Annotated in this window: 131 protein-coding genes and 3 pseudogenes (1 of these 134 running past the window's edge); 43 read left to right on the top strand and 91 right to left on the bottom strand. The window is 68.3% G+C overall.

Translation table 11 applies throughout. The features are described 5' to 3' along the window. Together rplM and rpsI are read left to right on the top strand one after the other, a co-directional pair. On the top strand, positions 1-403 hold the 3' portion of the coding sequence (gene rplM / locus BVI061214_RS06000; RefSeq protein WP_053767649.1) for a 50S ribosomal protein L13. It extends 23 nt beyond the left edge of the window; the window shows 403 of its 426 coding nt (coding positions 24-426); its start codon lies beyond the left edge, outside the window; its stop codon occupies positions 401-403. Continuing rightward, entirely contained in the window at positions 403-789 is a 387-nt protein-coding gene (gene rpsI, locus BVI061214_RS05995; protein WP_003044222.1) for a 30S ribosomal protein S9, read from the top strand. The genes rplM and rpsI overlap by 1 nt, the downstream gene beginning before the upstream one ends. On the opposite strand, the gene BVI061214_RS05990 is transcribed toward rpsI, so the two are convergent. The 8 genes from BVI061214_RS05990 to BVI061214_RS05955 are packed head-to-tail and all read right to left on the bottom strand — an operon-like array spanning position 786 to position 11,248. Beyond that, complete coding sequence (locus BVI061214_RS05990) at positions 786-3,392, bottom strand: UvrD-helicase domain-containing protein (RefSeq protein ID WP_053767648.1); 2,607 nt, start codon at positions 3,390-3,392, stop codon at positions 786-788. The genes rpsI and BVI061214_RS05990 overlap by 4 nt on opposite strands. Continuing rightward, a complete protein-coding gene (locus BVI061214_RS05985) occupies positions 3,389-5,587 on the bottom strand; it encodes a PD-(D/E)XK nuclease family protein (RefSeq protein ID WP_053767647.1) in 2,199 nt (732 codons plus the stop codon). Before BVI061214_RS05985 ends, BVI061214_RS05990 begins: the two co-directional genes overlap by 4 nt. Positions 5,588-5,611: 24 nt before the next feature. After that, entirely contained in the window at positions 5,612-6,028 is a 417-nt protein-coding gene (locus tag BVI061214_RS05980) for a hypothetical protein (RefSeq protein ID WP_053767646.1), read from the bottom strand. A 2-nt stretch (positions 6,029-6,030) separates the two neighbouring features. Continuing rightward, entirely contained in the window at positions 6,031-6,597 is a 567-nt protein-coding gene (locus BVI061214_RS05975) for a hypothetical protein (protein ID WP_053767645.1), read from the bottom strand. 23 nt (positions 6,598-6,620) lie between these two features. Then, the gene (locus tag BVI061214_RS05970) at positions 6,621-7,922 is read right to left on the bottom strand and encodes a sensor histidine kinase (protein WP_053767644.1); all 1,302 of its coding nucleotides are present in this window, start codon (positions 7,920-7,922) and stop codon (positions 6,621-6,623) included. After that, positions 7,897-8,541, bottom strand: coding sequence for a response regulator transcription factor (locus BVI061214_RS05965; RefSeq protein ID WP_003044202.1), 645 nt, complete (start codon positions 8,539-8,541; stop codon positions 7,897-7,899). The genes BVI061214_RS05970 and BVI061214_RS05965 overlap by 26 nt, the downstream gene beginning before the upstream one ends. Then, on the bottom strand, positions 8,538-10,493 hold the full coding sequence (locus tag BVI061214_RS05960) for a protein kinase domain-containing protein (protein WP_053767643.1): 1,956 nt from the start codon (positions 10,491-10,493) through the stop codon (positions 8,538-8,540). The genes BVI061214_RS05965 and BVI061214_RS05960 overlap by 4 nt, the downstream gene beginning before the upstream one ends. Next, complete coding sequence (locus tag BVI061214_RS05955; RefSeq protein WP_053767642.1) at positions 10,493-11,248, bottom strand: PP2C family protein-serine/threonine phosphatase; 756 nt, start codon at positions 11,246-11,248, stop codon at positions 10,493-10,495. The genes BVI061214_RS05960 and BVI061214_RS05955 overlap by 1 nt, the downstream gene beginning before the upstream one ends. Positions 11,249-11,273: 25 nt before the next feature. Between BVI061214_RS05955 and BVI061214_RS05950 the strand changes: the two genes are divergently transcribed. Both BVI061214_RS05950 and BVI061214_RS05945 read left to right on the top strand, forming a co-directional pair. After that, positions 11,274-12,983 carry a hypothetical protein gene (locus BVI061214_RS05950; RefSeq protein ID WP_053767641.1) on the top strand — a complete coding sequence of 570 codons (1,710 nt, stop codon included), beginning with the start codon at positions 11,274-11,276 and terminating at the stop codon, positions 12,981-12,983. Positions 12,984-13,024: 41 nt separating this feature from the next. After that, positions 13,025-14,218 (top strand): MFS transporter, encoded by a 1,194-nt coding sequence (locus BVI061214_RS05945; protein ID WP_053767640.1) that lies wholly within the window; start codon positions 13,025-13,027, stop codon positions 14,216-14,218. Here BVI061214_RS05945 and hemB read toward each other — a convergent pair. Continuing rightward, positions 14,215-15,195: a porphobilinogen synthase gene (hemB, locus tag BVI061214_RS05940; protein ID WP_053767639.1), complete on the bottom strand. Its 981-nt coding sequence runs from the start codon at positions 15,193-15,195 to the stop codon at positions 14,215-14,217. The genes BVI061214_RS05945 and hemB overlap by 4 nt on opposite strands. Before the next feature lie 30 nt (positions 15,196-15,225). On the opposite strand from hemB, the gene BVI061214_RS05935 reads away from it, so the two are divergent. The 6 genes from BVI061214_RS05935 to BVI061214_RS05910 are packed head-to-tail and all read left to right on the top strand — an operon-like array spanning position 15,226 to position 17,487. Next, a complete protein-coding gene (locus BVI061214_RS05935; RefSeq protein WP_003044181.1) occupies positions 15,226-15,543 on the top strand; it encodes a YbaB/EbfC family nucleoid-associated protein in 318 nt (105 codons plus the stop codon). A 3-nt stretch (positions 15,544-15,546) separates the two neighbouring features. Continuing rightward, entirely contained in the window at positions 15,547-16,131 is a 585-nt protein-coding gene (gene recR, locus BVI061214_RS05930; protein WP_003044176.1) for a recombination mediator RecR, read from the top strand. 9 nt (positions 16,132-16,140) lie between these two features. Next, entirely contained in the window at positions 16,141-16,551 is a 411-nt protein-coding gene (locus BVI061214_RS05925; protein ID WP_248841731.1) for a roadblock/LC7 domain-containing protein, read from the top strand. Next, on the top strand, positions 16,539-16,868 hold the full coding sequence (locus BVI061214_RS05920; protein WP_003044170.1) for a roadblock/LC7 domain-containing protein: 330 nt from the start codon (positions 16,539-16,541) through the stop codon (positions 16,866-16,868). Before BVI061214_RS05925 ends, BVI061214_RS05920 begins: the two co-directional genes overlap by 13 nt. 8 nt (positions 16,869-16,876) lie before the next feature. Beyond that, positions 16,877-17,224 (top strand): roadblock/LC7 domain-containing protein, encoded by a 348-nt coding sequence (locus BVI061214_RS05915; RefSeq protein ID WP_053768599.1) that lies wholly within the window; start codon positions 16,877-16,879, stop codon positions 17,222-17,224. Next, positions 17,221-17,487 (top strand): DUF3467 domain-containing protein, encoded by a 267-nt coding sequence (locus BVI061214_RS05910; RefSeq protein WP_003044164.1) that lies wholly within the window; start codon positions 17,221-17,223, stop codon positions 17,485-17,487. The genes BVI061214_RS05915 and BVI061214_RS05910 overlap by 4 nt, the downstream gene beginning before the upstream one ends. Here BVI061214_RS05910 and BVI061214_RS05905 read toward each other — a convergent pair. After that, complete coding sequence (locus tag BVI061214_RS05905) at positions 17,484-19,286, bottom strand: S9 family peptidase (RefSeq protein WP_053767638.1); 1,803 nt, start codon at positions 19,284-19,286, stop codon at positions 17,484-17,486. The genes BVI061214_RS05910 and BVI061214_RS05905 overlap by 4 nt on opposite strands. Positions 19,287-19,349: 63 nt before the next feature. Between BVI061214_RS05905 and BVI061214_RS05900 the strand changes: the two genes are divergently transcribed. From BVI061214_RS05900 to BVI061214_RS05885, 4 genes are read left to right on the top strand one after another with little or no spacing between them, the layout of a single operon-like run. Next, positions 19,350-20,078, top strand: coding sequence for a Nif3-like dinuclear metal center hexameric protein (locus BVI061214_RS05900; RefSeq protein WP_053767637.1), 729 nt, complete (start codon positions 19,350-19,352; stop codon positions 20,076-20,078). Continuing rightward, the gene (tmk, locus tag BVI061214_RS05895; protein ID WP_053767636.1) at positions 20,079-20,675 is read left to right on the top strand and encodes a dTMP kinase; all 597 of its coding nucleotides are present in this window, start codon (positions 20,079-20,081) and stop codon (positions 20,673-20,675) included. It begins immediately after the preceding gene. Positions 20,676-20,682: 7 nt separating this feature from the next. Beyond that, the gene (locus BVI061214_RS05890) at positions 20,683-21,273 is read left to right on the top strand and encodes a DUF192 domain-containing protein (protein ID WP_248841730.1); all 591 of its coding nucleotides are present in this window, start codon (positions 20,683-20,685) and stop codon (positions 21,271-21,273) included. Continuing rightward, positions 21,246-21,719: a DUF192 domain-containing protein gene (locus tag BVI061214_RS05885; protein WP_053767635.1), complete on the top strand. Its 474-nt coding sequence runs from the start codon at positions 21,246-21,248 to the stop codon at positions 21,717-21,719. Before BVI061214_RS05890 ends, BVI061214_RS05885 begins: the two co-directional genes overlap by 28 nt. On the opposite strand, the gene BVI061214_RS05880 is transcribed toward BVI061214_RS05885, so the two are convergent. Next, positions 21,691-22,620, bottom strand: coding sequence for a prohibitin family protein (locus BVI061214_RS05880; RefSeq protein WP_053767634.1), 930 nt, complete (start codon positions 22,618-22,620; stop codon positions 21,691-21,693). The genes BVI061214_RS05885 and BVI061214_RS05880 overlap by 29 nt on opposite strands. A 49-nt stretch (positions 22,621-22,669) precedes the next feature. Continuing rightward, complete coding sequence (locus tag BVI061214_RS05875) at positions 22,670-22,906, bottom strand: FmdB family zinc ribbon protein (RefSeq protein ID WP_053767633.1); 237 nt, start codon at positions 22,904-22,906, stop codon at positions 22,670-22,672. 75 nt (positions 22,907-22,981) lie between these two features. On the opposite strand from BVI061214_RS05875, the gene BVI061214_RS05870 reads away from it, so the two are divergent. Beyond that, a complete protein-coding gene (locus tag BVI061214_RS05870) occupies positions 22,982-23,503 on the top strand; it encodes a 5-formyltetrahydrofolate cyclo-ligase (RefSeq protein ID WP_053767632.1) in 522 nt (173 codons plus the stop codon). Between the two features lie 27 nt (positions 23,504-23,530). Then, entirely contained in the window at positions 23,531-24,136 is a 606-nt protein-coding gene (locus tag BVI061214_RS05865; RefSeq protein WP_003044139.1) for an HAD family hydrolase, read from the top strand. On the opposite strand, the gene BVI061214_RS05860 is transcribed toward BVI061214_RS05865, so the two are convergent. The 3 genes from BVI061214_RS05860 to BVI061214_RS05850 all read right to left on the bottom strand — a co-directional run bounded on the left by BVI061214_RS05860 (position 24,112) and on the right by BVI061214_RS05850 (position 26,630). Next, positions 24,112-25,494, bottom strand: coding sequence for an S-layer homology domain-containing protein (locus tag BVI061214_RS05860; RefSeq protein ID WP_053767631.1), 1,383 nt, complete (start codon positions 25,492-25,494; stop codon positions 24,112-24,114). The two genes, BVI061214_RS05865 and BVI061214_RS05860, sit on opposite strands and share 25 nt — an antisense overlap. A gap of 62 nt (positions 25,495-25,556) precedes the next feature. Further along, the gene (locus BVI061214_RS05855) at positions 25,557-26,084 is read right to left on the bottom strand and encodes a type I phosphoribosyltransferase (RefSeq protein WP_053767630.1); all 528 of its coding nucleotides are present in this window, start codon (positions 26,082-26,084) and stop codon (positions 25,557-25,559) included. Between the two features lie 9 nt (positions 26,085-26,093). Continuing rightward, the gene (locus BVI061214_RS05850; protein WP_156303229.1) at positions 26,094-26,630 is read right to left on the bottom strand and encodes a phosphoribosyltransferase family protein; all 537 of its coding nucleotides are present in this window, start codon (positions 26,628-26,630) and stop codon (positions 26,094-26,096) included. Between the two features lie 22 nt (positions 26,631-26,652). Here BVI061214_RS05850 and BVI061214_RS05845 point away from each other — a divergent pair, with 22 nt between their 5' ends. Continuing rightward, positions 26,653-27,081 carry a bifunctional nuclease family protein gene (locus tag BVI061214_RS05845; protein WP_053767629.1) on the top strand — a complete coding sequence of 143 codons (429 nt, stop codon included), beginning with the start codon at positions 26,653-26,655 and terminating at the stop codon, positions 27,079-27,081. On the opposite strand, the gene BVI061214_RS05840 is transcribed toward BVI061214_RS05845, so the two are convergent. Then, positions 27,078-27,395, bottom strand: coding sequence for a histidine triad nucleotide-binding protein (locus tag BVI061214_RS05840; protein ID WP_003044123.1), 318 nt, complete (start codon positions 27,393-27,395; stop codon positions 27,078-27,080). The genes BVI061214_RS05845 and BVI061214_RS05840 overlap by 4 nt on opposite strands. A 9-nt stretch (positions 27,396-27,404) precedes the next feature. Further along, positions 27,405-28,712 carry a MiaB/RimO family radical SAM methylthiotransferase gene (locus BVI061214_RS05835; protein ID WP_053767628.1) on the bottom strand — a complete coding sequence of 436 codons (1,308 nt, stop codon included), beginning with the start codon at positions 28,710-28,712 and terminating at the stop codon, positions 27,405-27,407. Between the two features lie 122 nt (positions 28,713-28,834). On the opposite strand from BVI061214_RS05835, the gene BVI061214_RS05830 reads away from it, so the two are divergent. The 4 genes from BVI061214_RS05830 to BVI061214_RS05815 are packed head-to-tail and all read left to right on the top strand — an operon-like array spanning position 28,835 to position 34,808. Beyond that, positions 28,835-32,941, top strand: a complete 4,107-nt coding sequence (locus tag BVI061214_RS05830) for an intein-containing adenosylcobalamin-dependent ribonucleoside-diphosphate reductase (RefSeq protein WP_053767627.1) — start codon at positions 28,835-28,837, stop codon at positions 32,939-32,941. Continuing rightward, a complete protein-coding gene (locus BVI061214_RS05825) occupies positions 32,932-33,531 on the top strand; it encodes a phosphoribosylanthranilate isomerase (protein WP_053767626.1) in 600 nt (199 codons plus the stop codon). The genes BVI061214_RS05830 and BVI061214_RS05825 overlap by 10 nt, the downstream gene beginning before the upstream one ends. After that, on the top strand, positions 33,528-34,319 hold the full coding sequence (locus BVI061214_RS05820) for an inositol monophosphatase family protein (RefSeq protein ID WP_003044112.1): 792 nt from the start codon (positions 33,528-33,530) through the stop codon (positions 34,317-34,319). The genes BVI061214_RS05825 and BVI061214_RS05820 overlap by 4 nt, the downstream gene beginning before the upstream one ends. A gap of 9 nt (positions 34,320-34,328) precedes the next feature. Then, a complete protein-coding gene (locus tag BVI061214_RS05815; protein WP_053767625.1) occupies positions 34,329-34,808 on the top strand; it encodes a flavin reductase family protein in 480 nt (159 codons plus the stop codon). Here the strand turns inward: BVI061214_RS05815 and BVI061214_RS05810 are convergent. Then, positions 34,805-35,179, bottom strand: a complete 375-nt coding sequence (locus BVI061214_RS05810) for a M67 family metallopeptidase (protein WP_211256778.1) — start codon at positions 35,177-35,179, stop codon at positions 34,805-34,807. The genes BVI061214_RS05815 and BVI061214_RS05810 overlap by 4 nt on opposite strands. Positions 35,180-35,235: 56 nt before the next feature. Here BVI061214_RS05810 and BVI061214_RS05805 point away from each other — a divergent pair, with 56 nt between their 5' ends. The 6 genes and pseudogenes from BVI061214_RS05805 to BVI061214_RS05780 all read left to right on the top strand — a co-directional run bounded on the left by BVI061214_RS05805 (position 35,236) and on the right by BVI061214_RS05780 (position 41,188). Beyond that, the gene (locus BVI061214_RS05805; protein WP_053767623.1) at positions 35,236-37,212 is read left to right on the top strand and encodes an elongation factor G; all 1,977 of its coding nucleotides are present in this window, start codon (positions 35,236-35,238) and stop codon (positions 37,210-37,212) included. A 1-nt stretch (position 37,213) separates the two neighbouring features. Further along, complete coding sequence (locus tag BVI061214_RS05800; protein ID WP_053767622.1) at positions 37,214-38,104, top strand: AAA family ATPase; 891 nt, start codon at positions 37,214-37,216, stop codon at positions 38,102-38,104. Between the two features lie 23 nt (positions 38,105-38,127). After that, a pseudogene (locus BVI061214_RS05795) lies at positions 38,128-38,388 on the top strand (putative PEP-binding protein); the annotation flags it as partial. 3 nt (positions 38,389-38,391) lie between these two features. After that, a pseudogene (gene trhA, locus BVI061214_RS05790) lies at positions 38,392-39,008 on the top strand (PAQR family membrane homeostasis protein TrhA). A gap of 33 nt (positions 39,009-39,041) precedes the next feature. After that, positions 39,042-39,716: a response regulator transcription factor gene (locus BVI061214_RS05785; protein ID WP_003044097.1), complete on the top strand. Its 675-nt coding sequence runs from the start codon at positions 39,042-39,044 to the stop codon at positions 39,714-39,716. A gap of 65 nt (positions 39,717-39,781) precedes the next feature. Continuing rightward, a complete protein-coding gene (locus tag BVI061214_RS05780) occupies positions 39,782-41,188 on the top strand; it encodes a sensor histidine kinase (RefSeq protein WP_053767620.1) in 1,407 nt (468 codons plus the stop codon). On the opposite strand, the gene BVI061214_RS05775 is transcribed toward BVI061214_RS05780, so the two are convergent. The 10 genes from BVI061214_RS05775 to BVI061214_RS05730 all read right to left on the bottom strand — a co-directional run bounded on the left by BVI061214_RS05775 (position 41,142) and on the right by BVI061214_RS05730 (position 46,746). After that, the gene (locus BVI061214_RS05775; protein ID WP_053767619.1) at positions 41,142-41,513 is read right to left on the bottom strand and encodes a DUF2089 domain-containing protein; all 372 of its coding nucleotides are present in this window, start codon (positions 41,511-41,513) and stop codon (positions 41,142-41,144) included. The two genes, BVI061214_RS05780 and BVI061214_RS05775, sit on opposite strands and share 47 nt — an antisense overlap. Continuing rightward, complete coding sequence (locus tag BVI061214_RS05770) at positions 41,507-41,773, bottom strand: hypothetical protein (RefSeq protein WP_053767618.1); 267 nt, start codon at positions 41,771-41,773, stop codon at positions 41,507-41,509. The genes BVI061214_RS05775 and BVI061214_RS05770 overlap by 7 nt, the downstream gene beginning before the upstream one ends. Next, positions 41,770-42,141, bottom strand: a complete 372-nt coding sequence (locus tag BVI061214_RS13430) for an SHOCT-like domain-containing protein (protein ID WP_053767617.1) — start codon at positions 42,139-42,141, stop codon at positions 41,770-41,772. The genes BVI061214_RS05770 and BVI061214_RS13430 overlap by 4 nt, the downstream gene beginning before the upstream one ends. 1 nt (position 42,142) lies before the next feature. Next, entirely contained in the window at positions 42,143-42,796 is a 654-nt protein-coding gene (locus BVI061214_RS05760; RefSeq protein ID WP_053767616.1) for an SHOCT-like domain-containing protein, read from the bottom strand. Further along, positions 42,786-42,983 (bottom strand): hypothetical protein, encoded by a 198-nt coding sequence (locus BVI061214_RS05755; protein ID WP_003044078.1) that lies wholly within the window; start codon positions 42,981-42,983, stop codon positions 42,786-42,788. The genes BVI061214_RS05760 and BVI061214_RS05755 overlap by 11 nt, the downstream gene beginning before the upstream one ends. 66 nt (positions 42,984-43,049) lie before the next feature. Then, positions 43,050-43,802, bottom strand: coding sequence for a cytochrome c biogenesis protein CcsA (ccsA, locus tag BVI061214_RS05750; RefSeq protein WP_053767615.1), 753 nt, complete (start codon positions 43,800-43,802; stop codon positions 43,050-43,052). Beyond that, the gene (gene hemA, locus BVI061214_RS05745) at positions 43,799-44,977 is read right to left on the bottom strand and encodes a glutamyl-tRNA reductase (RefSeq protein WP_053767614.1); all 1,179 of its coding nucleotides are present in this window, start codon (positions 44,975-44,977) and stop codon (positions 43,799-43,801) included. Before hemA ends, ccsA begins: the two co-directional genes overlap by 4 nt. Positions 44,978-45,075: 98 nt before the next feature. After that, entirely contained in the window at positions 45,076-45,753 is a 678-nt protein-coding gene (locus BVI061214_RS05740) for a uroporphyrinogen-III synthase (protein WP_053767613.1), read from the bottom strand. Continuing rightward, positions 45,725-46,090, bottom strand: coding sequence for a carboxymuconolactone decarboxylase family protein (locus tag BVI061214_RS05735; RefSeq protein WP_053767612.1), 366 nt, complete (start codon positions 46,088-46,090; stop codon positions 45,725-45,727). Before BVI061214_RS05735 ends, BVI061214_RS05740 begins: the two co-directional genes overlap by 29 nt. Beyond that, on the bottom strand, positions 46,087-46,746 hold the full coding sequence (locus BVI061214_RS05730) for an HAD family hydrolase (protein WP_053767611.1): 660 nt from the start codon (positions 46,744-46,746) through the stop codon (positions 46,087-46,089). Before BVI061214_RS05730 ends, BVI061214_RS05735 begins: the two co-directional genes overlap by 4 nt. Before the next feature lie 89 nt (positions 46,747-46,835). Here BVI061214_RS05730 and BVI061214_RS05725 point away from each other — a divergent pair, with 89 nt between their 5' ends. Both BVI061214_RS05725 and BVI061214_RS05720 read left to right on the top strand, forming a co-directional pair. Continuing rightward, complete coding sequence (locus tag BVI061214_RS05725; protein ID WP_053767610.1) at positions 46,836-47,396, top strand: YceI family protein; 561 nt, start codon at positions 46,836-46,838, stop codon at positions 47,394-47,396. Continuing rightward, on the top strand, positions 47,393-47,974 hold the full coding sequence (locus tag BVI061214_RS05720; RefSeq protein WP_053767609.1) for an intradiol ring-cleavage dioxygenase: 582 nt from the start codon (positions 47,393-47,395) through the stop codon (positions 47,972-47,974). The genes BVI061214_RS05725 and BVI061214_RS05720 overlap by 4 nt, the downstream gene beginning before the upstream one ends. Before the next feature lie 2 nt (positions 47,975-47,976). Here BVI061214_RS05720 and BVI061214_RS05715 read toward each other — a convergent pair whose 3' ends face one another. Beyond that, a complete protein-coding gene (locus BVI061214_RS05715; protein WP_053767608.1) occupies positions 47,977-48,291 on the bottom strand; it encodes a HepT-like ribonuclease domain-containing protein in 315 nt (104 codons plus the stop codon). A 24-nt stretch (positions 48,292-48,315) separates the two neighbouring features. Further along, positions 48,316-48,612: a nucleotidyltransferase family protein gene (locus BVI061214_RS05710; RefSeq protein WP_003044054.1), complete on the bottom strand. Its 297-nt coding sequence runs from the start codon at positions 48,610-48,612 to the stop codon at positions 48,316-48,318. Between the two features lie 103 nt (positions 48,613-48,715). Between BVI061214_RS05710 and purB the strand changes: the two genes are divergently transcribed. Next, on the top strand, positions 48,716-50,026 hold the full coding sequence (gene purB, locus BVI061214_RS05705; RefSeq protein WP_053767607.1) for an adenylosuccinate lyase: 1,311 nt from the start codon (positions 48,716-48,718) through the stop codon (positions 50,024-50,026). A 3-nt stretch (positions 50,027-50,029) separates the two neighbouring features. Here the strand turns inward: purB and BVI061214_RS05700 are convergent, their stop codons facing one another. Then, positions 50,030-50,593 (bottom strand): Uma2 family endonuclease, encoded by a 564-nt coding sequence (locus BVI061214_RS05700; protein WP_053767606.1) that lies wholly within the window; start codon positions 50,591-50,593, stop codon positions 50,030-50,032. Positions 50,594-50,663: 70 nt separating this feature from the next. Here BVI061214_RS05700 and purC point away from each other — a divergent pair, with 70 nt between their 5' ends. The 6 genes from purC to purF are packed head-to-tail and all read left to right on the top strand — an operon-like array spanning position 50,664 to position 56,558. Then, the gene (gene purC / locus BVI061214_RS05695; protein ID WP_053767605.1) at positions 50,664-51,350 is read left to right on the top strand and encodes a phosphoribosylaminoimidazolesuccinocarboxamide synthase; all 687 of its coding nucleotides are present in this window, start codon (positions 50,664-50,666) and stop codon (positions 51,348-51,350) included. Between the two features lie 2 nt (positions 51,351-51,352). Then, the gene (purS, locus tag BVI061214_RS05690) at positions 51,353-51,607 is read left to right on the top strand and encodes a phosphoribosylformylglycinamidine synthase subunit PurS (protein WP_040684171.1); all 255 of its coding nucleotides are present in this window, start codon (positions 51,353-51,355) and stop codon (positions 51,605-51,607) included. Beyond that, on the top strand, positions 51,604-52,287 hold the full coding sequence (purQ, locus tag BVI061214_RS05685) for a phosphoribosylformylglycinamidine synthase subunit PurQ (protein ID WP_053767604.1): 684 nt from the start codon (positions 51,604-51,606) through the stop codon (positions 52,285-52,287). The genes purS and purQ overlap by 4 nt, the downstream gene beginning before the upstream one ends. After that, positions 52,284-52,997, top strand: coding sequence for an HAD family hydrolase (locus BVI061214_RS05680; RefSeq protein WP_053767603.1), 714 nt, complete (start codon positions 52,284-52,286; stop codon positions 52,995-52,997). Before purQ ends, BVI061214_RS05680 begins: the two co-directional genes overlap by 4 nt. After that, positions 52,997-55,174, top strand: coding sequence for a phosphoribosylformylglycinamidine synthase subunit PurL (gene purL / locus BVI061214_RS05675; RefSeq protein ID WP_053767602.1), 2,178 nt, complete (start codon positions 52,997-52,999; stop codon positions 55,172-55,174). The genes BVI061214_RS05680 and purL overlap by 1 nt, the downstream gene beginning before the upstream one ends. Then, a complete protein-coding gene (purF, locus tag BVI061214_RS05670) occupies positions 55,167-56,558 on the top strand; it encodes an amidophosphoribosyltransferase (RefSeq protein ID WP_053767601.1) in 1,392 nt (463 codons plus the stop codon). Before purL ends, purF begins: the two co-directional genes overlap by 8 nt. Before the next feature lie 20 nt (positions 56,559-56,578). On the opposite strand, the gene BVI061214_RS05665 is transcribed toward purF, so the two are convergent. Further along, entirely contained in the window at positions 56,579-56,842 is a 264-nt protein-coding gene (locus BVI061214_RS05665) for a hypothetical protein (RefSeq protein WP_003044026.1), read from the bottom strand. A 47-nt stretch (positions 56,843-56,889) separates the two neighbouring features. On the opposite strand from BVI061214_RS05665, the gene glyA reads away from it, so the two are divergent. Beyond that, entirely contained in the window at positions 56,890-58,113 is a 1,224-nt protein-coding gene (glyA, locus tag BVI061214_RS05660; protein WP_053767600.1) for a serine hydroxymethyltransferase, read from the top strand. On the opposite strand, the gene BVI061214_RS05655 is transcribed toward glyA, so the two are convergent. Together BVI061214_RS05655 and BVI061214_RS05650 are read right to left on the bottom strand one after the other, a co-directional pair. Further along, entirely contained in the window at positions 58,110-58,514 is a 405-nt protein-coding gene (locus BVI061214_RS05655; protein WP_003044022.1) for a PIN domain-containing protein, read from the bottom strand. The genes glyA and BVI061214_RS05655 overlap by 4 nt on opposite strands. Then, entirely contained in the window at positions 58,511-58,759 is a 249-nt protein-coding gene (locus BVI061214_RS05650) for an AbrB/MazE/SpoVT family DNA-binding domain-containing protein (RefSeq protein WP_003044020.1), read from the bottom strand. Before BVI061214_RS05650 ends, BVI061214_RS05655 begins: the two co-directional genes overlap by 4 nt. Before the next feature lie 129 nt (positions 58,760-58,888). Here BVI061214_RS05650 and BVI061214_RS05645 point away from each other — a divergent pair, with 129 nt between their 5' ends. Genes BVI061214_RS05645 through BVI061214_RS05635 form a run of 3 tightly spaced genes read left to right on the top strand, consistent with a single transcriptional unit; the run spans position 58,889 to position 61,608 of the window. Then, entirely contained in the window at positions 58,889-59,815 is a 927-nt protein-coding gene (locus tag BVI061214_RS05645; protein ID WP_053767599.1) for a type I restriction enzyme HsdR N-terminal domain-containing protein, read from the top strand. A 5-nt stretch (positions 59,816-59,820) separates the two neighbouring features. Next, entirely contained in the window at positions 59,821-61,383 is a 1,563-nt protein-coding gene (locus BVI061214_RS05640; protein WP_053767598.1) for a DNA repair protein RecN, read from the top strand. Between the two features lie 42 nt (positions 61,384-61,425). Continuing rightward, positions 61,426-61,608, top strand: a complete 183-nt coding sequence (locus BVI061214_RS05635; RefSeq protein ID WP_053767597.1) for a hypothetical protein — start codon at positions 61,426-61,428, stop codon at positions 61,606-61,608. Here the strand turns inward: BVI061214_RS05635 and BVI061214_RS05630 are convergent. From BVI061214_RS05630 to gmk, 5 genes are read right to left on the bottom strand one after another with little or no spacing between them, the layout of a single operon-like run. Further along, the gene (locus BVI061214_RS05630) at positions 61,592-62,200 is read right to left on the bottom strand and encodes a MarC family protein (protein WP_053767596.1); all 609 of its coding nucleotides are present in this window, start codon (positions 62,198-62,200) and stop codon (positions 61,592-61,594) included. The two genes, BVI061214_RS05635 and BVI061214_RS05630, sit on opposite strands and share 17 nt — an antisense overlap. A 1-nt stretch (position 62,201) precedes the next feature. Next, entirely contained in the window at positions 62,202-62,678 is a 477-nt protein-coding gene (gene argR, locus BVI061214_RS05625) for an arginine repressor (protein ID WP_053767595.1), read from the bottom strand. A gap of 7 nt (positions 62,679-62,685) precedes the next feature. Then, positions 62,686-63,876, bottom strand: coding sequence for a bifunctional phosphopantothenoylcysteine decarboxylase/phosphopantothenate--cysteine ligase CoaBC (gene coaBC / locus BVI061214_RS05620; protein WP_053767594.1), 1,191 nt, complete (start codon positions 63,874-63,876; stop codon positions 62,686-62,688). Continuing rightward, a complete protein-coding gene (gene rpoZ / locus BVI061214_RS05615) occupies positions 63,877-64,176 on the bottom strand; it encodes a DNA-directed RNA polymerase subunit omega (RefSeq protein ID WP_053767593.1) in 300 nt (99 codons plus the stop codon). It abuts the gene before it with no gap. Further along, positions 64,157-64,819, bottom strand: coding sequence for a guanylate kinase (gene gmk, locus BVI061214_RS05610; RefSeq protein WP_053767592.1), 663 nt, complete (start codon positions 64,817-64,819; stop codon positions 64,157-64,159). Before gmk ends, rpoZ begins: the two co-directional genes overlap by 20 nt. A gap of 92 nt (positions 64,820-64,911) precedes the next feature. On the opposite strand from gmk, the gene BVI061214_RS05605 reads away from it, so the two are divergent. Then, the gene (locus BVI061214_RS05605; RefSeq protein WP_053768596.1) at positions 64,912-66,339 is read left to right on the top strand and encodes a glycoside hydrolase family 13 protein; all 1,428 of its coding nucleotides are present in this window, start codon (positions 64,912-64,914) and stop codon (positions 66,337-66,339) included. Here the strand turns inward: BVI061214_RS05605 and BVI061214_RS05600 are convergent. The 18 genes and pseudogenes from BVI061214_RS05600 to BVI061214_RS05515 all read right to left on the bottom strand — a co-directional run bounded on the left by BVI061214_RS05600 (position 66,336) and on the right by BVI061214_RS05515 (position 84,862). Next, positions 66,336-66,779 (bottom strand): methylated-DNA--[protein]-cysteine S-methyltransferase, encoded by a 444-nt coding sequence (locus tag BVI061214_RS05600; RefSeq protein WP_053767591.1) that lies wholly within the window; start codon positions 66,777-66,779, stop codon positions 66,336-66,338. The two genes, BVI061214_RS05605 and BVI061214_RS05600, sit on opposite strands and share 4 nt — an antisense overlap. Positions 66,780-66,801: 22 nt before the next feature. After that, the gene (locus BVI061214_RS05595; protein ID WP_053767590.1) at positions 66,802-67,869 is read right to left on the bottom strand and encodes a SpoIID/LytB domain-containing protein; all 1,068 of its coding nucleotides are present in this window, start codon (positions 67,867-67,869) and stop codon (positions 66,802-66,804) included. A gap of 130 nt (positions 67,870-67,999) precedes the next feature. Beyond that, entirely contained in the window at positions 68,000-69,451 is a 1,452-nt protein-coding gene (gene bshC, locus BVI061214_RS05590; RefSeq protein ID WP_053768595.1) for a bacillithiol biosynthesis cysteine-adding enzyme BshC, read from the bottom strand. Positions 69,452-69,461: 10 nt separating this feature from the next. Then, positions 69,462-70,076, bottom strand: a complete 615-nt coding sequence (locus BVI061214_RS05585) for a Crp/Fnr family transcriptional regulator (protein WP_053767589.1) — start codon at positions 70,074-70,076, stop codon at positions 69,462-69,464. 9 nt (positions 70,077-70,085) lie between these two features. Then, entirely contained in the window at positions 70,086-70,904 is an 819-nt protein-coding gene (locus BVI061214_RS05580) for a menaquinone biosynthesis family protein (protein ID WP_053767588.1), read from the bottom strand. A 5-nt stretch (positions 70,905-70,909) separates the two neighbouring features. After that, positions 70,910-73,666: a tetratricopeptide repeat protein gene (locus BVI061214_RS05575; protein WP_053767587.1), complete on the bottom strand. Its 2,757-nt coding sequence runs from the start codon at positions 73,664-73,666 to the stop codon at positions 70,910-70,912. 68 nt (positions 73,667-73,734) lie between these two features. Next, complete coding sequence (locus BVI061214_RS05570) at positions 73,735-74,757, bottom strand: 1,9-bis(guanidino)-5-aza-nonane synthase (RefSeq protein ID WP_053768594.1); 1,023 nt, start codon at positions 74,755-74,757, stop codon at positions 73,735-73,737. 63 nt (positions 74,758-74,820) lie between these two features. After that, positions 74,821-75,040, bottom strand: a pseudogene (locus tag BVI061214_RS05565) (hypothetical protein); the annotation flags it as partial. Beyond that, positions 75,040-75,930 (bottom strand): 2-hydroxyacid dehydrogenase, encoded by an 891-nt coding sequence (locus BVI061214_RS05560; protein WP_053767586.1) that lies wholly within the window; start codon positions 75,928-75,930, stop codon positions 75,040-75,042. The pseudogene BVI061214_RS05565 and the gene BVI061214_RS05560, both read right to left, overlap by 1 nt. Further along, positions 75,905-76,435 (bottom strand): GNAT family N-acetyltransferase, encoded by a 531-nt coding sequence (locus BVI061214_RS05555; protein ID WP_053767585.1) that lies wholly within the window; start codon positions 76,433-76,435, stop codon positions 75,905-75,907. The genes BVI061214_RS05560 and BVI061214_RS05555 overlap by 26 nt, the downstream gene beginning before the upstream one ends. Positions 76,436-76,438: 3 nt before the next feature. Next, the gene (locus tag BVI061214_RS05550) at positions 76,439-77,713 is read right to left on the bottom strand and encodes a Glu/Leu/Phe/Val family dehydrogenase (protein ID WP_053767584.1); all 1,275 of its coding nucleotides are present in this window, start codon (positions 77,711-77,713) and stop codon (positions 76,439-76,441) included. Positions 77,714-77,722: 9 nt separating this feature from the next. Beyond that, positions 77,723-78,982 carry a Glu/Leu/Phe/Val family dehydrogenase gene (locus tag BVI061214_RS05545; protein WP_003043976.1) on the bottom strand — a complete coding sequence of 420 codons (1,260 nt, stop codon included), beginning with the start codon at positions 78,980-78,982 and terminating at the stop codon, positions 77,723-77,725. 24 nt (positions 78,983-79,006) lie between these two features. Then, the gene (locus BVI061214_RS05540) at positions 79,007-79,954 is read right to left on the bottom strand and encodes a polyprenyl synthetase family protein (protein WP_053767583.1); all 948 of its coding nucleotides are present in this window, start codon (positions 79,952-79,954) and stop codon (positions 79,007-79,009) included. Positions 79,955-80,011: 57 nt separating this feature from the next. Then, positions 80,012-81,415: an Ig-like domain-containing protein gene (locus BVI061214_RS12525; RefSeq protein WP_248841729.1), complete on the bottom strand. Its 1,404-nt coding sequence runs from the start codon at positions 81,413-81,415 to the stop codon at positions 80,012-80,014. Between the two features lie 160 nt (positions 81,416-81,575). Next, on the bottom strand, positions 81,576-82,082 hold the full coding sequence (locus tag BVI061214_RS05530) for a hypothetical protein (RefSeq protein ID WP_082333160.1): 507 nt from the start codon (positions 82,080-82,082) through the stop codon (positions 81,576-81,578). An 11-nt stretch (positions 82,083-82,093) separates the two neighbouring features. Beyond that, positions 82,094-82,729: a redox-sensing transcriptional repressor Rex gene (locus tag BVI061214_RS05525; protein WP_053767580.1), complete on the bottom strand. Its 636-nt coding sequence runs from the start codon at positions 82,727-82,729 to the stop codon at positions 82,094-82,096. Continuing rightward, on the bottom strand, positions 82,726-83,517 hold the full coding sequence (locus BVI061214_RS05520) for an SPOR domain-containing protein (RefSeq protein WP_053767579.1): 792 nt from the start codon (positions 83,515-83,517) through the stop codon (positions 82,726-82,728). The genes BVI061214_RS05525 and BVI061214_RS05520 overlap by 4 nt, the downstream gene beginning before the upstream one ends. Position 83,518: 1 nt before the next feature. Continuing rightward, the gene (locus BVI061214_RS05515; RefSeq protein ID WP_156303227.1) at positions 83,519-84,862 is read right to left on the bottom strand and encodes a tetratricopeptide repeat protein; all 1,344 of its coding nucleotides are present in this window, start codon (positions 84,860-84,862) and stop codon (positions 83,519-83,521) included. A gap of 72 nt (positions 84,863-84,934) precedes the next feature. On the opposite strand from BVI061214_RS05515, the gene BVI061214_RS05510 reads away from it, so the two are divergent. Next, positions 84,935-85,471 carry an HNH endonuclease gene (locus BVI061214_RS05510; protein WP_053767578.1) on the top strand — a complete coding sequence of 179 codons (537 nt, stop codon included), beginning with the start codon at positions 84,935-84,937 and terminating at the stop codon, positions 85,469-85,471. Here BVI061214_RS05510 and BVI061214_RS05505 read toward each other — a convergent pair. After that, positions 85,447-87,201, bottom strand: a complete 1,755-nt coding sequence (locus tag BVI061214_RS05505) for a glycoside hydrolase family 13 protein (protein ID WP_053767577.1) — start codon at positions 87,199-87,201, stop codon at positions 85,447-85,449. The two genes, BVI061214_RS05510 and BVI061214_RS05505, sit on opposite strands and share 25 nt — an antisense overlap. A gap of 9 nt (positions 87,202-87,210) precedes the next feature. Beyond that, positions 87,211-88,044 carry a DMT family transporter gene (locus BVI061214_RS05500; RefSeq protein WP_053767576.1) on the bottom strand — a complete coding sequence of 278 codons (834 nt, stop codon included), beginning with the start codon at positions 88,042-88,044 and terminating at the stop codon, positions 87,211-87,213. 46 nt (positions 88,045-88,090) lie between these two features. Here BVI061214_RS05500 and BVI061214_RS05495 point away from each other — a divergent pair, with 46 nt between their 5' ends. After that, positions 88,091-88,567, top strand: a complete 477-nt coding sequence (locus tag BVI061214_RS05495; protein ID WP_053767575.1) for a hypothetical protein — start codon at positions 88,091-88,093, stop codon at positions 88,565-88,567. Between the two features lie 69 nt (positions 88,568-88,636). Here the strand turns inward: BVI061214_RS05495 and rplQ are convergent, their stop codons facing one another. From rplQ to BVI061214_RS05335, 32 genes are all read right to left on the bottom strand, one after another. Further along, positions 88,637-88,993 carry a 50S ribosomal protein L17 gene (rplQ, locus tag BVI061214_RS05490; RefSeq protein WP_053767574.1) on the bottom strand — a complete coding sequence of 119 codons (357 nt, stop codon included), beginning with the start codon at positions 88,991-88,993 and terminating at the stop codon, positions 88,637-88,639. Between the two features lie 4 nt (positions 88,994-88,997). Further along, positions 88,998-89,942: a DNA-directed RNA polymerase subunit alpha gene (locus BVI061214_RS05485; RefSeq protein WP_003043953.1), complete on the bottom strand. Its 945-nt coding sequence runs from the start codon at positions 89,940-89,942 to the stop codon at positions 88,998-89,000. A gap of 32 nt (positions 89,943-89,974) precedes the next feature. Continuing rightward, positions 89,975-90,604, bottom strand: a complete 630-nt coding sequence (gene rpsD, locus BVI061214_RS05480) for a 30S ribosomal protein S4 (protein WP_003043950.1) — start codon at positions 90,602-90,604, stop codon at positions 89,975-89,977. Between the two features lie 10 nt (positions 90,605-90,614). Next, a complete protein-coding gene (gene rpsK, locus BVI061214_RS05475) occupies positions 90,615-91,004 on the bottom strand; it encodes a 30S ribosomal protein S11 (protein ID WP_040684153.1) in 390 nt (129 codons plus the stop codon). A gap of 46 nt (positions 91,005-91,050) precedes the next feature. Next, a complete protein-coding gene (gene rpsM, locus BVI061214_RS05470; protein WP_003043946.1) occupies positions 91,051-91,431 on the bottom strand; it encodes a 30S ribosomal protein S13 in 381 nt (126 codons plus the stop codon). A gap of 9 nt (positions 91,432-91,440) precedes the next feature. Then, positions 91,441-91,554 carry a 50S ribosomal protein L36 gene (gene rpmJ, locus BVI061214_RS05465; RefSeq protein ID WP_003043944.1) on the bottom strand — a complete coding sequence of 38 codons (114 nt, stop codon included), beginning with the start codon at positions 91,552-91,554 and terminating at the stop codon, positions 91,441-91,443. An 8-nt stretch (positions 91,555-91,562) separates the two neighbouring features. After that, positions 91,563-91,781, bottom strand: coding sequence for a translation initiation factor IF-1 (gene infA, locus BVI061214_RS05460; RefSeq protein ID WP_003043942.1), 219 nt, complete (start codon positions 91,779-91,781; stop codon positions 91,563-91,565). A gap of 7 nt (positions 91,782-91,788) precedes the next feature. Beyond that, a complete protein-coding gene (gene map / locus BVI061214_RS05455; RefSeq protein ID WP_003043939.1) occupies positions 91,789-92,556 on the bottom strand; it encodes a type I methionyl aminopeptidase in 768 nt (255 codons plus the stop codon). Then, positions 92,556-93,110: an adenylate kinase gene (locus BVI061214_RS05450; protein WP_053767573.1), complete on the bottom strand. Its 555-nt coding sequence runs from the start codon at positions 93,108-93,110 to the stop codon at positions 92,556-92,558. Before BVI061214_RS05450 ends, map begins: the two co-directional genes overlap by 1 nt. 8 nt (positions 93,111-93,118) lie before the next feature. Continuing rightward, positions 93,119-94,435, bottom strand: a complete 1,317-nt coding sequence (gene secY, locus BVI061214_RS05445) for a preprotein translocase subunit SecY (protein ID WP_003043935.1) — start codon at positions 94,433-94,435, stop codon at positions 93,119-93,121. Position 94,436: 1 nt separating this feature from the next. Then, positions 94,437-94,889: a 50S ribosomal protein L15 gene (rplO, locus tag BVI061214_RS05440; RefSeq protein WP_003043933.1), complete on the bottom strand. Its 453-nt coding sequence runs from the start codon at positions 94,887-94,889 to the stop codon at positions 94,437-94,439. After that, the gene (gene rpmD / locus BVI061214_RS05435) at positions 94,886-95,068 is read right to left on the bottom strand and encodes a 50S ribosomal protein L30 (RefSeq protein WP_003043931.1); all 183 of its coding nucleotides are present in this window, start codon (positions 95,066-95,068) and stop codon (positions 94,886-94,888) included. Before rpmD ends, rplO begins: the two co-directional genes overlap by 4 nt. Next, on the bottom strand, positions 95,068-95,541 hold the full coding sequence (rpsE, locus tag BVI061214_RS05430) for a 30S ribosomal protein S5 (RefSeq protein ID WP_003043929.1): 474 nt from the start codon (positions 95,539-95,541) through the stop codon (positions 95,068-95,070). The genes rpmD and rpsE overlap by 1 nt, the downstream gene beginning before the upstream one ends. Positions 95,542-95,550: 9 nt before the next feature. Continuing rightward, complete coding sequence (rplR, locus tag BVI061214_RS05425) at positions 95,551-95,889, bottom strand: 50S ribosomal protein L18 (RefSeq protein ID WP_003043927.1); 339 nt, start codon at positions 95,887-95,889, stop codon at positions 95,551-95,553. A gap of 8 nt (positions 95,890-95,897) precedes the next feature. After that, the gene (rplF, locus tag BVI061214_RS05420) at positions 95,898-96,440 is read right to left on the bottom strand and encodes a 50S ribosomal protein L6 (RefSeq protein ID WP_003043925.1); all 543 of its coding nucleotides are present in this window, start codon (positions 96,438-96,440) and stop codon (positions 95,898-95,900) included. After that, positions 96,440-96,856: a 30S ribosomal protein S8 gene (rpsH, locus tag BVI061214_RS05415; RefSeq protein WP_053767572.1), complete on the bottom strand. Its 417-nt coding sequence runs from the start codon at positions 96,854-96,856 to the stop codon at positions 96,440-96,442. The genes rplF and rpsH overlap by 1 nt, the downstream gene beginning before the upstream one ends. 67 nt (positions 96,857-96,923) lie before the next feature. Continuing rightward, the gene (locus BVI061214_RS05410; protein ID WP_003043922.1) at positions 96,924-97,109 is read right to left on the bottom strand and encodes a type Z 30S ribosomal protein S14; all 186 of its coding nucleotides are present in this window, start codon (positions 97,107-97,109) and stop codon (positions 96,924-96,926) included. A gap of 7 nt (positions 97,110-97,116) precedes the next feature. Next, a complete protein-coding gene (gene rplE / locus BVI061214_RS05405) occupies positions 97,117-97,665 on the bottom strand; it encodes a 50S ribosomal protein L5 (protein ID WP_053767571.1) in 549 nt (182 codons plus the stop codon). Between the two features lies 1 nt (position 97,666). Continuing rightward, positions 97,667-97,999 carry a 50S ribosomal protein L24 gene (rplX, locus tag BVI061214_RS05400; protein WP_003043916.1) on the bottom strand — a complete coding sequence of 111 codons (333 nt, stop codon included), beginning with the start codon at positions 97,997-97,999 and terminating at the stop codon, positions 97,667-97,669. Beyond that, the gene (gene rplN / locus BVI061214_RS05395) at positions 97,999-98,367 is read right to left on the bottom strand and encodes a 50S ribosomal protein L14 (protein ID WP_003043914.1); all 369 of its coding nucleotides are present in this window, start codon (positions 98,365-98,367) and stop codon (positions 97,999-98,001) included. The genes rplX and rplN overlap by 1 nt, the downstream gene beginning before the upstream one ends. Further along, a complete protein-coding gene (gene rpsQ, locus BVI061214_RS05390; protein ID WP_003043879.1) occupies positions 98,364-98,681 on the bottom strand; it encodes a 30S ribosomal protein S17 in 318 nt (105 codons plus the stop codon). Before rpsQ ends, rplN begins: the two co-directional genes overlap by 4 nt. Beyond that, positions 98,674-98,892, bottom strand: a complete 219-nt coding sequence (gene rpmC / locus BVI061214_RS05385; protein ID WP_003043877.1) for a 50S ribosomal protein L29 — start codon at positions 98,890-98,892, stop codon at positions 98,674-98,676. The genes rpsQ and rpmC overlap by 8 nt, the downstream gene beginning before the upstream one ends. Beyond that, a complete protein-coding gene (rplP, locus tag BVI061214_RS05380) occupies positions 98,879-99,304 on the bottom strand; it encodes a 50S ribosomal protein L16 (RefSeq protein WP_003043874.1) in 426 nt (141 codons plus the stop codon). Before rplP ends, rpmC begins: the two co-directional genes overlap by 14 nt. A 3-nt stretch (positions 99,305-99,307) precedes the next feature. Further along, positions 99,308-100,027: a 30S ribosomal protein S3 gene (gene rpsC / locus BVI061214_RS05375; protein ID WP_003043871.1), complete on the bottom strand. Its 720-nt coding sequence runs from the start codon at positions 100,025-100,027 to the stop codon at positions 99,308-99,310. Further along, on the bottom strand, positions 100,017-100,358 hold the full coding sequence (rplV, locus tag BVI061214_RS05370; RefSeq protein ID WP_003043868.1) for a 50S ribosomal protein L22: 342 nt from the start codon (positions 100,356-100,358) through the stop codon (positions 100,017-100,019). The genes rpsC and rplV overlap by 11 nt, the downstream gene beginning before the upstream one ends. 2 nt (positions 100,359-100,360) lie before the next feature. Next, positions 100,361-100,642, bottom strand: a complete 282-nt coding sequence (rpsS, locus tag BVI061214_RS05365) for a 30S ribosomal protein S19 (protein ID WP_003043865.1) — start codon at positions 100,640-100,642, stop codon at positions 100,361-100,363. Positions 100,643-100,650: 8 nt separating this feature from the next. Further along, positions 100,651-101,481: a 50S ribosomal protein L2 gene (rplB, locus tag BVI061214_RS05360; protein WP_003043861.1), complete on the bottom strand. Its 831-nt coding sequence runs from the start codon at positions 101,479-101,481 to the stop codon at positions 100,651-100,653. Between the two features lie 52 nt (positions 101,482-101,533). Beyond that, positions 101,534-101,824: a 50S ribosomal protein L23 gene (locus BVI061214_RS05355; protein ID WP_003043857.1), complete on the bottom strand. Its 291-nt coding sequence runs from the start codon at positions 101,822-101,824 to the stop codon at positions 101,534-101,536. Next, a complete protein-coding gene (gene rplD, locus BVI061214_RS05350) occupies positions 101,821-102,462 on the bottom strand; it encodes a 50S ribosomal protein L4 (RefSeq protein WP_003043854.1) in 642 nt (213 codons plus the stop codon). The genes BVI061214_RS05355 and rplD overlap by 4 nt, the downstream gene beginning before the upstream one ends. Then, positions 102,459-103,079 (bottom strand): 50S ribosomal protein L3, encoded by a 621-nt coding sequence (gene rplC / locus BVI061214_RS05345; RefSeq protein WP_003043849.1) that lies wholly within the window; start codon positions 103,077-103,079, stop codon positions 102,459-102,461. The genes rplD and rplC overlap by 4 nt, the downstream gene beginning before the upstream one ends. Then, entirely contained in the window at positions 103,076-103,393 is a 318-nt protein-coding gene (gene rpsJ, locus BVI061214_RS05340; RefSeq protein WP_053767570.1) for a 30S ribosomal protein S10, read from the bottom strand. The genes rplC and rpsJ overlap by 4 nt, the downstream gene beginning before the upstream one ends. Positions 103,394-103,401: 8 nt before the next feature. Continuing rightward, on the bottom strand, positions 103,402-103,711 hold a 310-nt coding region (locus BVI061214_RS05335), incomplete at its 5' end, for an EF-Tu C-terminal domain-related protein (RefSeq protein WP_487246345.1).

Here is a 103,711-nt window from a genome sequence, read left to right as displayed (position 1 = left end):
GACCGAACCCCGCTGGGTTCTCATAGACGCCGAGGGGAAGACCCTGGGCCGGCTGGCCACCCAGATCGCCACGCTCCTCCGGGGCAAGCACCGCCCCGACTGGACCCCCAACATCGCCATGGGGGACTTCGTGGTGGTGGTCAACGCCGACAAGATCCGCCTCACCGGCAAGAAGCTCAAGCAGAAGATCTACACCCGCTACAGCGGCTACCAGGGGGGCCTCAAGGAGATCCCCGCTGAGAAGATGCTGGCCACCCACCCCGAGCGGGTTCTGGAGCACGCCGTGAAGGGCATGCTCCCCAAGGGGCCCCTGGGCCGCAGGCTCTTCAAGCGCCTCAAGGTCTACGCCGGGCCCACCCACCCCCACCAGGCGCAGAAGCCCGTGAAGCTGGAGGTCAAGTGATGGAGCAGTACTACGGCACCGGAAGGCGCAAGGAAGCCGTGGCCCGGGTCTTCCTGAGGCCCGGAAGCGGCAAGATCACCGTGAACGGCCTGGACTTTGGGGACTACTTCCAGGGCTTGGTGCGGGCGGTGGCGGCCTTGGAGCCCCTCAGGGTGGTGGACGCCCTGGGCCGCTTTGACGCCTACATCACCGTGCGGGGGGGCGGCAAGAGCGGGCAGATTGACGCCATCAAGCTGGGCGTGGCCCGGGCCCTTTTGCAGTACAACCCCGACTACCGGGCCAAGCTGAAGCCCTTGGGCTTCCTCACCCGGGACGCCCGCGTGGTGGAACGGAAGAAGTACGGCAAGCACAAGGCCCGCCGGGCGCCCCAGTACTCCAAGCGCTAGGCCTTTTCCCCTCCCTCCCCGGGGCCCATCCCGGGGAGGCTTTCTTTTAGGGCCCTTTCCAGCTCCTCCGGGGCCAGGGGGTGGACCAGGCCGTGGCGCAGGTAGACCAGCCGGGCCTCGGCCTCCACCCCCCAGGCCTGTTGGAGGGCCATGCGGTAGATGGCGAGTTGGAAGCGGTAGGCCTCGGGCCGCACCTCGCGGTCCGTCTTGTAGTCCTCCAGGTACCACCGCCCCCCCACCCGGTAGAGGCGGTCCAGGACCCCGTACCAGACGGTGCCCCCCAGGGGCAGGACCAGGGGAAGCTCGGCGTGGTCCTCCTCCCGGGCCTCGAGGGGCGGGAGGGAGGGGCCCAGCATCCCCCGGTAGCGGCGGAGGAGGTCCCGGACCTCTTCCAGAAGCCTTCGCTTTTCCCCCTCGGCGAAGGGGAAGGCCACCTCCTGGAGGAGGAGGCCCGCCATGGCCCCCTCGTCCTCGGGGTCCAGGTGGCGGGCGATGGCGTAGTGGACCAGAGTGCCGAGGGCCCTATAAAACTCGGGCAGGGCCTCCTTCTCCAAGGCCTCGGCCAGGGGCGCGGGCTCCTGGGCCTTTTTAAAGGCGCTTGGGGAGTAGACGAAGGGGAGGGGCCTCTCCGGAAAGGCCAGGTGGGCGTAGCGGGCGGGAAGGGGCGGCGGGGGCGGGGTTTGGGGCCGATCGCCAAGGGTAGGGAGGGCCTTAAAGGGGTGGCGGCGCACCAGGGGGTCCTGGCTCTCCGGCCCCAGGCCCAGGCGTTCCAGGTCCTCCACCCAGGGGCCCGGACGTCCCGTGGCGCTTCCCGTGACGATGAGGACATCCCTGGCCCGGGAAAGGGCCACGTAGAGGAGGCGGCGGGCCTCCTCCGCCTGGGCCTTCCGGAGGGCCTTCCGCACCTCCTTATAGGCGGGGGTGCCCCTTAGGGCCACCTCCCCACCCAGCCCCACCAGCAGGTCCTCTTCCTTGGGGTTCTCCCCGCGGGAGAGGTCAAAGAGGGCCACCACCGGCCACTCCAGCCCCTTGGCCCCGTGGACGGTGAGGACCTGAACCCCCTCTTCCCCCTCGGGAAGCTCGGCCGCCTCCGGGTCCTCGGCCCGAAGGCGGAGCCACTCCAGGAGGGCCTCGAGGTCGGGGAAACGCTCCATGGCCGCGAGGAGAAGCAGGGCGTCCAGGTTGACCCGGGCCCGGGGGGAAAGCCGCCTCAAAAAGGCCTCGTCCCGGGAGAGGCGCTTCAGGGCCTCCAGAGGGGGAAGGCCGGCCAGGGCGCGGAGGGCCGTGAGCTTGGCCCGCACCGCCTCCGGGAGGAGGGGGATGGGGTCTTGGGCCTTCAGGGCCTCCTCCACCTCCGAAAGGTCCAGCCCCACCCAGGGCCCCCGCAAGAAGGCCAGGAGGGCGAGGCGCTCCTCGGGGCCCGGGGGGCCTTCCAGGAGGGAAAGCCTCAGGGCGTGGTAGAGGTCCCGCACCTCGGGCCGGGCGAAGAAGCTTCGCCCCCGCCCCAGGGCGTAGGGCACGCCCCGGGCGCGGAAGGCGGCCTCCAGGGGAGGGAGGCTACTCCGGCTTCGCACCAGGACCGCCATTTGCGAAAAGGCGTAGCCCTCCTCCCTGAGGGCCATAAGCCTGTCCAGAAGCAGATGGGCCTCGGCCCGCCTCTTCTCCTCCAGCCCCCCTTCCCCCACCACCCAGTGCACCTCCACCCGGCCCACCTCCTGCCGGTGGGGGTCTACCTCCACCCCCTCCTCCCCGAAGAGGGCGGTGAAGCGGTTCAAGAACTCGGCCACCGCCTGGGCGTGGCGGTAGGTGGTGGAAAGGTAGCGCACCTCCTCGGCTTGCTTCAGGGCTTCCCGGAAGACCTCCACCCGGGCGTTGCGGAAGAGGTAGATGGACTGCTTGGGGTCCCCCACGGCCACCAGCCTGGCCCCGGCCTCCTTAAGCCCCTGGAAGAAGCGGCCCTGGAGGGGCCCGGTGTCCTGGTACTCGTCCAGGAGGATGTGGGGAAAGCGCTCCACCACCCGCCTCAGGGCCTCCGGGTTCTCCAGGATGCGGAGGGCCAGGGCCTCGAGGTCCGAGGGGCTTAGAAAAGCGGGAAGCCTTCTCCGGTAGCCCTCCAAGGCCTCCAGGTAGAGGGCGAAGACCCCCTCGGCCCCGGGGAGGGGGTGGAGGGTCTCGGCCAGGGTCCGCTTGCGGTAGAGGTGGAGAAGGGCCCCCGCCAGGCCCCCGTCCAGCCCCTTCCGGTAAAGCAGGCTTCGCGCCTCCTCCAGGAAGAGGGCCTCGGCCAGGAAGGGGTCCAGAAGGGCGAAGTCCGGGTCTAAGCCCAGGAGGGGGGCGGTGTGGCGCAGGGCCTCGGCCATGAAGCCGTGGATGGTGGTGAAAAGCGCCCCGTGGACCTCCCGCTCCGCCTCCTTGAGGCGCGGGTCCTCCGCCGAAAGCGCCAAAACCGCCCTTTTGGCCCGCCCCCTCAGCTCCTCCGCCGCCTTGCGGGTGAAGGTGAGGGCGGCGATGCGCCTCAGGGGCACCCCGCTTTGGAGGAGGCCCTTCAGCTCCTCCACCAGGGCGTGGGTCTTGCCCGTGCCCGCCGAGGCCAGGTAGACCCTCATCCTTCCTCCTTGCGGCAGATGTCCTCAAAGCGGCAGGTATAGCAGGCGTTCCCGGGCCTAGGGGCGAAGGACCCCGCTTCCCAGCCGGCCAACGCCTCCTCCAGCCGGGGGCCGATGGCCCGGGCCCGGGGGACGGCCTCCCCCTTGCGGTAGGGGGTCTTGCGCAAAGGGGTGGGCTCGGAAAGCCAGGGCCAGGCCCAGAGGTGGACGGCCTCCACGTCGTCCCGGGAAAGGAGGTTCTCCAGGGCCTTCCACTCCGTCCAGCGCCTTCCCAGGTCGGGCTCCTCGTCCTCGGGGAGGAGGCGGTAGAGGTGGACCGCCTTCCCCTGCCGCCGCACCCCGTCTAGGCGCAGGCGGTAGCGGCGCCCGTCCCAGTTAAGGAAGAAGGCCATCCCCTCCAGGTGCTCCCGGTGGGCCTGGAGCCAGGGGGAGACCGCGGGGTCGGCCTCCAGGGCCTTGGGGTCCTTGGCCAGGAGGGCCCAGCCCCTGGCCTCGCCGTCCGTGGTGGGGAAGCGCTCCAGGTAGACCCTCAAGGGGCACTCCTCCAGAAAGCGGCGCAAAGCCTCCAAGGTGGGAAGCCCCCGGGCCCGGGAAGGGGGGATGGGCCGGAAGGGGGTGTGGGGGAGGGCCTCGAGGCGGCTAGAAGGGGGTAAGGGCTCGGGCCGCCTGCCCTCGGCCAGGGGCTCTAAGGGCCCCGAGGGGCCCGCCCTGGGGTAGAGGAGAACGACCTCCTCCCCCCGGCTCGCCACCTCCTCCCGGAAGAGGGGGTCCAGGCCCCGAAGCCGCCTCTTAAGCCCCCGGAGAGGGCCCTCTTCCCGCAACTCCTCCAGGAGGAAGTAGTCCTCCCGCTCCCCCAGGGTGTACCGCCCCGCCACCCACTCCAACACGTAGGCCCGCCTGGCCCTGATCCCCGTGGCCCTGAGGGGCGGAAGGACCGGGATCCCCTTCCCCACCTCGGGGGGCAGGGTCTCGTCCAGGATGAGGCTCCGCCACCAGGCCAGGGGGTCGGCCCGGTCCACCCGGAGGGCCAGGCGAAGCCGGGCCAGAAAGGGCTCCTTGGCCTCCACCCCCAGGCGCTCCAGGGCCTCCTCCGCCCAGGCCAAAAGGTCCTGGCCCGGGGCGCGGAGGGCCAAGAAGGCCCGCCACTCCTCCAAAAGCCCCTCCCGCTCGGCCAGAAGCCCCAGGGCCTCCTCCCCGGCCAGGCCCAGCCTCAAGGCTTTCCGCCCCAGCCGGGCAAAGCCCAAGGCCAGGAGGTCCCGGCCCGTGGGGTAGGGGGAGAGGAGGGCCAGCACCCTCTCCCCTTCCTCCGTCTCCGCCAGGCTCCGCTCCCGGCCGTCCTCCAGGGGCAGGCCGTACTCCTCCTTGAGGAGGAGAAGCCCGGGAATCCGGTCCTCCGGGGCCACCACCAGCACCTCCTCGGGCGCTAGCCCCTCGCCCCCCAGCGCCTTAGGGGCCAGGGCCCGCTTGAGAGCCTTCAGGAGGTAGCGGGCCTCCTCCACCGGGTTGGCCAGGGCCAGGACCTCCCGCCTCGGGGGCCTTGGGGCAAGCTCCCGCCAAGGGGTGAGCCCCTCGGGAAGGACCTCGAGGGTGAGGAGGACGGGAACCCTTTTGGCCAGGCGCTGGAGGAAGCGGAGGTCCAAAGGCCCCACCTCCCGGAAGCCGTCCACCACCACCAGGCTTGGCTCAGGATAGAGGCGCAAGGGGGCTTTGATGGCCTTGTGGCGGAAGTCGTCGTAGTCCAGGCTCCCCCGCTTGAGGCGCTCGTAGGCCAGGTAGACCCGCCGAAGCCGCCCTGCCTCCCCCTCCTTGGGCAGGGCGAAGGGGGAGAGGCCAGACCGCTTCAGCTCGGCTATGGCCCGGGCGAAGAGCCGGGCCTCCCCCGGGGCAACGCCGGGCCCCATAAGCTCCCTCAGGGCCTCCCCCACCAGGGCCACCCGCCCCGCCCCCGGCAGGAGAGGCCTAAGCCAGCCCGCCTCGGCCAGGACCCGGTAGTAAAGGGCCTGGAGGGAAAGGAACTCCAGGCCCAGGAAAGCCCCCCTGGCCCCAAGGAGGCGGTAGACGTAGGCCCGCTGGTGGGGAAGCCCCACCCAGAGGACCCGGCCCCGTCTCTCTAAAACCCCAAGAGCCCAGTCCAGGGCCAGGGCCGTCTTCCCCGAGGCGGGAGGCCCCAAGACGGGATAAAGGCCCGCCTTCATACAAGGGGCATTCTACGCCCCGGGCTATTGGGGAAGGGTTTCTGAGGGAAGGTCCAGGGGGATGGGCCTCAGGTCCTGGCCCAGCCGCAAAACCCCCACCACCCGGCCCCGGTGGAGGACGAAGCAGCGGTACTCCCCGGGCAGGGCCACCACTTGGCGGGCCAGGGAAAGCTCCTTGAGCAGGGGCCAGGGGCGCCTGGCCATGGGTTTACCCCGCAAGGGGCCCAGGTGGGGCATGGGCCTGCCCCGCTCCACCGCCACAAGGAGAAGGGGCCGCTCCTGGCCTAGGAGGACCAGGGTGGCCCCCTCTTCCTGGTACAGGCCCAGGACCCGAAGACCCCGGATGAGAAGAAGGCACTCCTTGAGGGCCGCTTCCGGGCCGAACCCCTCCCCCAGGGCCACGCCGAGGAGGAAGAGGAGGAGGGGTCCCAGCCGCCTCATCCCTAGAAGCCCCGCTCGGCCGAGATCAGGGCCAAAGCCGCCCGGGCCAGGAGGAAGGCCCGGTAGGGCTCTTTCTCCAGCCGCCCCTTGGCCTCGGCGATAAGGGTCTTCACCAGGGGGTCCTGGCCGCGGTAGTAGTCAAGCTCCTTCTCCGCCCGGTCCACCAAGGCCTGGGCGCGGAGGGTGGGGTTCTTCAGCTCCTTACCGCCAAAAGGCCGTCCCTGCCGCATCCCCATCCCGGGCCGCCCCGGGGCTCCGTGAAAGCCGTGGCGAGGGCCGGGAGCCCACCCCTGGCAGGGAGGCTCCCCCTGGGCCGCCCGGAAGAGGTGGAGGGCCGCCTGGGCTTCCCGCGCGGCCTTGAAGGCCTCCTTGGCCCCGTAGCTCTTCTCCGCCCGGGCCTTCACCTCCTTGGCCCAGGCCAGGAGCTTCTCCTCCCCGGTGGCCCCCTGGGCCACGGTCTGGAGCCGGGCCAAGGCCATGGCCGCCACGGCCTCCTGCCGGTAGTCCACCCCCTGGGCCAAAGAGAGGCCCGCCACCAGAACCACCGCACCCAAAAGCGCCCTTTTCATCCCTATCACCTCCGGCCTCCAGGCTAGCCCCCTTCCCTAAAGGGCGCACCGGGGGAAACCTTAAGCGAAGCCAAAGGCAGGAAGAGCCCCACCGCCGCCCCGCCCCGGTTCTCCACCCGGGCCCTGCCCCCGTGGAGGCGGGCCACGGCGGCCACCAGGGCCAGGCCAAGGCCCATCCCCTCCCCTCCGTGCACAAAAGGCTCCAAGACCCTTTCCAGAAGGCCTTCCGGGAAGCCGGGCCCGGAGTCCACCAGCCAGAGCCACACCCCCTCCCCTTCCCGCTGCAAAAGGACCCGTACGGGCGGCCTTCCGTGGCGGCGGGCGTTCTCCAGGACGTTCTCCACCGCCAGGGCCAAAAGCTCTGGGTCCGCCAGAACCACCCCTTCCCCTTCCACCGCAAGCCCCATCTCCGCCAGAAAGGCCTTCAGGTCCAAAGGCCTCGGGCGGAGGCCCCCGGCCTCCAGCTGGGAGAGGCGCAGGAGGCCAGAAAGCCGCCTTTCCAGACGGGCCGCCTCCCTCAGGGCCCCCTCCAGGGCCCGGGGCTCGGGCCTGCGCCTCAGAACCTCCAGGTAGCCCTTGAGGGCGGTGAGGGGGGTGCGGAGCTCGTGGGAGGCGTGGTGGGCGAAGCGCCGGGCCATGGCCTCCTTCTCGGAAAGCTCTTCAAGAAGCCGGGAAACCCGAGAAAGGAGGGCGTTTAAGGCCTCCACCACGGGCTTGAGCTCGCTCAAAGGGGGCTCGGGCAGAGGGCTTAGGTCCTCGGGGGAGCGGGCTTGGAGGAGGGCCTCCAGCCGGGAAAGCGGCCGCAGGGCCCAGGTGAGGGCCAGGTAGGCGAGGAGGAAGACCAGGAGGAAAAGCCCCCCGCCCAAGGTGGCGTAGCGGTAAAGAAGCCGCCTCCCGAGCCCAGAAACCCCCTCCAGGGGCACGGCGAGGCCGAAGCCTCCCCCTTCCTCTGGCAGGGCCACGTAGAGGACCCCCCGCCACACCCCCTGGTAGGGCCGCCCCTCCCGGAGGGCGAGAAGGAGGGACTCGGGCAGGGGCCAGTCCTGGAGCTCGGTGAAGCGAACCTCCTCCCCCCGCACCACAAAGCCCACCCCGCCCCCATAGGTCTGGCTTAAGCGGAATAGCTCTAGAAGAAGGGCCTCTTCCTTGGGCCCCTCCTCCTTGAGGAGGAAGAGGCGGGAGAAGATGGCCCTTTCCAGGTCCTCGGCCGCCGCCTTCTCCGCCTCCTTCACCGAGACCAGGGCCAAAGGGACCAGAAGGAGGAGGAGGGCGAGGCCAAGGAGGGCGAAGAGCCTGGCCCTAAGGGAGGAAAAGGCGGTAGCCATAGCCGCGCACCGTCTGGATGGGGTTGGGCTCCCCCAGGGCCTTGCGCAAAAGGGAGAGGTGGACCTCCAGGGTAGCGGGCTCCACCTCCTCCCCCCAGACCTTCAGCATCAGGGCCTCCTTGGAGATCACCTCCTCCGGGGCCTCCAGGAAGGCCTTGAGGAGGAGGAAGGCCTTGGGGGAAAGCTCCAGCCGCCTCTCCCCCCGGAAGGCCTCCATACGCCTCGGGTAAAGGCGGAGGTCCCTGTAGGCCAGCACCTCCTCCTTGCGCCGGGAGCGACGGAGGAGGGCCTCGAGGCGGGCCAGAAGCTCCTGGAGGCTGTAGGGCTTCACCAGGTAGTCGTCGGCCCCCTCCTTGAGCCCCTTCACCCGCCACTCCACCCCGCCCAGGGCCGTCAGCATGAGGACCGGCACCTCGGAGCGGGCCCGGATCTCCTTGAGGAGGGAAAACCCATCCCCCTCAGGCAGAAGGACGTCCAGGACCACGGCCTCCGCCCAGGGAAGGTGGGCCAGGGCCTCCTTGGGGCTTTCCGTGGCCCTGACCTCGTGCCCCTCCAGGGAAAGCCCCAGCTCCAAGGCCTCCCGCACGCCAGGGTCGTCCTCCACCAGAAGGATCCTCATACCGAGGGGTTCTTCCAGAGGCCTAGGGCCCGCACCGGGGCGTAGACCTCCAAAGGCGGCAGGGCCTCCCCCGTCTTCAGGTCCAGGCGGTGGATGCGGCTTCCCCCCCGCCTTGCGGCGTAGAGGAGGCCTCCATGGGGAAGGAGCTCCACCAGGCTCATCCGCTCCTCCCCCTCCAGAAGAGGGAGGTCCAAGGAGCCCAGAAGGGCCCCGGAAAAGTCCACCACCCGCACCTTGGCGGCCTCGGTGTCATAGAGGTAAAGCCTCTCCCCCTCCACCCCCACCCCGCCCAGAAGCCTCAGCTCCTCGCTCTCCCTAGAGCGCCGGAAGGCGTAGCGGGAAAGGTAGCGGCCCTCGGGGGAAAGCCGCTGCACCTGGCGGTTGCCGTAGTCCAGGACGAAGAGGAAGCCGGAGGCCGCCACCAGGACCTTGGGGTCTTGGAAGGTGCCCCGGCCCGGCCCCTGCCCCCCGAAGCGCCCCTGGTACCGCCCGGACAGGTCCAGGAGGCTTATGGTGGCCGTCTCCCCGTCCAGCACGAAGAGGGTGCCGTCCATGACCGCTAGGCTTACGGGGAAGAGGAACTCCCCCGGCTTCATGCCGTAAGGGCCGGTGGAAAGGAGGAGCTTCCCCTCGGGGGAGAAGCGGTGGAGAAGTTTGGCCCCGTGCTCAAAGACCGAGACCCAGATGCCCCCTTCCCCGTCGGCGGCCACCGAGAGGGGCGGGGCGGGGAAGTGACCCGGGGCGGAGCCGATGCCGGAGATGAGCCTGGCGGGGGTGCCCTCCAGGTCCAAAAGGCGCACCGAGCCCTTCTTGGCCTCCACCCCCAGGAGGAGGTAGTGGGCCTGGGGCAGGTCCTGGTCCTCCTCCCAGGGGCCCTCGAGGACCCGGATCACCTCGTCCAGGCCGGGACGCTTGGCGGGGTCCTTCTCCAGCATCCTGAGGACCAGGTCGGAAAGGGCCTGGGGGATCTCGGGCTTGAGCTGCTTGGGGGGCGTGGGGATCTGGAAGATCTGCTGGTGGATCACGGTCTCGTACCCCCCGGTGAAGGGGGGCTGGCCGGTCAGGGCCTCGTAGAGGACGATGCCTAAGGAATAGATGTCCGAGCGGTGGTCCAGCTTCTGCCCCTTGGCCTGCTCCGGGCTCATGTAGACGGGGGTGCCGATCCTGGCCCCGGTGATGGTGAGGCGGGTCAGGACCCGGCCGGCGGCGATGCCAAAGTCCATGAGGCGCACCCCCCGGGGGTCCAGGCCGTCTTCCCGCAGAGCCCCCTTGAGGACCATGATGTTGCCCGGTTTGATGTCCCGGTGGACGATGCCCTGAGCGTGGATGTGCTTGAGGGCGTGGGCCACCCGGACCAGGATGGCGGCGGCCTGCTTGATGTTGAGCCGCCTTTCCTCAATGAGCCGGTCCAGGCCCTCCCCCTCCAGGAACTCCATGGCGATGAAATGCACCCCGTCCACCTGGCCGTGGTCGTAGACCTTGACGATGTTGGGGTGGTCCATCTTGGCCAGGACCTCGGCCTCCCGGTGGAAGCGGCGCACGAAGCGGGGATCGCCCAAGAAGCGCTCCTGGGGCACCTTCAGGGCCACCAGGCGGCCCGTCTTCTTGTCCTTAGCCTTGTAGACCGTGGCCATCCCCCCCACGCCCACCTTCTCCAGGATCTCGTAGCGCTGGGAGAGGCTCTGGACCTCCTCCGTGGTCTTAATCCGGGTGGGGCGCTCCTCCCGGGTGGGCCTCCGCCGCCTCACCCGCCTTGGCCCCAGGTAGACCCGGGGGGCAGCCAACGCCCCCAGGGCCAAAAGAAGCCAGGGGGCCACGGCCTGAAGCCGGGCCCCCAGGGCTACCCCCGCCCCGGAAAGGAGGGCCAGAAGCATGAGAAGGGGCCAAGGCGCAAGGCGCACCGCCAGAAGCGCGGTGAGGGCCACCAGCAAAAAGGCGAGAAGCCAGGCCATCACTCCACCCTAAGGGCCACGGCGGTCACGTTGTCGTCGCCGCCGCGGCGCAGGGCCTCGGCCACCAGGGCCTCGAGGCTTCCCTGGAGGTCCTTCCCCAGCCGCCACTCCTCCTCGGGGACCAGGCCGTAAAGGCCGTCGGTCACCAGGAGCACCCCTTCCCCCGGGGCCAGGCGTACCTCCAGGAGGTCAAACCGGGCCTCGGGCAGGCCCAGGGCCCGGGTGAGGACGTTGCGGTAAGGGTGGCGCTCGGCCTCGGTCCGGGTGAGGAGCCCCTCTTTAAGCCGCTCCGCCACCCAGGAATGGTCCTCGGTGAGGCGGCGTAAGCCCCGGGGGCCGAAGAGGTAGGCCCGCGAGTCCCCGATGTGCCCCAGGGCCCCCTCCTTGAGCCAGTCGGCGTAGAGAAGGGCGGTCAGGGTGGTGCCCATGCCCTTCCTTCCCGGTTTCTCCGCCTCCTTCTCCACCCTCCTCTGCGCCAGGGTCAGGGCCTTCTCCACGACACGCTTCAGGCCCACGGCGGGGCGGCCCTCCTTGAGGTGCTCGCCGTAGGCCCGGGCCGCCTCGGAGAGGGCCTCTATGGCCACCTTGCTGGCCCACTCCCCCGCCTCCAACCCCCCCATGCCGTCGGCCACCGCCAGGAGGAAAAGGTTGCCCTGGGGTAGGCTGAGGTGCAGGACCCGGTGGAAGTCCTCGTTGTTCTGGCGGCGGCCCGCGTGGGAGACGGCGGCCACCTGGAACCGGGGCGCAAGGCGCATCGGCTTCATTGTATAGGATGGGAGCGTGGAGCGCCTGGCCGACCTGGTGGACCTCTACGAGTACCGGGTGGAGGACCTGGCCCAAGGCCGCCCCCCAAAAGGGGGCAAGCGGGCCCTCCTGGAGCTCCGGGCCTTCCTGGCCCAGGCCCGGCTCCCGGCCCCCCTGGCCAAGCGCTTCCGCCAGGCCGACGCCCGCTTCCGGGCCCTGAGGGGGGGCGCCGAGCCGCCCCCCGCCCTGGAGCTTCCCACCCTGGTCCCCGAAGCGCCCGAGCCGACCAGGACGGAAGCAGAGGGGGTCCTCCACGCCCTGGCCCTCAAGGTCTGGCGCCTCCTGGCCTCCCGGGAGGCCAGGGCCCGGGCCAAGGACCTCCTTTCGGGCCGGCGGGAGGAGCTCCGCCTCATCCACGCCTTCTTGCAGAACTACCTGGACTACCGGGAAAAACCCGAGTTCAAGCGGGACTACAACCTCTCCCGCTTCACGCCCACCCATCCCATCCCCTCCCTCACGGACAGCCTCCTGGACCTCGAGGACCCCAAGGTGGCGGAGGCCCTCCTTTTGGAGTACCTGGAGACCGCCCTCCGCATCCCCCAAGACCTCCCCATCCCCCCGGAGGAGACCAGAAACTACGTGCGCCGCTTCCTTAACCGCCTCCTGGACTGGGACGAGGCCTATGGCCTACCCCCCAAGCGGGACCTTTTGGCCCTGAGGCGGGCCCTGGAGGAGGCCAGGCGCCTGGGGGCGGGGGAGAAGGAGATCGCCCGCCTGGAGGAGCGCCTCAGGGAGGAGGCCAAGGAGGAGAGGCGGCGGGAGCTTCTTCTGGAGGAGGAGCGGCGCCGCTTCCGGGTGGCCCAGGAGAAGGCGCTGGCCCTGCTGAACCTCCTGCCCGTCCCCCAGGGGGAAAACCCCTGGCCCGAGGTGCCCCCGCTTGGGGAGGTGCAGGAAACCCTGGCCACGGTCCCCCTGGCCCCGGGCCGCGTGGCCCTGGGCCCTTTGGTCCTCACCTTAAGCCAGGTGGACGGGACCTGGTACCTGGGCCTGGCCGGGGAGGACCACGTCCTGGAGGAGAGCCAGGTCCTGCCCTGGGAGGACCTGGAGGTGTGGGCGGTCCGGGAAGGGGACCTCCTCCACCTGAGGCTCGAGGCCCGAAGCGGCCTCAGGCTTTACGAGCTCCTCTCCGAGGGCCGGGTCCTGGCCCTTCTCCTCTCGCCCAAGGGAGACTACGCCTACCTGCGCCTCCTCCGGGGCCTCTTCGCCAAGCTCAAGGGGGAGTTCCGCCCCGAGGAGCTGGGTCCAAGGCTTGCGGAAAAGTACCGCCAGGCCCCGGAGGAAGCCCTCCTAGACTTCGCCCGCAAGGGCCTCGAGGTCACGCTGAAGCGCCTGGGGGGCCAGGACCCCGAACCCCTCCTCCTGGAGGTGGGGCAGGCCCTGGGCTTGGAGGGGGAGGCCCGCACCCTGGCGGAAGCCTTGCGGGAATACCTGGGCCGCCGCCCCCCCACCCGGGAAACCCTGGGGGGGGAGGTCCACCTCCTCTCCCTCTCTCCCGAGCCCCAAAGCCTCAAGGTGGGCAGCGCCGTGCTCTCCCTCCGGCTTAAGGAGGACGGGGTCTACGTGGGCCAGGCAGGAGAGGTGCCCCGGCGCCTCAAGGACCTCCTGGTCTACCGCCTGGCCGAAGGGGCCCTCATCCTGGCCCGAGAGGGCAGGCGGCTCGCCTACCTGGTGGTTGGAACACCTTGACGCAAAAGGTCTCCTTGATATAATCCCGGGCAAGGAGGCCTATGAAAGTCCTGAGGCACAAAGCCTTCACCCGCCTCATCCTCTCCTACCTGGTCTCCCAGGCGGGGAGCAAGATTCACCGGGTGGCCCTTCTCGTGTTGGTCTACCTCCTCACGGAAAACGCCCTCTGGGTGTCCCTGGTCCTCGGGGTGCAGCTTCTCGGCACCGTGGTCTTCTCCCCTCTTCTCTCGGCCTGGGCGGACACCCAGGATCGCAAGCGGCTTCTGGTTTGGTCCGACCTCCTCCGCGCCCCCCTGGTGGCCCTGATCCCCCTCCTGGGGGCCAAGAGCCTGCCCGTCCTTCTCCTCCTCGTCTTCCTCATGGAGCTCCTGCGGGACCTCCACGACCCCATCCAGAACGCCGTGGTCCCCGACCTGGTGCCCAAGGAGGAGGTGGACGAGGCCAATAGCCTCATCCTCCTCGCCGACCGCCTCTCGGAGGTGCTCTTCGTGGGAGCCGCCGGGGTCTTGGTGGCCACAGTGGGCCCGGCCTTCGCCTTCTACCTGGACGCCCTCACCTATCTGGCCTCGGGCCTCCTCCTCACGGGCCTACCTCCCTTAAGGCCGGAGCGCCTCCCCAAGGCGGGGTACCTGGAGCGGGTGAAGGAGGGCCTGGGCCACCTCCTCCGCCACCCCACCATAAGGCGCGCGGTGGGCACCCTCTTCGCCGCCGCCTGCTTCGGCTCGGTGGAGACCGCCTTGGGGGTGGTCCTGGCCATCAAGTGGCTGGGGGTGGGCTCGGCGGGCTTCGGCTTCATGGAGGCGGCCATGGCCCTGGGGGCCATCCTTGGGGGGCTTGCCATGCCCTACCTCCTCAAGCGCCTTCCCAGGGAACGCCTCTTCCTCTACGCCCTCTTCCTCTTCGGGATCTTTGAGGCTTCCATCGGGGCCTTCCCCGTCTTCGCCTGGGTGCTCGTGGCCTTCTTCCTGGGGGGGTTTTTGAACATGGCCTTCATCGTCCCCGCCCGCTCCATCCTGCAGCTCAACACCCCCCAGGAGATGCGGGGGCGGATCTTCGCCGCCTTCAGCGCCGTGATGAACGCCGCCGTCCTCACGGGCACCATGCTGGGCGGGGCCTTGGAGGGCCAGATCGGGGCCCCCATGGTCTTCCTCCTGGCGGGGGTCATGGTGAGCCTGGCGGCGGGCTACGTCCTCCTCACCGGAGGCATCCCCGCGCCCAGAGGAGAGGCCGTCTAAGCTTCCTTGAGCCAGCGGGCGGCCTCGAGGGCGTAGTAGGTGAGGATCCCCTGGGCCCCGGCCCGGCGGAGGGCGTAGAGGCTTTCCAAAACCGCCCGCCTTTCGTCCAGCCACCCCTTCAGGGCCGCCGCCTTCAGCATGGCGTACTCCCCGGAGACCTGGTAGGCGAAGAGGGGCTTGGCGAAGCGGCCTTTGAGCTCCCGCAGGACGTCCAGGTAGGGCAGAGCGGGCTTCACCATGAGCATGTCGGCGCCTTCTAAATCGTCCAAGGCCGCCTCCCTCAGGGCGTCCCAGAGCCCCGCCTTGGGGTCCATCTGGTAGCCCGCGCGGTCCCCGAACTGGGGGGCGCTCCCCGCCGCCTCCCGGAAGGGGCCGTAGAAGGCGGAGGCGTACTTCACCGCGTAGGAGAGGATGGGCACGTGGGCGTACCCCGCCCCGTCCAAGGCCTGGCGGATGGCCTTAACCTGCCCGTCCATCATGGCGCTCGGGGCCACCACGTCCGCCCCCGCCTGGGCCTGGGAGAGGGCGGTCTTGGCGAGGAGCTCCAAGGTGGCGTCGTTGTCCACGTAAAAGCCCAGGGGGCCTTCCCGGACCACGCCGCAGTGGCCGTGGTCCGTGTACTCGCAAAGGCAGGTGTCGGCCATGACGAGAAGCTCGGGGAGCTCCCTCTTGAGGAGACGGATGGCCCGCTGGACCACCCCCTCCTCGGCGTAGGCGCCCCTCCCCAGGGGGTCCTTGGCCGCCTCCGGGAGCACCCCAAAGAGGATCACCCCGCCCAGGCCCGCCTTAAGGGCCTCCTCCCCCACCCGGGGAAGCTCGGAAAGGGGGTGGCGGAAGACCCCGGGCATGGAGGGGACCTCCTCCCTCTCTCCCCCCTCTTTCACGAAAAGGGGGAGGACGAGGTGCTTCGCTGAGAGCTCCACCTCGGCCACCAAGGGCCTCAGGAGGGGGGAACGTAGCCTTCTTGGGCGCTCCATGGCTTCCACTATACTCAGAGGGGAGGGAGCATGAACCTGCAGAAGCTCTTGAAGGAAGCCCAGAAAGCCCAGAAGAAGGCGGCCGAGGTCCAGGAGCGCCTGGAGAGGATGACCGTGGTGGGCACGGCCCAGGGCCTGGTGGAGGTGGAGGCCAATGGCCACGGCAAGATCCTGGCCCTGCGCCTCAAGCCCGAGGTCCTGAAGGCCTTTCAGGACGACCTCGAGGGCCTGGAGGACCTCCTTTTGGTGGCCATCCAGGACGCCCAGAAGAAGGCCCACGAGCTTTCAGAGAAGGAGATGGCCCGGGAGCTGGGCGGGGTGGGGGACATGCTGGGGAAGCTCCTCTAGCCCATGCGCTACCCAGAAAGCCTCCTCAAGCTCGCCCGGGCCCTCTCCCGCCTTCCCGGCATCGGCCCCAAGACCGCCCAGAAGCTGGCCCTCTTTCTGGCCTTCCACAAGGAGGTGGCCGAGGAGCTCAAGGAGGGCTTGGCGGCCCTTAGGGACCTCGGGGTCTGCCGGGTCTGCGGCAACCTGGCGGAGGGGGAGCTCTGCCCCATCTGCCAGGACGAAGGGCGGGACCGCGCCCTTTTGGCGGTGGTGGAGACCGTGGCCGACCTCTACGCCCTAGAGCGGAGCGGGGAGTTTTCCGGGGTCTACCACGTGCTGGGCGGGGCTTTGAACCCCTTGGAGGGCGTGGGGCCCAAGGACCTCAACCTGGAAAGCCTCTGGCCGAGGCTCCAAGAGGTGCGGGAGGTCATCCTGGCCACCTCCATGACCGTGGAGGGGGAGGCCACCGCCCTCTTTCTGGCCGAGGAGCTGAAAAAGCGGGGGGTGAAGGCCACCCGCCTGGCCTACGGCCTGCCCGTGGGGGGCAGCCTGGAGTACGTGGACGAGGTGACCCTGGGCCGGGCTCTGGAGGGGCGAAAGCCCCTCTAATACCACCCCATGCTGGGAAGCTGCCCAGGGCTTTTGGACCGTCAGATGGAAAAGCGCGTGGAAGATCTCCTTCAGGAGCTCCTATACCGGGTGGAAGGGGCCCACGCCGCCGCCATCGGCAACCTGGAAGGCCTCTTGGTGGAAGGGGTTAAAAGGCGCCGGGTGGACCTGGAGGCCGCCATCGCCGAGCACGCCGCCCTCCTCCGCCAGGCCAGGGCCGCCTACGCCAGCGCCCTGGGTTCGCCTACCCTTCAGGAGCTTTGGGTGGGGGCAAGCCCTGTGGTAGGCTATGCCCGGATGCTGGGCAAAGAACTCTTCCTCCTTCTCCTCCTGAGCCCGGAGGCCAACCTGGGCCAGGCCCGGCTCCAGGCAGCTAGGGTAGGAAGCGCCCTAGGAGAGGTGACGGGATGGCTTACCTAGAAAGCCTGGCTCCCCTTGGGGTGAAGCGGGCGGTGCTGACGGGCCTGGACGGCCTGGTCATTGAGGCTTTGGGCCGGGGAACCCCTTCCGCCGAGGTGCTGGCGGCAGAGCTGGCCTCCCTGGCCCGGCACATGGCCCCGCTGGCGGAGGCCTTGGGCGGGGAGGTGCGCCGCTTCACCATGGCCACCGAGGGCCTCGAGGTCCTGGCCCTGAAGGTGGGGAACTACCTCCTGGGGGCGGTGCTGGAACGGGGCATGGACCGAAAGGCCGTCGGCCAGGAGCTTTCCCGCATCGCCCTTAAGCTAGAGAATCTCTAGGAGGCGTGGTGAGAGAAGCCCTGCAGGAACTAAAGGCCACCAAGGGGGTTCGGGTGGCCGCGCTCCTCAGCGAGGACGGCTTCGTGGTGGAAGAGGTACGGGAGGAGGGGGCCCCCGATCCCAGCCTCCTCTCCGCCCGGGCGGCCACCGTCCTGGGCACCGCCAAGGCCCTGGGCCAGACCCTGGGCCAGGAGGGTCTAGAGGAGGTCATGGTAGAGTACCCGGAGGGGGTGCTCCTCCTGGCTCCGCTACCCGGCCACCACCTGCTCCTCTTTCTGGACGGGGTGCGGAGCCTGGGCCGGGCGCGGTTGGCCTTAAAGCGAGCGCTGCCCCAGATCACGGAGGCCTTAGCATGAACGAGCTGAAGCTGGACATCCAGATTGACAAGGACACCGCCATCGGCCGCTACACCAACCTGGCCCTCATCGCCCACACCAAGAACGAGTTCATCCTGGACTTCGCCCTTCTCCAGCCCCAGGGCGGGGCCCTGGTGGTGAGCCGCATCATCACCAGCCCCCAGCACGCCAAGGCCCTCCTCAGGAGCCTGGCGGAAAACGTAGCCCGCTACGAAGAGACCTTCGGCCCTATCCCGGAGCCAATAGCGGAAAACCAGGCCTAGAGGTTTTCCCGCCACCAGTCCAGGTAGGCCCTGAGCCGGGCTACTCGGCGGTCGGGCCTGCCGGAGCGGGAAAGCTCGTGCCCCTCCTCGGGCACCCGGAAAAAGCGGGTCTTCACCCCCAGGTGGAGGAGGGCCGTGTACCAGGCCTCCCCCTGGTCTATGGGGCAGCGGTGGTCCTGCTCGGCATGCACCACCAGGGTGGGGGTCTTCACCTGGTGGGCCAGGCGCAGGGGGCTTTTCTCCCACAGGACCTCAGGGGCCTCCCAAGGCGTGGCGAAAAGCTCCAGGAAGGTGAAGCGGGGGCCGATATCGCTGGCCCCAAAGAAGCTAAACCAGTTGCAGATGCTCCGGTCGGTCACCGCCGCCCGGAAGCGATGGGGGTGGCGGGCGGTGAGCCAGTTCACCATGTACCCCCCGTAGCTTCCCCCCGCCACCCCCACCCGCTCAGGGTCCAGGGGGAAGCGGGCCAGGACGTGGTCCAAAAAGCCCAGGAGGTCCTCCTCGTCCCGCTCCCCCCAGGCCCCTTCCAGGAGGGCGTAGTCCTGGCCGTAGCCCGTGGAGCCCCTGGGGTTGGCGAAGGCCACGGCGTAGCCTGCCTTCTGGAACAGGGCCAGCTCCAGCATGGGGGCCCGGCCGAAGGCGGTGTGGGGCCCCCCGTGGATGTAGAGGATCAAGGGGTGGGGGCCTTCCCCTTCCGGCAGGAGGACAAAGCCCGGGACCACGTGCCCCCTGGGGCTTTCCCAGGCCGTGTAAAGGGGTTCGGGCAGGGCAAGCCCCTCGTTGGGGTCCAGGGTTCCCAAAGGCCCCTCCAGCCGGGCCGGGCGGGTGAAGTCCTCGGTGAGGAGGAAAAGCCCCTTCTCCGTCTTGGCGAAGGCCAGGACGCTCCCCCCCGCGGGCAGGGCCTCGGCCCGCCCGTCCAAGCCCACCCGGCAGAGCCTGGCCTCCCCCGCCTCCGTGCGCACCAGATAGACCCCGTCTTCCCCCCACCTGGGCCCCTGGGCGTGGGCGCCAAAACGCAGGTCCGAGTTGATGGAGTTCCCTAGGCTCCCCTCCAGGAGGACCCGGGCCCTTCCCTCCTGGAGGTGGTAGAGCCTGGCCTCCGTCCCCCCGCCCCGCTCAAAGGCGTGGCCCAGGAAGAAGAGGCCTTCCGGGCTCCACTCCAGGGCCTGGATGGGGCCCACGCCCCCGTAGACCTTCCTCAGGCCCCCCTCCTCCAGGAGGAAAAGGGTGTCCCGCCCCTCCCTCTGGGCCTTCAGGTCCTCGGGCATCACCAGGTAAAGGCCTTCGGGGGCGAAGACCATCTCCTTGGGGGCGGGGTAGCGGGAGAGGAGAAGGCGCTTCTCCCCGTCTTTTAGGAGGTAAAGGGCCACCTGCCCCTCGGGAAGGAGCCCCTTGCCGTCAAACTTGAAGGGCCAGCCCTCAAAGACCCGGGGGGTTCCCGGCCTGGGGGCCTCCTTAAGGGCCAGGAAGGCCACCTGGCCCTGGGGGCCCAGGGCGTAGTCCAGAACCCCCGCCGTCTCGGTGAGCCTTTCCGCCTCCCCGCCCCGAAGGTCCAGCCGGAAGAGCTCCTGGCCTTCCCCCACCCTGCGCAGGAAGTAGACGTGAGGGGCCTGGTAGCGGGGCTTTCTGGCCTCCTCCTGGGTGAGGAAGCGCAAGGTGCCGTCGTAAAGGGCCAGGCGGGTGCGGTAGCGGGGCGGATCGCCCTCCACGATGTCCGTGAGGAGGAAAAGGGGCAATCCCTCAGGGCCGGGCGTGAGGTCGGAGAGGAAGCGAAACCTGTAAAGGATTTCCGGTTCCATGCCCCCATGATACTGACCGGTCATTCGCCCGCAAGGGGCGCCCTTTTCCGGTAAGCTGGCCCCGTGGACCGGGACGAGCTGGTGCGCTACCTGAACGGGTACCTGGACCTCGAGGCCTTCCCCCAGGACCCCTCCCTCAACGGCCTGCAGGTGGAGGGGAAGCCCCGGGTGACCAAGGTGGGGGCGGCGGTGGACGCGGGCGAGGCCATCTTCCGCAAGGCCCTGGAGGAGGGGGTGGACTTCCTCCTGGTCCACCACGGCCTCTTCTGGGGCCGGCCCTTCCCCATCGTGGGCCACCACAAAAGGCGGCTTGCGCTCCTCTTCCAGGGGGGGATCAACCTCTACGCCGCCCACCTGCCCCTGGACGCCCACCCGGAGGTGGGCAACAACTTCGTCCTGGCCCGGGACCTGGGGCTTCTGGACCTGACCCCCTGGGACGTGGGGGTGAGGGGGCGGTTTCCCCTGCCCACCCCCCTCCTCCAGGTGGCCGACCGCCTGGGCCAGCTGACCGGGATGCAGCCCCTGGTGCACCAGGGGGGACTGGACCAGGTGGAGACGGTCATCATCGTCTCGGGCTCGGGCACGGGCCTCCTTCCTAAGGTGGACGCCGACCTCTTCATCACCGGCGAGCCCAAGCACGCCGTCTTCCACGAGACCTTTGAGCGGGGCCTCAACGTCATCTACGCCGGGCACTACGACACGGAGACCTTCGGGGTCAAGGCGTTGGCCCAACACCTTTACGAGCGCTTTGGCCTCCCCTGGGTCTTCCTGGACCACCCCACGGGGCTTTAGATGGCGGGCCTCTTCCTGACCCTCGAGGGCCTGGACGGAAGCGGCAAGTCCACCCAGGCGAAGCTTCTCGCCGCCTTCCTGGAGGGGAGGGGCCTTCCGGTGGTCCTCACCCGGGAGCCCGGCGGGGGGCTTCCTGGGGTGCGGGACCTCCTCCTTAGAGGGGAACTCTCCCCGGAGGCGGAGTACCTCCTCTTCAGCGCCGACCGGGCGGAGCACGTGCGCAAGGTGATCCTCCCTAGCCTCGAGGCTGGGGCTTGGGTGGTCTCCGACCGCTACCTGGACTCCAGCCTGGCCTACCAGGGCTTTGGCCGGGGCCTCCCCCTCCCCTGGCTTCTGGAGGTGGCCAAGGAGGCCACGTTGGGCCTCACCCCCCGCCTCACCTTCCTCCTGGACCTCCCCCCGGAGGAGGCCCTAAGGCGGGTGAAGGACCCCGACCGCCTGGAGCGGGAAGGCCTCGCCTTCTTCCAAAGGGTGCGGGAGGGCTACCTCTTCCTGGCCAAGGAGGAGCCCCACCGCTTCGTGGTCCTGGACGCCACCGAGAGCGTGGAGGCCGTGGCCCAGAGGATCCAGGCCCACCTCCTCCCCCTTCTGCCATAATGGCCCCATGGCCCCCCTCCGCGCCGCCTTAAGTGCCCGCACGTTGGTTTTGCGACATAGGGTGCCCAAGCCGGGGCTGTGGAAGGGCTTTTCTGGGGTCCCCACCGCGGCAAAGGCCGCGGTGGGGTACCTAGCCCTGGGCCTCTTCCTCTTGGCCCTGGCCCAGGGCCTGACCTTTCCCAAGAGCACCCTCTACGTGGAGCAGGGGGGAAAGCGCCACTTCCTCAAGGTGGAGGTGGCCGACACCCCCGAGCGCCAGGCCCAAGGCCTCATGTTCCGCAAGGCTTTGCCTGAGGACGAGGGCATGGTCTTCCTCTTCCCCGCCCCCACGGCGGGGGGGTTCTGGATGAAGAACACCCTGATCCCCCTCTCCATCGCCTTCTTTGACCGCCAGGGGGTGATCCTCCGCATCCTGGACATGGAGCCCTGCCGAGCCGACCCCTGCCCCGTCTACTACCCCGGGGTGGTCTACCAGGGGGCCCTGGAGGTCAACCAGGGCTGGTTCCGCCGCCGAGGCCTCAAGGAGGGAGCTAGGGTGGGGGGCGAGGCCCTCAAGCTCTGGCCCAAGCCGTGGAACGAAACCCCCTCTTCCCCCTAGCCGCCTTCGCCCTCCTCATCCTCCTCTCGGTCTTCTCCCTATTGGGCTACCTCCTGGCGGCCAGGCGCTACCCCGGGCCGCCCCCGCCCACAGGGATTTTGGTGGAGACGGAGGAGGGCCCCCGCCTCCTCAAGGGCCGCTTGGCCCGCACCCCCGAGGCCTGGGCCCGGGGCCTGGGCCTGCGGCAGGAGGGCCTCGAGGCCCTCCTCTACCTCTTCCCCGAGGCCACGGACGCCCCCTTCAGCGCCGAGGGGTACCGCTTCCCCGTAGTGGTGGCCTTCCTGGACGGGGAGGGGCGGGTCCTCAAAGTGGCCCACCTGCGGCCCGGGGAGAGCGTGAGCCCCGGCACCGCCTACCGGGGGGTCCTGGAGGTGCGGGAGGGCCTCCTCGCCCTACGCCCCGGGGACCGGGTAGCCCCTAGCGGGACGGCCTCTCCAGGCCCCTGAGGTCCAGGAGGAAGTTCCCCGTGGAGGGGACGAAGACCGTCTGCACCCCGGGGGCCAGCTTCTCGGCGAAGGTGAGCTGGACCACCTCGGGGGCGTTCTTCAGGGCCCGGCCCCTGAGCTCAATGGCCTTGGCCTCGCCTTCAGCCCGAAGGATCGCGGCGTCCCGCTCCCCCTTGGCCTCAATGACCCGGCGCTCGGCGGCGATCTCCGCCTGCTTGCGGCGGTTGATCTCAATCTGCACCTGCTGCTCGGCGGTCTGCTTCTCCTCAATGACCTTGGCCACGGCCTCGGGGATGCGGATCTCCCGCAGGAGGACGGAGATTAGCTCAATGTGGTACTGGCGGAGGGTTTCCTCGAGGCCCTGGATCACCGAGGTCTCCAGGGCGGTGCGCTGGGTGCTGATGAGCTCGGCGGCGTTGAAGAGACCCACGGCGTCCCGCACCTTGGAGCGCACCTGGGGCACGATCAGGGTCTCCAGGTACCCTGGCCCCACCTCCTGGTGGAGTTTAGGGGCCCGGTCCTTGAGGATCCGGTACTGGACCGTCACGTCCACCCCGATCTCCAGGCCCTCCTTGGAGCGGGCCCGAATGGAGGTGTCCGCCCGCCTCTCTCCCTCGTGGGGGGCGGAAAGGGTCACCTCTTTGACGCGGGCATCGTAGAGGACCACCTGCTGCAGTCCCGGCACCACGAAGTGGACCCCCTCGTAAAGGGGCCTGTCCTGGACCCCCCTCAGGATGTTGAAGACCCCCCCCACGTGCCCCGCCGGCACCACCACAAAGCTGTTGGCCAGAAGGAGGAGCAAACCCCCAAGCCCCAGGAGGGACGGGGCCAGGCGCCTCCTTGGGGTGAAGAGGAGGCCCACCCCCAGGAGGATCAAGACAAGGCTCACCAGGTTCAGCATGAAAAAAGTATAAGGCCTGGGGCTAACCCCAGGCCCCCGGCGAAAGGCCCTACTCCTTCTTTTCCGAAGACTCCGACTTTTCCGAAGACTCCGACTTTTCCGAGCCCTTCTTGGCGTAGTCCTTCACGTGCCAGCCCGAGCCCTTGAAGATGATGGCGGGCGGGGTGATGACCCGCTTCAAGGGCTCCCCCGTCTCCGGGTGCGCCTTGAGGGGCTCATCGTGGAAGCCCTGCTCAAACTCGTAGTAGTTTCCGGTTTCCAGGCCCTTGTACACGTAGACCGGCATACCCTTACCCTCCTCCCGCCATTCTGACACTCAAAGCCATTGAGTGTCAAGGCCCCCGAGTGGTACCCTCCCCCCGTGGACAAAGCCGCCCTCAGGCGCTGGGCCCGCCGCGTCTGGCGCTCCCTGGACCGGAAGGCCCTGGCCGAGGAGGTCCTGAAGGCCCTCCTCCCCTGGCTAAGGGCCCGGGGCTTCGGGAACATCCTCCTCTACCACCCCCTTCCCCACGAGCTGGACCTCACCCCCCTCCTCGAGGGCTACCCCGCCCGCTACTACCTGCCCAAGGTGGCGGGGCAGGGGCTTACCGTTCACCCCTTTGGCCCCCTGGCCCCGGGGCCCTTTGGCCTCCTGGAGCCCACCACCCCCCCCGTGGACCCCGGGGTCCTGGACCTGGTGGTGGTGCCAGGCCTGGCCTTTGACCGGGAGGGGTACCGCCTAGGCCACGGCCAGGGCTACTACGACCGCTTCCTGGCCTCGGTGCGGGCGGAAACCCTGGGGGTGGTGCCGGAGGCCCTCCTCCTTCCCCGCCTGCCCAGGGACCCCTGGGATGTGCCCGTGGCCCACCTAGCCAGCGAAAGGGGGGTTTGGCCCGTCGCCTGAAGCCGGCTTTGGTGCTAGACTCACCCCATGCGGGGAGCCCTTCTGGACCGGGACGGGGTGCTCCTCCTTCTGGACGAGGAAGCCCTTTACAAAAAGGCCCTGGAGCTGGCCGCTTATGGAGCGGGGCTTGAGCGGAGCCTGGCCGTCCTGGCCCGGGGGATGCGGACCCTGGAGGAGGCGGTGCGGAGCCTAGCGGTGAGGACCCTGGAGGAGGAGGAGGCCCTCTGGCGCCGCCTGGTGGCCGAGGCGGCCGAGGCGCTTAACCTTCCCCAGGAGCGCCTCCTGCCCTGGCGCTACTACCGCTTCATGAAGCGGGCCCCGGGAGCGGAGGCCCTCCTACGGGCCCTCAAGGCCAGGGGCCTAAAAATCGGGGTCCTCTCCAACACCCTGCCCAGCCTCCAAGAGAGCCTGGCCCACCACGGCCTGGCCCATTACGTGGAGGGGTTCTTCGCCTCCACCTCGCTCGGGGTGGCCAAGCCCAACCCCGAGGCCTTTCTCCTGGCCCTAAAGGCCATGGGCCTGAAGCCCGAGGAGACCCTTTACCTGGACGACGACCCAGAAAACGTGGAGGCCGCCCGGAGGCTGGGCCTCCGAGCGGAGGTGTACGCCTACCAAAGAGCGCTGGGGAGCTGAAACCGAACCAGCTTCCCCTCCACCACGGTGAGGAGGCGGTCCTTACCCTCCAAAGCGACCCCGTTAGCCCCTTTCAAAGGAAGCTCGGCCAGGAGCACCTTGGTCACCGGCCTCACCGGCAAAGGCGTGCGCTCCTCCAAGCCGCCCTCATCCCAGGTGGTGAAGGCGATATCCTCCCCGGCGTTCAGGTTGAGGCGGTAAAGAAGCGCCCGGTCACCGCCCTCCTCCAAGACCAGCAGGTTCTTGGGCTCCGGCCACGCTACCCCCACTACCCGGTTGCCAGGCTGGTCTAGAAGGTAAACGTATTCCGCATAAAGGCCCACCGGGCTGGACAGGAGCAGGGCCAGGCGCACCACCCGGCTCTGGCAGTCGCAGAGGGGCTCGGCGCTGACCAAAAGAAGGTAGTTCCCCGAGGGGTCCAAGGTCAGGTGCCCGGAACGCATGCGGCGGAAGACGGCGGGCAACACCTCCTTACCCCCTCCCTGCCCCAAGGGAACGTACCGGTTCTTTCCGTCCTCCAAGGCCCCTCCCACAAGGCGCCATGGCGGCAGAACCGCGTCCCCAGAACCCGGACCCAGTTCCTTCACCCCCTCAGGGGCTAGGGAGTACACCTTCTCCCCCAACGCCACCACCTGGCCCCGCATCATCCCCACCCACCGGGCAGCCAGGTCCAAGGTCTCTGCAGAGGAACCGGAAGGCAAAGCTTCTGGAGCCTTGGCGGGCTGGGGGACCTGCTGGGCCTTCTCAGCTTGCCTGGGGGAGCTGCGGCGCGCCTCCACCCACGGCTTCAGGGCGGCCAAGGCCATGGCCAGCTGGTAGCGGTTCACCACCGCATTCAGCCCGAAGGAGCCATCGGGATTCAGGGCCATCAAGCCTAAGCCCACCACCTTGCGCACAGCGGAAGCCGCCCAGTGGTCCTTGGGCACGTCCCAGGGTAAAGGCGCCTCCTTGTCCGCGCCCAGCCGCTCGGCCAGGCGGGCCAGCACCACCGCCAAGGCCGCCCGGGTCAGGGGCTCCTGGCCGCGAAAGGTGCCGTCGGGGTAACCGGCCACCAGCCCCCAGGTGACCGCCAGGGCCAGGGGCTCCAGGACCCAGTGGCCCGGGGGGACGTCCTTGAAGGCCACAGGCTTGGCCTCCACCCCAAGGTCCCGCAAAACCCGCCCCAAAGCGCCCGCCAGCTGGTAGCGGTTCAGGGGCTCCTGACCCCGGAAGGTGCCATCGGGGTAGCCCTGAAGCCAGCCAGCCTGCGCCACCTCCTCCACCTGCTCGGCCAGGGGCCCAGGAGGAATATCGGAAAAAGCGGCCCAGGCCCAGCCGCCCACCGCCAGCAACACACCCACGCTCCAACTCAGCTTCATAAACGCCCCCCGTCCAAAATACCCAGGTGGGCTGGAACCCGTAAAGCCCTGGGCGCTTCGGGCTACAGCACCGGGAGCTCGGCCACGGTGAGGACCTCGAGGCCCGGAGTCCCCTGCCGGAAGGCGGCGATGCGGGCCACCACGTGCCCCCCGGCCCGGAGGACCACCTTCTCCATGGCCTTCATGGTCTCCCCGCTGGAGACCACGTCGGAGATCAGGGTCACCTTCTGGTTAAGGAGCTTCTCGGCGAAGCGGCGGTCCAGCCAGAGGACCTCCCCCACCCCCAGGGTCAGGGTCTCCACCTCCTGGATGATGGGGTCCTCCATGTAGGGGCGGCGCCGCCTCCTGGCCACCACGTAGGGGAGGCCCATCTCCTCCGCCAGGACGTGGGTGAGGGGGATGGGGCTGGTCTCGGTGGTGAAGAGGACCTCGGTGTCCTTGGGCACCAGGGGCTTTAGGGCCTCGGCCGCCGCCCGCACCAGCTCCGGGTCCCCCAGAAACTCCACCAGGGGAATGCGCCGCCCGGGAAGGGGCTCAATGAGGGGCACGTGCCGGGTGACGCCGCCGATCGTGATGGGATAGGTTTCCATACCGCCCTCCTACTCCGGCTTGAAAAGGGGCAGGTGGCCCAAGGCGATCACGTCCTGGCGGGGCGTGCCCTCGGTGAAGACCGCCAAAACGGCCACCACCTGCCCACCCACGCTCTCTATGAGCTCCCTGAGGCCCGAGAGGGTGGAGCCCGTGGAGACCACGTCGTCCACGATGGCCACCTTTTTCCCCCGGATCAGGGGGACGTCAGCCCCGTCCAGCACCAGAAGCTGGGGCTTGCCCGTGGTGATGGAGAGGACCTGGCGGCTTATGGGGTTGATCATGTAGGGCTTCTCGGTCTTTCGCGCCACCACGTAGGGCTTGCCGGTGATGCGGGAAAGGGCGTGGGCCAGGGGCACCGCCTTGACTTCGGGGGTGACCAGGGTCTCCGCCTCGGGGGGCAGGCGCTTGGCCAGCTCCTCGGCGGCGGCCTCCGTGAGCTCGGTGTCCCCCAGGAGGTTGAGGAGGGCCACGGCCACATCCGGCCCCACCTGGACGATGGGAAGCTCCCTTCTTACCCCGGCGATCTCCACAGGGTAGGTCCTCACGCCGCCAGTCTATACTGAAGGCATGCTGAGCGCCAAGATAGAGACCCTGGGCGTGGACCCCCAGAACGGTAGCGTGGTGGTCCTCCTCAGGGCGGAGAACGACAAGCTTCTGCCCATCGTCATCGGCCCCCTCGAGGCCCATCACATTATGGTGGCCCTCCAGGGGGAAAAGCCCCCCCGCCCCCTCACCCCGGACCTCCTCCTTTCGGTGATGGACATGCTCCAGGCCAAACTGAAGCGAGTGGAGATCATAGACCTCAAAGACGGCACTTTCTACGCCCGGCTCATCCTGGAGCACCGGGGCATTGAGCTGGAGGTGGACGCCCGCCCCTCCGACGCCATGGCCCTGGCCCTGCGGGCGGGGGCTCCCATCCTTGTGGCGGAGGAGGTGATGGACAAGGCGGGGGTGGAGGAGGCCAGCCTCAAGCCCCACGGGGCCGCAGAGGCCTAGCCCCCCATGACGTGGACGTGTACGTGGAAGACCTCCTGCCCCCCCTTTTCCCCCACGTGCACCTGGACCTTGTAGCCCTCCAGGCCCAGAAGCCGGGCCACCCGGTTGGCGGTTCGGAACAGGGCCCCCAGCTTCCTCTCCCCCACCTCGTCGTCGGGGTAGTCGGAGAGCTTCGCCACATGCTCCTTGGGCACCACCAGGACGTGGACCGGGGCCCGGGGGCGGATGTCGTGGAAGGCCACGAAGCCCTGGTCCTCGTAGACCTTTCTGGCGGGAAGCTCCCCGGCGATGATGCGGCAGAAGACGCAGTCCATGGGACCATTCTAGCGGGCCAGGGGCAGGGCGGGAGAGGCCTTTTCCCTGACCTCCACCACCCGCCCGAGGAGGGTGTACCCCTCCACCCCCTCCACCGCCATCAAGATCGTCTCGCCGGGGAGGGCCTGGCCCTCGAGGCGGGCCTCGTAGTAGTCCGGGGTGTGGCCCAGGAGGAACCCGCCCTGCCTCCTTTCCACCAGGACCTCCACCTCTCCCCCCAGCTTGGGCCTTATGCGCTCCTCCGCCAGGCGCTGGGCCAGGGCGATGAGCTCCCGGGTGCGGCGCTTTCTCACCTCTATGGGCACCTGGGGCATGGAGGCGGCCCTGGTCTTGGGCCTGGGGGTGTAGGTGAAGGCGTGGACCCGGGTGGGCCTGAGCTCCTCCAGAAAGGCCATGGTCTCCCGGTGCTCCTCCTCGGTCTCCGTGGGCAGGCCGGCGATCACGTCGGTGGTGAGGGCGAAGCCGGGAATGAGCTCGTAGGCCCTCTGGACCAGGGCCCGGTAGTAGGCCTTATCGTAGCGGCGGCCCATGAGCTTGAGGAGGCGGTCCGAGCCCGTCTGCAGGGAGAGGTGGAGGTGGGGGCGGACCTCTGGGGCGTAGCGGGCGATGACCCTTAGGAGCTCTTCCCCCGTGTCCTCGGGCTCAATGGAGGAAAGGCGCACCTTGGCCCCCAGGTGGTAGAGGTCCTCCACCAGGCCCGCCAGGCCCCTGGGGTGGCCCCGGTAGCTCCCGAGGCGCACCCCGGTGAGGACGATCTCCTTGATGCCCACACGGAGGAGGGCCTCGGCTTCGGCCAGGGCTTCCCGGTAGTCCCGGTGCCTTTCCTTGCCCCTAAGCCTAGGGATGATGCAGTAGGCGCACCCCGCCTGGCACCCGTCCTGCACCTTGAGGAAGGCCCGGACCCGGCTATTCAAAAGCCCCCGCTCCCCCGCCCCCCAGAACTCGTTGGGCGGGGTGGTGATGGGGTCCGAGGGCAGGCCGAAGCGTTCCAGAATCACCTTGGGAAGCTCGGCCTTGCGGGCGTTGGGCACCACGGCGTCCGCCCCCAGGGCCTCTACCTCCTCGGGGGAAAGCTCGGCGTAGCAGCCGGTGACCACGATGAAGGCCTCGGGGTTGTGCCGCCTGGCCCGGCGGATCTCCTTGCGGGCGTCGGCCTCGGCGGTGGTGGTGACGGCGCAGGTGTTGATGACCACCAGGTCCGCCCCCCCGGCCTCCACAGGCACCACCTCCGGCTCCAGAGCCTTGAGGAAGCCCAGGAGGGCCTCGGTCTCCACCTGGTTCACCTTGCACCCCAGGGTGCGGAAAGCGGCGCGCATCCTTCCCATTCTGGTAGGCTTGGGGAGTCCCGTCAATGTGAGCCCCCCCACTTGCCATGAAAGCCCAATAGGTTGTACCATCTTCCCCGCTAGCCCCAAGATATGGGGGGATAAGGAGGGTTATGGAGCGCCATTTCTTTGACGAGCACGCCCAGGCCATCGCCAAAAGGCAGTACCTGCAACCCGGGGACGGGGACATCCTGGGCATGTTCCGCCGCGTGGCCCGGGAGATCGCCAAGCCCGAAAAGCCCGAGGAAAGGGCCTACTGGGAGGAGAAGTTCTACGAGCTCATGAGCACGAAGCGCTTCTCCCCCGGCGGGCGCATCCTGGCGGGGGCGGGCACGGCCCACGGCAACCTTCTCAACTGCTTCGTCCAGGGAGCCACCGAGAACCCTCCGGAGAGCTTCGCCGGCATCATGGAGGTGGCCAAGAAGCTGGCCCTGGTCACCAAGGTGGGGGGCGGGAACGGGGTCAACCTGGACCCCTACCGCTCCAAGGGAAAGCGCAAGCGTCGGGAGGTGCGGGGGGTGGCCTACCTCTCGGCGGAGCACCGGGACCTCGAGGACTTCATCCGGGGCCTCATGCGCCCCCCCACCAACCCCGAGGGGGAAAAGGAGGAGATCGCCCTCAAGAACTTCACCCGGGTGGTCTACGGGGAGCTTTCGCCAAAGATGCGGGCCCTGGCGGAGCGCTACGGGGTGTTGGTGGTCAAGGAACCCCCCAAGGAGCGCATCCTGGTGCCCGACGACATGGGGGGGATCGTGGAGGCGGCCAAGGAGGCGGCCGCCCTGGCCCGCCAGGGCCTCACCCCCCACGTGGACTTCTCCCTCCTAAGGCCCGAAGGGGCCCCCATCCGGGGAAGCGGTGGGACGAGCTCCGGCCCCGTGAGCTTCCTCCTGGAGATCTTTGACAACTTCCTGGAGTGGGCCGCCCTGGGCGCCGAGGAGGCGGGCCCTGTGGCCACCCTGCGCTACGTCTACGCGCCGGTGCTCCGGGTGGTGCGGCAGGGGGGAACCCGCAGGGGCGCGGGGATGGCCACCCTGGCCATTGACCACCCCGACCTCCTGGACTTCCTCACCGCCAAGGACCTGGACCGGGAAAAAGCCGAAGGGGACATCTCCACCTTCAACATCTCCGTCTTGGTCACCGAGGCCTTCATGCGGGCCTTGGAAGAGGATGCCCTTTGGCCTGTGACCCCCGTGGAGGTCCCCGGCAAGTACTACCCCTACCCCCTCGAGGGCCCCTACACCGGGGAGATCCCCAAGCTGCCGGAGCGGGAGGACGGGGCCAAGGCTATCCCCCTCTACGGGGGCAAGGTGCCCGCCAGGTGGCTCTGGCATGAGATCGCCTGGCACGCCTGGGCCACGGGGGAGCCGGGCCTCATCTTCATAGACCGCATCAACGAGCTTTCCGCCCTGAAGGGGCTTGGGCCCCGCTACCAGATCCGCTCCACCAACCCCTGCTTCGTGGGCTCCACCCGCATCCCCACCGAGTTCGGCCTGGTGCCCATTGAGGAGCTGGCCAAGAAGGGGGAAAGCTTCTTCCTGGTCACCGACCGCCGGGCTCCCTACGGCGGCCTAGGCCTCCCCCAGACCGCCCAGGGCACGGTGGTGCGCAAGGCGGCCCGGGCCTTTTACACCGGGGTCAAGCCCGTGGTGCGCCTCACCACCCGGGAGGGCCTGGAGCTCACCCTCACCCCGGACCACCTCCTTCTGACCCCGGAGGGCTACCGGGAAGCGGGAAGCCTGAAGCCCGGGGACCGGATCCTGGTGCAAAGCGGCGAGGGGCTCTTCCCCAAAGAGGAGGCCCTGCCCGCCGCGGTCCTCGAGGTGGTCCAGGAGCGGGTAGCCACCGCGGGAGGCCGAGGCCGCGCCCACGTCCGGGCCCAGTACAGCCACCTCCCCACCCGCTGGAGCCGGGAGCTCGGGGTGGCCCTGGGCTGGCTCTTGGGGGACGGCTACCTGCGCGAAGACGGGGTGGGCTTCTACTTCTCCCGGCAGGACTTTGCCCAGGTGGCCTGGCTTCCCGACCTCCTTCAGGACTGGTTCGGGGGCGGAAGCCTCCAGGAAACCCACTCCAACACCTACCACCTCCACTTTAAGCGCATCCCGGCGGAGTTCTTCCAGGCCCTGGGGGTCAAGCCGGCCAAGGCCACGGAAAAGCGGGTGCCGGAAAGCCTCTTCCGGGCCCCCCGGGAGGCGGTGGTGGGCTTCCTCCAGGGCCTCTTCAGCGCCGACGGCTCCGTGCAGATCAACCCCGGCAAGCAGGACGCCACGGTGCGCCTGGCCTCCTCCAGCAAGGGCCTTCTGCAGGATGTCCAGCTTCTCCTCCTCAACCTGGGCATCTACGGCAGGATCCACAAGCGGCGGGAAGCGGGGCAGAAGGAGCTTCCCGATGGCAGGGGCGGGCTCAAGGCCTACCCCGTGGCCGCCCAGTACGAGCTCATCCTGGGCGCCGAGAACAGGGACCTTTTCGCCGAGATCGTGGGCTTTCTGCAGGAGGAAAAGCAGGCCAAACTCCTGGCCTTTTTGCAGGATCGGCCTAAAGGAAGCTACCACAAGCCCTTCCTGGCTACGGTGGTCGGCGTGGAGCCCGCCGGCGAGGCCCCTGTTTACGACCTCACCGAACCCGTTACCCACAGCCTCATAGCAAATGGGATAGTTGCACACAACTGCGGTGAAATCCCACTCACCGTGGGCGAACCCTGCGACCTGGGGGCCCTGAACCTGGCGGCCTACGTGAAGGACGGGGCCTTCCAGATGGAAGAGTTCCGCAAGGACATCCACACCGCTATCCGCTTCCTGGACAACGTCCTGGACGTGAACGTCTTCGCCCTCAAGGACAACGAGGAGGCCGCCAAAAGCCTCCGCCGCCTGGGCCTTGGGGTCATGGGCCTGGCTGACGCCCTCATCAAGATGGGCCTCCCCTACGCCTCCGAAGAGGCCAGGGAAAAGGTCTACGAGATCATCTCCGCCATGCGGGAGGAGGCCATCAAGGCCTCGGAAGAGCTGGCGAAGGAAAGGGGAGTCTTCCCCCTCTACGAGGCGCACCGGGAGTACTTCCAGGCCCTGGGGGTGAGGCCAAGGCGCAACGTGGCCGTCCTGACCGTGGCCCCCACGGGGACCACCAGCATGCTCATGGGGGTTTCCTCGGGGATTGAGCCGGTCTTCAGCCCCTTTGTGTGGCGCAGGATCGGCGGCGAGTACAAGCCCCTCCTCCACCCCCTCTTCGTGGAGCTCATGGAGGCCTACCCGCCTGCCCCTGGCTTCGCCAAGGACGGGAGGTGGGACTGGGAGAAGATCGTGGAGGAGATCCAGAAGGACGGGCACGGCTCGGTGCAGAACCTCCCCTTCGTCCCCGAGCCCATCCGGAAGGTCTTCCAGTGCGCCCACGACATCCCGCCCCTGGACCACGTGCGCATGCAGGGGGTTGTGCAGCGGGCCTTCGACGCCGAGGGGTACGCAGGGAATAGCATCTCAAAAACGTGCAACCTGCCCAACCAGGCCTCAGTGGAGGACGTGGAGGAGGCCTACGCCGAGGCCTACCGCGTTGGCTGCAAGGGGATCACCGTGTACCGGGACGGCTCCCGGGAGTTCCAGGTGCTGACGGTGAAGAAGGAGTCCAAGGAGACGGGGAAGGCCAAACCCCAGGAGGCAAGGGCCGAGGAAGCAAAGCTAGAGGAAGCCCCCCCTAGGGCACCTAAAGCGGGGGAGCCCATCTACGAGCGCCCAGGCCGCCTCATGGGCTTCACGGACATGGTCAAGCTCCTCACCCCCGAGGGGGTCAAGCGGAGCTTCCTGGTGACGGTGAACGTCCTCGAGGGCCACCCCATAGAGGTCATCCTCACCTCGGGCAAGGCGGGGGACGAGGCCAACGCCGACTCCGAGGCCCTGGGCCGCGTGGTCTCCATCGCCCTCCAGTACGGGGTGCCCCCGGAGGCCATCATCCGCACCCTGAGGGGCATCAACGGCGGGCTTTACGGCACCTACCAGGGGAGGCTGGTCTCCAGCAAGGCGGACCTGATCGCCGTGGCCCTGGAGACCATCCCCAAGGAGCTTAAGGGCCTAAGCCTTAAGGAAGAGGCCGAGGCGGAGCCCCTGCCCGCCCTCTCCGGGGGCGGCGTGGAGCTCCAGGGGGCAGGCCTCTGCCCCTCCTGCGGGGAGAAGGCCCTGGTGCGGGAGGAAGGCTGCTGGAAGTGCCAGGTGTGCGGCTACAGCAAGTGCGGGTAAAGATCTGCGGCCTCACCCGCCTGGAGGACGCCCTCCTGGCCGAGTCCCTGGGAGCCTGGGCCTTGGGCTTCGTCCTGGCCCCGGGCTCCCCGAGGCGGGTGGACCCAGAGAGGGCCCGGGCCATCTCCCAGGCCCTGGGGCCCTTCGTGGCCCGGGTGGGGGTCTTCCGGGACCAGGGCCCGGAAGAGGTCCTGCGGCTCATGGAAAAGGCCCGCCTCCAGGTGGCCCAGCTCCACGGCCTCGAGCCCCCGGAGTGGGCGGAGCGGGTGGGCGCGTTCTATCCCGTCATCAAGGCCTTCGCCCTGGAAGGCCCCGCCAGGCCGGAGTGGGCCAGCTACCCGGCGAGCGCCCTCCTTCTGGACAGCAAAAACCCAGGAAGCGGCCAGGGCTACCCCAGGGACTGGGCGAGGCCCCTCCTCCAGACCGGCAAGCGGGTCATCCTGGCGGGGGGGATTGGCCCGGAGAACCTGGAGGAGGTCCTGGCCCTGAACCCCTACGGCGTGGACCTGGCCAGCGGCGTGGAGGAGGCCCCCGGGGTCAAGAGCGAGGCTAAGCTGAGGGCGCTTTTCGCCCGTATGATGGGAGGGTGATCGGCAGGCGCCACCCCTACCACCCCCATCTCCTTTCCATGCTGGAAGCGGCCCGCCTGGCCCGGGGCATCCACCTCTACTACCTGGAAAAGGGCTTCACCCAGGGCACCAAGTCGGGGCCCACGGACCTGGTGACCCAGGCGGACCGGGAGTCCGAGGAGGCCATCAAGGAGCTTCTCCTAAGCCGCTTCCCCGAGGCGGGCTTCCTGGGCGAGGAGGGCGGGAGCGAGGGCAGTAAGGCCCTGCGCTTCATCGTGGACCCCCTGGACGGCACGGTCAACTACGCCCACGGCTTCCCCTTCTACGGGGTCTCCCTGGCCCTCGAGGCCGAGGGGGTCATCCAGGCGGGGGTGGTCATGGACACGGCCCGGGGGGAGACCTTCTACGCCCTGAGGGGGGAAGGGGCCTACCTGGACGGGAGGCCCATCCGGGTCACCCAAAGGGCCGAGCTCTTAGGAAGCCTTCTCGCCACGGGCTTCCCCTACGACGTGGCCAAGGACGCCGAGAACCTCATCTACTTTGGGCGGGCCCTCAGGCGGGGGCTTCTGGTGCGCCGCCCGGGGGCCGCCGCCCTGGACCTGGCCTACGTGGCCGCGGGCCGCCTCGAGGGCTTCTGGGAGGTGAAGCTGAACCCCTGGGACGTGGCCGCAGGGTGGCTGTTGGTGGAGGAGGCGGGGGGAAGGGTCACGGACCTGGAGGGGAAGCCCTACCGCCTGGGCCACCGCTACATCGTGGCCACCAACGGCCAAATCCACGAGGCCCTTTTGCAGGCCCTGCTCTCTGACTAAAATCGGGGTATGGACCTCGAGGCCAAGAAGAAAGTCCTGAGGAGCTTCACCTACGGCCTTTACATCCTCACGGCCCAGGACGGAGAGGAGGTGGCGGCGGGCACGGTGAACTGGGTGACCCAGGCCTCCTTCCAGCCCCCCCTCATCGCCCTGGGGGTCAAGGCGGAAAGCCGCCTCCACGCCCTCATTGAGCGCACGGGGAAGCTTTGCCTCATGACCCTGGCCCACGACCAGAAGGGGATCGCCCAGGACTTCTTCAAGCCCACGACCCGGGAGGGGGACCGGCTCAACGGCCACCCCTTTGCGCCCTCCCCCACCTTCGGCCTGCCCCTCCTCACCGAGCTCCCCTACTGGCTGGAGGCCGAGGTGCGCCACCTCTATAAGGGCGGCGACCACAGCCTGGTGGTGGCCCAGGTGGTGGAGGCCGGGGTGCGGTACGAGGCCAGGCCCCTGGTCATGTGGGACACGGGCTGGTTCTACGGGGGCTAAAGGACCACGATCCCCACCTCCCGGCCCTCGGGGAGGAGAAAGGCCCGGAAGCCGTCGGTGCCGAAGATGACGTAGGGCACCCGCCAGCGGGCCTCCTGGAGGTCCGTGGGGCTGGGGAAGGCGGGGCCTTTGGGGTGGGAGTGGTAGATGGCGAGAAGGGCCATCCCCTCCTTCTCCAGGGCCTTCAGGGCCTTGAGGAGGGCCAGGGGCTCGGCCAGGTAGGCGGTTAGGGGGCTGGGGTGGGCGTTGGGCAGGGGGATGACCCGCTCCACCTCCCGCCTCCCCCCCCAGAGGCCCACCCCCTCCTTGGGGAACTCCTGCCTGAGGTGGGCCTGGGTTTCCTCTAGAAGCCTCCTGGGCACGTAGAGCATCCGGGACAATCGCCCCCTTCCTGGCCCTATACTATGGGCACCAAGAAGGAGGGACCATGATCCGAACCGTCGCCCTGGTGGGCCACGCGCAAAGCGGCAAAACCACCCTCACCGAAGCCCTTCTCTACAAAACGGGGGCCAAGGACCGCATGGGCCGGGTGGAGGACGGCACCACCACCACGGACTACACCCCCGAGGCCAAACTTCACCGCACCACGGTGCGCACCGGGGTGGCCCCCTTGCGCCACAGGGGGCACCGCATCTTCCTCCTGGACGCCCCCGGCTACGGGGACTTCGTGGGGGAGATCCGGGGGGCCCTCGAGGCCGCCGACGCCGCCTTGGTGGCCGTCTCGGCGGAAAACGGGGTCCAGGTGGGGACGGAAAGGGCCTGGACCGTGGCCGAGCGCCTGGGCCTTCCCCGGATGGTGGTGGTCACCAAGCTGGACAAGGGCGGGGACTACTACGCCCTTCTATCTGACCTCCGAAGCACCCTGGGCCACATCCTCCCCATAGACCTCCCCCTCTACGAGGGGGGCAGGTGGGTGGGGCTCATGGACGTCTTCCACGGGAAGGCCTACCGCTACCAAAACGGGGAGGAAGTGGAGGTGCCCATCCCGGAAGGGGAGCAAAGGAGGGTGCAAAGCTTCCGCCAGGAGGTCCTGGAGGCCATCGTGGAGACCGACGAGGGCCTCTTGGAGAAGTACCTGGAGGGGGAGGAGGTGACGGGCGAGGCCCTGGAGAAGGCCTTCCACGAGGCGGTGCGCCGGGGCCTCCTCTACCCCGTGGCCCTGGCCTCAGGGGCAACGGGCATCGGGGTCCTGCCCCTATTGGACCTGATCCTGGAGGCCTTCCCCTCCCCAGAGGAGCGCTTCGGGGAAGGCCCGGCGCTGGCCAAGGTCTTCAAGGTGCAGGTGGACCCCTTCATGGGCCAGGTGGCCTACGTCCGCCTCTACCGGGGAAGGCTGAAGCCGGGGGACGCCCTCATGAGCGAGGCGGGGACCATCCGCCTTCCCCACCTCTACGTCCCCATGGGCAAGGACCTCCTCGAGGTGGAGGGGGCGGAGGCGGGCTACATCCTGGGCCTTCCCAAGGCGGAAAACCTCCACCGGGGCATGGTCCTCTGGCAGGGGGAAAGGCCCGAGAGCGAGGAGATCCCCTTCGCCCGCCTCCCCGAGCCCAACGTGCCCGTGGCCATCCACCCCAAGGGGCGCACGGACGAGGCCAGGCTGGGCGAGGCCCTGAGGAAGCTTCTGGAGGAGGACCCGAGCCTCAAGCTGGAGCGCCAGGAGGAGACGGGCGAGCTCCTCCTCTGGGGCCACGGGGAGCTCCACCTCACCACCGCCAAGGAGAGGCTCGCCGACTACGGGGTGGAGGTGGAGTTCTCCGTGCCCAAGGTGCCCTACCGGGAGACCATAAGGCGGGTGGCCGAGGGCCAGGGCAAGTACAAGAAGCAGACCGGGGGGCACGGCCAGTACGGGGACGTCTGGCTCCGCCTCGAGCCTGCCCCCGAGTACGGCTTTGAGTGGCGCATCACCGGGGGGGTCATCCCCTCCAAGTACCAGGAGGCCATAGAGAAGGGGATCCTGGAGGCGGCCAAGAAGGGGGTTCTGGCGGGCTACCCCGTGATGGGCTTCAAGGCCATCGTCTACAACGGCTCCTACCACGAGGTGGACTCCTCGGACCTGGCCTTCCAGATCGCCGCCAGCATGGCCTTCAAGAAGGTGATGGCCGAGGCGAGCCCCACCCTTTTGGAGCCCATCTACGAGATCAAGGTCCTGGCCCCCCAGGAGCGGGTGGGGGACATCCTCTCCGACCTGCAGGCCAGGCGGGGCCGGATCCTGGGCATGGAGCAGGAGGGGGCCCTGGCGGCCGTGCGGGCCGAGGTGCCTTTAGCCGAGGTCCTGGAGTACTACAAGGCCCTCCCCGGCCTCACGGGCGGCGCCGGGGCCTACACCCTGGAGTTCAGCCACTACCAGGAGGTGCCCCCGCCCCTGGCCCAGAAGATCATCCAGAGCCGGGCCCAGGAGGGCTGAGGTGGCCCTGGAGCGCCTGAGGGAGGTCCTGGCCCAGGCCCTCTTCGGCCAGGAGGAGGTCATTGAGGCCCTCCTGGCCACGGTCCTGGCCCGGGGGCACGCCCTTCTGGAGGGTGTTCCGGGCCTGGGCAAGACCCTTCTTGCGGAAAGCTTCGCCCGGGCGAGCGGCCTAAGCTACAAGCGCATCCAGTTCACCCCCGACCTCCTCCCCCAGGACCTGACGGGGAGCGAGGTCTTCCGCGAGGGGCGCTTTGAGTTCGTCAAGGGGCCCATCTTCGCCCAGGTGGTCCTGGCCGACGAGATCAACCGGGCCCCGCCCAAGGTCCAGTCGGCCCTCCTCGAGGCCATGCAGGAAAGGGCGGTTACCGCCGGCGGGGTGCGCCACCCCCTCCCCGAGCCCTTCTTCGTGGTGGCCACCCAGAACCCCCTGGAGCTGGAGGGCACCTACCCCCTGCCCGAGGCCCAGCTGGACCGCTTCACCGCCCGCATCGTCTTCCGCCCCCCCAGGCAGGAGGTGTGGCTCAGGATCCTCACCGAGGAGCCCAAGGCGCCGGAGCCCCAGGAGGTAGACCTCCTAAAGGCCCAGGAGGAGGCCAAAGCGGTGCGGGTGGCCAAGGAAGCCCTGGAGGCCATCACCCACGTGGCCTTCCTGACCGCCGAGGACAAAAGGCTCCGCATGGGCCTCTCCCCCAGGGGGGCCAAGGCCTGGCTGGCCCTGGCCAAGGCCCTGGCCCACCTCCGGGGGAAGCCCCTGGTGGACTGGAAGGAGCTCAGGGACGCCGCCTTTTTGGCCCTCCCCCACCGCCTCTTCCTCACCGAGGAGGCCCTTTACGGGGGAGAGAGCGCCGAGAAGGTGCTCGCGGAAGCCCTGAGGAAAGGAGGCGTGCCGTGAAGTGGATCCGGTTTTTTCATGAGGTGGGCCTGGACCGGGACTCGGAGCGGGTGGCCCACCTCTTTGACGAAAGGCGGGAGACGGTGAAGGCCCTGTGCGCCCTGCTCATTGAGAAGGCCCACGCCAAGGGCAGGCCCGTGGGTATCTGCGGCCAGGCCCCTTCCGACTACCCGGAGTTCGCCGCCTTTTTGGTGGAAAGGGGGATTGACTCCATAAGCCTGAACCCCGACGCCCTCCTGCGCACGGTGAAAAAGGTGGCCGAGATGGAAGTTGGGGTATCCTGAGGCGTGCTGCGGGAGCCCTTCAACGCCCTAAGCCACGCCCTTGGGGTGCCCCTGGCCCTCTTGGGAAGCCTGTTCCTCCTCCTTCTCGCTCCCCAGGAGGTCTGGCCCGTCCTCCTGGTCTTCGGCCTCACCATGGCCCTCATGCTGGCGGCCAGCGCCCTCTACCACGCCCTGAAGGTGGAAGACCGGACCCTGGCCTGGCTCCGCCGCCTGGACCACGCCGCCATCTTCCTCTTCATCGCCGGGAGCTACACGCCCTTCCTGGTGGAGGGCCTCGAGGGGAGCGCCAGAAGCTTCGCCCTGGGCCTCATCTGGGGCCTGGCCCTCCTGGGGGTGGCATTTCGCCTCCTCTTCCTCAAGGCGCCCCGCTGGCTTTACACCCTGGCCTACCTGGGCCTGGGCTGGCTTTCCGTCCTCTTCCTGCCCAGGCTGGAGCTGCCCTTTTCCACCTCGCCCTCATGGCCACCTCCGGGGTCTTCTACACTCTGGGGGCCCTGGTTTACTGGCGGGAATGGCCCAACCCTTGGCCCAGGAAGGTGGGCTTTCACGGGCTCTGGCATCTCCTTGTTCTCCTGGGGAGCCTCTTTATGTATCTGGCGGTGCTGAGCCTTTACGCCTAACTTTCTCATGAGAAAGTGAGCTACCATGGGGATATGGAACCCCCTCTGATCCTGATCGTAGAGGACGAAAAGGACATCGCCCGCTTCATAGAGCTGGAGCTTCAGGCCGAGGGCTACCGCACCGAGGTGGCCCACGACGGCATCACCGGGCTTTCCAAGTTCCGGGAGGTGAACCCCAACCTGGTCATCCTGGACCTGATGCTCCCCGTCATGGACGGGATTGAGGTGGCCAGGCGCATCCGCAAAACCTCCAACGTGCCCATCCTCATCCTCACCGCCAAGGACCGCATTGAGGACAAGGTGCAGGGCCTGGACGCCGGGGCCGACGACTACCTGGTGAAGCCCTTTTCCATTGAGGAGCTTCTGGCCCGGGTGCGGGCCCACCTGCGCCGGGTGACCCCGGCCATCACCGGGGAGATCCGGGTGGCGGACCTGGTCATCAACCTCGAGGGCCGGGAGGTCTTCCGGGCCGGGAGGCGCATTGAGCTCTCCAACAAGGAGTTTGAGCTTCTGGAGCTTCTGGCCAAGAACCCGGGCAAGGTCTTCACCCGCTACGAGATAGAGGAAAAGGTCTGGCCCGGCTACCAGGGCGGGAGCAACGTGGTAGACGTTTACATCGGCTACCTGCGTAAGAAGCTGGAGGCGGGCGGGGAGCGCCGCCTCATCCACACGGTACGGGGCGTGGGGTACGTGCTGAGGGAGGACTGAGTACCCCGCTGGGGCGCTTGCCCCGGCGGGGGCCCCTTTTTGCCCCAGGGCCTCGGTAGCCCCACATGACCCTCAGGACCCGGATCACCCTCCTCACGGCGGGCCTTCTCCTCGTCACCCTACTCCTTTTGGGCTTCGCCCTGGATGGGCTTCTAAGGAGCTTCCTCTACCGCAACCTGAGGGCGGAGCTTCTGGAAGCGGGCAACCAGGTGGTCCGCCTCCTGAACCTGGGCGGACAGGCCCTCCTGGAGGCCGGCCTTCCCCCAAGCCTCTACGCCGAGGTCCAGCTCCTCCCTGAGGAAAACCCCGCCCTTCTGGCCAAGGAGGGGGGCATCAGCCTGCAAAAAAGCCCGGCTCTGGGAAGCCAGCGTCTGGTCCTGAAGGAGAGGGAGTACGAAACCCTCCTGAAGGAGGGGGAGGTCTGGGCGGAGGTGGAGCTTCCTCGGGAGGACCGGCCCCTTAGGCTTCTGGTCTACGCCAGGAAGGTAGAGGTAAACCTGGCTGGGGCGGTCTGGAAGGGAGTCCTCCTGGTGGGCAAGCCCACGGAGGACCTGGAGGCCACCCTGGAGCAGTTCGGCCGCATCTACGCCGGGACGGCCCTTCTGGTCCTCCTCCTGGCCCTCCTCCTGGCCCGGAGCCTGGTGGCCCGGGCCCTGGAGCCTTTGGAGTGGCTCGCCCGCCGGGCCGAGTCCATGCCCGACCGCCCTGAGCCCCTCCCCGAGCCCGAGGGCAACGACGAGGTGGCCGCCTTGGTGAGGGCCCTGAACGGCATGATCGCCCGCATGCAAAAGGCCCTCGAGGCCCAGACCCGCTTCCTTCAGGACGCCTCCCACGAGCTCAGGACCCCCGTCACCGCCATCCTGGGGCACGTGGGCTACCTCCTGCGCCGCACCCCCCTGACGGAAACCCAAAGGGAAAGCCTGGAGATCGTGCGGCGGGAGGCAGAGCGCATGGGCAAGCTGGTCTCGGACCTCCTGGAGCTTTCGCAAAGCGGCACCTGGCGCATAGAGCCCGTGCCCATCAGGGTCCTGGACCTTTTGGAGGAGGTCAAGGAGGAGTTCGCCCGAAGCTTTGAGGGGGAGATCCTGGTGGAGGCCCCGGAGGAGCTCTATGTGCGGGGGGACCCGGACCGCCTCCACCAGGTCCTGGCCAACCTGGTCTCCAACGCCCTCAAGGCGGGGGCTAAGCGGGTGTGGCTCAGGGCCTTTGACCTGGGGGACCGGGTGGTGGTGCGGGTAGAGGACGACGGGGAGGGGATCCCCCCGGAGCACCTCCCCCACCTCTTTGAACGCTTTTACCGGGTGGACAAGGCCCGGGACCGGGAGCGGGGGGGCTCGGGCCTCGGCCTGGCCATCGTGAAGGCTATCCTCGAGGCCCACGGGGGCGAGATCTGGGTGGAAAGCCAGGTGGGCCAGGGCACGGCCTTCAGCTTTTCCCTTCCTTCAGCCGCGCCACCGCCTCCTCCACGCTGATCTCCCCCCGCCTCAGGGCCTCGAGGACCTGAAGCCTATCCCCTTCCTCCTCCCCGGCCTCGTAGCCCAGGGCCTTCAGGAGAGCGTCCAGCCTGGCCCGCACCGTGGGGTAGGAAACCCCCAGGATGCGCTCCACCTCCTTCAGGTTGCCCCGGGTCTTCACGAAAAGCCGGAGGAAGTCCAGGTGCTCCCGGGGAAGAAGGGCGAACTCGTTGGGTAGAAACCGCCCAACGACCTCGGTGCCGCAGGCCTCGCAGTAAAGGGCCTTCACGGAAAGGGGGCCCTCGCAGGCGGGGCACCGCACCGGCATGGGCTTTTTCACCATAGTCCCACCTTCAGCCGCACGCCCTCGGCCTCCAGGGAAAGGAGGGGCGTGGGGGGAAGCCCCCGGAGGGCGAAGACCTTAAGGAAGGGCACCCTGGGCCCCGGCCTTCCCCTAAGGAGCCCCCGGGTCTTCCAGAGAAAGAGGAGGAGGAGGAGAAGCCCCCACTCCAGGAGGAAGAGGGGGAGGGCCAGGTAGAGGGGAAAGGGCCAGGGCCCCCAGACCGCCAGGTAGAGAAACCGAGGCCTCAGGGGCGGCCTCACACCACCTCCACCAGGATCCGGACGGGCCCCTCCTCCTCCTCGGCCTCCACCTCCACCAGCTTCCCCTCGGGGACCCCCTCCTTGAGGAGGGCCAGGAGGTCCTTGAGGTTCACCCCCTGGCGGCCCAGGGTGAGCTTGGCCTCCTCGGGGAGGAAGGACTCCACCAGGGGGGCCAGGGCCAGGGGGAGGTTGAGGTGCACCTTCACGGCCCGCCCTTCCTCCTCCGCTTCCACCCGCACCTTGAGGAGCCGGGCCGGGGGCCTGGGCTCGGGCCTCGTCCCTTCCAGGGCCGAAAGGAGGTCCATGGCCTCCTCTACCCCGATGCTTCCCGCCTGCAACATCTCCAGCACGCGCCTTTTCTCTTCCATGCTAGGCCTCCACTTCCAGGTTGCTGGCGAAAGCCCTCACCCTAAGGACCGCCCGCCCTTCCCCAAGCCGGTACCCGCCCGGCGCCCGGGTCCAGGCGCCCTCTACCTCCAGCGAGGAAAGCCGGGCCTCTACCTCCAAAAGGAGGTCCGAGCCGGGGAGGAAGCGGAGCTCGGCGTTGGCCGCCTTGAGGTCCAGCCCGTGGCGCCCTTCCTTGAGGAGAAGGCCCGCCTCCAAGTTCCCCGCCACCAGGCGGAGGTCCAGCCCCAAAAGCTCCTCCCCTTCCAGGTTGCACCCATGGGCTTGCCCCGAGAGGGCCACCCGGGAGAGCTCCAGGTTGCTCGCCTTGGCCTCCAGATGCACCGGGCTCCCCTCGGGGATCCAGAGCCTACCCTCCTCCCCTACGCCTAGGCGGAAAAGGTGGCCCTCCCCTTCCTGCCGGAACTCCCCGCCCTCCGCCCGGGGCGAGGCGAGGCCCTTCTCCCCCACCACCCTCACCTCCGCCCCCTGGGCCACCAGGCGGACCAGAGGAGGGGTTAGACCCTCCTCGGCCCGCCCCTCCTCCCGGTCCTCCAGGACCGCAAGGAGCTCCAGGGCCTCCTCGGGGCTCAGAACCCCTTCCTGCACCATCTCCAGGATGCGCCTCCTATCCTCCATAGGCCGCCTCCTTCCCCCGCCAGGCCTCCTCCGGGGCCAGCCAGGCGGAAAGGGCCAGGAGGAAACGGGCCAGCCGCCTGCGCCAGCCCCGCTTTAGAGGCCTAAGGAGCCTTTCCCGCTCCGCCTCCTTCAGGAGGGCCTCCCGGTGGAACCGCGCCGCCTCCCAGGGCACCCAAGGACCCAGCATCCTCTCACCCCCTGAGGGGATTGTAATGCCGAGCTTTACATTTTGTCAAGTTCAGTTTTCCATTCGCTAAAAGGGGAGCCTCGAGGGATGCCGGGACCCCAGGAAGGGCGCCCCCAGAAAGGCGAAGAGGAGCAGGGCGTAGGCGAGAAGAAGGAGCCCGGCCCGGGAAAGCCCTCTAAGCCGTTCCTCCAAGAGGAAGTAGAAGGTCATGGAAAGCCAGCCCAGGAAGGCGGAAAGCTCCTTGGGGTCCAAGGCCAGGGGGCTCCCGAAGTAGCCCCAGGCCCAGGCCATGCCGCTCCCCAGGCCCAGGGTGGCCGCCAGGTAGCCCACCCTTAAGTACCCCCGCTCCAGGCGCCTGAGGCTCCAGAGGGGGGCGTTTTGCAGGGCCTTCTCGGGGACGCGGCGCAGGCGCAGGTCCTGGAGGGCGCCCATCACCCCCGCCCCCACCCCCACGGCCAGGGCCAGGTAGGCCAGGAGAAAGGCTCCCCCATGGAGGAGGGGGAGGGCAAGGGGGAGGGCTTCCCCAGGGTGCTCCAGGGCCTTGAGCGCGAAGAGCCCCAGGAGAAGGGCGAGGAGAAGGAGGTACCGCCGTAGAGGGGCCATCCAGGGCCTAAGGAGGAAGCTTTCCCCCCTAAGGGCGAGAAACCCCCCAAGGAGGAGGGCGGGCTGGGCGGGTCCCGAGAACACCCCCTTGGCCAGGGCGTCCGCCAGGGCCGCCCCCAGGTAAAGGAGGGTCCCCAGGTGAAGGGCCCGGGGCCAGAAGAGGCTAAGGGCTAAGCCCACCACGCCCCCCAAGGCGAGAAGGTTGGCGGGGCTCATGGCCGGGGAGGACGGAAGGCCAGGAGGGGGCACTCCCTAGGGCACGGGGCCCCCTGCAGGAGCTTCCTGGAGCCAAGCTTCAGGGCGAGGATCCAGGGATGGGCCCGGCGGCCCGCCTCCTTGTGCCAGAGAGCGGGGTCCCCTTGAGGAAACTCTTGGGCCACCTCGCGGAAGATCCGCTCCTCGAGGGCCTTGATGGCCTCCCGCACCCGGTGGCCCGCGTACCACTCCAGGTAGTCGGCGATGGCCTTCTCCACCAAGGCCTCCACCTTGGGGACCTCGCCCTTTCTAGCGGCCATGTTCTTTTCCACCACCCGCTCCAGGTCGTCCAGGTTGTAGAGGTAGGCGTGGGGGAGGCGGCCCACCCGGGGGTCAATGTTGCGGGGAAGGGCGATGTCTATGAGGAAAAGGGGCTTGGCCCTCTTGGGCAGGTCCTCGGGCCCCACCAGGTAGCGGTTGGCGGCGGCGGAGGCCACCACCAGGTCCGCCTGCCTGAGGACCTGGGACAGGGCGGAAAGGGGGTACGCCTCCCCCCCAAACCGGTCCGCCAGGGTTCTGGCCCGCTCCTCGGTGCGGTTCACCACCAGAACCCTCCCCACCCCGTGGGCCTTCAGGTGGGTGAGGAAGAGCTCCGCCATCTCCCCCGCCCCCAGGACGGCCACCGCCAGGCCGCTTAGGTCGCCAAAGACCGCCAAGGCCAGGTCCAAGGCGGCGTAGGCCACGCTCACCGCCCCGGCCCCGATCCCCGTCTCGCTCCTCGCCCGCTTCCCCAGGGCGACAGCGGACTGGAAGGCCTTTTCCAAGAGGCTTTCCGTGGCCCCGTGCTTGCGTGCCAGGAAGAGGGCCTCCCGCACCTGGCCCAGGATCTGGGCCTCTCCCACCACCAAGGAGTCCAGCCCGGCGGCCACCCGGAAGAGGTGGCGCAGGGCCTCCACCCCCTCCTTCTGGTAGAGGTGGCGGGGCTCCACGCCCCTTTCCAGAAGGAGGTCCCGGGCCTTGCCCGGGTCCCCCACCCCGTAGAGCTCCGTGCGGTTGCAGGTGGAGAGGACCACCCCCTTGCCCAGGCGGGCCAGGGCGGCGGGCAGGGCCACCGCCGGGTCCAAGGCCGCACGCTCTCGCACCTCCACCGGGGCGGTCTTGTGGGAAAGGCCCACCAGATAAAGGGGCAGGGCCATACGCTTAAGGGAGTATACGCCGGACCAGGGGGGACAAAAGCCCCTAACCAAAGGAAAGGCCCCGGGGGACTAATGGGGCCCCCGCCGCGGCGGGGTGCTCAATGGGAGAGGGCCTCGAGGATGGCCCTAAAGAGGCCCTCCAGGCCCGGGGCCTCGGCCTCCCAGACGGCAAAGCCGAGCCTCCTGGCCTCCTCCGCGGTGCTGGGGCCGATGCAGGCGGCCCTGGGACGACGATCCGTCCAGCGGGCGAAGGCCCTGGCCCCCGAAGGGCTGAAGAAGGCCGCCACCTGGGCCCTCTCTAAAAGGGCCACCTCCTCCGGGGAGAGGGCCCTTTCCCGGGTGGCGTAGACGGGAAGGCGCTCCACCGCGATCCCCCGGGCCAGAAGGCCCCTCTCCAAGTCCTCCCCCGCCAGGTCCCCGGCCACAAAGAGGACCCTTTGGGCCTCGGGAAAGCCCTCGGCCAGGTCCTTGGCCGTGGCCCTCCCCGGGACGAAGGCCGGGGAAAGCCCCCCCTCTTTGAGGACCTCCGCCGTCCCCTCCCCCACGGCCGCCACCCTGAGGGGAGGCCTTTTCGCCCGCTCCCAGGCCAGGAGGAGGCGCCTAGCCCCCTCTTTGGAGGTCACGGCCACCCAGTCCGCCCTTTGGAGCCTCTCGGGAAGAAGGGCCAAAGCGGGCAGGTCCACCTGCTCCAAAAGGGCCACCTCCGCCGCCTCTATCCCCAAGGCGGCGAGCCTTTCCAAAAGCGCCCTATCTTTCCCCCTCGTGAGGAGCACCACGGCCCTTGAGCACAGCGTGAAAGAGCTTCATGGCCGCCAGGGCCCGGGGGAAGCCCAGGAAGAGGGCGGACTGCAAAATGGTCTCCCGCACCTCCCCTTCCGTGGCACCCACCCTGAGGGCCCCCTCCAGGTGGGTGGCGAGCTCCTTGGGGCTTCCCAGGGCAATGAGGGCGGTGATGGCGAGAAGCTCCCTGGTCTTCAGGTCCAGACCCGGCCTCGCCAGGACCTCCTCGTAGGCGAAGTCGCGGATGTAGCGGAAGAGGTCGGGGTCCACCTCCTCGAGGCTCTTCTCTATGGCCGCCCGCTTCTCCCCCCAGATGGCCTCCCGGACGCTCATGGGAGGTAGTCTAGCACGGCGGGGAGGCGGTGCAGGGCCTCGGGGTTCTCCCCCGTGGGGTCAAAGAGGAGGGCCCGCATCCCCGCCCCCTGGGCGCCCAGAAGGTCGGCCTCGGCGTCCCCCACGTGCAAAGCCTCCTCCGGGGCCACCCCGAGGGCCCTGAGGGCCTCTTGGAAGAGCCTGGGGTCGGGCTTGGCCACCCCGGAAAGGGCGCTCACCGCCAGGTGGTCAAAGTAGCCCCTCAGGCCCACGGCCTCGAGGATCTCCGGCAAGGAGGCGTCCCAGTTGGAGACCACGGCCAGGGGGTAGCCCCGCTCCTTGAGGGCCTTCAGGGTCTCCTCCGCCCCCGGGGCCAGGGGCCAGAAGGACGGGTTCAGCCAGTTGGCCACGAGCTCCCGGGAAAGACGATCCGCCTCCGCCTCGAGGCCCATCCCGGCGAAGAGCCTCCGGTGAAACTCCCGCCAAAGGCCCAGGGCGCTTTCCAGGTCCCGGGCCAGGAGGTGGTTTTCCTCGTAAAAGCGGAAGGCCTGAAGGGCCGCCTGCCGCACGTCCCCCCTGGGCTTTAGGCCCCGCTCCTCCAGAAAGGGCAAAAGCCAGAAGCGGGGGCTTGCCAGGATCAGGGTGTTGCCCACGTCAAAGGTGAGGGCCCGGGTCATGGACCCAGTGTAAACCAGGGGGGCCTCTAACCCGCTCTTAACCCTGGCCTGCTACGCTTTCCCTAGCGCTAAGCGAGGAGGTGGTAGCCGTGCGGTGGTGGATAGGAATCCTGGCCCTTCTGGTACCCGCTTTGGCCCAGAGCTTTGAGGTGGTCTCCGGGGAGGCCCGCTACCGGGTCCGGGAGCAGTTGGTGCAGATCGGCATCACCGACGCCGTGGGCACCACCAAGGCCGTGAAGGGCGAGGTGCGCCTCCAGGGAGGCCAGGCCACGGGGAGCTTCACCGTGGACCTCAGGGAGCTAAAGAGCGACCAGGCCCGGCGGGACAACTACCTGCGCCAGAACACCCTGGAGACCGACCGCTTCCCCACGGCCAGCTTCCGCCCCAAGCGGGTGGAGGGGCTTCCCAACCCGCTGCCCCAAAGCGGCAAGTTCCCGGTGAAGGTGGTGGGGGACCTCACCATCCGGGACGTGACCCAGGAGGTGGTCTGGGAGGGGGAGGTGGAGTTTTCCGGCCAGGAGGCGCGGGTCCTCTTGCGCACCGAGTTCCCCTTTGAGAGGTTCGGCCTGGTCCAGCCCCGGGTGCCCATCCTCCTCAGCGTGGAAAACCGCATCCGGCTGGAGGTGGACCTGGTCTTGAGGCGGAAATGAAGCGCCGCGCCCTCCTCGGCCTTTTCCTGGCCCTGCCCCTGGCCCGGGGGCAGGCCTGCACCCCCACCCCCGCCCTCACGCAAGGCCCTTACTACCTCCGGGACGTGCCCGAAAGGGAGGACCTCCGGGAGGGGCTTCCCGGGGTGCCTCTCCGCCTGCGGCTTCGGGTGCAGGACCGGGCCTGCCGCCCCCTCGTGGGGGTCCGGGTGGACCTCTGGCACACGGACGCCCTGGGGCGCTACTCCGGGATAAACGCCCCCGGGACCTTCTGCCGGGGCTTCCGGCGCACGGACGCGGAGGGCCAGGCGGCCTTCCTTACCCTCTTCCCCGGCTGGTATCCAAGCCGCACCCCCCACCTGCACCTCCGGGTGGAGGCGGGGGCTCAGGCCTTCGCCACCCAGCTCTTCTTCCCCGAGGAGGTCCAGCGCCAGGTTTACGCCCTCCCGCCCTACCGGGAGCGGGGGATGCCCCGGGTGGGCAACCGCCAGGACGGCCTCTTCCGGGCGGACCTCCTCCTTCCCCTGGAAAGGGAGGGGGAGGGCTTTCGGGGAACCTTCGTCCTCGTCTTACCCGGCTGAGGCTACGCTTGCCCCAACTCCGCCATCATTCGCCGTAGCGCCTCTTTTAGCTCCGGTAAGCTCTGCCGGACCACGGTCCAAACGATTTCCACGTCCACGGCGAAATACTCGTGCACCACAACGTTGCGCAGGCCGATCACCCGCCGCCACGGAACCTCCGGGTAGCGCTCCCGAACCTCCGAGGGGATCTGCCGGGCCGCTTCGCCGATGACCTCCAGGTTACGGACCACGGCATCCACGGTACGGTCGTCCCGGGCGAAACGCTCAAAGGTTAGCCCAGTGGCGTAACGCTCAATCTTTTCTAAGCTTTCCAACATGTCTTTAGGAGGCGCGCATTCCGCCTAGACATGGACCAGGTTCTCTCGCACCGCTTGCCACAAGTGCGGCTTACGCCGCAAGGCCCCTGCGGTGAGCAGGTCCACCGGAAGCCCCAGTAGGGCTTCCAAGTAATCGCGCAGGTCCACAATCTCCCACCCTAGGGGGCGTTCTAGCGCTACCAGGATATCCACGTCGCTTAAGGGGGTGGCCTCCCCCCGGGCGTAGGACCCGAAGATGGCCAGCTCCCGCACGCCGAAGCGCGCCCGAAGCTCCGGCTTGTATTGGGCCAAGATGCGCCGGATCTCGCCCAGGGTCTTCATGGTCTACCCCCTAAAGGGGCGAGAATACCCCACAACCGTTAGTATACGCTCCCCTCCAGCCTCCTTGGCCAACCTCCGCCCGTTCCCTGGTACCCTAAAGGGCATGATCGCCCGCTACCAGACGCCGGAGATGGCCGCCCTTTGGTCCGAGGAAAGCCGCTACCAGACCTGGGCCCTGGTGGAGGCCTACGCCCTCGAGGCCTGGGAAGCCCTGGGCCAGGTGCCCCGGGGGCTTTCCCAAAGGCTTTTAAAAAAGCTCCAGGAAAAACCCCTCACCGAGGCCTTCGCCCGCATGGTGGCGGAGATGGAGGCCTCCACCCGCCACGACATCGTGGCCTTCACCCGGGCCCTGGTGGCCTGGACCGAGGACGAGGAGGTGGGCCGCTACCTCCACCTGGGCCTCACCAGCTCCGACGTGGTGGACACGGCGCAAAACGCCCTCCTCGCCCGGGCCCTGGACCTGGTCCTGGCGGAGCTTGAGGAGGTGGAGGAGGCCTTAAAGGCCCTCGCCCTCCGCTACCGGCGCACCCCCGCCATCGCCCGCACCCACGGGGTCCACGCCGAGCCCACGGCCTTCGGCCTCCGCTTCTTAAGCTTTTACGCCGCCTTCCAGCGGGACCAAAGGCGGCTTAAGGAGGCCAGGGAGACCATCGGCGTGGCCATGATCTCGGGGTCTGTGGGCAACTACGCCCACGTGCCCCCGGAGGTGGAGGCCCACGTGGCGGGGAGGCTCGGCCTCCGCCCCGAGCCCATCTCTACCCAGGTGGTGCCCCGGGACCGGCACGCCGAGGTCCTGGCGGCCCTAGCCATCCTGGGGGGGAACCTGGAACGGGTGGCGGTGGAGCTAAGGCACCTCCAGCGCACGGAGGTCCTGGAGGTGGAGGAGCCCTTTGCCGAGGGCCAGACCGGGAGCTCCTCCATGCCCCACAAGAAAAACCCCGTGGGCCTGGAAAACCTGACGGGGGTGGCGAGGCTTTTAAGGGGCTACCTGCACCCCGCCCTGGAGGACATCGCCCTCTGGCACGAGCGGGACATCTCCCACTCCTCCGTGGAAAGGGTCATCCTCCCCGACGCCACCACCCTGGCCCACTACGCCCTGAGGCGGCTTAAGGGGATCCTGAGGGGCTTGGTGGTCCTCGAGGCCAACCTGGAGAAGAACCTGAACCTGACCCGGGGCCTCATCTACTCCCAGCAGGTCCTGAACGCCCTCATCGCCCACGGCCTCCCCCGGGACCGGGCCTACGCCATCGTCCAGCGCAACGCCCTAAAGAGCTGGGAGGAGAAGCGGCCCTTGGCCGAGCTTCTGGAGGAGGACCCGGAAAACCCCCTGAAGGGCGAGGCCCTTAAGGCCCTCTTTGACCCCGCGCCCTTCCTGAGGCACGTGGACGCCATCTACGCCCGCTTCGGGCTTTAGGCCTTACCAGAGGGGGGGAAGCCAGAGGGCGAAGCCGGGAAGCTCCGGCTCCAGGGAAACGGCCTCCACCCCCTGTAAACGAAGGGGCTCCTCTTGGGGGCGGTAGACCTCCACCGCCCGGGCGTAGGGGTCCACCAAAACCCCAAGCCGTACCCCGTTCTTCAGGTAAAGGGCCATCTTGGACCTGAGCTCCTCCAGAGCCTGGGAAGCCGAGCGGATCTCAAACACCGCCTCGGGAGCGATGGGGGGGAAACCCTCCCTTTCGGCCTCGGAAAGGGCCTCCCACACGGCCCGCTCCACGAAGGCGGCGTCAGGAGAAAGGATGGCGCCATCCGGCAAAAGGAAGCCTGTGGAGGAATCAAAGACCACGCCCAGGCCCTTCTCCTCGTTCCAGCGGGCCAGCTGATAGGCCAGCTGTAGGCTCCTCCGGCCGCTTTCTCCTCCTGTGGGGCTCACCCAAAGCCTCCCTTCCGGCGAACGCTCCAGCTGGTACCCGGGATTGAGCTCGGAGAGGCGGCGGAGTTCCGCCTCCGTGATGGGGTGGGCCAGGTCCAAGACCAGGGCCATGCCTGTCCCCATTGTGGCACGGAGGGGCTTACAATGGGAAGAAGGGGCCAAGCGCCCACCCAGGAGACGCATGGAAAAGCTCTACGAGGGCAAAGCCAAGATCCTCTACCCCGAGGGGGAAAACCTAAGGGTCTACTTCAAGGACGAGGCCACCGCCTTCAACGCGCAAAAGCGGGGCCTGATCCCCGGCAAGGGGGTGGTGAACAACAAGGTCTCCTCAGCCCTCTTCCGCTACCTCCAGGCCCACGGCATCAGGACCCACTTCATCCGGGAGCTCTCCGACCGGGAGATGCTGGTGAAGCGGGTGGAGATCGTCCCCTTGGAGGTCATCCTCCGCTATCGGGCGGCGGGGAGCTTCGCCAAGCGCTACGGGGTGGAGGAGGGCACCCCCCTCAGGGCCCCTTTAGTGGAGTTCTCCCTGAAAAGCGACGCCCTGGGGGACCCCCTCATCTGCGAAAACGCCATCCTGGCCCTGGGGCTCGCCGAGGAGAGGGAGCTTTCCGAGATCCAGGCCACCACCCTTAAGGTGGGGGAACTCCTCCGGGCCTTCTTCGCCGAGAGGGGGCTGGACCTCTGGGACTTCAAGCTGGAGTTCGGGCGCCACGGGGGCGAGATCCTTCTGGCCGACGAGATCAGCCCCGACACCATGCGGCTGCGCAAGAACGGGGAGCCTCTGGACAAGGACCGCTTCCGCAGGGACCTAGGGGGCGTGGAGGAGGCCTACCAGGAGGTCCTGAAGCGGGTTTTGGGGGAGTGACCGTGCCAAGGTACCAGGCCACGCTGCTCATTGAGCTAAAGGAAGGCATCCTGGACCCTCAGGGCCGGGCGGTGGAGGGGGTCTTGAGGGACCTGGGCCATCCGGTGGAAAGCGTCCGGGTGGGGAAGGTGCTGGAGGTGGTCTTCCAGGAGGAGAACCTGCTGAAGGCCGAGGAGAAGGCCAAGGTCCTGGGCCAGACCCTGGCCAACCCGGTCATGGAGACCTGGACCCTCGAGGCCCTGAAGGAACTGCCATGAGGTGGGCCATCGTCCGCTTCCCCGGCTCCAACTGCGACGAGGACGCCCTCTTCGCCCTGGAAAAGGTGGGGATAGAGGCCCGGTTTGTCTGGCACACCGAACGGGAGCTAAAGGGCTTTGACGGGGTCTTCCTCCCCGGGGGGTTCAGCTACGGGGACTACCTGAGAGCGGGGGCCCTGGCCGCCAAAAGCCCGGTGATGGAGGCGGTGCGCCGCTTCGCCCAGGAGGGCCGGTACGTGGTGGGGGTCTGCAACGGCTTCCAGATCCTCACCGAGGCCGGGCTTCTTCCCGGAGCCCTCCTCGCCAACCTCAACCTCCACTTCACCTGCAAGGAGGTGGGGGTGCGGGTGGAGCGCACCGACCTCCCCTTCACCCGGCTTTACGGGAAGGGCCAAGTCCTGAGGCTTCCCATCGCCCACGCCGAGGGGCGCTACTACGCCGACGAGGAGACCCTGGCCAGGCTTGAAGGCGAGGGCCTGGTGGTCTTCCGCTACGCCCCCCTGAAGGGGGAGGAGGACTACAACCCCAACGGGAGCCTCCACGACATCGCCGGGATCGTCAACGAGAAGGGCAACGTCCTGGGCATGATGCCCCACCCCGAGCGGGCCGTGGACGAGGTCCTGGGCAACACCGACGGGCTTCCCTTCTTTCTGGGACTGGTCAAGGAGGTCGCGAGATGAAACCCAAAGCCATCACCTTTGACTTCTGGGGCACCCTCTTCACCGAGGGGCAGGCGTTCATGGAAAAGGTCATGCCCGTCCGGTACGAGATCCTCCTGGACGCCCTATCCGAGGCGGGCCACCCCGCCGAGGAGGCCGAGGTGCGGGAGGCCTACCGCCAGGCGGCCCTGGCCTTTGAGGAGGCCTGGAAGGCGGGGGAGCACATGAGCGTGTACGACCGGGTGGCCCGCATCTTCGCCCTCCTCGGGGCCCCCCACGACCCCGGCCTCATCGCCCTCACCGCCAGGAGGTTGGAGGAGACCTCGCTTCTTGCGGACCTCGAGGCCCTGCCCGGGGTAGCGGTCCTGAAGGACCTGGTCAAGAAGTACCCCCTGGCCCTGGTGTCGGATACGGGCGTGACCCCGGGCCGCCTCATCCGGGAGCACCTTAAGCGCCGGGGCCTAGACGTCTTCCAGGCCTACAGCTTCTCCGACGAGACGGGCTTCGTGAAGCCCAAACCCGAGGCCTTCCTCACCGCCCTTTCGGCCCTGGGGGTGGCCCCGGAGGAGGCCTTGCACGTGGGGGACCTGCCCCAGACCGACATCAAGGGGGCCTTCGGCGCGGGCTACCCCTGGGCCGTGCAGTACGTGGGCCTGAGGGAGGTGAACGGGGAGGTGAAGCCCACGGCCAAGGTGAAGGACCACCGGGAGCTCCTCCCTCTCCTTACGTGATGGAAGCCTTAGCCAAGGAGATGGGCATCCCCGAGGGGGAGTACCGGGAGATCCTGAAGCGCCTGGGGCGGGCGCCCAACCGGGTGGAGCTCCTCCTCTTCAAGGTCATGTGGAGCGAGCACTGCGCCTACAAGAACTCCCGCCCCCTCCTCAAGGAGCTTCCCAAGGAGGGGGAGGCGGTCTTGCAGGGCCCGGGGGAGAACGCCGGCGTGGTGCGGATCGGGGAGGGGTGGGCGGTGGCCTTCAAGATAGAGAGCCACAACCACCCCTCGGCGGTGGAGCCCTTCCAGGGGGCGGCCACCGGGGTGGGGGGCATCATCCGCGACATCATGAGCATGGGGGCGAGGCCCATCGCCCTTTTGGACTCCCTGCGCTTTGGCCCCCCAAGCCACCCCAGGAGCCGCTACCTGCTAAAGGGCGTGGTCTCGGGCATCGCCTTCTACGGCAACGCTATCGGCGTGCCCACGGTGGGGGGGGACCTCTACTTCCACGAGGGCTACGGGGAAAACCCCCTGGTGAACGCCATGTGCCTGGGCCTTTTGCGGGAGGAGAAGCTCAAGCGAAGCCGGGCCTCCCTGGGCCGGCCCATCTACTACGCCGGGGCCAAGACGGGCCGGGACGGGATCGGCGGGGCGGCCTTCGCCAGCCGGGAGCTCAAGGAGGAGAAGGAGGAGGACCGCCCGGCGGTCCAGGTGGGGGACCCCTTTTTGGGCAAGCTCCTCATGGAGGCCACCCTCGAGGCCATAGAACTGGACCTGGTGGAGGGCGTCCAGGACATGGGGGCGGCGGGGCTCACCAGTAGCCTCGCCGAGCTCGCCCACAAGTCCGGCCTGGGGGTGGAGGTGGACCTGGACCGGGTCCCCACCCGGGAGGCGGGCATGACCCCCGAGGAGCTCCTCCTTTCCGAAAGCCAAGAGCGCATGGTCCTGGTGCCAAGGGAAGGCAAAGAGGCCGATCTGGAAGCGGTCTTCAGGAAGTGGGGCCTGGACTGCGTCCCCGTGGCCAGGACCATCCCGGAACGGGTCTTCCGGGTCCTCTATAGGGGCCAGGTGGTGGCCGAGGTGCCCACCGAGGCCCTGGCCGAGGCCCCCGCCTACGTGCGCCTGGCCCAGGAGGACCCCGGGATCCGGGCCCTGAGGGAAATGCCCCTCCCTCCCCTGGAGGTGGACCCAAAGGAGGCCCTCCCGAGGCTCCTCGCCTCCCCCAACCTGGCAAGCCGGGAAGCGGTTTACGAGCGCTACGACCACCAGGTGGGAACCCGCACCGCCCTGGTGCCGGGCCGGGGGGACGCCGCCATCCTTTGGGTCAAGGGGACCCGGATCGGCGTCGCCGCCAAGGTGGACCACAACCCCCGCTATAGCCGCCTCGCCCCCCGCCTCGGGGCCATGCACGCCCTGGCGGAGGCGGCCAGGAACGTGAGCGTGGTGGGAGCCAGGCCCCTGGCCTACACCGATGGCCTCAACCTGGGAAGCCCCGAGACCCCCGAGGGCTATTACGAGCTCCAGGAGACCGTCATGGGCTTGAAGGAGGCGAGCCTCGCCCTGGGCATCCCCGTGGTCTCCGGCAACGTTTCCCTGTACAACGAGTCCGGGGGCCGGCGTATCCCCCCCACGGCCATGGTGGGGGTGGTGGGGGTCTTGGACGTGGAAAAGCGGGCGGAGATGGGCTTCAGGCGGCCCGGGGAGGCCATCCTCCTCATCGGGGAGGAGAAGGGGACCTTCGGGGCCAGCGAGGCCCTCTACGTCCTCCTGGGCCTCGAGGCCGGAAGCCCCCCGCCCATAGACTGGGAGCGGGAAAGGAGGGCCCAGGAAGCCATCCGGACCCTGATCGGCCGGGGCCTGGTGAAGACGGCCCACGACGTGGCCGAAGGGGGGCTTCTCGTGGCCCTGGCGGAGATGACCTTCCCCCACGGGGTGGGGGCCACGGTGGAGGTGCGGGAACGGGGCCTGGAGGCCCTCTTCGGCGAGGCCCCAAGCCGCATCCTCTTCACCGTCCCCAAGGAGGCCCTGGGGGAGGCCACCCTCCTCCTGGAGGCCATGGGCCTCCCCTACCGCATCCTGGGGGAGACGGGCGGGAAGACCCTCACGGTCCTCACCCCTGAAGGGGTGCTAGAGTGGGAGGTGGAGGCGCTTCTCGCCGCCTGGAAGGCCCCTTTGCGGGAGGTCTTGGATGGATAAGCCCAAGGAGGAGTGCGGCGTCCTGGGCCTCTGGGCCGAAACCCCTCTGGACGTGGCCGGGATGCTCCACCTGGGCCTCTTGGCCCTCCAGCACCGGGGGCAGGAGGCCGCCGGCATCGCCGTCAGCGACGGGAAGATGTTTCTGGTGGAGAAGGACCTGGGCCTGGTGAACCAGGTCTTCACCGAGGAGCGCCTGGCCCGCCTCCGCCTCCCCGAAGCCCGCCTGGGCATCGCCCACACCCGCTACTCCACCACGGGCTCCAACCTGCGCATGAACGCCCAGCCCCTCACCGCCAGGACCGTCCACGGGGTCCTGGCCATCGCCCACAACGGCAACTTCGTCAACGCCAAGCCCCTCAGGGACCGCCTCCTCCTGGAGGGGGCCACCTTCCAAAGCACCTCGGACACCGAGGTCATGCTCCTCCTCCTGGCCCGCCTGGGCCACCTGCCCCTAGAGGAGGCCGCCGCCGAGGCCATGAAGGCCCTGGAAGGGGGGTACTCCATCCTCCTCATGGACTGCAGGACCCTCCTGGCCCTGCGGGACCCCCACGGGGTGCGCCCCCTGGTCATCGGCCAGGCCCCCTGGGGCTACGCCTTCGCCTCCGAGCCCCCGGCCCTGGAGATCCTGGGGGCCCGCTACCTGCGGGACGTCCGGCCCGGGGAGGTGGTCTGGGTAGAGGCGGGGGAGCTCAAAAGCCTCCAGGTCCTCCCCCCAAGCCCCACCCCTTGCGCCTTTGAGTGGATCTACTTCGCCCGGCCCGATAGTCTCTTGGACGGGATAGAGGCCTACCAGGCCCGGGTGCGGATGGGGGAGGAGCTCTTCCGGGAGGCCCCGGCGGAGGCGGACATCGTGGTCCCCGTGCCCGACTCCGGCATAGGGGCCGCCGTGGGCTACGCCCGGGCCAGCGGCCTCCCCCTGGAGTACGGCCTTTACAAGAACCCCTACGCCGGGCGCACCTTCATCCAGCCCACCCAGGAGCTCAGGGACCTGAAGACCCGCCTCAAGCTCTCCCCCACCTCGGCGGTGAGGGGCAAGCGGGTGGTCCTCATAGACGACTCCATCGTCCGGGGCACCACCAGCAGGCGCATCGTGGGCATGTTGAAGGAGGCGGGGGCCAAGGAGGTCCACTTCCGCGTCAGTAGCCCCCCCATCCGCTTCCCCTGCTACTACGGCATAGACACCGCCGCCAGAAAGGAGCTCATCGCCGCCGAGAAGAGCCTCGAGGAGATCCGGGCCTACATCGGGGCCGACTCCCTGGCCTTCCTCTCCGAGGAGGGGGTCAGGCGGGCCATCGGGGGGCCGGTGTGCCTGGCCTGCTTCAACGGCCGCTACCCCGCCGGGGTGCCCCAGGAGGGAGAAAAGCTCATCCTGGAGATAGGCTAAGGAGAAGGCCTTCGGGGCATTTAGGCCCGCCTCATCAGGAAAAACGCGAGCCCCAGGCCAAGGAGGAGGCCCAGGAGGAAGAAGGCGAAGGCGAAGGCCCCGGTGGAGGCCAGGTGCCAGCCGAAGAACCAGTAGCTGCACACGGCGTACCGCTCCACCTGGACCCGGACCAGCTCGGGAAGGTCGCGGCTGGTGGTGAAGTTGATGAGGAGAATGGTGAGGAGCAGGACCACCAAAGTGACGACGACGCCCCACTTGAGAATGCTCCAGGCGCTAGCCTTCATGGCCTAAGCTTACCAGCCCTTTCCCCCTAAAGGCCTATAATCGGCCTATGGTCAGGACCACCTTGCGGGACGAGGCCATCTTCCAGCTCATCGCCCTGGAGGAGAAAAGGCAGCGGGAAGGCCTGGAACTCATCGCCAGCGAGAACTTCGTCTCCCAGCAGGTGCGGGAGGCGGTGGGCAGCGTCCTCACCAACAAGTACGCCGAGGGTTACTCGGGGGCCCGGTACTACGGCGGGTGCGAGATCGTGGACCAGGTGGAAAGCCTAGCCATAGAGCGGGCCAAGGCCCTCTTTGGGGCGGCGTGGGCCAACGTCCAGCCCCACTCCGGCTCCCAGGCCAACATGGCCGTCTACATGGCCCTCATGGAGCCCGGGGACACCCTGATGGGCATGGACCTGGCGGCGGGCGGCCACCTGACCCACGGCTCTAAGGTGAACTTTTCCGGGAAGCTTTACAAGGTGGTCTCCTACGGCGTGAGCCCGGAGACGGAGCGGATTGACCTGGAGGAGGTGCGGCGCCTGGCCCTCGAGCACCGGCCCAAGGTGATCGTGGCGGGGGCCAGCGCCTACCCCAGGGTCTGGGACTTCCAGGCCTTCCGCCAGATCGCCGACGAGGTGGGGGCCTTTTTGGTGGTGGACATGGCCCACTTCGCCGGGCTCGTGGCGGCGGGCCTCCACCCAAACCCCGTGCCCCACGCCCACGTGGTGACCAGCACCACCCACAAGACCCTGAGGGGGCCCAGGGGCGGCCTCATCCTGAGCCAGGATCCGGAGCTAGGCAAGAAGATAGACAAGCTCATCTTCCCCGGCATCCAGGGCGGCCCCCTGGAGCACGTCATCGCCGGCAAGGCGGTGGCCTTCTTTGAGGCCCTGCAACCGGAGTTCAAGGAGTACAGCCGCCTGGTGGTGGAAAACGCCAAGCGCCTGGCGGCGGAGCTGGCCGAGCGGGGCTACCGCATCGTCACCGGTGGGACCGACAACCACCTCATGCTGGTGGACCTGCGCCCCAAGGGCCTCACCGGCAAGGAGGCCGAGGAGAGGCTGGATCAGGTGGGCATCACCGTCAACAAGAACGCCATCCCCTTTGACCCCAAACCCCCCAGGGTCACCTCGGGCATCCGCATCGGCACCCCGGCCATCACCACCCGGGGCTTCACCCCCGAGGAGATGCCCCTCGTCGCCGACCTCATTGACCGGGCCCTGACCCAAGGCCCCTCCGAGGCCCTGAGGGAGGAAGTGCGCCGCCTGGCCCTCGAGCACCCCATGCCCTAGGGCCTCACCCTACGGACAAAGTCCCCGGGGGTGAGGACCCTTAGGGGCAGGTCCTCCCGGGCCATGAGGGGTGCAAAGTGGCGCAGGTCCCCGGTAAGGAGGTGGGTGGCCCGGGCCGCCACCGCCGCCGCCAGAACGGGCACGTCCTTTTCCGGCAACAGGTCCGCCATCCAGGCCTCGGGCCTGGCCTCGGGGACCAGCCTCACCCACTTCAGGACGCCCTCTAGGGCCTGGCGCTTCTCGGGAGCTTTCAGCTCTATGTTGCGCCAGGCCTCCAAGTAGCAGAAGGCGCTGGTCAGCAGGTGGAGGCGGCCCCTTTTGGCCACCTCCAGAATGGCGTTGAAAACCGACCCCCCAAGGGCCATGGAAAAGAGGACGTTGGCATCAAGAAACACCCTCACTCCAGGCCCCATGCCTCGAGGAAGGCCGCAACCTCCTCCGGGGTGGCCTCGGCAGCCTTGCGGAACTCCTCCAACCTTTCCTCGCTGTAAACCTCGTAGGAAAGGAGAAGAGCGGGCTCCAGCACAAGCCTCCCCTCCTCCACCTTCAGGAGGAGAACGTCCCCGGGCCTCAGGCCCAGCTTCTCCCGAACCTCCTTGGGCAGGGTAATCTGACCCCGGCGGGAGAGGGACAGGGGGATGGTCATACCTTCAGTATAACGGAAAATCCGCACATCCTCAGGGAAGCCCCTTAGAGCACCCCATGCCTTGAGGTACAATGTTGGCCGTATGCCAAAAGGCCTTGACCTCTTGGAGGGCTTAAAGCGCTGGAAGGAATGGCCTTCCTTCAACGAAGACGCCACGCTCCTGGGCCTGGTTCTCCCCATTCTCAGGAGGCGGGCTACGACCCCTTTAATCCGGAGGAGGTCTTTCCCCAGGCCAAGGACTCCAACAACCTGAAGCCAGACCTCCTCCTCTACAAAGGCTCCACCCGCCAAGAAGGTGCACCCTACATGGTGATAGAGGTCAAGGCGCTGGGAGAAAACCTCAAGAAGCACGAAAACCAGGTGGTGCAGTACATGAACGGGGGCCAGGCCCGCTGGTACGTCCTCACCAACGGAGAAACCTGGGAGTTTTACGACCGGGACCGCCCCTTACCCCTCGCCAACTGCCTGCGGGCCCGCATTCAGCTCGCTGACCCGGGGGCGCTAAGGGCCCTCTCCCTTCTCCTCAGCAAGGCGGCGGCCGAACCTCCTTTCCAAGAAGCCCAAGAGGCCTTGGCCGAAGCCCTCCTCGCCCAAGCTGCGGAAAGCGTCCCCCTTGAGGAACAAAAGCGGGCTTACGACCTTACCAAGCATTTTGTGGTTCCTCTACAGGAGGCAGTCAAGGAGGCCAGGGAACGCTTCCCGCTGGCCGAGCCTTTCGTGGAGCGGTGGGTGCGGGAATGGGAAGCTAAGCTCAAGGGCAACACCCCACCCATGCGCACCTTTCCTTCGTGGGCAGAGGCGCTCTTCACCCTGGGCGCGGAGTGCTACAGAAGCGACCCCGCCAAAGTCCGCCAGGTTTTAAAAATCCTGCCCCCAAGCTACGCGGGACCACTAAGGCACGAGCCTCTGCCAGACGGCCATAAACTTTGTGTGAACTTCAGCGCAAAGGATATAAAGCGACAGCTTAACAAGCTGGCTCACGTCTTTCCCCACCTGAAGGGAGAGCGGATTCGGGTCAGGGAGGAGGAGTTCACCCTGGGCGCTGACCTACAATGAGGGGGATGCTTCAGCGCCTCGAGGTCCAGAACCTGGCCGTGATCCGCGAGGCGGTCTTGGAGCTCGCCCCAGGCCTCAACGTCCTCACCGGGGAGACGGGGGCGGGGAAGAGCCTCCTGGTGGACGCCTTGGCCCTCCTCCTGGGGGCGAGACCCGAGGGCATGGTGGGGCCTTTTGGGGACAGCCTCCTGGTCACGGCCTTCTTCCAGGGGCCCGAGCCCAAGGTCCTCTCCCGGAGGGTGGGGGGCCGCTCCACCCCCCGGATTGACGGGGAGGTGGTGAGCCTAAAGGAGCTGGAGGAGGAGGCCCAAAAGCGCCTCTCCCTCCATGCCCAGCACACCGCCTTGGCCCTCCTCTCCCCCAGGAGGCAGCGGGAGGTTCTGGATGCCCTCCTGGACCCCGCCCTCCTCGCCCGCTACGCCGAGGCCTACGCCCACCACCAGGCCCTCCTCGCGGAAAAGGAGGCCCTGGAGGCCGCTTTGCGGGAGCGGCGGGCCCGGGGAGACCTCCTCCGCTTCCAGCTTGCGGAGATCCAGGGGGCCAGGGTCCAGCCCGGCGAGGACGAGGCCCTTCTGGAGGAGGCCCGGAGGCTTCGCCACCTGGAGGCCCTCAAAGAGCGGGCGGCCAGGGCCCAGGCCCTCATGGAGGAAGGGGCTTTGGAGGCTCTGGAAGCCGCCTTCCGCGAGCTCAGGTCCGGGGCCCGCTACGACCGGGCCCTCGAGGCCCTGGCCCAGGACCTGGAGGCGGCTTTGGAGGGGGCGCGGGCGGTGGCGGCGGAGCTTTTGGCCTATCTGGAGGGCCTGGAGGGGGACCCGGAGCGCCTGGCCTACCTGGAGGAAAGGCTAAACCTCCTGGAGCGCCTGAAGCGCAAGTACGGCCCCACCCTGGAGGAGGTCCTGGCCTACGGGAAAAGGGCGGAGGAGGAGCTTGCCCGGCTGGAAGGGGGGGAGGCCCGGCTTGCGGAGGTGGAGCGGGAGCTCCAGGTGGCCCAAGAAGCCCTCCTCCAGGCCGGGGAGGCCCTGAGCCGGGCCCGGGAGGAGGCGGCGAGGAGGCTTATGGCGGGCATGGAGGAGGAGCTAAAGGAGCTCGGCTTCCACAGGCCCCGCTTCCTGGTGGACCTGAAGCCTTTGCCGGAGCCTGGACCCTCGGGCCTAGAGGAAGTGGCCTTCCGCTTCTCCGCCAACCCCCACCTCCCCCCCGCGCCTCTGAGCGCCATGAGCGGCGGGGAGCTTTCCCGGCTGGCCCTGGCTTTAGCCCTCCTGACCGGGGCCGAGGCCCCCACCGTGGTCTTTGACGAGGTGGACACGGGGCTAGGGGGGGAGACTGCCTGGAAGGTGGCCGAGCGCCTAGCCCGCCTGGCCCAGACCCGGCAGGTCCTGGTGGTCACCCACCTGCCCCAGATCGCCGCCAAGGCCCACCGCCACCTGCGGGTGGTCAAGGAGGGGGAGGAGGTGCGCCTAGAGGTCCTGGAAGGGGAGGAGCGGGTGCGGGAGCTGGCCCGCCTCCTCTCCGGCCAGTACACGGAGGCCGCCCTCTCCCACGCCCGGCTTCTTCTGGAGGCGCCGTGAACCTAGCGGGACCTGGCCTTCCGCCTAGGCAGCGACGAGTTCGTGAGCCTGCACCCGGGCCTAAAGGGCGAGGACGCCCCCGCCCTGATCGCCAGGCTCCGGGAAAGCCTGCCCTACAGCGTGGCCGCCGGGAGCCTAGAGGTGGGGGCGGAGAGCCTGGAGGCGACCCTGGCCGAGGCGGACCGCCGCATGTACCAAAACAAGCGGGCTAAAGGAGGCCCTTGACCCCGCCCGCCACGTACTGCACCGCCAGGGCCGCCAGGAGGATGCCCAGGACCCGGGTCACCACGTTGACCCCGGTCCGCCCCAAGGCCCGGCGCACGCTGGCCGCCGCCCGCAGGAAGAGGTAGGCCAGGGCCAGGACCAAGAAGGCCGTGAGGAGGACCACCCCCACGCCCATGGGGGCCCGCCCCGCCTCCGCCCCCAGGACCAGGAGGCTCGCCAGGGCCCCGGGCCCGGCAATCAGGGGGATGGCCAGGGGAAAGACGGAGATGTCCGCCCGCTCCAGGGCCTCTTTGGCCTCCTCCTCCGTCTCCCGCTCGTGGTGGGCGAAGACCATCTCGGTGGCGATGCGGAAAAGGAGGATCCCCCCCGCCACCCTGAGGGCGTCCAGGCTGATGCCCAAGTAGGCCAGAAGCTCCCGCCCGAAGAAGAAAAAGAAGGTGAGGACCGCCCCTGCCACCAGGACCGCCTTTCTGGCGATGCGGGCCTGCTCCCTTGGGGGCCGGTCCCCGGCCAGGGCCAAAAACACGGGCACCAGCCCCACCGGGTCTATGACCACGAAGAGGGTGAGGAAGGACTTGAGGAAGAACTCCACGTCACCTAAGGCGCTTGCCCGCCACAAGAAGCTCCCCGAACTCCTCCTCCAGGGCCCGCGCCGTCTCCTCGGTGCGGGCCACCACCAGGATGGTGTCCTCCCCCGCCAGGGTGCCCACGATCTCGTCCCGCCGCAGGCGGTCCACGAGGAGGGCGATGCCGGAGGCGTGCCCCTCGGCGGTCTTCACCACCAGGATGTTCCCCCCCCGGTCCACGTCCTTCACGAAGAGGCCAAACTGCCGCTTCAGCTCCTCGTAGACATCCTCGGGGAGCTCCAGGGAGGGCAGGACGTACTTGTGCCGCCCCTTGCCCAGGGCCACCCGGGCCAAGCGCAGCTCGGTGATGTCCCGGCTCACCGTGGCCTGGGTCACGTCAAAGCCCAGCTGGCGAAGCCTCTCCACCAGCTCCTTTTGGGTGCCGATCTCCTCCCGGCGCACGATCTCCTGGATGGCGCGGTGCCGCTCCTCCTTGCTTCGCATACGCACCTCAAGGTTTCCAGAACTCCTTGACCAGGTCCAGTATACGGTGGGCCACTTGGCGTTTTGCCATGCGGGGTAGCTCCAGAACCCGCCCATCCCGCGCGATGAGGACCACCTCGTTCTCGGGGGAGCCGAAGCCCACCCCTTCCCGGTTCACCCAGTTTAGGGCGATGAGGTCCAGGTTCTTGCGGCGGAGCTTTTCCTGGGCCCGCTCCAGGCCAGAAGCGGTCTCCATGGCGAAGCCCACCAAGACCCTTCCCTCCTTCCGCTCTCCGAGCTCCTTGAGGATGTCTGGATTGGGAACGAGGCGGACGGTCTTCTCCGCCTCCACCTTGGGCTCCTTGTCCTTTAGGACCTCCGCCGGGCGGTAGTCGGCCACGGCGGCCGCCATGACCACCACCTTCGCCCAGGGGTAGCGCTCCAAGATGGCCTGGCGCATCTCCAGGGCGCTTTCCACCCGGACCACCTCCACGCCCCAGGGGGCCTTCAGGCAGGTGGGGCCACTGACCAGGACCACCTCCGCCCCCCGGTCCCGGGCGGCCTCGGCCACGGCGTAGCCCATCCTCCCCGAAGAGGGGTTGGAGATGAAGCGGACCGGGTCCAGGTACTCTCGGGTGGGCCCGGCGGAGACCAGAAGCCTCAGGCCCAAGAGGTCCTTGGGGGCGAGGAAGGCCTCGAGGCGCTCCAAAAGCTCCTCGGGCTCCAGCATCCGCCCCCACCCCTCCCCCTCCCCCACCGCCGCCAGGGGGCCGTAAGCGGGGCCGAAGACAGCGTGGCCCAGGGCCTTGAGCCTCTCGGCGTGGCCCTGGGTCTGGGGGGCAAGCCACATGGCCTCGTTCATGGCCGGGGCCCAGGCCACCCGCCTGGCCCCCGCCAGCAAGGTGGCGGAAAGGAGGTCGTCGGCCAGGCCCAAGGCGGCCTTGGCCATGGCCTCGGCGGTGGCCGGGGCCACCAGGACCACCTCGGCCCAGCGGGCCAGGTCTATGTGGAGGGCCCGGCCGTCGGGGCGGAACCAGGCCTCCTCCGTGGCCACCTCCCCCCCGGCGGCCACCGCCAGGGAAAGGGGGGTGATGAACTCCAGGGCCCTGGGCGTGGCCAGGACCCGCACCTCGTGGCCGCGGGCCCGGAGGAGGCGGAGGAGGTGGGGGGCCTTGATGGCGGCCACCCCGCCGGTCACCGCCACCAGGACCCGGGCCACCTAGGCCTCCTCTTCGGTGGGGTAGAGCCTTTCCATCTCCTTCTGAAGCCGGTCCTCGGGCACCAGGTTCTCCCCGAAGAAAAGCCGCCCCGTCAAAAGCTCCTTCATGGCCCAGGTAACGGCGTTGGGGTCGTCGTAGAGGCCCTCGAGGGTGCGCATCTTGGGCCTCTCCTCCGGCTCCAGAACCGTGTTCTTAAAGCGGTGGCGCAGAAGCTGCTGGGCGCGTTTGGCCACCACCACCGTGAGCCGGTACTTGGAGTCCACCATGCCGAAGAGCTTGTCAATGCCCGGTTCCGCCATAGTTCCTCCTCAAGATCTCGTCCAGATCCCTTTCCAAAACCTCGTCCCGCTCCAAGGCCTTCCGCAAAGCCTCCTCCATGCGCTCCCGGCGGCGGCGCTCGGCGGTGATGATGGCCAGAAAGTCGGCCACCGCCTCCTCCAGCACGTCGTTGACCACCACGTAGTCAAAGAGGTGGGCGTTCCTTATCTCCCACTCCGCCTGCTCCAGGCGCCTCGCGATCTTCTCGGGCCCGTCGGTGCCCCGGAGGACCAGGCGCCTCTTGAGCTCGGAGAGGGAGGGAGGAAGGAGGAAGATGAGGACCGCCTCAGGGATCTTGCCCTTCACCTGCAAGGCCCCCTGGACCTCAATCTCCAGGAGAACGTCCTCCCCCCGCTCCAGGGCCCGCTCCACCGGGGCTTTTGGGGTGCCGTAGAGGTGGCCCACGTACTCGGCGTGCTCCAGAAACCCCTCCTCCCCGAGGAGGGCCTCAAAGGTGGGACGGTCAACGAAGTAGTAGTCCACCCCGTGCCGCTCCCCCGGGCGGGGGGGACGGGTGGTCATGGAGATGGAGTAGAAGAGGCGGGTGCGCTCCAGCACCTTGGCCCGCACCGTGCCCTTCCCCACCCCGCTGGCCCCGGTCATCACGAAAAGCCGCCCCCGCATGCCTTCCACCCCGGAAGGATACCAGAGGGAGCCCCATGGGGGCAAGGATTTTTGTGACCCAGGCACCTTTTTCCTTTGGTACACTGGCCCCCGTGGCCTGGTACGAGGGCGCCTTCTTCTATCAAGTCTTTCCCGACCGGTTCTTCCGGGCAGGCCCGCCGGGCAAGCCCGCCCCCACGGGGCCCTTTGAGCCCTGGGAGGCCCCGCCCACCCTGCGGGGCTTCAAGGGGGGCACCCTCTTCGGCGTGGCGGAGAAGATCCCCTACCTGGTGGACCTGGGCGTGGAGGCCCTCTACCTGAACCCCGTCTTCGCCTCCACCGCCAACCACCGCTACCACACCACGGACTACCTCCAGGTGGACCCCGTGCTGGGGGGTAACGCCGCCCTAAGGCACCTCCTGGAGGTGGCCCACGCCCACGGCATCCGGGTCATCCTGGACGGGGTCTTCAACCACACCGGGCGGGGCTTCTTCGCCTTCCAGCACCTTCTGGAAAACGGCCCGGAAAGCCCCTACCGGGACTGGTACTACGTGAAGGGCTTTCCCCTAAACGCCTACAGCCCCCACCCCAACTACGAGGCCTGGTGGGGCAACCCCGAGCTCCCCAAGCTGAGGGTGGAGACGCCGGCGGTGCGGGAGTACCTCCTCGGCGTGGCCGAGCACTGGATCCGCTTCGGGGCCGACGGCTGGCGGCTGGACGTCCCCAACGAGATCCAAGACCCCGAGTTCTGGCGGGCCTTCCGCCGCCGGGTCAAGGGGGCTAACCCGGAGGCCTACATCGTGGGGGAGATCTGGGAGGAGGCGGACTTCTGGCTTCAGGGCGACATGTTTGACGCCACCATGAACTACCCCCTGGCCCGGGCCGTCCTGGGCTTCGTGGGCGGGGAGGCCCTGGACCAGGAGCTTTCCGGTCGCACGGGCCTGGGGCGGATAGAGCCCCTCCAGGCCCTGGCCTTCAGCCACCGCCTGGAGAACCTCTTCAGCCGCTACCGCCCGGAGGTGGTCCGGGCCCAGATGAACCTCCTCACCTCCCACGACACCCCCAGGCTCCTCACCCTCCTCAGAGGGGACGCCGACCGGGCGAGGCTGGCCCTCTCCCTCCTCTTCCTCCTTCCGGGAAGCCCCACGGTCTACTACGGGGAGGAGGTGGGCCTCGAGGGGGGGCACGACCCGGAAAACCGGGGTGGGATGATCTGGGAGGAGGGGCGCTGGAAGAAGGAGATCCGGGAGAGCGTGAAACGCCTGGCCCGGCTCCGCAAGGAGCACCCCGAGCTCCGCACCGCCCCCTACACCCGCATCTACGCCGTGGACGGCCACCTGGCCTTCACCCGGGGACCCTACCTGGTGGTGGTGAACGCCACCCCCTTCCCCTTCCGCCAGGACTTCCCCCTGCACGGGGCCCTGCCCCGGGGCTCCCAGGCGGTGGACCTCCTCTCCGGGGCGGTCTGCACGCCCATGGGGGGGCGGCTTTGCGGCCCCGAGCTTCCCCCCTTCTCCGTGGCCGTCTGGGTGGAGGTCTAGAGGGCCCCCTCAAAGCGGAGGAGCCAGAGCTTGAGCCCCTCCTGCCCGGCGAAGCCCCCAAGCCGCCCGTCGGCGTGGATCACCCGGTGGGCGGGGACCAGGAGGAAGAAGGGCGAGGCGCGAAGGGCCATGCCCACCGCCCTGGCGGGCAGGCCCAGCTCCCGGCCCAGGGCCCCGTAGCTCCTGGTGGTGCCGTAGGGGATGCGGCGGGTGGCCTCGTAAACCGCCACTCGCCAAGGGCTCAAGCCCGAATAATCCAGAGGGATGCTCAGGAAATCCGGCCTTTCCCCGAGGAAGTACCGGGCCACGCCCTCAGCCACCCGCTCCGCCAAAGGCCCCTCCGCCTCCTTCCCCCGGGGAAAGAGGACAGGCCCCAGACGCCGCACCCCTTTTGCGGAAACCTCCAGCCAAAGGGGGCCGATGGGGGTAGGAAGAAGCATGCTACGTATCGTATCGGGGGGCTCAGCGCAGGGCTAAGGCGGGAGGGGAAGCCTGGCCGATGAGGAGGTCGGAGAGGGAGGTGCCGGGGAAGTAATGGCCCAGGATCTCCCGGACACCGAAGCCCGCCTCCGCCATCCCCTTGGCCCCCCACTGGGAAAGGCCCACCCCGTGCCCCACCCCCTGGCCCACGGCCTCAAAGCCCTGGAAGTCCGCCAAGGCCGAGGGCAGGCCCATGAGGCGGAGGAGGCGCTGGGCCTCGGGACCCCGCACCTCCACCCCCATGAGGCGCACCCGGAAGACCCGGCCCGAGGCGGTCCTCTCCAGCACCACTGGCGGGTCCTGGCTCCTAGGGGCGAGACCAAGGGATCTGAGGGCCCTTTCCGCCTGGGCCGGGCTCACCTGGTAGCGCCAGGAGGTTTTGCGGGTGTAGGGGTCGGGCCGGGGGCGCAGGTAAGGAAGGGCCTTCTGGAAGATCTCCTCGCTCCCCGCCGTCATGCCCCCGGAGTCGGCGTGGTAGAGGGCGGTGATGGCCTGCCCCCCGTAGCTCAGGACCTGGCCCCGGGTGGCGGCCACGGCCTCCTGGTACCGGGGCTTCTCGGCGGAAAGCCCCAGGTAGACCTGGCACCTTTCGTCGGCGCAGAGATCGTAGGGGGCCCTGGGGTCCAGGCGGCTTAAAGCGAAGGTGCGGGCCACCACCGCCTGGGCCTTCAGGGCCTCGAGGGGGAACCCCTCGGGCATCTCCCCCGGCAGGACCCCCAGGAGGTAGTCCTCCAGAAGGACCAGGTTCACCACCAGAAGCCTTCCCCCCTGGGAAAGGAGGCGCACCCCACCCCGGTAGGCCCGGCCCCCCAGGGTGAAGTAGGGCAACGGGAGGTCCAGGTAGGGGTAGGCCCGGCCCTCCACCACCACCCCCTCCCCGCCCAAAAGGGCCCGCCCCTCCCCTTCCGGGGTCTTCAGGACCACGGTCTCGCCCCGGGGCACCTCCCTGAGGAGCACCCGGAGGAGGAGGTCTTTCTCCTGGGTCCTCCCCGAGGGAAGGAGGGCGAGGGGAAGGAAAAGAGCCAGGAGGAGGAAGGCGAGGCGCTTCATACCCTGGCCCCATTTTATACGCTCCCCCCTTCTTTGGCCCCCGTGCTGGCTTGGGCCAGTATGGGGCCAATAGGCTCTGGTAAGTCCTTTTGGGGCCCCCGCCGTGGCTCTTGCCACGGCGGGGCACTTATCACAGCGGGATCACCGCCCGCCCCTCCAGGGGGGCCTCCTGAAGCCTTGCCAGGGCGTTCCCGTGGCGCAGGGCGTACATGGCGAAGGGGTAGACCCGCTCCTGGGGAAGGCCAAAAGGCCTCAGGTGGCGCTTAAGCCGCTCCAGGTGGTGGAGGAGGGTGGCGTCCTTGGCTAGCCTGGCCCGGAGGACCTTCTTAAGAAGCCTCTCCCCTTCCCCCTTAAGCCGGGCCCCGAAGCGGCGGAAGGGGCGGTCCAAGGTGGGCTCCAGGGCCCGGGCCCTTTCCCTTAAGGCCTCCACCTCCTTTTGGAGGTGGGCCAAGGCGCTTTCCACCTCCCGGAAGCCCTCGAGGGCCCCTCTGGCCGCCTCCAAGAAGGCCTCCTCCCCCCGGTCCACGAAGGCCCAGGGGTCCAGGGCATAGCGCTCCAGGATGCGGCGGATGGGGGGTTCCAGGACCACCCCCTGCATCCTGAGGAAGAGGGCCGGCATGGGAAGGCCATAGAGGGCGTAGACCCGGGAAAGCTCCGCCACATAGCGGAACTCGTTGGGCCCCACCACGAAGCCCGCCGTGGGCAGGACCAGGTCCTGGAGCACAGGCCTCAGGCCCGCCGCCGGGGTGAGGCGGGCGGGATCGGCCTGGAGGATCTCCAGAAGCTCCTTTTTGCTGTAGCGGCGGACCCCGTCGGTGAAGCTTCCTTCGCTGTAGTGGAGGAGGCGGCGGGCGTCGGTCTCTAGGAAGAGGTTGGTGGCCCCGGGCTTCCGCCCCAGAGGGGGCTTGCCCCCCAGGGCCCGGATCCGGGCCGCCTCCTGGTTGATGGCCTCGGCGCTGGCCAGGGGGTCGGAAAGCTCCTGCTCCAGGGCCTCCCGGAAGAGGGGGGCGAGCTCCTCGGCCATGGGGTCAAAGGGGATGAGGCCCCGCTCCCCCAAAAAGGCGAGGAGCACTCGGGCGAAGAACTCGGAGAGGGTCTGGCCCTCGAGGGCGTAGGCCACCCGCTCTTCCCTGGCCCAGGGCCCCAGGAAGGCCACCAGGGCCTCCCGGTAGGGGGCTAAGGGGATGCGGCCCGAGGGCAGGGGGGGCAGGGGGAGGGAGAGGGTGCGGACCTCCTCGTCCAGGAGGAGGTGGAGGTGGCGCACCTCCTCCACATCGTGGTCCTGGGAGGCCACCCAGAAGACCCCCGCCGCCCCCACCCGCCCCGCCAGGCCCAAGGCGGTGTGGGCCTTGTAAAAGGTGAGGGCGGGGCCACCGAGAAGCCCCGCCTGCTGGCCCGTGACCACCGCCCCCACCTTCAGGGCGGCGAGGGCCTCCAGGACCGCCTTGGGGGCAGCGAGGCGCTTGAGGTAGGCTTCCAGGGCCCCGTTAAGCCCGGGGTGCCCCTCCCGGCCCAGGCGGGCCCTCAGGGCCTCCTCCCCTTGGGGGAGGTCCAGGAGCCGGGCTAAGGCGGCGGGCTCCACCCTTCCAAGCCTATAGGGCCTCGCCCAGGCGGGCAAGGGCCTTGGGATCCAGGACCTGAAGCCGCCGGTAGCCCAGGTCCACCACGCCCCTAAGGGCCCACTCCCCCAGGAGCTTGGTTACCGTCTCCCGGGTGGCCCCCACCATCCGGGCCAGGTCCTGGTGGGAAAGCCCCACCTCGCCCGGCCCAAGGGCCAGGAGGAGGCGGGCCAGGCGCTGGGCCACGGAGAGGTGGCGCGCCTCCCAAAGCCGCGCCTCCGCCGCCTTGAGGCGGGCGTAAAGGGCCTTGAGGAAGAAGCCCTGGGCCTCGGGGAAGGCCTCGAGGAGGGCCACAAGCTCCTCCTTGGGGGCGAAGAGGAGCTCGGCGTAGGTGAGGGCCGTGGCCCCCAAGGTGCGCGCCCTTTCCCCCACCAGGGCCTCCTCGCCAAAGAGCCCCCCGGGCCCCACCACGCCCAGGGTGGCGGGCTCCACCCGGGCGTCCCCTAGCCAGATGAACCCCTCCCGCACCAGGTAAAGCCCTTCCACCTCGTCCCCTTCCCGGTAGAGGACGCTTCCCCGCCGCACCCTTAGGGGCCTGAAGGCCCGGGCGGCCGCCTGGCGGGCTTTGGGGCCAAGCTCCTGGAACATGCCCTGAGTCTACAGAAAGAGGGGGGCCGAGGAGGAAGGCAAAAGCCCCCGGGCCTCGGCTTCGGCGAAGAGCCTTTCCACCGCCCTTTGCCCTTCCTCCCCCACGTCCAGGGAGTAGGCGTTCACGTAGGTGCGCACGTGGGCCCAGATGACCTCCTCGGAGAGCTCCTGGGCGTGGGCCTTGAGGTAAGGCAGGACCTCCTCGGGGTGGGCGTGGGCGTACTCTAGGCTCCGCCGCACCGCCCCGTCCAGGGCGCGGATAAGTTCCTCCCCCAGGTCCCGCCGGGCCAGGATGGCCCCCAGGGGCAGGGGCAGGCCCGTCCGCTCCTCCCACCACTCCCCCAGGTCCAGAAGCTTCACCAGGCCGTACTGGGGGTAGGTGAAGCGGCTTTCGTGGATGATGAGGCCCGCCTCCACCTCCCCCCGGGCCACCATGGGCATGATCTGGTCGTAGCGCACCTCCACCGGCGAAAACCCCTCCCCGTAGAGGGAAAGGAGGAGGAAGGCCGTGGTGTTCCGCCCGGGGATGGCCACCCGCGCCCCCCGGAGGTCTCCCAAAGGCCCCCGGGCCACCAGGAGGGGTCCCACCCCCCGGCCCAGGGCCCCCCCGCTCCTCAAGGCCACATACCTCTCCCGCACCCGGCCGTAGGCGGCGTAGGAGAGCTTGGTGAGGGGAAGCCTGCCTTCCAGGGCCCAGCGGTTCAGGGTCTCCACGTCCTCCAAGACCACCTCCACCGGGCGGGGCGTCGCCACCAGGCCGTGGGCCAGGGCGTAGAAGATGTAGGTGTCGTTGGGGCAGGGGGAGTAGCCCAGCTTCAGAGCCTCCATAGGCCTCACTGTACCCCCTTGAGGGCCTTCTTGAAGATCTCCGGGGCGAAGGCCTTGAGGGCCCTCAAGAAGCCCGTGCTCCCCCGGGCCCGCCCGGGGATGACGTGGACGGGAACCCCCAGGCGCTCCGCCTCGAGGCGCACCGGCTCCGAGAGGTCGTGGCCCACGTAGCTGGAGACGATCATGAGGCCGTGGGCCTTCTCCAGGCGGCCCAGGATGCGCCGTAAGGCCTCCTTCCCTACCCCAGCGGTGTCGGCATCGTACCAGTCCACCTTGAGGCCCCGGGCCTCCAAGAGGGGGGTGAGGCGGCTCCGGAGCTGGGTGTGCCCCCCCACCACCACCAGGTGCTCCCCGTGGAAGCGGGGCAAAGCCTCCTCCACGAGGGCCTCCTTCCCGGGAACCTGGGGGGCCTCCTCCCCAAGGGCCTTTAGGGCCTGGCTCACCTCCCTAAGCTCCTCCAGGTAGAGGGAAAGGCTCTCGTCGCCAGGCCGCAGGAAGAGGAGGTTCTTCAGGATCTCTCGGGCCTGGGCCAGGTCCTTCTCCCGGTAGAGGGCCACCTCCAGGGCCTTCTGCCAGTACTCCGCCGCCTTCTTCCACTCCCCTTTGGCCTCGTGGTGCTCCGCCAGGTCAAAGAGGACCTCCAGGGCCTGGGGGCGCTCCTGGTGCTCGGCCAGGAGAACCTTTTCCGCCTCCTCCACCCGGCCCGCCCCGTAGAGGGCCGCCAGGTACTGGCCCCGCACCGCCTCCGCCTCGGGGCTTTCCGGGAAGGCGCGGGAGAGGCGGTAGGCCAGGGCCAGAAGCTCCAAAGGGGGACTCGGCGTGCGGGCCAGGGCCTGGTAGAGCACGCTGAAGGCAGCAAAGGGCCCCTCGAGGCGCTCCAGGAGGGCAAGAAGCCCCCTAAGGTCCGCCTCGGCCACCTCCTCCAGCCCCGCGTCCCGGGCCCGGGAGAGGAGTTCCCGGGCCAGCACCTCCTCCCCGCCCTTTAGGGCCTCCTGGGCCAGGCGGAAGAGGTAGGGGGCGGGGTAGGCCTTGAGGGCGTGGGCCCGCTTGTGGTCCCCCAGGACCTCCTTGAGGGGGCGCCTGAGGGCCCGCTTCACCTCCGCCAGGTGGTGGAAGGCCAGGCCCGCCACCTCCCCCTCCCCGTGGCGGCTCGCCCGCTCCAAAAGGCGCAGGGCCTCGTGAAGCCGCCCCTCCCGGCGGCGTAGGATGCCCAGGAGGAGAAGGGCTTCGGGGATCTCCTCCCGGGCCAGGGCCTCGGTCAGGTAGGGCTCCACCGCCTTCAGGTCCTCGCCCCGGTGCTCCAGGGGGGAGCGCAGCCGAAGCCCGGCCAGGGCCAGGCCCAAGAAGCCCTCGGCTTCGCCCAGGTCGGCGAGCCTTCTGGCGTACCGCTCGGCCCGGGCGAAAAGCCCCTGGAGGAGAGCCGCCTTAAGCCCAAGCCGGAGCATCTCCCGGGTGAGGAGGCCTGGGGAGAGATCCTCCACAAACTCCGCCCGGCGGCTCACCTCCGCCCACTCTCCCTCCCGGGCGAAGCGGCGCATCCGCTCGGCGATGCGCTCCAGGGCCTCCCTGGCGTAGACCTCGGCCTCGGGAAGCCCGGATTCCACGAACTGCCTGAGGGCATCGGCGTACCGCCCCTCCGCCAGGTAGACCCGCCCCAGGGCCAGGCGGTACCGCCCGCCCCGGGGGGCCAGGCCCTCGAGGCGGCGCTTGGCCCGCTCGTACTCCCCGAGCTCCACCAGGACCAAGGCCCTCAGGTCCTCAGCCTCCTCGGAAAAGGCCCGCTTCAGGGCCTCCTCCGCCTCGGCGTAGCGAGAGAGAGCGTAAAGGGCCCGCCCCCGCAGGTAGGCGGCCTCCCCTTCGGCCTCCTCGGGGACCCGGGCCAGGACCTCCTTGTAGGCTCCCTCTTCCAGGAGGGCCCGGACCTCCTCCAGGTCCAGCCCCCGAGCCATGACGGGCATAGGCTCGGCGAAGAGCTCCTCCAAGGCCTCCTCTTCCAGGAAGGCCTCCTCCAGGACCTCGGGCTTGCGGGCCAGGACCAGGACGTACTCCCCCTCCCCCACCCGCTCCACCTGCCAAAAGCCCAGGCGCCTCAGCCCCTCCTCCACCCCTTCCGGGCTCTTCCCCAAAAAGGGGCCGTGGCCGTAGACGAGAAGCCCCCCCGGCCTTAAGAAGCGCACGAACTGGGGCAGGCGCGCAAAAAAGGAGAAGCGCTTCCAGAAGGCCTCGGGGGGCAGGCGGCTCTCCAGCTCCTGGTCCACCAGGCCCTCGGGAAAGACGGAGAGGAGGAGGAGGGTATCAAAGGGCGCTAGCTCCGCCTCCTCCGCCCAGCCCAGGTGCCAAGTAACCTCCGGCACCCGCTTCCTGCCGGCCTCCACCGCCTCTTCCACCCCGTCCAGGGCGTGGAAGGCGAGCTCCGGGCGCTTTAGCTTCAGGTACCCCACCAAAGCCCCGGTGAAGGCCCCCACCTCGAGGACCTCCCCCTCCAGCCTCCCCGGCACCTCCCTGGCGTAAAACTCCAGGAAGGGGAGGTGCATGCCGTAGACCAGGGCCTCCCCCTTGGGGACCTTCAGCACCTCCCGGTAGAAACTTCGCACCGCCTCCCTCCCCCCGCCTGAGAGGTAGGCCCGCCAGGCTCTGAGGAGGGGCTCCCGCTTGACGGGGCTCCCCACCCTTTTGGCCACCTCGGCTTCAAACCGCCCGGGGGAAAGGGCGGCGGAAACGCCAAAGCGCTCCTTCAGGTAGGCCTTTAGCTCGTCGGGCATTTGCCAGGAGTCTACCAAAAGAAAGGGGGGCGGTAAAGCCGCCCCCAAAACTTGCCGCGGCGGGGTGCTTAAGCGGGCACTTCCGCCCGGAAGAGGTCGGCGTAGCGGCGCTTGGCCCTCATAGGGGCCCGGTGCCACACGTAGGAGGCCAGGAGGGGGAAGGCCAGGGTGGCCTCGGCGAAGACCATCTGGGAGAGGGCGGCGTCCACCTTGCCCCAGCTCTGGGCCTCGGAGAGGGTGGAACCGGAAAGCCCCCCGTCCCGCTCATCGGCCACGGTGATCTGGATGGCGTACTTGTGCATCTCCACCTGATGGCCCAGCACCTCGGCGGCCACCACGATGTCCTGGGCGAAGTTCTTGGGCACCCCGCCCCCCAGCATCACCAGGCCCGTGGTCCCCGCCTTCAGCTTGATCTCCGTGAGCTCGCGGAAGTCGGCCACGGAGTCTATGGTGACGTGGGCCTCGGGGCGCTTGACCTGGTGGTAGACCAGCCCAAAGCCCGCCGAGGAGTCGGAGAAGGCGGGGACGAAGATGGGCACCCCCTCCTCGTAGGCGGCCCGGACGATGCTCCTCTCCCCCAGGCCCCTTTCGGCTAGGTAGCGGCCCATGTGCCAGATGAACTCCCGACTGGAGTAGGGGCGGGGCGGGAGGGCGTCGGCGATCTCGGCGATGGTGTAGTCGGTGTGGCGAAGCTCTTCCTCGTCAATGTAGGTGTCGTAGATGCGGTCAATCCAAAGCCGCCTAAGGGTCTCGTCGTCGGCCTTGGGGTCCCCCTGGTAGTGGCGGTGGCCCAGGGCCTCAAAGAAGTCCTGGTCCACGATGTTGGCCCCCGTGGCCACGATGGCGTCCACCAGGCCCTTACGGATGAGGTCGTGGATGATGAGGCCCTGCCCGGCGGAAACCAGGCTCCCCGCCAGGGTGAGGATGACGGCGGCGTCGTCCTCCAGCATCTTCAGGTAGATCTCCGCCGCCCGGTAGAGGTTCCTGGCCTGGAAGGCGGTCCTGCCCATGGCCTCCAGGATGGGCCCGGCGTCAAAGGCCTTGATGTCAATGGGGACCACGGGCGTAGAGAGGAGGTCCTTCTTCTGCATCGTTCTCCTTTCTACGCGGGGTGGGCGTAGGGCGGCTCCCCCCCTTTGGCGCCCCCTGCCTTTAGGCAGGACCCCCAGTATACCACCCGCCGGCTATGGGGGGGTAGACCTCCAGGGGGCCTTCCACCTCCTCGTCCAGGTCCACCACCCGGTCGCCTACGGCGAGAAGCCAGGCCTCCTCCAGGGGGATGCCGAGCTTCCCCAGGGCCTCCCTGGGGGTTTTGGCCTCCACCTCGAGGCGTTCCCCAAACCGCCTCAGGTCCCCGTGGAGGATCACCACCATCAGTACCCCTCCCGCACCACGTTGAGAAGGGGCTCCCCCCGCAGGTACCGCCTTACCTGCTCCGAAAGGAAGCGGGCCGCCCGGCGGTGAAACCCCTCGGAAAGCCCAGCCACGTGGGGGGTGAGGAGGAGGCCCGGGGCCCGCCAGAGGGGGTGGTCCTCGGGCAGGGGCTCGGGCTCGGTCACGTCCAAGGCGGCCCGGATGCGGCCCGCCTTCAGGGCCTCGAGGAGGGCCTCCGCGTCCACCAGCCCACCCCGCCCGGCGTTCAGGAGGAGCGCCCCCTCCTTCATGGCCAGGAGGAAGTCCCGGTCCACGATCCCCTTGGTCTCGGGGGTGAGGGGAAGGAGGAGGACCACGGCGTCTGCCCGGGGCAGGAGGTGGGGCAGGTCCTCCCGGGTGTAGACCCCGGGCCTGGGGTGCTTGGCCACGGGCAGGACCTCCACCCCAAAGGGCCTAAGCCTTGCCTCCACCGCCCGCCCAATGGAGCCGTAGCCCAGGAGGAGAACCGCCTTGCCCTCCAGGTCGGCGAGCCGCCTAGGGGCCCAGCGGGCCTCCTCCTGGGCCTTCAGAAAGCCCGGCAGGTCCTTGAGGAGGGCCAGGAGGGCCATCACCACCCACTCGGCCACCGGGGCGTCGTGGATGCCGGAGCCGTCCGCCAGGACCACCCCTTCGGGGATGAGGGGCAGGATCCAGTCCACCCCGGCGGAGAGGGTCTGGACCACGCGGACCTCCACCTCCGAAAGGACCTTTCGCACCTGCGCCTCCTGGCCAAAGGGGGGGATGAAGAAGTCCACCGCCTTGGGCCAGGGCTCGTCCAAAGGGCGCACCTCCACCCCCTCGGGCAGGAGGGCGAAGACCTCTTCCCTAAGCCTCGGGGCCAAAATCCTCACGGCGCACCTCCATGTACACGTCCTCCTTTCCCTTGGGCCCGGGGCCCAGGCCCACCTCCCGGAAGCCCGCCTTCTTAAAGGCCCGCCTGGCCCTCAGGTTGTGGGCGAAGGTGCGGAGCCTCACCCGCTTGAGGCCCAGGGGGCCAAAGGCGTAGGCCAAGAGGGCCCGCACCGCCTCGGTGCCGTAGCCCTGCCCCCAGCGGTCCTTGCGGCCGATCAGGATGCCCAAGGTGGCCTGCTCCCCGGGGAGGATGTCGTAAAGCTCCACCGTTCCCAGGTACTCCCCCTTCTCGTCCAAAACGATAAAGGCCAAGCGGTCCTTGCGTTTGGTCTCGGCCAGGACGAAGCGCTTGAAGAGCCAAAAGGGGGTGCGCAGGGGGCTTGAGCCGTTCCACTCGGCGACCTCGGGGTCGCGGAAGGTCTCGTAAAGCCCCTTCCACTCCTCCTCGGTGAGCCCCGAGGAGAAGGGCTTCAGGACCACGCGGCCATAGCGGGGCCAGTCCACACCCTAAGGGTAAAGCCCCCGGAGGGCCCGGGCCTCGAGGACCCGGGTGGCCGCCACCACGTAGGCGGCGGTGCGCAGGGAGATCTTCTTCTCCTCCGCCACCTGCCACACCGCCTCAAAGGCGTTCCTAAGGACCCTCTCCAGGCGGGCGTTGATCTCCTCCTCGGTCCAGAAGTAGGAGTTGAAGTCCTGGACCCACTCAAAGTAGCTCACGGTCACGCCCCCGGCGTTGGCGATCACGTCCGGCACCACCAGGACCCCCTTCTCCTGGAGGATGTCGTCGGCGGCGGGGGTGGTGGGGCCGTTGGCCCCCTCGGCCACGATGCGGGCCTGGATGCGCCAGGCGTTGTGCTCGGTGATCTGCTTCTCCAAAGCGGCGGGGATGAGGAACTCGGTGGGGAGGGCCCAGAACTCGGGGTTAGGCAGGGGCTCCGCCTTGGGGTAGCCCCGCACGCCCCCCATCTCGGCCACGTAGCGGGCCAGGTCGTAGGGGTCAATGCCCGCCTCGTTGTAAATGGTGCCCGTGTGGTCCTGTACGGCGATGACCCTGGCCCCGTGGTCGTGGAAGGCGCGGGCGGCGGCGCTCCCCACGTTGCCGAAGCCTTGGAGGATGACCCGGCTCCCCTCCACGGGAAGGCCGATCTTGGCGGCGGCCGCGGCGGCGGTCACGAAGACTCCCCGCCCCGTGGCGTCCCTTCGGCCCAAAGAGCCCCCCAGGGCGATGGGCTTCCCCGTCACCACCCCGGGGACGGTGCGGCCCACGTTCATGGAGAAGGTGTCCATCATCCAGGCCATCTCCCGCTCTCCGGTGTTCACGTCGGGAGCGGGGATGTCCCGGTCGGGCCCCAGCAGGATGCCGATCTCCGAGGTGTAGCGGCGGGTGAGGCGCTCCAGCTCGTGGCTAGAGAGCTTCTTGGGGTCAACCCGGATGCCGCCCTTGCCCCCGCCATAGGGCAGGCCCACGGCGGCGTTTTTTATGGTCATCCAGGCGGCCAGGGCCATGACCTCGGAGAGAGTCACCTCGGGATGGTAGCGCACCCCGCCCTTGGCCGGCCCCCGGGCGGTGTTGTGGTGCACCCGGTAACCCTCAAAGTGGGCCACGGTGCCGTCGTCCAGGTGGATGGGCACGTCCACGATCAGGATGCGTTTGGGCCGCTTGAGGCTCTCCGCCAAGGGGGCGAGCCGCCCCAGGTAGGGGATGACCCGGTCCACCTGCTCCGTGAAGATCTCCCAGGGTCCGCCGTCCTTGCCCAGGTAGGAAAGGGGTTCGCTCTTCATACGCGCTCCTTAGGGGTACACGCCGCGAAGCCGGGTGGCCTCGTTGAGCCTCTCCAGGGCCAGGGCCAGGGCCCCGGTGCGCAGGTCGCCCCCAAGGGCCTCCGCCCTGGCGCACACCTCGGCCACCGCCTTGGCCACGCTCTTGGCGAAGCGTTGCCGCACCTCCTCCTCGCTCCAGAAGAACATGTTGAGGTCCTGCACCCATTCCAGATAGCCTGCCAAAAGCCCCCCGCCCCCGGTGAGGAGGTCGGGGACCACCAGAACGCCTTTGCCCAGGAGGTAGGCCTCCGCCTCGGGGGTGAGGCCGAAGTTGGCGGCCTCCAGGACCGCCCGGGCCTGGACCGCCTTGGCCCCCTCCCCGTCCAGGCCCCCCTCGAGGGCCGCCAGGACCAGGTAGTCCACGGGTAGGGCGAAGAGCTCCTCGGCGGCGAGGTCGTAGCGGGGAAGCTCCCCCGTGGCCTCGTAGTGGCGGAGCACCGCCTCCACGGGAAGGCCCTCCTCCTGGTACATGGCCCCCCGGGAGGTGGAGACCGCCACCACCTTGAGCCCCAAGGCGGCGGCGTGCAGGGCGAAGGTGCCCCCCACCTGGCCGAAGCCCTGCACGGCCACCCGGGCCCCCTCGAGGGGAAGGCCCCGCCTCCCCGCCAGCTCCAGGAGGACCCGGGCCACCCCGTACCCGGCGGCGTCGTCCCGGCCCTCGGTGCCCCCCAGGGCGTGGGGCTTCCCCGTGACCACCCCGGGCACCGTGGAGCCCACGGTCATGGAGTAGGTGTCCATGATCCAGGCCATGGTCTGTTGGTCCGTGCCCACATCGGGGCCCAGGATGTCCATGTCGGGGCCGATCAGGTTGACGAGCTCGGCGGTGTAGCGCCGCACCAGCCGCTCCAGCTCCCGCTTGGAAAGGGCCTTGGGGTCCACGGCCACCCCGCCCGCCGCGCCCCCAAAGGGCAGGTCGTAGACGGCCGCCTTCAGGGTCATCCAGGCGGCCAGGCCCGCCGTCTGCCCCAGGGTGACCGAGGGGTGGAGGCGCACCCCCCCTTTGGCGGGCCCCCGGGCGATGTCGTGGACCACCCGGTAGCCCTGGAAGACCCGCACCTTGCCGTCGTCCATGACCACGGGCAGGGACACGGTGACCAGCCTCTTGGGGTGGGCCAGATACTCCACCGTGGTGGGGTGGATCTTCGCCACCTTCAGGGTTTTCTCCAAACGCTCCAGGAAGGCGTCCCAAAGGCCAGGGTCGTCTGGGGGGCGGTACGCGGGGATGGCCATGCTCTCACCGAGGGGATTATACCCCTAGGCGAGCCTCTTCCCTTCGGCCAGGGCCAGGTCCCTCAGGGCCTCCTTGTAGGGGGAGTCGGGAAGGGGGTCCAGGGCCTCCGCCGCCAGAAGGGCTCGCTCCCGGATCCGGGCCTCCACCTCCTCCGCCACCCCGCTTTCCCGGGCTAAGGCCCTGAGCCGCTCCAGATCCCCCGCCTCCCCGCCCCGCCTTTTGAGGATGGCCCTCACCTCGGGGAAGCGCTCCATGAGGAGGAGGGTGAGGAGGGTGGCCTTGCCCTCCCGCACGTCCCCGCCCACGGGCTTGCCCAAGGCCTCGGGGCTTCCCATGAGGTCCAGGTAGTCGTCCCGCATCTGGAAGGCCTGGCCGTAGAGGAGGCCGAAGCGCCTGAGGGCCTCCCGCCACGGCCCCTTAAGGCCCTTCAGCAGGGCGGGGCCCTCCGTGGCCAGGGCCATGAGGGCGGCGGTCTTGGCGGTGATGATTCTTTCGTAGTTTTCCAGGGAGTAGTCCTCCAGGGCGGCCACCTGGAACTGCAGGACCTCCCCCTCGGCCAGAACCCGGGCCGTCTCGGCGAAGGCCTCCACTAGCTCCAGGCTTCCCGTTTTGGCCACCACGTGGAGGAGTCGGGAGAGGAGAAAGTCCCCGGAGAGAACGCTCACCGCGTTGCCGTAGCGGCGGTAGGCGGCCTCCTTCCCCCGCCTGAGCTCCGCCTCGTCAATGAGGTCGTCGTGGAGGAGGGTGGCGGAGTGGAGGAGCTCCACCGCCAGGGCCAGCTCCAGCTCAAAGGGGGCACCCCCAACGGCCCCCGAGGCCAGGAAGACGAGCCTTGGGCGGATGCGCTTTCCCCCAGCGGTCACCAGGTCCTGGTGGATGAGCCGAACGAAGAGGACCTCCGAGCGCACCAGCTCCGAAAGGGCCTCTTCAAAGGCGGCGAGCTTGGCCTCGAGGGGCAGGGGCTTGACCACCCCCTGAGTATAAGGCCAGGGGCCCCGATACTCTCGGGGCCCCACTACAAGCCTTTGCTAAGGCAAGTACAGAACCCTTACGCCATTCGTGAACGTATCTTCACCCGTGTAGTACACCCGCGCCGTGATTACCCTATCCCCAGAAGCAGTGGGATCATGCCCAGGTAAAGAAATTCGCGTATCCCAGGAAAACACATAGACCTCAGAGCCGTCGGTCGCTGTTTGCCTTGCCGCAGTCCCCGCCAAATAGCCATTGATGTAGATGTCTACCCGGTTTATGGAAACCCCAGGAGGCAAGGTCCCCCTCACGCCAACCGTTACCGCTACGATAGCGCGGTTTGCGCCGGGGCCCACCTGGTCCCCGTCGGAAGGACTGTCCAGGACAAAAGCCGAACCCACCTGTACCGGGATCACCGCCTCACTCCGTGCCCCGGCCACATCAATCACCACGGCCTTCAGGAAGTAAACCCCAGGGGTAACCCGAAGAACATCCCACCCCAAGCTATAGAGCGAACCGCTAACAGTAGGCGTGCCCGGTATCTTACTAAGGCTATCCAGGCTAGACCCGAAGTAGAACTCTACCCTATCCACACTCCGAAGAGCCCGCACTTCCGCCTCAAGGAGAACAAAACCTGCCACCAGCCCATTCGCTGCCGGGTTCACCCAGTAAATCTCCGGGGCATTGGCCACCGTCACCTGCAAGGTGGCCTCCGCGGCGTTCCCCGCCGCGTCCACCGCCCGGGCCTTCAGGGTCACCGGGCCGTCGGGATACCCCGTGGTGTCCCAGCTAAAGGTGTAGGGCGCCGAGGTGGCCTCCCCAAGCTTCGTGGACCCAGCGAAGAACTCCACCTTCGCCACGCCCACGTTGTCCGTGGCCTCCACCTCCAACGTCACCGTGCCCGACACCTGCGCCCCGTCCGCCGGCCGCCGCCACACCACCGTGGGCGCCTGCCGGTCCACTACGAGGTTTAAGGGCTCGCGCCTTTCATTCCCGGCCCGGTCCTTGGCAACCACAGAAAAAGGAACCCCCTCCCGCAAGGTGCCGACATCCAGGGTTAGCCTATACTCATCAGCCTCAAGGAGGGTCCCCCTCGCAACTACATCGTTTCCTTGCTGTAGAAAAACCTCTTGAATTCCAGATAATCTATCGCTTGCCCTTATGCGTATAGAAGCTGAACCATGAGCTAGAGGGGACGGAGGAGGCTCTAGTATGGATATTTCAGGAGGTTCACGGTCCAAGGTGAAGGTAACTTCTGAGCTACTAATCGCCGCCCCACCTCCCTGCAACCTGGCTTCGGCTTTCAGGGCGTATTGGCCTGAGGGCAGCGTGTCGGGCAGCTGTCCAACCCAAACGCCGCGCTGGGAAGTAAGGAGGAAAGAACCGCTAGTTTCTCCCCTATATACCAAGGTAACCTGGGTTACGGTAGCCCCCGTGGCCGAGACTCTGACCTCAACACTCAAGTCATTAGTGAAGACACCCTGCGCGGGACGGCTGATCCCTAAAGACACGCGAGAACTTGTGTCCGAAGACTGGGCTCCTTGCCAGTTGCAGCCGAAAAGAAGCCCTAAAAGGCCCAACAACAACCCCCACCGTAGCCATTTCAACATCCCGCCCTCCCTCTCATTTTAAGGGGAACTTGATCTGATATTCCTGGGTCCAGGATTTCTCTTCCCCGTTTGTGAGCCGGGCATACCAGGTAACCCGAGCACGCCAGTTGAGAGGAGCTCCCTGGCGCAAATGCTCGGCAGCCACAGAGCCATCCAGGGAGAAGCGGAAAGGCTCAGACCGGGCCCACTTGAACACCACCTGCCCGTCCACCACCTCCCGACCTGAGGGGAAAGGAAGGCCCACCGAGCCACTCCCTAGGGAAGCCCCCGGCAGTACTTCATTCCCGCTGTCGTCCATGTATACATACTCGTAGCGCTCCAACACCCCCTCGGGAGCGCCGGGGGCCACCTCCACCACAGCGTTGTTCCCCACGACGGTTATCCGCCCCTGGTCATCTACCTCGTAGCCCAGCTGCGGGGGGTTCAGGCTGACGCGGTAAGGCTCTGGGTTAAAAAAGATCTGCCCACATCCAACCAAAAACACCAGAAGAACAAGTGCACTGAACCAAAGCTTGTACATATACCACCCCCTCATCCCATCATCTCCTCTCCCCACTTGGGGTTCAGTATAAAGAAAGCCAGCCGGGTAAGTCCAGCCAGGAAGTCCACGTTCTCCACCGCTACCTCTTTGGGCACCTCGAGGACCACCGGAGCGAAGTTGAGGATGCCCTTGATCCCCGCCCGCACCAGCTGGTCCGCCGCCTCCTGGGCCGCCTCCCGGGGGACGGTGAGGAGGGCGATCTCTATCCGGCCCGGGACCCTCTGGGGGAGGGCCTCCATGGGCTCAATGACCCCCCTTCCCACGGGCTTGCCGATCTTCTCCGGGTCCACGTCAAAGAAGCCCCGAAGCTCAAAGGTCTCGCCAAAGCCGGGGTAGTCGGCGAGGGCGCTCCCCAGGCGGCCCATGCCCACGATGGCGAGGCCCCACCTGCGGTTCAGGCCCAGGATGTGGCGCAGTTCCCGCTTGAGGACGGGCACGGTGTACCCCACCCCCCGGGTGCCGTAGGAGCCGAAGTAGGAGAGGTCCTTGCGCACCTGGAAGGCGGTCACCTGGGCCTCCTCCGCCAACTGCTCCGAGCTGGTGCGGTGGATGCCCTTGGCCTCCAGCTCCTCCAGGATGCGCAGGTAGGTGATGAGGCGGCTGATGGCGGCGCTGGGAACCTTCATGGCACCTCCACGGCCTCGAGGCCCAGGGCGGCTACCTTGGCCTTCACGGCTTCCTTTTCCTCGGGGGAGACCGGGCCCACCCGCACCCGGTAGACCCCGTCCTTCACCAGGACCACAGGAAGCCCCACCTCCTTCAGCTTCCCCGCCAGGGCCAGGGCGTTCTCCTCCTTCTGGAAGGCCCCCACCTGGAGGTAAAGCCTCCCCTCCTGGGGCGCCGGGGCCTCCCCCCGGTAGACCCGGGCCCCGTAGGCCTTTAGTGCCTCGGCCACCCGCCTGGCCTCGGCCTCGCTGGCGTAGGGGCCCACCACCACCCGGGTCAGGTTCCCGCTGGCCTCGAGGCGGGCCGGGTACCCTTTGGCCGAAAGCTCCCGGGAAAGCTTGAGGGCGTTTTCCGGGTTGGCGAAGGCGCCCACGGCCACGCGGTAGCTTCCCCCCGGCGCTGGCGCCTTGGGCGGGGCCTGGGTGGGCTCGGCGGGCTTGGGCTTGGCCTCCTGGGCCGCCTTTGGCTTGGCCGCCGGGGCGGGCTGGGGCACCGCTTCCGAGGGGGCCTGGGGCAGGGGTATCACCATCACCACGGGCTCAGGGGGCTTGGCCTCCTCCGGGGCCGGGCTTGGGGACGCCGGGGCCTGGGACGAAGGGGGCTGGACCTGGGGAACCGGGGGGGGCGAGGCCGCCTGGGGCCGGGCGAAGGGGTTGATGCCGGTCAGGTAGAGGACGATCCCCGCCGCCACCAGAGCGATCAGGAGAAAGATGAGGGCGTCCAGCCAGTTCTCCCGTAACCAGCGCATCCTACCTCCCAAGAAGGCCCTGGGCCTCCTTGGAGCCCAGGGCGGCGGCCTGCCTAAGGGCCCGCTCCGCCTCCCCGTCCCGGCCCAGGGCCTTTAGGGCCAGGCCCAGGTTGTACCAGGCGGAGGCTTCCCTAGGAAGGCGGGCCAGAACCTCCCGCAGGACCAGCTCGGCCTCGCCGTACCGCTTCAGGGCCACAAGCCCGGCGGCCAGGTTGCTCCCCACCCTGGGGTCCCGCCCCGCCTCGTAGAGGGGCCGGAGGAGGGCCACGGCCTCCTCCGCCCAGCCCAGCTCCAAGAGGATGCTCCCCCGAAGGGCCTGGGCCTCAGGGGTTTCATTCCCCTCCAAAAGCTTTAGGGCCTCCTCCTTTTTGCCCAGGGCGTAGGCGGCCTGGGCCTGGAGGAAGGTTCCCGGGGGACCGGCCTCGCCGGCGTAGCGGTAGGCGTTCTTGTGGTCCCCAAGCTTCAGGTAGGCGGCGGCCAGGGCCAGGGCCACCTCGGGCTCGGGGCTCGCCCGGTAGGCGGCCAGGAGGTGGGGCAGGGCTCCCCGGGCGTCCCCCGCCCGGAGCCTGGCCTGGCCCAAGAGGAAGGCCGCCTCCCAGAGGGCGGGGTCCAGGGCATAGGCCTCCTTGAGGAGGGGCTCGGGGTTTTGGGAAAGAAGGGCCTTGCGGAGAAGAAGCCTGGCCCTGGGCTTGCCCTCCACCTGGGCTAGACCCCGGTCCAGCTCCCGCAGGGCCCTTTCCTTCAGGCCCTCCTCCGCCAGGATGCGGGCCAGGAGCTCCCAGGCCTCGGCCCGCTTGGGGTCCTGGTTCAGAAGGCCGTAGAGGACAGGGACCGCCTCGGCCCGGCTGCCAGCGGCGTAGAGGGCCTGGGCTAGGGCCAGGCGGTAGGCGGGGCTTCGCTCGCTAGTAAAACCCTTCTTCAGGGCTTCGGCCGCCTCCTTGGCCCTTCCCGCCTGGGTAAGGGCGGCCGCCAGGCCCAGGTAGGCCTCCTCCGTGGGCCTTAAGGAAACCGCCTTCTGGAAGGCCTCCACCGCCTCGGCGGGCTTGCCCAGGCGCAGGTAGACCTGGCCCAGGTTGAAGTGGCCCTCGTAGCGGTCGGGGAAGACCCGGGTCATCTGATCAAAGGCGAAGCGGGCCTCCTCGAGGCGCCCCGCCCGAAAGAGGACCACCCCCAGGCCCAGGTGGGCCTCAAAGAGGCCGTAGTCCCGGGCCAGAACCTCCTCGTAGGCCAAGGCGGCCTTCTCGTAATCCCCGGCCTTCAGAAGGGCCTCCGCCTTCTCCAGGGAAGGGGCGGCCAGGGCCAAGCCCAGGAGTAGGGGCAGGAACTTCAGTGGGGGTCTCATCATAGGGGCCTCCAAACCCGTCTTTGGTTACAGCATAGCACAGCTCCAGGGGAGGTCCTTTGCTATCCTGAAAGCGTGGGGCCAGCCGAGGAAAAGCCCCTAAACCTAGATGCCCCGCGGGTCCTGGTCTTGAACGCGGCCTACGAGGTTTTGGGCCTGGCCAGCGTGAAGCGAAGCGTGCTTCTGGTCCTCTCGGGGGGCGCGGAGATGCTTGCGGAAAGCGGGCGCTTCCTCCACACCCCCTCCACCAGAATCCCCGTCCCCAGCGTCATCCGGCTGAAGCGCCTGGTCAGGCGGGGGCCTGCCCGCGTTCCCCTGAACCGCCGCAACGTCCTCAGGCGGGACCGCTACACCTGCCAGTACTGCGGCCGCCAGGGGGGCGAACTCACCGTGGACCACGTCCTCCCCAAAAGCCGGGGGGGCAGGAGCACCTGGGAGAACCTGGTGGCCGCCTGCCGGGCCTGCAACCTCAAGAAGGGGGACCGCACTCCCGAGGAGGCGGGCATGCGCCTCCTCAAGCCCCCCAGGCCCCCCCGCCTTCCCCTCTTCCTCTCGGACCTCAAGGAGATCCCCGAGGCCTGGAGGCCCTATCTGGAAGCTTTCTTGAGGTAAAGGAAGCCCAGGGGCTTGACCTCCGCCTGCCCCTCGTAGACCTGTCCGGAAAAGAGGTCCCGCCAGGCCCCCTGGGGCAGGGGTAAAGAGGCGGGGGCCTTCTGGTTGTTGAAGGCGAGGAGAAGCCTCCCCTCCCCTTCCCCCCGGAAAAAGGACAGGAGCCCCCCTTCGGCCAGATAGGTGGCGAAGGGCCCCTTCAGGGCGGGCTCCTCCGCCTTGAGGCGGTAAAGGCCCTGGAAAAAGCCCCGCATCCCGGAATCGCAAGTCCCCCAGGGAATGGGCCGCCGCTGGAGGTCATCGGGGTCCTTCGCTCCCAAAAGGGCGCACTCCTCCCCCTGGAAGACCACCGGGGTCCCGGGAAGGCCGAAGAGGAGGGCCCAGGCCAGGCGGGCTTTGGCCGCGTCCCCGCCCAGGTCGGAAAGGAGGCGGGAGGTGTCGTGGGAGCTGATGAGGTTGAAGCCCATGGCCGAGGCGGCCTCGGGGTAGAGGGCGTAGGCCTCGGAAAGGAGGGTGAGGGCCCTAGGCCCGCCGAAGAGGGCGGGGTGGAGGCCCTGGGCGTAGCGGAGGACGATGTCCCGGCCGAGGGCGTAGTTCATAAGGCTGTCAAAGGCCTCCTCCCCCACCCAGTCCGGGGCCCGCCGCCAGATCTCCCCCACCAGGTAGGCCTCGGGGTTGATGGCCCGCACCCTGGCCTTCAGCTCGCGGAAGAAGGCCTTGGCCTCGAGGAGGTCCTCGGGCACGTCCACCCGGATGCCGTCAAAACCGAAGCGCACCCAGCGCTCCGCCACGGAGAGGAGGTAGGCCCGCACCTCGGGATTGGCGGTGTTGAGCTTGGGTAGGCTCCCCACCCCCCACCAGGCCTCGTAGGCGCCGGCGTCCCCCGGCTTGAAGGGGTAGCGCTTGACGAAGTACCAGTTCCAGTAGGGCGAGGCCCGGCCCCGCTTCACCACGTCCTGGAAGGCGAAGAAGCCCAGGCCCGTGTGGTTGGGCACAAAGTCAAAGAGGACCCGGATCCCCAGGGCGTGGGCCCGGTCCAGGACCCGGCGCAGAAGGGCCTCGTCCCCCAGGCGGGGGGCCACCTGCAGGTAGTCGTGGGTGTCGTAGCCGTGGGCGCTCCCCGAGCGGAAGATGGGGTTCAGGTAGAGGAGGCCCACCCCCAGCTCCTTCAGGTAGGGAAGCCGCTCCTCAAGCCCCGCCAGGTCCCCCCCGTAGTACTGGTGGCAGCAGTGCATGGGGCCCGGGGGGTCCTGCCAGCGGGCGAGGTAGGGCCTGGGGCCCCCCTTCTCCTGCCAGACCTGGTTGAAGTTGTACTCGTCGTCCAAAAGGGCCAGGGCGTCGTTCCCGGGGTCGCCGTTTTGGAAGCGGTCGGGGAAGACCTGGTACCCGCCCCTCACCCCCACCCAGGCCAGGGCGCGGAAGGGGCGGGCGGGAGGGCGGTAGGGGCCCAGGCGCTTCTCCCCCGCCTTCGTCTTCAGGCGGATCTCGTAGGGGCCAAGCTCCGGCAAAAGGCCCCGCCACACCTCCTTGCCGGAGAAGGCCAGCTGGCGGGCCATGGGAAAGACCCTTCCCCCCTGGAGGAGCGCCGCCTCCCGCACCTCCTCCGCCCCAGCGAGAAGGCGCACAGAATACCCCTCGGGCAGGGCGGAGAACTGGGCGGGGTCCAAAGGGTCGTGGGTCTGGGCCAGGGCTAGGCCCAGGAATAGGGCCAGGGCGAGGTGGAAGCGCTTCATGACCAGAGTCTACCGCCGCACGCTGAGAAGGACGGCCAGGAGGATGAGGCCCGCCCCCAGGTAGCCCAGAGGGGAGAGGACCTCCCGGAAGAGGAGGAAGGCGAAGAGGTTGGCCACCACGGGCTCGAGGGTGGCCAAGACGCTGGCCCGGGTGGCGGGAAGCCGCCTGAGGCCGGCGTAGTAGGCCAGGTAGGCCCCGTAGGTGGAAAAGGCCCCCAGGAAGAGGAGGGCCCACAGGGCTTTTTGGCTCAAGGGGACGAAGTCCACGAAGGGCAGAAGCCCCAAAGCCCCCACGGGCAGGGCGTAGAGGAAGAGGGTGGGGGTGGCGTACCGGGGCAGGTAGAGCTTGCCGAAGATGTAGTAAAGGGCGTAGGTGAAGCCGGAAAGGAGGCCGAAGAAAAGGGCGGGAAGGAGGGCCTTCACCTGGCTACCCCCGCCCAGGCCCATGAGGCCCACCCCCAGGAGGGTGAGGGCCACGGCCAGAAGGCCCAGGGGGTCCAAGGCCTCCTTCAGGACCAGGCGGGAGAGGAGGGCCACAAAGGCGGGAGCGGTGTAGAGGAGGACCGAGGCCAAAGCGGCCCCGCCGTAGTTCACCGCCAGCTGGTAGGAGCCATAGAACAGGGAAACCCCCACCAGGCCGAAGAGGAAGAGGGCGGGGAGGTCCTTGGGAAGAAGGCGCACCTGGCGCAGGATTAGGGCGTGGAGGGCGAAGAAGGCCCAGGCGATAACCGCCCGGTAAAAGGCCACCAGAAGGGGAGGTAGCCCCTCCCCGAAGGCCAGGCGGCTCACCGACCCCAGAAGTCCCCAGAGGAAGGCCGCCAGGAAGAGGTACAGGTAGCCCATGGGGCCTAGAGTATAATGCCGCCGGTGTCTCTATGGAGGTAGCCCTATGAGCGGCCGAACCCTTTTCGCCCTTCTCGTCCTCCTCCTCGCCCTCTTCGCCTGGCTCAACTGGGGGGAGATCACCAGGCCTACCCCCCTTTCCCTGGGCCTCACCCGGGTGGAGGCCCCCCTGGGGCTTTTGCTGGTCATCGCCTTGGGGGTGGTCTCCCTCCTCTACCTCATCTTCACCATCGGGCTGGAGACCGCCGCCCTTCTGGAGGTGAAGCGGTACGCCCGGGAGCTCCTTCACTACAAGAAGCTGGCCGAAGACGCCGAGCAAAGCCGCTACACGGAGCTCAGGCGGTACCTGGAGGCCGAGCTAGCGCGCCTGGCGGAGGCGGAGCGGGAGGAGATCCGGGCCCTCGAGGCCCGGGTAGAGGAGCTTTTGGAAAAGCACGGCAACACCCTGGCTGCCTACATCGGTGAGCTGGAGGACCAGATCCTGCGGCTTATGAAGCCGGAAAAGGGCGAGGGGGCAGGCTAAAGCCCACCCCCCAAAGAGGAAAGAAAGGGTTTATACCCCCATGCTAGCTTAGCCCAGCATGGGGTGGCCTTACTCCACCAGCTCCACCAAGGCCAGAGGAGCCCCGTCCCCGCGGCGGCGCTCCGCCAGCTTCAGGACCCGGGTGTACCCCCCGGGGCGGTTCTGGTACCTGGGGGCGATCTCGTCAAAGAGCTTCCGCACTAGCTTCACGTCCTGCAGGTCCCTGAGGACCAGCCTGCGGGCGTGAAGGTCCCCCCGCTTGGCCAGGTGGATCAGGTGGTCCACGAAACCGGTCAGCTCCTTGGCCTTGGGCACGGTGGTGGTGATGCGCCCGTGGGTGAGGAGGCTCTTGGCCTGGTTGCGGAACAGGGCCACGCGATGGGAAGAGTGGCGGTTTAGTTTCCTTCCAGACTTCAGATGGCGCATGGTCTCACTCCTTTAGGGTGAAGCCCTTCTTGGCCAGGGCCTGGCGGATCTCCTCCAGGCTCCGCTCCCCGATGCCGGGGATGTTCCTCAGGTCCTTGAGGTTGAGGGCCAGAAGGGCGCGCACGGACTCAATCCCCTCCTCCTTGAGGCTGTGGAGGACCCGGGTGGAAAGCCCAAGCTCCTCCAAGGGCAGGTCCAGGTCCTCCTCGGCGCTCTCCCGCTTCTCCCCCTTCGACACCTCGGGGGTGGGCAGAAGGGAGGCCTCGGGGTTGGCGAAGTAGTTCAGGTGCTCCTTCAGGATGGCCACGGCCTGGTTCAGGGCCTCGAGGGGGGTGACGGAGCCGTCGGTCCAGATCCTCAAGGTGAGCTTGTCCAGGTCCGTGCGCTGGCCCAGGCGGGTGTCCTCCACCTGGAAGGCCACCCGGCGCACCGGGGAGAAGATGGCATCCACAGGGATGGCGTTGATGCGGTCCTTGATGCCGTGGCGCTCGGCGGGCACGTACCCCACCCCCCGGTCCACCCGCACCTCCATGTAGAGCTTCCCGCCCTCCTCGAGGGTGGCGATGTGGAGGTCGGGGTTCATGATCTCCACGTCGGCGGAGGGGGTGAAGTCGCCCGCCCTCACCTCCTTGGGGCCCTCCGCCCTGAGGATCAGGGTGGTGGACGCCATCTTGGGGTCCAGGAAGCGCACCACCAGCTCCTTCAGGTTCAGGATGATCTCCACCACGTCCTCCTTCACCCCGGGAATGGTGGAGAACTCGTGGAGGACGTCCTCAATGTAGACGCTGGTGACCGCGGTCCCGGGGATGGAGGAGAGGAGGATGCGGCGGAGAGGGTTCCCCAGGGTGACCCCAAACCCCCTTTCTAGGGGCTCCAGGACGAACTCGCCGTAGTGGCGCCCCTGGGTGCGCGCCGTGAAGACCGGGGCTTTCAGCTTGCTCTCCAACATAGGCCTCCTTCGGGGCCAATCCCTATGACAGATTACCTGGAGTAGAACTCAATCACCAGCTGCTCGTTGACCGGCAGGGCCAGGTCTTCCCGGTCGGGCAGGCGCAGGAACTTGCCCTTCATGCCCTCCACGTCCAGGGAAAGCCAGGGGCCCACCTTGCGGCCCTTCATGGCCTCGAGGTTCTCGCGGATGAAGGTGAGGTTCCTGCTCCTCTCGGCGATGGCGATCTCGTCGCCGGGCTTCACCCGGTAGGCGGGTAGGTCCACCCGGCGCCCGTTGACGGTGATGTGGCCGTGGCGCACCATCTGCCGGGCCTGGCGGCGGCTTTGAGCGAAGCCCAGCCGGTAGACCACGTTGTCCAGGCGGGACTCCAGAAGACCCAGGAGGACGGTGCCCGTGACCCCCTTCTTGCGGCTGGCCTCCTCAAAGAGGTTGCGGAACTGGGTCTCGGAAATCCCGTAGATGCGGCGGAGCTTCTGCTTTTCCCTAAGGCGCACGGCGTAGTCGGAAGGGCGGCGCGCCCGCCGCTGGCCGTGCTGGCCAGGGGGGTAGGGCCGGCGCTCCATGGCGCACTTGGGGCTGTAGCACCGCTCCCCCTTCAGGTAAAGCTTCACGCCTTCCCGGCGGCAAAGACGGCAAACTGGACCAATGTAACGACCCATCTTTCACTCCTTACGAGGCCTTGCGGAACTTCTTCTTGGGCCGGCAGCCGTTGTGGGGCACAGGGGTGTCGTCCACGATGGACTTCACCTGGAGGCCGGAGGCCTGGAGGGCCCTGATGGCCTGCTCCCGCCCCGCCCCGGTACCCCGCACGATCACGTCCACGCTCTGCATGCCGTAGGCCATGGCCTTCTTGGCCGCGTCCATGGCGGCGAGCTGCGCGGCGTAGGGGGTGCCCTTCCGGCTCCCCTTGTAGCCGATGACCCCACCTGAAGACCAGGTGATGGGGTTGCCGTCCGGGTCCGTGATGGTGACGATGGTGTTGTTGTGGGAGGCGTGGATGTACGCCCTCCCGCTAGCCACCTGTCGCTTGACCTTTTTCCTCGTCGCTTTTCCGGCCATACTCTCCCTCTCGGAGTATCTGCTGGCCCTAAACCGCGTTCAGGGCTTACTTCCTGGGGGCCTTCTTCTTGCCCGGCACCGTCTTCCTGGGGCCCTTGCGGGTGCGGGCGTTGGTGCGGGTGCGCTGGCCCCGCACGGGCAGGCCCCGCCGGTGCCTCAGGCCCCGGTAGCAACCAATGTCCATGAGGCGCTTGATGTTGGCCGCCACCTCCGCCCTGAGCTCGCCTTCCAGCTTCCAGGCGTTCTCCACGTACTCGCGGAGGCGCACCACCTCAGCCTCGGTCAGGTCCTTCACCCGGGTGGCCGGGTTGATGCCCGTCTTCTCCAGGGCCTCCTTGGCCCGGGCCGGCCCGATGCCGTAGATGTAGGTGAGGGCCACATCCACCCGCTTGTTCCTGGGAATCTCTACGCCTGCGATCCTCGCCACGTTGCCTCCTTAGCCCTGACGCTGCTTGTGCTTGGGGTTCTCGCAGATGACGTACACCCGGCCGTGCCGGCGCACCACCTTGCACTTCTCGCACATCCTCTTCACCGACGCCCGTACCTTCATCTCGCCTCCTACTTTCTGTAGACGATGCGGCCCCGCGTGGGGTCGTAGGGGGTAATCTCCACCACCACCCGGTCCCCGGGAAGGATGCGGATGTAGTGCATGCGCATCTTCCCCGAGATGTAGGCCAGGATCTCCGGCCCCGAGTCCAGCTTCACCCGAAAGGTGGTGTTGGGCAAAGCCTCGGTGACCACGCCCTCCGCCCGAATGGTGTCCTTCTCCTTCGCCATACCCCTCCTACCGCGCCCGCACCAAGGAAACCCCGGTGAGAAGCTCCGGGCCCTCTTCCGTCACCAAGACGGTGTTCTCGTAGTGGGCGGCGAGGTTGCCCCTTCCGGCGCTCGCCGTCCAGCCATCTTCCAATATTACCACAGACGCCGGGCGCAGGGTGACCATGGGCTCGAGGGCCAGGGTCATCCCCGGGCGGATCTTGGGCCCGGTTCCCGGCTTGCCGAAGTTGGGAAGCTGGGGGTCCTCGTGGATCTCCCGCCCCACCCCGTGGCCCACGAACTCCCGCACCACCCCGTAGCCCCGGCTTTCCAGAAAGGTCTGCACGGCGTGGGCCACGTCGCCGATGCGGTAGCCGGGCCTTAGGTACTTCATCCCCTCCCAGAAGGCGGCCTCCGTGTCCTTGATAAGCCTTTCCGCCTCGGGGGAGACCCTGCCTACGGGAAAGGTGCGGGCCATGTCGGCGGCGAAGCCCCCGTAGATGAGGCCCACGTCCACGGAGAGGATGTCCCCCTCCTGGAGGGGCTTCTCCGAGGGGATGCCGTGGACCACCACCTCGTTGACCGAGGTGCAGAGCGTGGCGGGAAAGCCGTAAAGGCCCAGGAAGGCGGGCTTGGCCTTGCGCTTCCTGATGGCCTCGTAGGCGATCCGGTCCAGCTCTTTGGTGGTGATGCCGGGCTCCACGTGGCGGGCCACCTCCTCCACCACCTCGGTGAGGAGGGCGCCCGCCTCCCGCATGCGCTCAATCTCCCAGGGGCTTTTCAGCTTGATGGCCATCAGATTCCCAGCGCGGCCCGGATGCGGGCGTAGACCTCGTCGGGGGTGCCAAGGCCGTCCACCCGCCTCAGGGCGCCCGTCTTCTCATAGTACTGGATGAGGGGCTCGGTCTTCTCCCGGTAGACCTGGAGGCGGCGGCGGATGGTCTCCTCGTTGTCGTCGGAGCGCCCCTCCAGCTCCGCCCGCTTCAGCATGCGGCGGAGGAGCTCCTCCTCCGGCACCTCCACCAGAACCACCCCAAGAAGCCTGGTCCCCGTCTCCTCCAGGAGGCGGTCCAGGGCCTCCGCCTGGGGGATGGTCCTGGGGAAGCCGTCAAAGATGACCCGGTCGGAAAGCTCCTCCCGGATCAGGGCCAGGATCAGGTCGTCGGGCACCAGGTCCCCCCGGTCCATGATGGGCTTCACCTGGAGTCCCAGGGGCGTGCCCCGGGCCACATGGTCCCGGAGGATGTCGCCGGTGGAGAGCTTTTTGAAGGAAAGCTCCTCGGCCAGCCGCGCCGCCTGGGTACCCTTGCCCGCCCCCGGCGGCCCCAAGAAGATCACCGCTTCCCCCATGCCTCCTCCTAGCGCGTGCGGCCGCGGATGCGGCCCTTGGAGAGAAAGCCCTCGTAGTTCCTCAACATGAGCTGGCTCTCTATCTGCCTAAGCGTGTCCAGGGCCACCCCCACCACGATCAGGAGGCCGATGCCCGAGAAGGCGATGCTCTGGACCCCGGTCAGGTTCTGGATGATCTGGGGCAAAGCGGCCACCAAGCCCAGGAAGAGGGCCCCCCAGAGGGTGAGCCGGGAGACGATGTGCTCCAGGAACTTCACCGTGGGCTCCCCAGGGCGGATGCCGGGGATGAAGCCCCCGTACTCCCGCAAGGACTCGGCGATGCGCTTAGGGTCAAACTGCACCGCCGTGTAGACGTAGGTGAAGAGGACGATGAGGACCACCTCTATGAGGAGGCCGGAAAGGCGGGTGGGGTTGAAGAAGTTGGCGATGGCCTGGAGCACGGCGTTGTCCTGGAAGGGGGCGGCAAGGAAGATGGGGATCTGCAGGATGGCGGCGGCGAAGACGATGGGGATCACCCCGGCGGCGTTCAGCTTGATGGGGATGTAGGTGGCCTGCCCTCCGTAGACCCTGCGCCCCACCACCTTGCGGGCGTACTGGACGGGGATCCGCCGCTCCGCCTGCTGCACCGCCGCCATGCCGGCGAAGGCCAGCACGATGAAGGCCAGGAAGAAGAGGAAGGCCACCAGGTTCACCTCCCCGGTGCGGATGAGGCCTATGGTGCGCACCAGCTGGGGAAGCCACTCCACCACGATCCCGGCGAAGATGATCATGCTGGCGCCGTTGCCGATGCCGTACTCGGTGATGCGCTCCGCCATCCAGAGGAGGAGGGCGATGCCCGCCACCTGGGTGACCACCACCACCAGCCAGAAGAAGGGCCCCGGGGACCAGCCGGGGAGGAGGAACCTGCCCCCCTCAGCCCCCAGGAAGGCTGTGGCCAGGAAGAAGCCCTGGAAGGCCCCCAGAGCGATGCCGCCGATGCGGGTGTACTGCGTGATGATGCGGCGGCCCTCCTCCCCTTCTTTGGAAAGCTTCTCCAGCGCCGGCACGATGTTAACCAAAAGCTGCATGACGATGGCCGCGGTGATGTAGGGCATGATGCCCAGGGCGAAGATGGAGAAGCGCTCAAAGTTGCCCCCAGAGAAGAGGTTGATGATGCCGAACACCCCGCCCTGGGTGGTGCGCAGGAACTCCTGGATCTTGTCCAGGTCTACCCCCGGGGTGGGGATGAAGGCCCCCAAGCGGTAGGCGGCCAGGACCAGGAGGGTGAAGAGGATGCGCTGGCGCAGCTCGGGGATCTGGAGGGCGCTCCGGAAGGCCTTCAGCATCTTAGGCCTCCAGAAGGACGGCCTCGCCGCCCGCGGCCTTCAGCTTCTCCAGGGCGCTCTTGGAAAAGGCGTGGGCCACCACCTTGAGGGGCTTGGCCTCGCCGTCCCCCAGGATCTTCAGGCGGTAGCCCTTCTTGAGGAGGCCCGCCTGGACCAGAAGCTCGGGGGTCACCTCCCCCTCAAACCGGGCCAGGGCCTCGAGGTTCACCCCCTGGTACCTGGGCCTTTTGATCTCCCCGGGAACCTGGCCCTGCATGCCCCGCTTGGGCAGGCGCATCAGGGTGGTGGAGCGCCCGCCCTCAAAGCGGCGGGGGTCCTTGAGGCCGCCGGAGCGGGACTTCTGGCCCTTGTGGCCCCGGGTGGCCGTCTTGCCGTGGCCAGAGCCGGGGCCCCGGCCCACCCGCTTGCGCTTCTTGTTGGCTCCTGGATTGGGCTTGAGATCGGAAAGCTTCATTCCACCACCTCCACCTGAAGAAGGTGGGCCACCTTGCGGATGTTGCCGCGGATGGCCGGCGTGTCCTCCAGCAGTTTCTCCTGCTGGAGCCTTCTAAACCCCAGGGCCTTGAGGGCCGCCTTCTGGTCCTTGGGGTAGCCGATGGGGCTCTTTACCAGCTTCACCTTGAGCCTGGCCATCACTCCTCCTTAGCCTTCCTGAGGCGCTTGACGTCCTCCTTGGTCTGGAGTTGGCGCAGGGCCTCCATGGTGGCGTAGGCGATGTTGATAGGGTTGCGGCTCCCCAGCTCCTTGGTGAGGATGTCGGTGATCCCCGCCAGCTCCAGGATGGCCCGGGGCACCGCCCCAGCGATCACGCCCGTACCGGGAGCGGCGGGCTTCAGGAGGATCTTGGAGGCCCCGAACTCCACCTCAACCTCGTGGGGGATGGTGCCGTTCTGGATGGGCACCTCCACCATGTTGCGGCGGGCGTAGTACCCCGCCTTCTGCACCGCCAGGGGCACCTCCTTGGCCTTGCCCAGGCCCAGGCCCACCCGCCCCTGGCGGTCCCCCACCACCACCAGGGCGCCGAAGCGGAAGCGGCGGCCGCCCTGGTAGGTCTTGGCGGTGCGCCGCACCAGGATCATCTTCTCCTCAAAATCGGTCTCGGGCATGGTTCCTCCTTAGAACTCGAGGCCCCCCTCCCGGGCCCCCTCGGCCAGGGCCTTGACCCGGCCGTGGTACTTGTAGGGGCCGCGGTCAAAGGCCACCTGCTTGATCCCCTTGGCGATGGCCTTCTCCGCCAGGGCCAGGCCCACCTTCCGGGCCACCTCGGTCTTGTTGCCCTTGAGCTTCAGGGCCAGGCTGGACTCGGCCACCAGGGTCTCGCCCTTCTCGTCGTCAATGATCTGCGCGTAGATGTGTTTGAGGCTCCGGAAAACGGAAAGGCGAAGCCTCCCGGTCCTCTTAACCCGGTTGCGCACCCGGAACTTGCGGCGCTCGTAAGCGGTTAGCCGTGCCATGCTTCCCCCTACTTCTTGGCCCCGGCCTTGCCGGGCTTGAGGCGGACAGGCTCGTCAGCGTAGTAGATGCCCTTCTCGTGGTAAGCGCTGGGCTTCTTGATGGCCCGGATGTCGGCGGCCACCTGCCCCACCTTCTGCTTGTCAATGCCCAGAACGCGGATCCGGGTGGGCTCGGGCACCTCAAAGGTGATGCCCTCCGGGGGCTCCACCACCACGGGGTGGCTAAAGCCCACCGTGAGCTCAATGGAGCGGCCCACCAGACGGGCCCTGTAGCCGATGCCCTTGATGAGGAGCTCCTTGACGTACCCCTCGGAGACTCCCTTGACGGCGTTGGCGATCAGGGTGCGGGTGAGCCCGTGGAGGCTTCTGTGGCGGCGCTCATCGGAGGGGCGCTCCACCCGCACCACGTTTTCCTCCACCACCACCTTGAGCTCCGGGGAAACGGGGACCGAAAGCTCCCCCTTGGGGCCCTTGACCTTCACAAGCCCTGGGGAGACCTGCACCTGAACCCCCTTGGGCACGGGAATGGGAAGCCTGCCGATCCTAGACATCACCACACCTCGCAGATGAGCTCGCCGCCCACGCCCAACTTCCGGGCCTCCCGGTCCGTCAGCACCCCCTTGGGCGTGGAGAGAATGGCGATCCCCAGGCCCCGGCGCACCCGGGGGATCTCCTTGACCCCCACGTAGACCCGCCGCCCGGGCCGGCTGATGCGGCGGATGTGCTTGATGACCTGCTCGGGGCGGGGGTCCGGGCCCTGCCGCCTGGGGCCGTACTTGAGGTGGATGCGCAAGTAGGGCTTGCCGTCCACCTCCACCCGCTCATACCCCTTGATGAACCCTTCCCGCGCCAGGATCTTCAGGATCTCCTCCTTGAAGCGCGAGGCGGGCACCTCGGTGCTCTCCTTGTAGACCCGGGTGGCGTTCCTGATCCGGGTCAGCATGTCGGCGATGGGGTCCGTCAGCATTTCCTCTCTCCTTTTACCTCTTCCTGAACCATGCGGTCTCGAGGGAAGCCCCCCGACCGGCCACGGCCTACCAGCTGGCCTTCTTCACCCCCGGGAGCTGCCCCTTGTGGGCCAGTTCCCGGAGGCAGATGCGGCAAAGACCGAAGTAGCGGTAGACGCTCCTGGCCCGCCCGCAACGCACGCAACGGGTGTAGGCCCGCACCTTGAACTTGGGGGTCCTTTTGGCCTTCTCAATCAGCGCTTTTCTCGCCATGCTCGCCTCACTTGCGGAAGGGGAAGCCCAGAAGCTCCAGGAGGGCCTTGGCCTCCTCGTCGGTCTTGGCGGTGGTCACCACCGCGATGTCCATGCCCCGCGGAGCGTCCACCATGTCGTAGGTGATCTCGGGGAAGATGAGCTGCTCCTTCAGGCCCAGGTTGTAGTTGCCCCGGCCGTCAAAGCTGTTGGGGTTGAGGCCGCGGAAGTCGCGGATGCGGGGAAGGGCCACGGAGAGGAGCTTCTCCAGGAAGATCCACATCCGGTCGCCCCGGAGGGTGACCCGGAGACCGATGGGCATCCCCTTGCGGAGCTTGAAGTTGGAGATGGACTTCTTGGCCCGGGTGATGGCGGGCTTTTGGCCGGCGATGAGGGCCAGCTCCTTGCTGGCCTTCTCCAGGATGCGGGCGTCCTCCTTGGCCTCGCCCAGGCCCTGGTTGATGACCACCTTCTCCAGCCGCGGCACCTCCCAGATGTTCTGGTAGCCGAAGCGGCGGATGAGTTCCGGCCTGACCTCGTCGTAGTACTTCTTCTTCAGGGCAACGTCCAGGGGCATCTTACTCCTCCACGTCCAAGGACCCGCCGCACTTGGCGCAGGCCCGGATCTTGCGCCCGTCCTCCAGGAACTTCTTGCGCACCCGGGTGGGCTTGCCGCAGGCCGGGCAGATGGGCCGCACCTTGGAGGCGTGTAGAGGCGCCTCCTGCTCCACGAACCCGCCCTGGGGGTGCTTGGGGCTAGGGCGGACCGCCTTCTTGACCAGGTTGACCCCCTCCACGATCACGGCCATCTTCCGGGGCAGGACGGCCTTCACCTTGCCCACCCGGCCCTTGTACTTGCCGGAGGCCACCAGGACGGTGTCCCCCTTCTTCACGTGCACCTTGGCCTGCATCAGAGCACCTCCGGAGCCAGGGAGACGATCTTCATGAAGCCCTTCTCCCGGAGCTCGCGGGCCACCGGGCCGAAGACGCGGGTGCCGCGGGGCTCCAACTGGTTGTTGATGATGACGGCGGCGTTGTCGTCAAAGCGGATGGCGGAGCCGTCGGGCCGCTTGACCTCTTTCTTGGTGCGCACCACCACCGCCTTGACCACGTCGCCCTCCTTCACGGCGCCGCGGGGGATGGCCTCCTTGACGCTGGCCACGATCACGTCCCCCACCGTGGCGTACTTGGCGTTGGAGCCCTTGAGGACCCGGATGCACATGATCTTGCGGGCCCCGGTGTTGTCGGCCACCTCCAGGTAGGTCTGGGGCTGGATCATGCCTTACCTCCCCGCTTGGAAAGGCTAGCGTAGTTCTGGCGGCGTACCAGGTACTTCTCCACCAGGTCCAGCCGCCCCTCTTCCACCAAGCGCAGGACCCGGAATCGCTTGCGCTTGGAGATGGGGCGGGCCTCTATGATCTCCACCACGTCCCCCACCTTGTACCGCTCCTCGGGGTCATGGGCCAGGTACTTTTTGGAGCGCTTGATGACCTTGCCGTAAAGGGGGTGGGGGAACTGGCGCTCCACCAAGACCGTCACGGTCTTCTGCATCTTGTCGCTCACCACCACCCCGGTCAGCACCTTCTTAGGCATTCTGCCTCCTCTTCTCGTTCCAGACCGTCAGAAGACGGGCGATGGAGCGCCGGGTCTCCCGGATCCTGTGGTTCTGGGAAAGCTGGCCGATGGAGGCCTGGAAGCGGAGCTCCATGAGCTCCCGCTTCTTCTGCCGGATGAGCTTTTCCAGCTCCACAAGGGAGAGCTTGCGGGCCTCCGAAAGCTCTTTGCGGATCTCACTGAGCTTCATCGTAAGCGTCCCTCCGCACGATCTTGGTCTTGATGGGGAGCTTGTGGCCGGCGATGCGCAGGGCCTCGAGGGCCTGCTCCTCCGTGACCCCCGCCACCTCAAACATCACCCGGCCCGGCTTGACCACGGCCACGTACCCCTCCACGTTGCCCTTGCCCTTACCCATGCGCACCTCGAGGGGCTTCTTGGTGTAGGGCTTGTCGGGGAAGATGCGGATGAAGATCTTCCCGCCGCGGCGGAAGTGGCGCACCATGGCCACACGGGCGGCCTCAATCTGCTGGGCGGTGATCCAGGCGGGCTCCATGGCCACCAGGCCAAAGTCCCCGAAGGCCACGTAGTCGCCCCCCTTGGTGGCGCCCTTCAGGCGGCCGCGCTGTTGCTTCCGGTACTTCATGCGCCTGGGCATCAGCATGGCCTACTCCTCCTTCTTCACGCGCACGGCGGGGCGGCGGCGGCGGGGGCGCTCCTCGGCCTTGGGGGCCTCGGGACGCCCCTTCACCTTCTGGCCGCCGATCACCTCGCCCAGGAAGACGTACGCCTTCACCCCCAGCACCCCGTAGGTGGTGCGGGCCAGGGCAAAGCCGTAGTCTATGTTAGCACGGAGGGTCTGCAGGGGAACCCGCCCCTCCGCGGCCCACTCGGTGCGGGCCTGCTCCGCCCCGCCGATGCGCCCGGATACGATGACCTTGGCCCCCTTGGCCCCGGACTCCATGACCCGCTGGACCGCCTGCTTGATGGCCCGCCGCACGGCGAAGCGGCGCTCAATCTGCTCCGCCACCCGCTGGGCCACCAGGGGGGCCGAGAGGTTGGGGTTGTGGATCTCCTGGACGTTCAGGGCCACGTTTTTCCCGGTCAGCTTGGCAAGGGCGTCCCGCAGGACCTTGATCTTCTCCCCGCCCCGGCCGATCACCACGCCGGGCTTGGCCACGTGGACGCTCACCGCCACGTTGTCGGCGGCCCGCTCAATGTCCACGCGGGCTAGGCCGGCCGGGTAGAGCTCCTTGGTCAGGTAGTCGCGGATCTGCAGGTCCTCCAGAAGGAGGTGGCGGTACTGCTTCTTGCCCGCATACCAGCGGGACTCCCAGTCCCGGGTGATGCCAAGCCGGAATCCGATGGGGTGGATCTTATTTCCCATGCTTTTCCCCCAGAATGATGGTGATGTGGCTGGTCTTCTTCTTCACGATGTCCGCCCGGCCCCGGGCCCGGGGAAGCACCCGCTTCAGGGCGGGCCCCTCGTCCACGAAGGCCGCCTTGACGAAGAGGCGATCCTCCAGCATGTCGTGGTTGTTGACGGCGTTGGCCGCGGCGGACTCTAGCACCTTGGCCACGTGGTAGGCCCCCCGCTTGTTGGTGTAGCGCAGGATGGCGCGGGCCTCCTCGAGGCTCTTCCCCCGGATCAGGTCCACCACCAGGCGGACCTTCCTGGGGGCGATGCGCACGTAACGGGCAATGGCTTTCGCTTCCATGGCTACTTCTTCTTGGTGGCCTTGGCCTCTTTGCCGTGCCCCCGGTAGGTGCGGGTGGGCGCGAACTCACCCAGCTTGTGCCCCACCATGTTCTCGGTGATGTACACGGGCACGTGCTGCTTGCCGTTGTAAACCGCGATGGTGTGGCCCACCATCTCCGGCACGATGGTGGAGCGGCGGCTCCAGGTCTTGATGAGCCGCTTCTCCCCCTTGGCGTTCAGCTCCCGCACCTTCTCCAAGAGGTGATCGTCTACGAAAACGCCCTTCTTCAAGCTACGCGGCATGGCTCACCTCACCTCTTCCGCCGGGCGATGATGAAGCGGCTGGAAGGCTTGCGCCGCTTCCTGGTCTTGAGGCCCTTGGTCTGCCAGCCCCAGGGGGAGGCCGGGGGACGGCCCCGGGGCGCCCGGCCCTCGCCGCCGCCGTGGGGGTGGTCCACCGGGTTCATGGCGGCGCCCCGCACGTGGGGCTTCCGGCCTAGCCAGCGGGTGCGGCCCGCCTTGCCCAGGACGATGTTCTTGTGGTCGGCGTTGCCCACGGCCCCGATGGCGGCGTAGCACTCCCCGTGCACCTTCCTCAGCTCCCCCGAGGGCAGGCGCAGGATCACGTAGTCCCCTTCCCGGCCCTGGATCTGGGCGCTGGTGCCGGCGGAGCGGGCCAGCTTGGCCCCCTTTTTGGGCTCCAGCTCCACGGCGTGGACCACGGTACCCACGGGGATGAAGCGCAAAGGAAGGGCGTTGCCCACGCTGATGGGCGCATCGGGCCCCGCCACCACCTGCTGCCCCACCTGAAGCCCCTCGGGGGCGATGATGTAGCGCTTCTCCCCGTCGGCGTAGTGGAGGAGGGCGATGCGGGCGGAGCGGTTGGGGTCGTACTCAATGGCCGCCACCTTAGCGGGGATGCCGGCCTTGTCCCAGCGCTTGAAGTCAATGATGCGGTAGAGGCGCTTGTGGCCGCCTCCGCGGAAGCGCACAGTGATGCGGCCCTGGTTGTTGCGCCCCCCCGTCTTCTTCAGGGGCTTGACCAGGGACTTCTCCGGCTCGGTCTTGGTGATCTCGGAGAAGTCCGCCACCGTCATGAAGCGGCGGCTAGGCGTGTAGGGTTTGAACTTCTTGACTGCCATTCCTCTTTCCTCCCTTGCCGGATCAGGGCCAGGCTCCCTTTCCCGGCGGGGTTTAGATGAGGCCCTCCAGGGCCTCAATCCTCTGCCCGGCGGCCACCTGCACGATGGCTTTCTTGCGGTCAGGGCGCTTGCCCAGGTAGCGGCCCAGGCGCTTCTTCTTGCCCCGAACGTTCATGGTGTTGACCCCCACCACCTTGACCTTGAAGGCCGCCTCCACGGCGTTCTTGATCTCGGTCTTGGTGGCCTTGGGGTGAACCCAGAAGGTGTACTTGCCCGCGGCAAAGCCCGCGTAGGCCTTCTCCGAGAGCACGGGGGCCAGGATCACGTCGTAGGCCGTCTTCATGCCTCACCTCCCAGGCGCTCCTGGAAGACCTCCCAGGCCTTCAGGTCCATGACCAGGCGCCCAGTGCGCAGGATGTCGTAGACGTTGAGGCCCTCGGGGGCCAGGGTTACCACCCAGGGCAGGTTGCGGGCGGCCCGGCGCACGGCCTCGTCGGCCGTGACCAGGAGAACGGTCTCGGAACCGTCCAAGCCCACCTCCTTGGCCCAGGCCAGAAACTCCCTGGTCTTGCCCTGAACCCCAAGGAAGGCCTCCACCAGAAGGAGCTTCCCCTCCTTAGCCCGGTCGGCCACGGCCATGGCCAGGCCCGCCTTCCGGACCTTTTTGGGCAGGGTGTAGCTATAGTCCCGGGGCTTGGGGCCGAAGACCGTGCCGCCGCCCACGAAGATGGGGGCCCCGATGTCCCCGTGGCGGGCGCGGCCCGTGTGCTTCTGGGGGTAGATCTTGCGGCCCGAGTAGGCCACCTCGCCCCGGGTCTTGGTGCTGGCGGTGCCCCGGCGGCGGCTGGCCAGCTGCCAGCGCACCACTTCCCAGAGGAGGTGGGGGTTGACCTCCCCCGGCAGGTTAGCGGCCAGCTCCCGCTTGCCGGCGGGGGAAATAACGGGAATCTGGTAAACGGTTTCCACCTTCGCCTCCCTCACTTGGCCACCTTCTTGGTCTGGCGCACCACCACGAGCCCACCGTTGGGTCCGGGCACGGCGCCCTTGACCAGGAGCAGGTTCTCCTCGGGGATGACGTCCACCACCTCGAGGTTCACCACCGTGACCCGCTCCGCCCCGTAGTGGCCCGCCATCTTCTTGCCCTTGTAGACGCGGCCCGGGGTCTTGCGGTTGCCGATGGAGCCCGGGTGGCGGTGGATCTTGTGGGCGCCGTGGGAGTCGGGGCCGCCGGCGAAGTTCCAGCGCTTCATGACCCCGGCGGTGCCCCGGCCCTTGGAGGTGCCGGTCACGTCCACCCGCTCCCCGGGCTTGAAGATCTCCACCGTCACCACGTCGCCCTCGGGGTTGAAGTCCCGGATCTCCTTAAGGATGCGCACGGGCTGGACCCCGGCCTTGGCGAAATGCCCCTTCATGGGCCGGTTGACCCGCCCCGGCTTCTGGGCCAGAAAGCCCAGCTGCACGGCGGTGTACCCGTCCTTCTCCGGGGTGCGCCGCTGGACCACCGGGCAGGGGCCGGCCAGGATCACGGTGACGGGAATGGCCCGGTCCTCCCTGTAGATCCGGGTCATGCCCACCTTCGTGCCCAGGATCCCCTTCACTTGCCACCTCCTATGGTCTTGATCTCGATCTCCACGCCGGTGGGCAGGTCCAGGGACATGAGGCTCTCAATGGTCTTCCGGTTGGGGTTCAGGATGTCCACCAAGCGGTTGTGGGTGCGAAGCTCAAAGTGCTCCCGGGAGTCCTTGTGCTTGAAAGGACCCCGGATCACGGTGAAGCGGCGCACCCGGGTGGGCAGGGGAACGGGGCCTGAGACCTGGGCCCCGGAACGCCGAACGGCCTCCACGATCTTCTGGGCCGAGGCGTCCAGGGTCTTGTGGTCAAAGCCCCGAAGCTTGATGCGGATCTTGGGCATGCTTCACCTCACTCCAGGATCTTGGTGACCACGCCGGCGCCCACGGTCCGCCCACCCTCCCGGATGGCAAACCGCAAACCCTCCTCCAGCGCCACCGGCTTGATGAGCTCCACCGTGAAGGTCACGTTGTCCCCAGGCATCACCATCTCCACCCCCTGGGGCAACCGCACCACCCCCGTCACGTCCGTCGTCCGGAAGTAAAACTGCGGCCGGTACCCCGTGAAAAACCCCGTGTGCCGCCCGCCCTCCTCCTTCTTCAGGATGTACACCGAGGCCTCAAACTTGGTGTGCGGCGTGATGCTCCCAGGCTTGGCCAAT

It is taken from the genome of Thermus aquaticus, assembly GCF_001280255.1.
GTDB classification, from domain to species: Bacteria; Deinococcota; Deinococci; order Deinococcales; family Thermaceae; genus Thermus; species Thermus aquaticus.
This window is presented reverse-complemented; position numbering and strand designations above follow the sequence as displayed.

Coding starts and splice junctions, on each gene's coding strand:
- hemB (WP_053767639.1), bottom strand. CDS start 15,195: ATGGAGCGCCCAAGAAGGCTACGTTCCCCCCTCCTGAGGCCCTTGGTG.
- BVI061214_RS05960 (WP_053767643.1), bottom strand. CDS start 10,493: ATGGCCTGGCTTCTCGCCTTTTTGCTGGTGGCCCTCACCGCGCTTCTG.
- BVI061214_RS05505 (WP_053767577.1), bottom strand. CDS start 87,201: ATGAAGCGCTTCCACCTCGCCCTGGCCCTATTCCTGGGCCTAGCCCTG.
- rpsJ (WP_053767570.1), bottom strand. CDS start 103,393: ATGCCCAAGATCCGCATCAAGCTTCGGGGCTTTGACCACAAGACCCTG.
- rplR (WP_003043927.1), bottom strand. CDS start 95,889: ATGGCACGGCTAACCGCTTACGAGCGCCGCAAGTTCCGGGTGCGCAAC.
- BVI061214_RS05735 (WP_053767612.1), bottom strand. CDS start 46,090: ATGAGCGTCCGGGAGGCCATCTGGGGGGAGAAGCGGGCGGCCATAGAG.
- rpsI (WP_003044222.1), top strand. CDS start 403: ATGGAGCAGTACTACGGCACCGGAAGGCGCAAGGAAGCCGTGGCCCGG.
- BVI061214_RS05860 (WP_053767631.1), bottom strand. CDS start 25,494: ATGAAGCTGAGTTGGAGCGTGGGTGTGTTGCTGGCGGTGGGCGGCTGG.
- tmk (WP_053767636.1), top strand. CDS start 20,079: ATGGCGGGCCTCTTCCTGACCCTCGAGGGCCTGGACGGAAGCGGCAAG.
- BVI061214_RS05840 (WP_003044123.1), bottom strand. CDS start 27,395: ATGGACTGCGTCTTCTGCCGCATCATCGCCGGGGAGCTTCCCGCCAGA.
- BVI061214_RS05595 (WP_053767590.1), bottom strand. CDS start 67,869: ATGAAGCGCCTCGCCTTCCTCCTCCTGGCTCTTTTCCTTCCCCTCGCC.
- rpsE (WP_003043929.1), bottom strand. CDS start 95,541: ATGCCCGAGACCGATTTTGAGGAGAAGATGATCCTGGTGCGGCGCACC.
- purB (WP_053767607.1), top strand. CDS start 48,716: ATGATCGCCCGCTACCAGACGCCGGAGATGGCCGCCCTTTGGTCCGAG.
- BVI061214_RS05775 (WP_053767619.1), bottom strand. CDS start 41,513: ATGGTGAAAAAGCCCATGCCGGTGCGGTGCCCCGCCTGCGAGGGCCCC.
- BVI061214_RS05700 (WP_053767606.1), bottom strand. CDS start 50,593: ATGGCCCTGGTCTTGGACCTGGCCCACCCCATCACGGAGGCGGAACTC.
- hemA (WP_053767614.1), bottom strand. CDS start 44,977: ATGGCCCTGCCCCTTTATCTGGTGGGCCTTTCCCACAAGACCGCCCCG.
- BVI061214_RS05805 (WP_053767623.1), top strand. CDS start 35,236: ATGATCCGAACCGTCGCCCTGGTGGGCCACGCGCAAAGCGGCAAAACC.
- BVI061214_RS05550 (WP_053767584.1), bottom strand. CDS start 77,713: ATGAAGAGCGAACCCCTTTCCTACCTGGGCAAGGACGGCGGACCCTGG.
- rpsC (WP_003043871.1), bottom strand. CDS start 100,027: ATGGGAAATAAGATCCACCCCATCGGATTCCGGCTTGGCATCACCCGG.
- rplX (WP_003043916.1), bottom strand. CDS start 97,999: ATGCAGGCCAAGGTGCACGTGAAGAAGGGGGACACCGTCCTGGTGGCC.
- BVI061214_RS05970 (WP_053767644.1), bottom strand. CDS start 7,922: ATGGCTACCGCCTTTTCCTCCCTTAGGGCCAGGCTCTTCGCCCTCCTT.
- purL (WP_053767602.1), top strand. CDS start 52,997: ATGGAAGCCTTAGCCAAGGAGATGGGCATCCCCGAGGGGGAGTACCGG.
- BVI061214_RS05875 (WP_053767633.1), bottom strand. CDS start 22,906: ATGCCGGTCTACGTGTACAAGGGCCTGGAAACCGGAAACTACTACGAG.
- BVI061214_RS05835 (WP_053767628.1), bottom strand. CDS start 28,712: ATGCGCGCCGCTTTCCGCACCCTGGGGTGCAAGGTGAACCAGGTGGAG.
- BVI061214_RS05450 (WP_053767573.1), bottom strand. CDS start 93,110: ATGGGGGAAGCGGTGATCTTCTTGGGGCCGCCGGGGGCGGGCAAGGGT.
- gmk (WP_053767592.1), bottom strand. CDS start 64,819: ATGCGGGGGCGGCTTTTCGTGATGACCGGGGCCAGCGGGGTGGGGAAG.
- BVI061214_RS05865 (WP_003044139.1), top strand. CDS start 23,531: ATGCGGGGAGCCCTTCTGGACCGGGACGGGGTGCTCCTCCTTCTGGAC.
- purQ (WP_053767604.1), top strand. CDS start 51,604: ATGAGGTGGGCCATCGTCCGCTTCCCCGGCTCCAACTGCGACGAGGAC.
- BVI061214_RS05645 (WP_053767599.1), top strand. CDS start 58,889: ATGGCCTTCCTTCAACGAAGACGCCACGCTCCTGGGCCTGGTTCTCCC.
- BVI061214_RS05910 (WP_003044164.1), top strand. CDS start 17,221: ATGAACGAGCTGAAGCTGGACATCCAGATTGACAAGGACACCGCCATC.
- rpsD (WP_003043950.1), bottom strand. CDS start 90,604: ATGGGTCGTTACATTGGTCCAGTTTGCCGTCTTTGCCGCCGGGAAGGC.
- BVI061214_RS05830 (WP_053767627.1), top strand. CDS start 28,835: ATGGAGCGCCATTTCTTTGACGAGCACGCCCAGGCCATCGCCAAAAGG.
- rpsS (WP_003043865.1), bottom strand. CDS start 100,642: ATGCCGCGTAGCTTGAAGAAGGGCGTTTTCGTAGACGATCACCTCTTG.
- rplF (WP_003043925.1), bottom strand. CDS start 96,440: ATGTCTAGGATCGGCAGGCTTCCCATTCCCGTGCCCAAGGGGGTTCAG.
- BVI061214_RS05780 (WP_053767620.1), top strand. CDS start 39,782: ATGACCCTCAGGACCCGGATCACCCTCCTCACGGCGGGCCTTCTCCTC.
- rpmJ (WP_003043944.1), bottom strand. CDS start 91,554: ATGAAGGTACGGGCGTCGGTGAAGAGGATGTGCGAGAAGTGCAAGGTG.
- rplP (WP_003043874.1), bottom strand. CDS start 99,304: ATGCTGATGCCCAGGCGCATGAAGTACCGGAAGCAACAGCGCGGCCGC.
- rplV (WP_003043868.1), bottom strand. CDS start 100,358: ATGGAAGCGAAAGCCATTGCCCGTTACGTGCGCATCGCCCCCAGGAAG.
- BVI061214_RS05975 (WP_053767645.1), bottom strand. CDS start 6,597: ATGAAAAGGGCGCTTTTGGGTGCGGTGGTTCTGGTGGCGGGCCTCTCT.
- BVI061214_RS05525 (WP_053767580.1), bottom strand. CDS start 82,729: ATGAAGGTTCCCAGCGCCGCCATCAGCCGCCTCATCACCTACCTGCGC.
- BVI061214_RS05600 (WP_053767591.1), bottom strand. CDS start 66,779: ATGCTTCTTCCTACCCCCATCGGCCCCCTTTGGCTGGAGGTTTCCGCA.
- rplO (WP_003043933.1), bottom strand. CDS start 94,889: ATGAAGCTTTCCGATCTCAAGCCCAATCCAGGAGCCAACAAGAAGCGC.
- BVI061214_RS05665 (WP_003044026.1), bottom strand. CDS start 56,842: ATGAAGGCTAGCGCCTGGAGCATTCTCAAGTGGGGCGTCGTCGTCACT.
- BVI061214_RS05530 (WP_082333160.1), bottom strand. CDS start 82,082: ATGTACAAGCTTTGGTTCAGTGCACTTGTTCTTCTGGTGTTTTTGGTT.
- rplB (WP_003043861.1), bottom strand. CDS start 101,481: ATGGCAGTCAAGAAGTTCAAACCCTACACGCCTAGCCGCCGCTTCATG.
- BVI061214_RS05720 (WP_053767609.1), top strand. CDS start 47,393: ATGAAGCGCCGCGCCCTCCTCGGCCTTTTCCTGGCCCTGCCCCTGGCC.
- rpmC (WP_003043877.1), bottom strand. CDS start 98,892: ATGAAGCTCAGTGAGATCCGCAAAGAGCTTTCGGAGGCCCGCAAGCTC.
- BVI061214_RS05990 (WP_053767648.1), bottom strand. CDS start 3,392: ATGAGGGTCTACCTGGCCTCGGCGGGCACGGGCAAGACCCACGCCCTG.
- BVI061214_RS05570 (WP_053768594.1), bottom strand. CDS start 74,757: ATGCAGAAGAAGGACCTCCTCTCTACGCCCGTGGTCCCCATTGACATC.
- BVI061214_RS05710 (WP_003044054.1), bottom strand. CDS start 48,612: ATGAAGACCCTGGGCGAGATCCGGCGCATCTTGGCCCAATACAAGCCG.
- BVI061214_RS05485 (WP_003043953.1), bottom strand. CDS start 89,942: ATGTTGGAGAGCAAGCTGAAAGCCCCGGTCTTCACGGCGCGCACCCAG.
- argR (WP_053767595.1), bottom strand. CDS start 62,678: ATGCGAAGCAAGGAGGAGCGGCACCGCGCCATCCAGGAGATCGTGCGC.
- BVI061214_RS05785 (WP_003044097.1), top strand. CDS start 39,042: ATGGAACCCCCTCTGATCCTGATCGTAGAGGACGAAAAGGACATCGCC.
- BVI061214_RS05880 (WP_053767634.1), bottom strand. CDS start 22,620: ATGCTGAACCTGGTGAGCCTTGTCTTGATCCTCCTGGGGGTGGGCCTC.
- rplE (WP_053767571.1), bottom strand. CDS start 97,665: ATGCCCCTGGACGTTGCCCTGAAGAAGAAGTACTACGACGAGGTCAGG.
- BVI061214_RS05925 (WP_248841731.1), top strand. CDS start 16,141: ATGCTGGGAAGCTGCCCAGGGCTTTTGGACCGTCAGATGGAAAAGCGC.
- BVI061214_RS05580 (WP_053767588.1), bottom strand. CDS start 70,904: ATGGAGGCTCTGAAGCTGGGCTACTCCCCCTGCCCCAACGACACCTAC.
- BVI061214_RS05810 (WP_211256778.1), bottom strand. CDS start 35,179: ATGCTCTACGTGCCCAGGAGGCTTCTAGAGGAAACCCAGGCCCACCTC.
- BVI061214_RS05945 (WP_053767640.1), top strand. CDS start 13,025: ATGAAAGTCCTGAGGCACAAAGCCTTCACCCGCCTCATCCTCTCCTAC.
- recR (WP_003044176.1), top strand. CDS start 15,547: ATGCGCTACCCAGAAAGCCTCCTCAAGCTCGCCCGGGCCCTCTCCCGC.
- infA (WP_003043942.1), bottom strand. CDS start 91,781: ATGGCGAAGGAGAAGGACACCATTCGGGCGGAGGGCGTGGTCACCGAG.
- BVI061214_RS05845 (WP_053767629.1), top strand. CDS start 26,653: ATGCTGAGCGCCAAGATAGAGACCCTGGGCGTGGACCCCCAGAACGGT.
- BVI061214_RS05410 (WP_003043922.1), bottom strand. CDS start 97,109: ATGGCGAGAAAAGCGCTGATTGAGAAGGCCAAAAGGACCCCCAAGTTC.
- purF (WP_053767601.1), top strand. CDS start 55,167: ATGGATAAGCCCAAGGAGGAGTGCGGCGTCCTGGGCCTCTGGGCCGAA.
- BVI061214_RS05980 (WP_053767646.1), bottom strand. CDS start 6,028: ATGAGGCGGCTGGGACCCCTCCTCCTCTTCCTCCTCGGCGTGGCCCTG.
- BVI061214_RS05935 (WP_003044181.1), top strand. CDS start 15,226: ATGAACCTGCAGAAGCTCTTGAAGGAAGCCCAGAAAGCCCAGAAGAAG.
- glyA (WP_053767600.1), top strand. CDS start 56,890: ATGGTCAGGACCACCTTGCGGGACGAGGCCATCTTCCAGCTCATCGCC.
- rpoZ (WP_053767593.1), bottom strand. CDS start 64,176: ATGGCGGAACCGGGCATTGACAAGCTCTTCGGCATGGTGGACTCCAAG.
- BVI061214_RS05730 (WP_053767611.1), bottom strand. CDS start 46,746: ATGACCCGGGCCCTCACCTTTGACGTGGGCAACACCCTGATCCTGGCA.
- BVI061214_RS05500 (WP_053767576.1), bottom strand. CDS start 88,044: ATGGGCTACCTGTACCTCTTCCTGGCGGCCTTCCTCTGGGGACTTCTG.
- secY (WP_003043935.1), bottom strand. CDS start 94,435: ATGCTGAAGGCCTTCCGGAGCGCCCTCCAGATCCCCGAGCTGCGCCAG.
- BVI061214_RS05985 (WP_053767647.1), bottom strand. CDS start 5,587: ATGAAGGCGGGCCTTTATCCCGTCTTGGGGCCTCCCGCCTCGGGGAAG.
- BVI061214_RS13430 (WP_053767617.1), bottom strand. CDS start 42,141: ATGGAAGAGAAAAGGCGCGTGCTGGAGATGTTGCAGGCGGGAAGCATC.
- BVI061214_RS05585 (WP_053767589.1), bottom strand. CDS start 70,076: ATGTTCCAGGAGCTTGGCCCCAAAGCCCGCCAGGCGGCCGCCCGGGCC.
- BVI061214_RS05920 (WP_003044170.1), top strand. CDS start 16,539: ATGGCTTACCTAGAAAGCCTGGCTCCCCTTGGGGTGAAGCGGGCGGTG.
- rpsQ (WP_003043879.1), bottom strand. CDS start 98,681: ATGCCTAAGAAGGTGCTGACCGGGGTGGTGGTGAGCGACAAGATGCAG.
- BVI061214_RS05890 (WP_248841730.1), top strand. CDS start 20,683: ATGGCCCCCCTCCGCGCCGCCTTAAGTGCCCGCACGTTGGTTTTGCGA.
- BVI061214_RS05815 (WP_053767625.1), top strand. CDS start 34,329: ATGGACCTCGAGGCCAAGAAGAAAGTCCTGAGGAGCTTCACCTACGGC.
- BVI061214_RS05965 (WP_003044202.1), bottom strand. CDS start 8,541: ATGAGGATCCTTCTGGTGGAGGACGACCCTGGCGTGCGGGAGGCCTTG.
- purC (WP_053767605.1), top strand. CDS start 50,664: ATGGAAAAGCTCTACGAGGGCAAAGCCAAGATCCTCTACCCCGAGGGG.
- BVI061214_RS05575 (WP_053767587.1), bottom strand. CDS start 73,666: ATGCCCGACGAGCTAAAGGCCTACCTGAAGGAGCGCTTTGGCGTTTCC.
- BVI061214_RS05640 (WP_053767598.1), top strand. CDS start 59,821: ATGCTTCAGCGCCTCGAGGTCCAGAACCTGGCCGTGATCCGCGAGGCG.
- BVI061214_RS05650 (WP_003044020.1), bottom strand. CDS start 58,759: ATGACCATCCCCCTGTCCCTCTCCCGCCGGGGTCAGATTACCCTGCCC.
- BVI061214_RS05515 (WP_156303227.1), bottom strand. CDS start 84,862: ATGATGAGACCCCCACTGAAGTTCCTGCCCCTACTCCTGGGCTTGGCC.
- rplQ (WP_053767574.1), bottom strand. CDS start 88,993: ATGCGCCATCTGAAGTCTGGAAGGAAACTAAACCGCCACTCTTCCCAT.
- BVI061214_RS05755 (WP_003044078.1), bottom strand. CDS start 42,983: ATGCTGGGTCCTTGGGTGCCCTGGGAGGCGGCGCGGTTCCACCGGGAG.
- BVI061214_RS05715 (WP_053767608.1), bottom strand. CDS start 48,291: ATGTTGGAAAGCTTAGAAAAGATTGAGCGTTACGCCACTGGGCTAACC.
- BVI061214_RS05680 (WP_053767603.1), top strand. CDS start 52,284: ATGAAACCCAAAGCCATCACCTTTGACTTCTGGGGCACCCTCTTCACC.
- BVI061214_RS05520 (WP_053767579.1), bottom strand. CDS start 83,517: ATGCGCTGGTTACGGGAGAACTGGCTGGACGCCCTCATCTTTCTCCTG.
- map (WP_003043939.1), bottom strand. CDS start 92,556: ATGGCCATCAAGCTGAAAAGCCCCTGGGAGATTGAGCGCATGCGGGAG.
- BVI061214_RS05495 (WP_053767575.1), top strand. CDS start 88,091: ATGAGCGGCCGAACCCTTTTCGCCCTTCTCGTCCTCCTCCTCGCCCTC.
- rpmD (WP_003043931.1), bottom strand. CDS start 95,068: ATGGCCAGGCTCAAGGTGAAGCTGGTAAAGAGCCCCATCGGCTACCCC.
- ccsA (WP_053767615.1), bottom strand. CDS start 43,802: ATGAGCCCCGCCAACCTTCTCGCCTTGGGGGGCGTGGTGGGCTTAGCC.
- BVI061214_RS05905 (WP_053767638.1), bottom strand. CDS start 19,286: ATGGAACCGGAAATCCTTTACAGGTTTCGCTTCCTCTCCGACCTCACG.
- BVI061214_RS05760 (WP_053767616.1), bottom strand. CDS start 42,796: ATGGAGGATAGGAGGCGCATCCTGGAGATGGTGCAGGAAGGGGTTCTG.
- rpsH (WP_053767572.1), bottom strand. CDS start 96,856: ATGCTGACGGACCCCATCGCCGACATGCTGACCCGGATCAGGAACGCC.
- rpsK (WP_040684153.1), bottom strand. CDS start 91,004: ATGGCCGGAAAAGCGACGAGGAAAAAGGTCAAGCGACAGGTGGCTAGC.
- BVI061214_RS05955 (WP_053767642.1), bottom strand. CDS start 11,248: ATGCGCCTTGCGCCCCGGTTCCAGGTGGCCGCCGTCTCCCACGCGGGC.
- BVI061214_RS05545 (WP_003043976.1), bottom strand. CDS start 78,982: ATGGCCATCCCCGCGTACCGCCCCCCAGACGACCCTGGCCTTTGGGAC.
- BVI061214_RS05355 (WP_003043857.1), bottom strand. CDS start 101,824: ATGAAGACGGCCTACGACGTGATCCTGGCCCCCGTGCTCTCGGAGAAG.
- BVI061214_RS05855 (WP_053767630.1), bottom strand. CDS start 26,084: ATGGAAACCTATCCCATCACGATCGGCGGCGTCACCCGGCACGTGCCC.
- rplN (WP_003043914.1), bottom strand. CDS start 98,367: ATGATCCAGCCCCAGACCTACCTGGAGGTGGCCGACAACACCGGGGCC.